This is a genomic window from Paenibacillus sp. plas6 (assembly GCF_057221655.1).
Map to the genome: position 1 here is coordinate 288,358 of NZ_CM170151.1, position 115,343 is coordinate 403,700.

Annotated in this window: 118 protein-coding genes, 1 other RNA gene, 2 pseudogenes, 1 riboswitch and 1 other annotated feature (2 of these 123 only partly in view); of the genes and pseudogenes, 39 read left to right on the plus strand and 82 right to left on the minus strand. The window is 39.5% G+C overall.

The window, feature by feature from the left end; genetic code table 11:
- On the minus strand, positions 1 to 628 hold the 5' portion of the coding sequence (gpr, locus tag AC2TDL_RS01420; RefSeq protein ID WP_484698268.1) for a GPR endopeptidase. The gene continues 377 nt to the left of window position 1, outside the view; the window shows 628 of its 1,005 coding nt (coding positions 1-628); it begins with the start codon at positions 626 to 628; its stop codon lies beyond the left edge, outside the window.
- A gap of 258 nt (positions 629 to 886) precedes the next feature.
- Between gpr and rpsT the strand changes: the two genes are divergently transcribed.
- Positions 887 to 1,159, plus strand: coding sequence for a 30S ribosomal protein S20 (rpsT, locus tag AC2TDL_RS01425; RefSeq protein WP_484698270.1), 273 nt, complete (start codon positions 887 to 889; stop codon positions 1,157 to 1,159).
- 53 nt (positions 1,160 to 1,212) lie between these two features.
- Here the strand turns inward: rpsT and AC2TDL_RS01430 are convergent, their stop codons facing one another.
- From AC2TDL_RS01430 to AC2TDL_RS01455, 6 genes are all read right to left on the minus strand, one after another.
- Positions 1,213 to 2,514, minus strand: coding sequence for an MFS transporter (locus tag AC2TDL_RS01430; protein ID WP_484698271.1), 1,302 nt, complete (start codon positions 2,512 to 2,514; stop codon positions 1,213 to 1,215).
- Between the two features lie 368 nt (positions 2,515 to 2,882).
- Complete coding sequence (holA, locus tag AC2TDL_RS01435; RefSeq protein ID WP_484698272.1) at positions 2,883 to 3,932, minus strand: DNA polymerase III subunit delta; 1,050 nt, start codon at positions 3,930 to 3,932, stop codon at positions 2,883 to 2,885.
- Positions 3,933 to 4,188: 256 nt separating this feature from the next.
- Entirely contained in the window at positions 4,189 to 5,301 is a 1,113-nt protein-coding gene (locus AC2TDL_RS01440; RefSeq protein ID WP_484698274.1) for an anti-sigma factor family protein, read from the minus strand.
- The gene (locus AC2TDL_RS01445; RefSeq protein WP_484698277.1) at positions 5,298 to 5,846 is read right to left on the minus strand and encodes an RNA polymerase sigma factor; all 549 of its coding nucleotides are present in this window, start codon (positions 5,844 to 5,846) and stop codon (positions 5,298 to 5,300) included. Before AC2TDL_RS01445 ends, AC2TDL_RS01440 begins: the two co-directional genes overlap by 4 nt.
- A 166-nt stretch (positions 5,847 to 6,012) precedes the next feature.
- On the minus strand, positions 6,013 to 8,604 hold the full coding sequence (locus AC2TDL_RS01450; RefSeq protein WP_484698279.1) for a ComEC/Rec2 family competence protein: 2,592 nt from the start codon (positions 8,602 to 8,604) through the stop codon (positions 6,013 to 6,015).
- 85 nt (positions 8,605 to 8,689) lie between these two features.
- Positions 8,690 to 9,223 carry a deoxycytidylate deaminase gene (locus AC2TDL_RS01455; RefSeq protein ID WP_484698280.1) on the minus strand — a complete coding sequence of 178 codons (534 nt, stop codon included), beginning with the start codon at positions 9,221 to 9,223 and terminating at the stop codon, positions 8,690 to 8,692.
- A gap of 67 nt (positions 9,224 to 9,290) precedes the next feature.
- Here AC2TDL_RS01455 and AC2TDL_RS01460 point away from each other — a divergent pair, with 67 nt between their 5' ends.
- Positions 9,291 to 9,449, plus strand: a complete 159-nt coding sequence (locus AC2TDL_RS01460; protein ID WP_484698282.1) for a hypothetical protein — start codon at positions 9,291 to 9,293, stop codon at positions 9,447 to 9,449.
- A gap of 62 nt (positions 9,450 to 9,511) precedes the next feature.
- Here the strand turns inward: AC2TDL_RS01460 and AC2TDL_RS01465 are convergent, their stop codons facing one another.
- Together AC2TDL_RS01465 and AC2TDL_RS01470 are read right to left on the minus strand one after the other, a co-directional pair.
- Positions 9,512 to 10,804 (minus strand): homocysteine synthase, encoded by a 1,293-nt coding sequence (locus tag AC2TDL_RS01465; protein WP_484698284.1) that lies wholly within the window; start codon positions 10,802 to 10,804, stop codon positions 9,512 to 9,514.
- 169 nt (positions 10,805 to 10,973) lie between these two features.
- Positions 10,974 to 11,549: a ComEA family DNA-binding protein gene (locus tag AC2TDL_RS01470; protein ID WP_484698286.1), complete on the minus strand. Its 576-nt coding sequence runs from the start codon at positions 11,547 to 11,549 to the stop codon at positions 10,974 to 10,976.
- A 105-nt stretch (positions 11,550 to 11,654) separates the two neighbouring features.
- On the opposite strand from AC2TDL_RS01470, the gene comER reads away from it, so the two are divergent.
- A complete protein-coding gene (gene comER, locus AC2TDL_RS01475) occupies positions 11,655 to 12,500 on the plus strand; it encodes a late competence protein ComER (protein WP_484700982.1) in 846 nt (281 codons plus the stop codon).
- 36 nt (positions 12,501 to 12,536) lie between these two features.
- On the opposite strand, the gene leuS is transcribed toward comER, so the two are convergent.
- The 3 genes from leuS to AC2TDL_RS01490 form a co-directional block, all read right to left on the minus strand.
- Positions 12,537 to 14,978 carry a leucine--tRNA ligase gene (leuS, locus tag AC2TDL_RS01480; RefSeq protein ID WP_484698287.1) on the minus strand — a complete coding sequence of 814 codons (2,442 nt, stop codon included), beginning with the start codon at positions 14,976 to 14,978 and terminating at the stop codon, positions 12,537 to 12,539.
- A gap of 61 nt (positions 14,979 to 15,039) precedes the next feature.
- Positions 15,040 to 15,267, minus strand: a binding site (T-box leader).
- Positions 15,268 to 15,360: 93 nt separating this feature from the next.
- Complete coding sequence (locus AC2TDL_RS01485) at positions 15,361 to 15,726, minus strand: hypothetical protein (protein ID WP_484698289.1); 366 nt, start codon at positions 15,724 to 15,726, stop codon at positions 15,361 to 15,363.
- A 122-nt stretch (positions 15,727 to 15,848) separates the two neighbouring features.
- Positions 15,849 to 16,160: a hypothetical protein gene (locus AC2TDL_RS01490; protein WP_484700984.1), complete on the minus strand. Its 312-nt coding sequence runs from the start codon at positions 16,158 to 16,160 to the stop codon at positions 15,849 to 15,851.
- 138 nt (positions 16,161 to 16,298) lie between these two features.
- Here AC2TDL_RS01490 and AC2TDL_RS01495 point away from each other — a divergent pair, with 138 nt between their 5' ends.
- Both AC2TDL_RS01495 and AC2TDL_RS01500 read left to right on the plus strand, forming a co-directional pair.
- Positions 16,299 to 17,717, plus strand: coding sequence for a DEAD/DEAH box helicase (locus AC2TDL_RS01495; protein ID WP_484698290.1), 1,419 nt, complete (start codon positions 16,299 to 16,301; stop codon positions 17,715 to 17,717).
- 227 nt (positions 17,718 to 17,944) lie between these two features.
- A complete protein-coding gene (locus AC2TDL_RS01500; protein WP_484698291.1) occupies positions 17,945 to 18,382 on the plus strand; it encodes a hypothetical protein in 438 nt (145 codons plus the stop codon).
- 105 nt (positions 18,383 to 18,487) lie between these two features.
- On the opposite strand, the gene AC2TDL_RS01505 is transcribed toward AC2TDL_RS01500, so the two are convergent.
- The 4 genes from AC2TDL_RS01505 to AC2TDL_RS01520 form a co-directional block, all read right to left on the minus strand.
- On the minus strand, positions 18,488 to 20,347 hold the full coding sequence (locus AC2TDL_RS01505; RefSeq protein WP_484698293.1) for a sensor domain-containing diguanylate cyclase: 1,860 nt from the start codon (positions 20,345 to 20,347) through the stop codon (positions 18,488 to 18,490).
- A gap of 112 nt (positions 20,348 to 20,459) precedes the next feature.
- Positions 20,460 to 20,651 carry a hypothetical protein gene (locus AC2TDL_RS01510; RefSeq protein WP_484698294.1) on the minus strand — a complete coding sequence of 64 codons (192 nt, stop codon included), beginning with the start codon at positions 20,649 to 20,651 and terminating at the stop codon, positions 20,460 to 20,462.
- Between the two features lie 137 nt (positions 20,652 to 20,788).
- Positions 20,789 to 21,538: a pseudouridine synthase gene (locus tag AC2TDL_RS01515; RefSeq protein ID WP_484698295.1), complete on the minus strand. Its 750-nt coding sequence runs from the start codon at positions 21,536 to 21,538 to the stop codon at positions 20,789 to 20,791.
- Complete coding sequence (locus AC2TDL_RS01520; RefSeq protein WP_484698297.1) at positions 21,538 to 23,082, minus strand: RsmB/NOP family class I SAM-dependent RNA methyltransferase; 1,545 nt, start codon at positions 23,080 to 23,082, stop codon at positions 21,538 to 21,540. Before AC2TDL_RS01520 ends, AC2TDL_RS01515 begins: the two co-directional genes overlap by 1 nt.
- 122 nt (positions 23,083 to 23,204) lie before the next feature.
- On the opposite strand from AC2TDL_RS01520, the gene AC2TDL_RS01525 reads away from it, so the two are divergent.
- Complete coding sequence (locus AC2TDL_RS01525; RefSeq protein WP_484698299.1) at positions 23,205 to 23,723, plus strand: thioredoxin family protein; 519 nt, start codon at positions 23,205 to 23,207, stop codon at positions 23,721 to 23,723.
- A gap of 12 nt (positions 23,724 to 23,735) precedes the next feature.
- Positions 23,736 to 24,248, plus strand: coding sequence for a PCYCGC motif-containing (lipo)protein (locus tag AC2TDL_RS01530; RefSeq protein WP_484698300.1), 513 nt, complete (start codon positions 23,736 to 23,738; stop codon positions 24,246 to 24,248).
- Positions 24,249 to 24,371: 123 nt separating this feature from the next.
- Here the strand turns inward: AC2TDL_RS01530 and yjbM are convergent, their stop codons facing one another.
- On the minus strand, positions 24,372 to 25,175 hold the full coding sequence (gene yjbM / locus AC2TDL_RS01535; RefSeq protein ID WP_484698301.1) for a GTP diphosphokinase: 804 nt from the start codon (positions 25,173 to 25,175) through the stop codon (positions 24,372 to 24,374).
- A gap of 17 nt (positions 25,176 to 25,192) precedes the next feature.
- Entirely contained in the window at positions 25,193 to 26,290 is a 1,098-nt protein-coding gene (locus tag AC2TDL_RS01540) for a quinone-dependent dihydroorotate dehydrogenase (protein ID WP_484698302.1), read from the minus strand.
- A gap of 173 nt (positions 26,291 to 26,463) precedes the next feature.
- Between AC2TDL_RS01540 and AC2TDL_RS01545 the strand changes: the two genes are divergently transcribed.
- A complete protein-coding gene (locus AC2TDL_RS01545; RefSeq protein WP_484698303.1) occupies positions 26,464 to 26,607 on the plus strand; it encodes a hypothetical protein in 144 nt (47 codons plus the stop codon).
- Between the two features lie 256 nt (positions 26,608 to 26,863).
- Here the strand turns inward: AC2TDL_RS01545 and AC2TDL_RS01550 are convergent, their stop codons facing one another.
- Positions 26,864 to 27,100, minus strand: coding sequence for a ferredoxin (locus tag AC2TDL_RS01550; RefSeq protein WP_484698305.1), 237 nt, complete (start codon positions 27,098 to 27,100; stop codon positions 26,864 to 26,866).
- Positions 27,101 to 27,212: 112 nt separating this feature from the next.
- Positions 27,213 to 28,502 (minus strand): DNA polymerase IV, encoded by a 1,290-nt coding sequence (locus tag AC2TDL_RS01555; protein WP_484698306.1) that lies wholly within the window; start codon positions 28,500 to 28,502, stop codon positions 27,213 to 27,215.
- Between the two features lie 256 nt (positions 28,503 to 28,758).
- Between AC2TDL_RS01555 and cimA the strand changes: the two genes are divergently transcribed.
- The 3 genes and pseudogenes from cimA to AC2TDL_RS01570 form a co-directional block, all read left to right on the plus strand.
- Positions 28,759 to 30,381, plus strand: coding sequence for a citramalate synthase (cimA, locus tag AC2TDL_RS01560; protein ID WP_484698308.1), 1,623 nt, complete (start codon positions 28,759 to 28,761; stop codon positions 30,379 to 30,381).
- A gap of 133 nt (positions 30,382 to 30,514) precedes the next feature.
- Complete coding sequence (locus tag AC2TDL_RS01565; protein ID WP_484696083.1) at positions 30,515 to 31,204, plus strand: helix-turn-helix domain-containing protein; 690 nt, start codon at positions 30,515 to 30,517, stop codon at positions 31,202 to 31,204.
- Positions 31,205 to 31,224: 20 nt separating this feature from the next.
- A pseudogene (locus AC2TDL_RS01570) lies at positions 31,225 to 32,094 on the plus strand (IS3 family transposase); the annotation flags it as partial.
- 147 nt (positions 32,095 to 32,241) lie between these two features.
- Here the strand turns inward: AC2TDL_RS01570 and AC2TDL_RS01575 are convergent.
- Positions 32,242 to 32,802: a TlpA family protein disulfide reductase gene (locus AC2TDL_RS01575; protein WP_484698309.1), complete on the minus strand. Its 561-nt coding sequence runs from the start codon at positions 32,800 to 32,802 to the stop codon at positions 32,242 to 32,244.
- 153 nt (positions 32,803 to 32,955) lie between these two features.
- On the opposite strand from AC2TDL_RS01575, the gene AC2TDL_RS01580 reads away from it, so the two are divergent.
- On the plus strand, positions 32,956 to 33,384 hold the full coding sequence (locus AC2TDL_RS01580; RefSeq protein WP_484698310.1) for a M67 family metallopeptidase: 429 nt from the start codon (positions 32,956 to 32,958) through the stop codon (positions 33,382 to 33,384).
- Here AC2TDL_RS01580 and AC2TDL_RS01585 read toward each other — a convergent pair.
- The 3 genes from AC2TDL_RS01585 to AC2TDL_RS01595 form a co-directional block, all read right to left on the minus strand.
- Positions 33,370 to 34,107: an exonuclease domain-containing protein gene (locus tag AC2TDL_RS01585; RefSeq protein WP_484698311.1), complete on the minus strand. Its 738-nt coding sequence runs from the start codon at positions 34,105 to 34,107 to the stop codon at positions 33,370 to 33,372. The two genes, AC2TDL_RS01580 and AC2TDL_RS01585, sit on opposite strands and share 15 nt — an antisense overlap.
- A 12-nt stretch (positions 34,108 to 34,119) precedes the next feature.
- Positions 34,120 to 35,187 carry a DUF294 nucleotidyltransferase-like domain-containing protein gene (locus tag AC2TDL_RS01590; RefSeq protein ID WP_484698312.1) on the minus strand — a complete coding sequence of 356 codons (1,068 nt, stop codon included), beginning with the start codon at positions 35,185 to 35,187 and terminating at the stop codon, positions 34,120 to 34,122.
- A 103-nt stretch (positions 35,188 to 35,290) separates the two neighbouring features.
- Complete coding sequence (locus AC2TDL_RS01595; protein ID WP_484698313.1) at positions 35,291 to 36,643, minus strand: ammonium transporter; 1,353 nt, start codon at positions 36,641 to 36,643, stop codon at positions 35,291 to 35,293.
- Positions 36,644 to 36,967: 324 nt separating this feature from the next.
- Between AC2TDL_RS01595 and AC2TDL_RS01600 the strand changes: the two genes are divergently transcribed.
- The 3 genes and pseudogenes from AC2TDL_RS01600 to AC2TDL_RS01610 all read left to right on the plus strand — a co-directional run.
- On the plus strand, positions 36,968 to 37,408 hold the full coding sequence (locus AC2TDL_RS01600; protein ID WP_484698314.1) for a MerR family transcriptional regulator: 441 nt from the start codon (positions 36,968 to 36,970) through the stop codon (positions 37,406 to 37,408).
- A gap of 76 nt (positions 37,409 to 37,484) precedes the next feature.
- Positions 37,485 to 38,156: a zinc metallopeptidase gene (locus AC2TDL_RS01605; protein WP_484698315.1), complete on the plus strand. Its 672-nt coding sequence runs from the start codon at positions 37,485 to 37,487 to the stop codon at positions 38,154 to 38,156.
- A gap of 163 nt (positions 38,157 to 38,319) precedes the next feature.
- Positions 38,320 to 39,867 (plus strand): annotated as a pseudogene (locus tag AC2TDL_RS01610) (IS1182 family transposase); the annotation flags it as partial.
- Positions 39,868 to 40,151: 284 nt separating this feature from the next.
- Here AC2TDL_RS01610 and gltC read toward each other — a convergent pair.
- The gene (gene gltC, locus AC2TDL_RS01615; protein ID WP_484698316.1) at positions 40,152 to 41,057 is read right to left on the minus strand and encodes a glutamate biosynthesis transcriptional regulator GltC; all 906 of its coding nucleotides are present in this window, start codon (positions 41,055 to 41,057) and stop codon (positions 40,152 to 40,154) included.
- A gap of 19 nt (positions 41,058 to 41,076) precedes the next feature.
- Positions 41,077 to 41,706, minus strand: a complete 630-nt coding sequence (locus tag AC2TDL_RS01620) for a rhomboid family intramembrane serine protease (RefSeq protein ID WP_484698318.1) — start codon at positions 41,704 to 41,706, stop codon at positions 41,077 to 41,079.
- A gap of 94 nt (positions 41,707 to 41,800) precedes the next feature.
- Here AC2TDL_RS01620 and tpx point away from each other — a divergent pair, with 94 nt between their 5' ends.
- Entirely contained in the window at positions 41,801 to 42,319 is a 519-nt protein-coding gene (gene tpx, locus AC2TDL_RS01625) for a thiol peroxidase (protein ID WP_484698319.1), read from the plus strand.
- Between the two features lie 74 nt (positions 42,320 to 42,393).
- Here tpx and AC2TDL_RS01630 read toward each other — a convergent pair whose 3' ends face one another.
- The 3 genes from AC2TDL_RS01630 to AC2TDL_RS01640 all read right to left on the minus strand — a co-directional run bounded on the left by AC2TDL_RS01630 (position 42,394) and on the right by AC2TDL_RS01640 (position 43,947).
- Positions 42,394 to 42,786, minus strand: a complete 393-nt coding sequence (locus AC2TDL_RS01630) for a DUF1499 domain-containing protein (protein ID WP_484698320.1) — start codon at positions 42,784 to 42,786, stop codon at positions 42,394 to 42,396.
- A gap of 111 nt (positions 42,787 to 42,897) precedes the next feature.
- Positions 42,898 to 43,080, minus strand: a non-coding RNA gene (ssrS, locus tag AC2TDL_RS01635) — 6S RNA.
- Between the two features lie 51 nt (positions 43,081 to 43,131).
- The gene (locus tag AC2TDL_RS01640; RefSeq protein ID WP_484698321.1) at positions 43,132 to 43,947 is read right to left on the minus strand and encodes a YesL family protein; all 816 of its coding nucleotides are present in this window, start codon (positions 43,945 to 43,947) and stop codon (positions 43,132 to 43,134) included.
- Between the two features lie 144 nt (positions 43,948 to 44,091).
- On the opposite strand from AC2TDL_RS01640, the gene AC2TDL_RS01645 reads away from it, so the two are divergent.
- The gene (locus AC2TDL_RS01645) at positions 44,092 to 44,211 is read left to right on the plus strand and encodes a YjcZ family sporulation protein (RefSeq protein ID WP_484698322.1); all 120 of its coding nucleotides are present in this window, start codon (positions 44,092 to 44,094) and stop codon (positions 44,209 to 44,211) included.
- A gap of 59 nt (positions 44,212 to 44,270) precedes the next feature.
- Here the strand turns inward: AC2TDL_RS01645 and cshA are convergent, their stop codons facing one another.
- On the minus strand, positions 44,271 to 45,845 hold the full coding sequence (cshA, locus tag AC2TDL_RS01650; RefSeq protein ID WP_484698323.1) for a degradosome RNA helicase CshA: 1,575 nt from the start codon (positions 45,843 to 45,845) through the stop codon (positions 44,271 to 44,273).
- Between the two features lie 139 nt (positions 45,846 to 45,984).
- Between cshA and AC2TDL_RS01655 the strand changes: the two genes are divergently transcribed.
- Positions 45,985 to 46,830 carry a YitT family protein gene (locus AC2TDL_RS01655; RefSeq protein WP_484698325.1) on the plus strand — a complete coding sequence of 282 codons (846 nt, stop codon included), beginning with the start codon at positions 45,985 to 45,987 and terminating at the stop codon, positions 46,828 to 46,830.
- A 127-nt stretch (positions 46,831 to 46,957) separates the two neighbouring features.
- Positions 46,958 to 47,152: a hypothetical protein gene (locus AC2TDL_RS01660; RefSeq protein ID WP_484698326.1), complete on the plus strand. Its 195-nt coding sequence runs from the start codon at positions 46,958 to 46,960 to the stop codon at positions 47,150 to 47,152.
- A 117-nt stretch (positions 47,153 to 47,269) separates the two neighbouring features.
- Here AC2TDL_RS01660 and pfkA read toward each other — a convergent pair whose 3' ends face one another.
- The 3 genes from pfkA to AC2TDL_RS01675 form a co-directional block, all read right to left on the minus strand.
- Positions 47,270 to 48,238 (minus strand): 6-phosphofructokinase, encoded by a 969-nt coding sequence (pfkA, locus tag AC2TDL_RS01665; RefSeq protein ID WP_484698327.1) that lies wholly within the window; start codon positions 48,236 to 48,238, stop codon positions 47,270 to 47,272.
- A 33-nt stretch (positions 48,239 to 48,271) separates the two neighbouring features.
- Positions 48,272 to 49,300, minus strand: a complete 1,029-nt coding sequence (locus AC2TDL_RS01670) for a tetraprenyl-beta-curcumene synthase family protein (protein WP_484700986.1) — start codon at positions 49,298 to 49,300, stop codon at positions 48,272 to 48,274.
- A 404-nt stretch (positions 49,301 to 49,704) separates the two neighbouring features.
- Positions 49,705 to 49,902 carry a cold-shock protein gene (locus AC2TDL_RS01675; RefSeq protein ID WP_484698328.1) on the minus strand — a complete coding sequence of 66 codons (198 nt, stop codon included), beginning with the start codon at positions 49,900 to 49,902 and terminating at the stop codon, positions 49,705 to 49,707.
- 313 nt (positions 49,903 to 50,215) lie between these two features.
- Here AC2TDL_RS01675 and AC2TDL_RS01680 point away from each other — a divergent pair, with 313 nt between their 5' ends.
- Positions 50,216 to 50,458, plus strand: a complete 243-nt coding sequence (locus AC2TDL_RS01680; protein ID WP_484698329.1) for a hypothetical protein — start codon at positions 50,216 to 50,218, stop codon at positions 50,456 to 50,458.
- 10 nt (positions 50,459 to 50,468) lie between these two features.
- On the opposite strand, the gene AC2TDL_RS01685 is transcribed toward AC2TDL_RS01680, so the two are convergent.
- Positions 50,469 to 50,645: a hypothetical protein gene (locus tag AC2TDL_RS01685; RefSeq protein WP_484698330.1), complete on the minus strand. Its 177-nt coding sequence runs from the start codon at positions 50,643 to 50,645 to the stop codon at positions 50,469 to 50,471.
- 276 nt (positions 50,646 to 50,921) lie between these two features.
- Here AC2TDL_RS01685 and pepF point away from each other — a divergent pair, with 276 nt between their 5' ends.
- A complete protein-coding gene (pepF, locus tag AC2TDL_RS01690; RefSeq protein ID WP_484698331.1) occupies positions 50,922 to 52,721 on the plus strand; it encodes an oligoendopeptidase F in 1,800 nt (599 codons plus the stop codon).
- A 169-nt stretch (positions 52,722 to 52,890) separates the two neighbouring features.
- Here the strand turns inward: pepF and AC2TDL_RS01695 are convergent, their stop codons facing one another.
- From AC2TDL_RS01695 to hemE, 6 genes are all read right to left on the minus strand, one after another.
- Positions 52,891 to 53,454 (minus strand): delta-aminolevulinic acid dehydratase, encoded by a 564-nt coding sequence (locus AC2TDL_RS01695; protein WP_484698332.1) that lies wholly within the window; start codon positions 53,452 to 53,454, stop codon positions 52,891 to 52,893.
- 197 nt (positions 53,455 to 53,651) lie between these two features.
- Positions 53,652 to 54,470: a DUF92 domain-containing protein gene (locus AC2TDL_RS01700; RefSeq protein ID WP_484698334.1), complete on the minus strand. Its 819-nt coding sequence runs from the start codon at positions 54,468 to 54,470 to the stop codon at positions 53,652 to 53,654.
- 49 nt (positions 54,471 to 54,519) lie between these two features.
- Positions 54,520 to 55,875, minus strand: a complete 1,356-nt coding sequence (locus AC2TDL_RS01705; protein WP_484698335.1) for a CapA family protein — start codon at positions 55,873 to 55,875, stop codon at positions 54,520 to 54,522.
- Between the two features lie 153 nt (positions 55,876 to 56,028).
- Positions 56,029 to 57,456 carry a protoporphyrinogen oxidase gene (hemG, locus tag AC2TDL_RS01710; protein WP_484698336.1) on the minus strand — a complete coding sequence of 476 codons (1,428 nt, stop codon included), beginning with the start codon at positions 57,454 to 57,456 and terminating at the stop codon, positions 56,029 to 56,031.
- A 5-nt stretch (positions 57,457 to 57,461) separates the two neighbouring features.
- Positions 57,462 to 58,406, minus strand: coding sequence for a ferrochelatase (gene hemH / locus AC2TDL_RS01715; protein ID WP_484698338.1), 945 nt, complete (start codon positions 58,404 to 58,406; stop codon positions 57,462 to 57,464).
- 52 nt (positions 58,407 to 58,458) lie between these two features.
- A complete protein-coding gene (hemE, locus tag AC2TDL_RS01720) occupies positions 58,459 to 59,508 on the minus strand; it encodes a uroporphyrinogen decarboxylase (protein WP_484698339.1) in 1,050 nt (349 codons plus the stop codon).
- A 178-nt stretch (positions 59,509 to 59,686) separates the two neighbouring features.
- Here hemE and AC2TDL_RS01725 point away from each other — a divergent pair, with 178 nt between their 5' ends.
- Positions 59,687 to 60,877 (plus strand): MFS transporter, encoded by a 1,191-nt coding sequence (locus AC2TDL_RS01725; RefSeq protein ID WP_484700989.1) that lies wholly within the window; start codon positions 59,687 to 59,689, stop codon positions 60,875 to 60,877.
- Positions 60,878 to 61,147: 270 nt separating this feature from the next.
- Here AC2TDL_RS01725 and AC2TDL_RS01730 read toward each other — a convergent pair whose 3' ends face one another.
- Complete coding sequence (locus tag AC2TDL_RS01730; protein WP_484698340.1) at positions 61,148 to 61,780, minus strand: O-methyltransferase; 633 nt, start codon at positions 61,778 to 61,780, stop codon at positions 61,148 to 61,150.
- Positions 61,781 to 62,019: 239 nt separating this feature from the next.
- Here AC2TDL_RS01730 and AC2TDL_RS01735 point away from each other — a divergent pair, with 239 nt between their 5' ends.
- Positions 62,020 to 63,159 carry a THUMP domain-containing class I SAM-dependent RNA methyltransferase gene (locus AC2TDL_RS01735; RefSeq protein WP_484698343.1) on the plus strand — a complete coding sequence of 380 codons (1,140 nt, stop codon included), beginning with the start codon at positions 62,020 to 62,022 and terminating at the stop codon, positions 63,157 to 63,159.
- 150 nt (positions 63,160 to 63,309) lie between these two features.
- On the opposite strand, the gene AC2TDL_RS01740 is transcribed toward AC2TDL_RS01735, so the two are convergent.
- The 18 genes from AC2TDL_RS01740 to AC2TDL_RS01825 form a co-directional block, all read right to left on the minus strand.
- Positions 63,310 to 64,740, minus strand: a complete 1,431-nt coding sequence (locus AC2TDL_RS01740; protein ID WP_484698344.1) for a PDZ domain-containing protein — start codon at positions 64,738 to 64,740, stop codon at positions 63,310 to 63,312.
- A gap of 104 nt (positions 64,741 to 64,844) precedes the next feature.
- Entirely contained in the window at positions 64,845 to 65,075 is a 231-nt protein-coding gene (locus AC2TDL_RS01745; protein WP_484698345.1) for a YuzB family protein, read from the minus strand.
- Between the two features lie 32 nt (positions 65,076 to 65,107).
- Positions 65,108 to 65,410, minus strand: coding sequence for an iron-sulfur cluster assembly accessory protein (locus AC2TDL_RS01750; protein ID WP_484698346.1), 303 nt, complete (start codon positions 65,408 to 65,410; stop codon positions 65,108 to 65,110).
- A gap of 28 nt (positions 65,411 to 65,438) precedes the next feature.
- Positions 65,439 to 65,681, minus strand: coding sequence for a hypothetical protein (locus AC2TDL_RS01755; RefSeq protein ID WP_484698348.1), 243 nt, complete (start codon positions 65,679 to 65,681; stop codon positions 65,439 to 65,441).
- A gap of 212 nt (positions 65,682 to 65,893) precedes the next feature.
- Entirely contained in the window at positions 65,894 to 66,745 is an 852-nt protein-coding gene (racE, locus tag AC2TDL_RS01760; RefSeq protein WP_484698349.1) for a glutamate racemase, read from the minus strand.
- Positions 66,746 to 66,954: 209 nt separating this feature from the next.
- Positions 66,955 to 67,404, minus strand: coding sequence for a YtxH domain-containing protein (locus AC2TDL_RS01765; protein ID WP_484698350.1), 450 nt, complete (start codon positions 67,402 to 67,404; stop codon positions 66,955 to 66,957).
- Position 67,405: 1 nt separating this feature from the next.
- On the minus strand, positions 67,406 to 67,858 hold the full coding sequence (locus AC2TDL_RS01770) for a DUF948 domain-containing protein (protein WP_484698351.1): 453 nt from the start codon (positions 67,856 to 67,858) through the stop codon (positions 67,406 to 67,408).
- Between the two features lie 167 nt (positions 67,859 to 68,025).
- Positions 68,026 to 68,652 carry a helix-turn-helix transcriptional regulator gene (locus tag AC2TDL_RS01775; RefSeq protein WP_484698353.1) on the minus strand — a complete coding sequence of 209 codons (627 nt, stop codon included), beginning with the start codon at positions 68,650 to 68,652 and terminating at the stop codon, positions 68,026 to 68,028.
- An 18-nt stretch (positions 68,653 to 68,670) separates the two neighbouring features.
- Complete coding sequence (locus tag AC2TDL_RS01780) at positions 68,671 to 69,093, minus strand: DUF86 domain-containing protein (protein ID WP_484698354.1); 423 nt, start codon at positions 69,091 to 69,093, stop codon at positions 68,671 to 68,673.
- Positions 69,093 to 69,233, minus strand: a complete 141-nt coding sequence (locus tag AC2TDL_RS01785; RefSeq protein ID WP_484698357.1) for a hypothetical protein — start codon at positions 69,231 to 69,233, stop codon at positions 69,093 to 69,095. Before AC2TDL_RS01785 ends, AC2TDL_RS01780 begins: the two co-directional genes overlap by 1 nt.
- Before the next feature lie 14 nt (positions 69,234 to 69,247).
- Positions 69,248 to 69,535, minus strand: coding sequence for a Dabb family protein (locus AC2TDL_RS01790; protein WP_484698358.1), 288 nt, complete (start codon positions 69,533 to 69,535; stop codon positions 69,248 to 69,250).
- A 149-nt stretch (positions 69,536 to 69,684) separates the two neighbouring features.
- A complete protein-coding gene (locus AC2TDL_RS01795; RefSeq protein WP_484698359.1) occupies positions 69,685 to 70,074 on the minus strand; it encodes a cupredoxin domain-containing protein in 390 nt (129 codons plus the stop codon).
- Between the two features lie 133 nt (positions 70,075 to 70,207).
- Positions 70,208 to 70,618, minus strand: coding sequence for a YhjD family protein (locus tag AC2TDL_RS01800; protein WP_484698361.1), 411 nt, complete (start codon positions 70,616 to 70,618; stop codon positions 70,208 to 70,210).
- Between the two features lie 347 nt (positions 70,619 to 70,965).
- On the minus strand, positions 70,966 to 71,466 hold the full coding sequence (gene queF, locus AC2TDL_RS01805; RefSeq protein WP_484698362.1) for a preQ(1) synthase: 501 nt from the start codon (positions 71,464 to 71,466) through the stop codon (positions 70,966 to 70,968).
- Positions 71,467 to 71,516: 50 nt separating this feature from the next.
- Positions 71,517 to 72,260 carry a 7-carboxy-7-deazaguanine synthase QueE gene (gene queE / locus AC2TDL_RS01810; RefSeq protein ID WP_484700991.1) on the minus strand — a complete coding sequence of 248 codons (744 nt, stop codon included), beginning with the start codon at positions 72,258 to 72,260 and terminating at the stop codon, positions 71,517 to 71,519.
- Positions 72,261 to 72,300: 40 nt separating this feature from the next.
- Positions 72,301 to 72,777 carry a 6-carboxytetrahydropterin synthase QueD gene (queD, locus tag AC2TDL_RS01815; RefSeq protein WP_484698363.1) on the minus strand — a complete coding sequence of 159 codons (477 nt, stop codon included), beginning with the start codon at positions 72,775 to 72,777 and terminating at the stop codon, positions 72,301 to 72,303.
- On the minus strand, positions 72,777 to 73,436 hold the full coding sequence (queC, locus tag AC2TDL_RS01820; RefSeq protein ID WP_484698364.1) for a 7-cyano-7-deazaguanine synthase QueC: 660 nt from the start codon (positions 73,434 to 73,436) through the stop codon (positions 72,777 to 72,779). The genes queD and queC overlap by 1 nt, the downstream gene beginning before the upstream one ends.
- 152 nt (positions 73,437 to 73,588) lie before the next feature.
- Positions 73,589 to 73,632: riboswitch (PreQ1 riboswitch) on the minus strand.
- Positions 73,633 to 73,673: 41 nt separating this feature from the next.
- On the minus strand, positions 73,674 to 74,252 hold the full coding sequence (locus tag AC2TDL_RS01825) for a hypothetical protein (protein ID WP_484698365.1): 579 nt from the start codon (positions 74,250 to 74,252) through the stop codon (positions 73,674 to 73,676).
- 231 nt (positions 74,253 to 74,483) lie between these two features.
- On the opposite strand from AC2TDL_RS01825, the gene AC2TDL_RS01830 reads away from it, so the two are divergent.
- Entirely contained in the window at positions 74,484 to 75,407 is a 924-nt protein-coding gene (locus AC2TDL_RS01830; RefSeq protein WP_484698366.1) for a hypothetical protein, read from the plus strand.
- A 178-nt stretch (positions 75,408 to 75,585) separates the two neighbouring features.
- Here AC2TDL_RS01830 and AC2TDL_RS01835 read toward each other — a convergent pair whose 3' ends face one another.
- A complete protein-coding gene (locus AC2TDL_RS01835) occupies positions 75,586 to 76,500 on the minus strand; it encodes an ArsR/SmtB family transcription factor (protein ID WP_484698368.1) in 915 nt (304 codons plus the stop codon).
- Between the two features lie 206 nt (positions 76,501 to 76,706).
- On the opposite strand from AC2TDL_RS01835, the gene AC2TDL_RS01840 reads away from it, so the two are divergent.
- From AC2TDL_RS01840 to AC2TDL_RS01850, 3 genes are all read left to right on the plus strand, one after another.
- Positions 76,707 to 77,873 carry an iron-containing alcohol dehydrogenase gene (locus AC2TDL_RS01840; protein ID WP_484698370.1) on the plus strand — a complete coding sequence of 389 codons (1,167 nt, stop codon included), beginning with the start codon at positions 76,707 to 76,709 and terminating at the stop codon, positions 77,871 to 77,873.
- 24 nt (positions 77,874 to 77,897) lie between these two features.
- Positions 77,898 to 78,710, plus strand: a complete 813-nt coding sequence (locus AC2TDL_RS01845) for an aldo/keto reductase (protein WP_484698371.1) — start codon at positions 77,898 to 77,900, stop codon at positions 78,708 to 78,710.
- A gap of 316 nt (positions 78,711 to 79,026) precedes the next feature.
- Positions 79,027 to 81,117: a hypothetical protein gene (locus AC2TDL_RS01850; protein ID WP_484698372.1), complete on the plus strand. Its 2,091-nt coding sequence runs from the start codon at positions 79,027 to 79,029 to the stop codon at positions 81,115 to 81,117.
- A gap of 70 nt (positions 81,118 to 81,187) precedes the next feature.
- On the opposite strand, the gene AC2TDL_RS01855 is transcribed toward AC2TDL_RS01850, so the two are convergent.
- From AC2TDL_RS01855 to AC2TDL_RS01865, 3 genes are read right to left on the minus strand one after another with little or no spacing between them, the layout of a single operon-like run.
- Entirely contained in the window at positions 81,188 to 81,439 is a 252-nt protein-coding gene (locus tag AC2TDL_RS01855; protein ID WP_484698373.1) for a hypothetical protein, read from the minus strand.
- Positions 81,440 to 81,461: 22 nt separating this feature from the next.
- A complete protein-coding gene (locus tag AC2TDL_RS01860) occupies positions 81,462 to 81,755 on the minus strand; it encodes a DUF6171 family protein (RefSeq protein WP_484698374.1) in 294 nt (97 codons plus the stop codon).
- A 44-nt stretch (positions 81,756 to 81,799) separates the two neighbouring features.
- The gene (locus AC2TDL_RS01865; RefSeq protein WP_484698376.1) at positions 81,800 to 83,287 is read right to left on the minus strand and encodes an alpha-N-arabinofuranosidase; all 1,488 of its coding nucleotides are present in this window, start codon (positions 83,285 to 83,287) and stop codon (positions 81,800 to 81,802) included.
- Between the two features lie 166 nt (positions 83,288 to 83,453).
- Here AC2TDL_RS01865 and AC2TDL_RS01870 point away from each other — a divergent pair, with 166 nt between their 5' ends.
- From AC2TDL_RS01870 to AC2TDL_RS01910, 9 genes are all read left to right on the plus strand, one after another.
- On the plus strand, positions 83,454 to 84,449 hold the full coding sequence (locus AC2TDL_RS01870; protein WP_484698378.1) for an aldo/keto reductase: 996 nt from the start codon (positions 83,454 to 83,456) through the stop codon (positions 84,447 to 84,449).
- Between the two features lie 107 nt (positions 84,450 to 84,556).
- Entirely contained in the window at positions 84,557 to 84,775 is a 219-nt protein-coding gene (locus AC2TDL_RS01875) for an alpha/beta-type small acid-soluble spore protein (protein ID WP_484698380.1), read from the plus strand.
- Positions 84,776 to 84,939: 164 nt separating this feature from the next.
- On the plus strand, positions 84,940 to 86,130 hold the full coding sequence (gene fabV, locus AC2TDL_RS01880; protein ID WP_484698381.1) for an enoyl-ACP reductase FabV: 1,191 nt from the start codon (positions 84,940 to 84,942) through the stop codon (positions 86,128 to 86,130).
- Positions 86,131 to 86,313: 183 nt separating this feature from the next.
- Positions 86,314 to 87,249: a ribose-phosphate diphosphokinase gene (locus tag AC2TDL_RS01885; RefSeq protein ID WP_484698382.1), complete on the plus strand. Its 936-nt coding sequence runs from the start codon at positions 86,314 to 86,316 to the stop codon at positions 87,247 to 87,249.
- A 209-nt stretch (positions 87,250 to 87,458) separates the two neighbouring features.
- On the plus strand, positions 87,459 to 88,709 hold the full coding sequence (gene nagZ / locus AC2TDL_RS01890; RefSeq protein WP_484698384.1) for a beta-N-acetylhexosaminidase: 1,251 nt from the start codon (positions 87,459 to 87,461) through the stop codon (positions 88,707 to 88,709).
- Between the two features lie 186 nt (positions 88,710 to 88,895).
- Entirely contained in the window at positions 88,896 to 89,435 is a 540-nt protein-coding gene (locus tag AC2TDL_RS01895) for an SdpA family antimicrobial peptide system protein (RefSeq protein ID WP_484698385.1), read from the plus strand.
- Entirely contained in the window at positions 89,420 to 90,376 is a 957-nt protein-coding gene (locus AC2TDL_RS01900; protein WP_484698387.1) for a sporulation-delaying protein SdpB family protein, read from the plus strand. The genes AC2TDL_RS01895 and AC2TDL_RS01900 overlap by 16 nt, the downstream gene beginning before the upstream one ends.
- A 72-nt stretch (positions 90,377 to 90,448) precedes the next feature.
- Positions 90,449 to 91,078: a sporulation delaying protein family toxin gene (locus AC2TDL_RS01905; protein ID WP_484698388.1), complete on the plus strand. Its 630-nt coding sequence runs from the start codon at positions 90,449 to 90,451 to the stop codon at positions 91,076 to 91,078.
- 16 nt (positions 91,079 to 91,094) lie between these two features.
- Positions 91,095 to 91,553: a PH domain-containing protein gene (locus tag AC2TDL_RS01910; RefSeq protein ID WP_484698390.1), complete on the plus strand. Its 459-nt coding sequence runs from the start codon at positions 91,095 to 91,097 to the stop codon at positions 91,551 to 91,553.
- Positions 91,554 to 91,751: 198 nt separating this feature from the next.
- Here AC2TDL_RS01910 and AC2TDL_RS01915 read toward each other — a convergent pair whose 3' ends face one another.
- The 7 genes from AC2TDL_RS01915 to AC2TDL_RS01945 form a co-directional block, all read right to left on the minus strand.
- Positions 91,752 to 94,037 carry a septation ring formation regulator EzrA gene (locus tag AC2TDL_RS01915; protein ID WP_484698392.1) on the minus strand — a complete coding sequence of 762 codons (2,286 nt, stop codon included), beginning with the start codon at positions 94,035 to 94,037 and terminating at the stop codon, positions 91,752 to 91,754.
- A 97-nt stretch (positions 94,038 to 94,134) separates the two neighbouring features.
- On the minus strand, positions 94,135 to 94,815 hold the full coding sequence (locus AC2TDL_RS01920) for a PspA/IM30 family protein (protein WP_484698394.1): 681 nt from the start codon (positions 94,813 to 94,815) through the stop codon (positions 94,135 to 94,137).
- A 118-nt stretch (positions 94,816 to 94,933) separates the two neighbouring features.
- On the minus strand, positions 94,934 to 95,812 hold the full coding sequence (locus tag AC2TDL_RS01925) for an ROK family protein (protein ID WP_484698395.1): 879 nt from the start codon (positions 95,810 to 95,812) through the stop codon (positions 94,934 to 94,936).
- Between the two features lie 81 nt (positions 95,813 to 95,893).
- Positions 95,894 to 97,624, minus strand: a complete 1,731-nt coding sequence (locus AC2TDL_RS01930) for a methyl-accepting chemotaxis protein (protein WP_484698396.1) — start codon at positions 97,622 to 97,624, stop codon at positions 95,894 to 95,896.
- Positions 97,625 to 97,980: 356 nt separating this feature from the next.
- Entirely contained in the window at positions 97,981 to 99,786 is a 1,806-nt protein-coding gene (locus AC2TDL_RS01935) for a carbohydrate-binding domain-containing protein (protein WP_484698397.1), read from the minus strand.
- Positions 99,787 to 99,988: 202 nt separating this feature from the next.
- Positions 99,989 to 100,768: a glutamate racemase gene (murI, locus tag AC2TDL_RS01940; RefSeq protein ID WP_484698398.1), complete on the minus strand. Its 780-nt coding sequence runs from the start codon at positions 100,766 to 100,768 to the stop codon at positions 99,989 to 99,991.
- 93 nt (positions 100,769 to 100,861) lie between these two features.
- Positions 100,862 to 101,836 carry a 2-hydroxyacid dehydrogenase gene (locus AC2TDL_RS01945; protein ID WP_484698399.1) on the minus strand — a complete coding sequence of 325 codons (975 nt, stop codon included), beginning with the start codon at positions 101,834 to 101,836 and terminating at the stop codon, positions 100,862 to 100,864.
- A gap of 295 nt (positions 101,837 to 102,131) precedes the next feature.
- Here AC2TDL_RS01945 and AC2TDL_RS01950 point away from each other — a divergent pair, with 295 nt between their 5' ends.
- Positions 102,132 to 102,827 (plus strand): Crp/Fnr family transcriptional regulator, encoded by a 696-nt coding sequence (locus AC2TDL_RS01950; protein ID WP_484698401.1) that lies wholly within the window; start codon positions 102,132 to 102,134, stop codon positions 102,825 to 102,827.
- A 24-nt stretch (positions 102,828 to 102,851) separates the two neighbouring features.
- Positions 102,852 to 103,325, plus strand: a complete 474-nt coding sequence (infC, locus tag AC2TDL_RS01955; RefSeq protein ID WP_484698402.1) for a translation initiation factor IF-3 — start codon at positions 102,852 to 102,854, stop codon at positions 103,323 to 103,325.
- A 144-nt stretch (positions 103,326 to 103,469) separates the two neighbouring features.
- On the opposite strand, the gene nrdR is transcribed toward infC, so the two are convergent.
- Positions 103,470 to 103,952, minus strand: coding sequence for a transcriptional regulator NrdR (nrdR, locus tag AC2TDL_RS01960; protein ID WP_484698404.1), 483 nt, complete (start codon positions 103,950 to 103,952; stop codon positions 103,470 to 103,472).
- A 195-nt stretch (positions 103,953 to 104,147) separates the two neighbouring features.
- Here nrdR and AC2TDL_RS01965 point away from each other — a divergent pair, with 195 nt between their 5' ends.
- Positions 104,148 to 104,366, plus strand: coding sequence for an alpha/beta-type small acid-soluble spore protein (locus AC2TDL_RS01965; RefSeq protein WP_484698406.1), 219 nt, complete (start codon positions 104,148 to 104,150; stop codon positions 104,364 to 104,366).
- Between the two features lie 145 nt (positions 104,367 to 104,511).
- Here the strand turns inward: AC2TDL_RS01965 and AC2TDL_RS01970 are convergent, their stop codons facing one another.
- The 11 genes from AC2TDL_RS01970 to AC2TDL_RS02020 form a co-directional block, all read right to left on the minus strand.
- The gene (locus AC2TDL_RS01970; RefSeq protein WP_484698407.1) at positions 104,512 to 105,096 is read right to left on the minus strand and encodes a lytic transglycosylase domain-containing protein; all 585 of its coding nucleotides are present in this window, start codon (positions 105,094 to 105,096) and stop codon (positions 104,512 to 104,514) included.
- On the minus strand, positions 105,093 to 105,689 hold the full coding sequence (gene coaE / locus AC2TDL_RS01975) for a dephospho-CoA kinase (RefSeq protein ID WP_484698408.1): 597 nt from the start codon (positions 105,687 to 105,689) through the stop codon (positions 105,093 to 105,095). The genes AC2TDL_RS01970 and coaE overlap by 4 nt, the downstream gene beginning before the upstream one ends.
- A gap of 13 nt (positions 105,690 to 105,702) precedes the next feature.
- A complete protein-coding gene (locus tag AC2TDL_RS01980) occupies positions 105,703 to 106,419 on the minus strand; it encodes an MntP/YtaF family protein (protein WP_484698409.1) in 717 nt (238 codons plus the stop codon).
- A gap of 97 nt (positions 106,420 to 106,516) precedes the next feature.
- Positions 106,517 to 107,347 carry a DNA-formamidopyrimidine glycosylase gene (mutM, locus tag AC2TDL_RS01985; protein ID WP_484698410.1) on the minus strand — a complete coding sequence of 277 codons (831 nt, stop codon included), beginning with the start codon at positions 107,345 to 107,347 and terminating at the stop codon, positions 106,517 to 106,519.
- Positions 107,348 to 107,383: 36 nt separating this feature from the next.
- Positions 107,384 to 110,059, minus strand: a complete 2,676-nt coding sequence (gene polA / locus AC2TDL_RS01990) for a DNA polymerase I (protein WP_484698412.1) — start codon at positions 110,057 to 110,059, stop codon at positions 107,384 to 107,386.
- A 271-nt stretch (positions 110,060 to 110,330) separates the two neighbouring features.
- Positions 110,331 to 110,990, minus strand: coding sequence for a phosphate signaling complex protein PhoU (gene phoU, locus AC2TDL_RS01995; RefSeq protein ID WP_484700994.1), 660 nt, complete (start codon positions 110,988 to 110,990; stop codon positions 110,331 to 110,333).
- A 37-nt stretch (positions 110,991 to 111,027) separates the two neighbouring features.
- Complete coding sequence (gene pstB, locus AC2TDL_RS02000) at positions 111,028 to 111,783, minus strand: phosphate ABC transporter ATP-binding protein PstB (protein ID WP_484698413.1); 756 nt, start codon at positions 111,781 to 111,783, stop codon at positions 111,028 to 111,030.
- Positions 111,784 to 111,809: 26 nt separating this feature from the next.
- Positions 111,810 to 112,685 carry a phosphate ABC transporter permease PstA gene (pstA, locus tag AC2TDL_RS02005; protein WP_484698414.1) on the minus strand — a complete coding sequence of 292 codons (876 nt, stop codon included), beginning with the start codon at positions 112,683 to 112,685 and terminating at the stop codon, positions 111,810 to 111,812.
- A gap of 3 nt (positions 112,686 to 112,688) precedes the next feature.
- Positions 112,689 to 113,552, minus strand: coding sequence for a phosphate ABC transporter permease subunit PstC (pstC, locus tag AC2TDL_RS02010; RefSeq protein WP_484700996.1), 864 nt, complete (start codon positions 113,550 to 113,552; stop codon positions 112,689 to 112,691).
- Positions 113,553 to 113,776: 224 nt separating this feature from the next.
- Positions 113,777 to 114,805: a PstS family phosphate ABC transporter substrate-binding protein gene (locus tag AC2TDL_RS02015; protein ID WP_484698415.1), complete on the minus strand. Its 1,029-nt coding sequence runs from the start codon at positions 114,803 to 114,805 to the stop codon at positions 113,777 to 113,779.
- A gap of 148 nt (positions 114,806 to 114,953) precedes the next feature.
- Positions 114,954 to 115,343, minus strand: the end of a protein-coding gene (locus tag AC2TDL_RS02020) for a methyl-accepting chemotaxis protein (protein WP_484698416.1). 702 nt of this gene lie beyond the right edge of the window; the window shows 390 of its 1,092 coding nt (coding positions 703-1,092); its start codon lies off the right edge, out of view; it ends in the stop codon at positions 114,954 to 114,956.

Below are 115,343 nucleotides of genomic sequence, written 5' to 3' on the forward strand. Positions count from 1 at the left end.
GGATTCCTGTATCAGCAATTTGAATCGTTGTATTCACGCGTTCAATTGATCTTGAGGCAAGTGCATCAATCGCAAGAACAAGGTCAGGCTTCGATTGATCCACGATTCCTTTTACAATTTCACTCGATTCAATTCCAGTAATGCCAAGCACACCAGGAGATACTGCACTTACTGAACGGTAACCAGGTGCAACATCATTAGGCATCAGTTCAAAAAAATGACGAGTGACCATAATATTCTCTACTACAATTGGTCCGAGTGCATCTGGCGTAACATTCCAGTTTCCTAGACCAACAATTAAAATTTTCGCATCTTTTGCAATATTTAGGCGTGTCAAAAATTGCTCAAACTCTCGAGCCATATGAGTTGCTACTCGATCTTGTAATGTACTGTCTCCGTTACGAAGCTGAGGAACCTCAATCGTAATATAACGCCCGATCATTTTCCCAACTGCCTGAGAACCAGCATTGTTTTTTACATGTAGACGAGTAATCTTTATTCCTTCTTCCTCTATAACTTCCTTCTCTACTCCAGAAATCGGAGCAGTATTTAGCTCCATCGCCATTTCCATTGCCTCTAAGGCAAGATCAGTTCTTACGTTATACAATGATAAATCAAGCTCGCTCATAGCAGTTACCCCCAAAACTTAATGTACCTTGCTGTTTTTCCCACACCTTCACAATACATAAAAGCAAGGCGTTACTTACTCAAATTTTTCAAGTTAACGTTATTGTTCTCTCTATCCATCACTTTCATTCACTGTGAAATTCGGATTACTGCCGCTTACGCTCTTGCATTTTGGCAAGTCGCATGATAATATATTTTAAGTTGTGTTGATAAGGTTTCTGGATAGAAGAAGCTTTGACTAGTTTAGGAGGTGAATTTCATGCCAAACATTAAATCTGCGATCAAACGCGTTAAAACTAGCGAAAAACGTCGCGCATTGAACGCTTCTCAACGTTCAGCACTTCGTACTGCTGTAAAAACAGCTGATCAAGCTATTGCAAGCAACGATGTTGAAGCAGCTAAAGTTGCTGTACTTAATGCATCTAAAAAATTGGACAAGGCTGTTACTAAAGGCCTAATTCATAAAAATGCTGCTGCACGCAAAAAATCTCGTCTTGCTAAAAAACTTAACGCACTTAGTGCTCAAGCTTAATAGCGATGAATTCAAACCTCAACATTTGGTTGAGGTTTTTTGTTTTAAATACATTAACTCACAGCATCTTCTTGAATTTCTCTGCTTCTGTCTAAAGCCTTAATATCCTTTACGCGTGATGCGACTAATGCTGTCAAAATGACGAAAATGCCAGCAATAATAAATAAGAAACCAATCCCTCTGCCAGGACCTACTCCGATAACTGCACCAATCAATTCTGCTAATACACCATCTGGCATTAACCACGGATTAAATAACTTATCTGCCAACACTCCAGCGATACTATAGGCAATAACAAATCCTAACTGCGATATAATCCCAATAATTCCCCAAACTCTTCCTTGCTTTTCATTTGGAATATTTAAACGAACAAGCACATCAGCACTTGTATTTACAAGTGGCAATGCCCCTAAAAACAATATCCCCGCTACAATTAACAAATAAATATTTGTTGATGTCCCTAATAATGACAACGCAGCACCAGCAAGCAGTAAGCCCATTATTAACAATGAGGAATAAGCTCTCGTAATTGTAAATAGACCGAGTAGTAATGATGATACAAGCATGCCAAGTGCACTGAATGATTGAAACATTCCGAGCATTTTTGCTGTTGTAAAAGAAAGCAGCATCGGACCAATTAACGTTTCTAAAAAGCCAACAAAAAACGTCACCAGCGATATAAAGCCAACAAGCAATAGAACTCCTCGATTATTGCTTATCGCCTGCCAGCCTTCAAGCAATTCCGAAACCCACATTCTCTTTGCCGTTGCTGCCTCAACATTCCCAAACTTACTGCGCACTGCAAAAAGGGCAAAAATAGATACAACATAGGTCAACATATTAATTAGTAAAATATTATCAACCGTCGTTATCGACAAGAGCATACCTGCAACAATCGGTGATAATAAAAACTTTGCAGATTCTGCTAACTGCATTAGACCGCTACCTCTTCCATAATCTTCTTCTGCTAATAAATCAGTCGCTGAAGCACGATAAGCAGGCGCTTGAACTGCTGAAAAAACGGAACTAAACGCCACTCCTACGCAAATGTGCCAAAGCTGCAAAGAAGCAGACAAATACAATAAATAGATGAATAATAAGCTGAGTGCGGCTCCTAGATCGCCAATTATCATTAATAGACGACGGTCATAGCGGTCTGCTAATACGCCACCTATCGGTCTAAGTAAAATATTTGGAGTAAAAGTGAATAACGTCACTAATGCGACTGTGGTTGCTTGGTTTGTCAGTTCAAATACATAAACCCCAAGTGAGAATGCTGTTAAGCCAATGCCAATGGTTGAAATAAATTGACCAGCCCATACAATAAAAAACTTAGAAAACTGCTTTTGAATCATATTATTCCCCTCATTTCACTTTAAAATGGTTTGTGCTAAAGCAAACTGGTTAGCAAGCCGTTTTTCGGCATCCTAAAATTTTCTAGTTTTTTTCTTTAGGTGACTACTAACAGACATAGACATAATCACAGCTCCCTTCATATCAAAACTAACTAAACCGACCGACCGTCGGTCGGTAATTCTTCAAAAAAAAATAATAATGTCTTCCTCCAATGATAATTTCAAAATATTACCGATATTAACATAATCAGCTATATATTGCATCATTCTCAGGACTGAAATGATTGTTTTTCTGCATTCATAAAGAACACAAAAAAGCTAGCAATCTATAACAATCAGCTAACTTTTTTTGTGTCATGATATTTATTTTAATGCGTTCGGTTAAATGATAATGTGTGTTTACTTCCAAGTGATAATATAAATAACTCTAATCCTAACGCTTTATCTACACGTCCAATTTTCATACTGTAATCTAAATCAGCAAGCGCACTTAACAGCTCTGCCAGTCGCTTTTTGGGATAATTTTTTGCTTTTTCCGCAGCAAGCTTCACCGCATATGGATGCGCACCAATCATGCCGGCAATTTGATTTGGACTATAGTGAAACTCCTCTAACTCTTTAATTTGCAGCATCATTCGAATTTGGCGCACAATTAATGCTACTAGCTTGATTGGCTCTTCCTTGCGAACTAGTAACGCTTTATACATCGCAAGAGCTTCAGCAAGCTTAATATTAACAATCATATCGACTAGTGCAAAAACATCTTCCTCTATCGTTACAGCAATCAATTTGTCTACTAATTCTACAGAAATCTCTCCGCGATCTCCCACATGAAGACATAGCTTGTCCAATTCTTGAGCTAGCTGTTGCATCGAAACACCGATTCTTCGGATTAATAGCTCTGCCGCGTCGGGGGTAATTTCCCTGCCTTGCTCAATTGCTTTTTTACGCAACCACTGGATAAGCTGGATATGATCAAGTTCAGGAAAATGTACCAGTACATTGCGATCCTTCAAACTTTTTACGAGTTTTTTACGCTCATCAAGCTTTTCTCCATTAACGACAAACACTAATACTGTGCTTTCCAATGGATGTTCCATATATTGCAGCAAAGATTCAGGCTTATGCTCTAACTTATTGTTATCTTTTCCTGCACAAAAAACACTGCTATCTTTAACGATAATTAGCTTTCTTTCTACAAAAAAAGGAGCTGAATCTGCCTCAACAACAATTTCCTCAAGCGTTGTCTCCCCAGTATCAAATTTGACAATTCCCATATTCTGCTCGTCTTCTGCAAACATCCGATTCTTTATTAATTCAACAAATTGCTCCATACGGTAGCGATCCTTACCGTACACGACGTATAATGGTGAAAATTTACCTCGCTGAACCGCTTTAATTGCATCCGCAGCTTCCATCAAGCAACCTCCCACTAACCACTAACGACCATTTGTATTGAAAAAGTGTACCATTGTCTGTCACATTGTGCAATCTCATAATAAAAAAACAAAGGGATGACATTGCTTTCGCAGGCATCCCTTTGTTATATATTAACATTCCTAGCTAGCTCCATGGCGCTAGCAATGGAATGGTCTACCGACGGTTATACCTGTCGTAGACTTTGACATATTGTAATATACGCACTTACTTTAATATGTGTTACAAATATTCATTTTAATTTTCTAAATTAATGATATGACGAGAGAGCGTCCCCTCACTATCTGACTGTTCATATACAAAGAACTTGCTTGAATTGTCCCATTCTACAAAGTTAAGCGATCCTGTCGGTTCAATATCCCAAGTATTCAGCTTCATAGCGGTGCTTGTTTCATACAGCTCTATTGTATGCCCATTTAATACAATATAGACTAGACCATCCGGAGAAAAATGTTTCTCTAGATGCAAGTCGTCACCAGTAATACCCATTGCAGAATTAAGGAACTCCCCTTGTAATTCTTTATCCCCGCCTTGATTTTCCACTTGTTCTGGACCAACATTCGCGCCACTTTGGTCCTTTGAAGTAATCTGAACCGCAGATTCAGTGCCGGTTTGTTGTTCCGTAGTTGAGGATTTATTGCCATTTACTGTACTGCTTTGAGAGTTAGTCTTTTCATTAGCCTTTGGTAAAGAATTATCTTGTGAAGTATTAGCCTCCTCCTCTACTGCAGGTGCTAACTCCTTTGTTTCATTATGAGAAACTTTAAACTCATCACTCGGATAATTTTCTATTTTCATACTCTCAATAGGAGAAGATAACGGCGTAATGTGATATCCAGAGTCAGCTTCAGTAGTTTCTCTAGATAAATCTTCAACCATTGCATTACTGTTAAACTCTCGAGACGTAGGAGCAGCAGCTGGGCTGCTATCATTATTACTTGCAGTACCGCTTGATATCTGTGACATTGCTACACTATCTGCGGCGGTATTAGCAGCTTTATCGCTATTATCAAGATTGGTCATAAGTAATACAACCGCCGCTGCTGCCGCAACACTTGCTGCAGCAGTCATCCAACGCTTCCATCTAGCTGCCTTAACAATCTTCTCTTGTTGCTGTTCTCGTTGACGATCTATCGCTTCTAATTCAGGCAAGATAGAATCTACAATACTTATCGAAGGGGTCACTCGAGGCAACTGTTCCAAACTTCCCGATAGCAACGTTAGTCGCTCGAATAAGCCTTGACACGCTTTACATTCACCAAGATGTGTCATAAGTAATGTTAGCTCTTGCTCGTCAAGATCATGATCTAATTGACGTTGCATTAATTCACCTACCTCAGTGCAAATCATCCTCTTACACCACCTTTCTGATAATCTTGTAGTAATTGCTGTAGCTGTTGCCGGGCTCGAAATAGATACGATTTTACAGTGTTTAACGGTAAATCAAGCGATGCTGCAATTTCATTGTAAGAAAAGTCCTGTAAATATCGTAATATAACGACCGTCCGATGATGTTCAGGAAGCTGTTCAATGGCTTGTTTAATATCATCCATTGCAAATGTAGCAAGCACTTCATGCTCTACGTTGCTTTTCTCCTGAAAAATTAACTCATGCTCCTCAATCGAAATTGTAGGTTTGTTACGTCTGAACTTGTCAATACAAATATTAGTTACAATTCGCTGTACCCATGTTTTAAACTGCGCCTTTTCTTCATACGTATCTATTTTAGTGTATATTCGGATCAATGCTTCCTGAGAAGCATCCAGTGCATCCTGCTCATTATTAAGAATATAATAAGCTGTACGATACACATGGTTTTCAATCTCTCGCAAAAGAGTTATCAATGCTTCTCGATCCCCGGATTGAGCCGCTTTAATGAGCGATGGCTCTACCACGTGAAAGATCCCCCTCTCTTGCAACCTTACAGACGCTATTACTAGTACAAAGGTTGCAGCCGTAGATTAGAATATTTTCATTTTTATATTAATATCAAATATTTTCAGCATACTTTAAACTTCTACCATATTCAAGCATATCAAATATTGAAACATTCGTCACCGTCTAGTTCCATTTCAGGTAATAGGTACGTTTTTTATCAATAATAAACAGCACTTCTCCTTGTAAATCAGTACGAAAAACAAGACTTTTGTACTGCTCTAGTCGCTCTAGCACATCTTGATGCGGATGACCGTAAAGATTGTTGCGCCCTGCAGAAATAACAGTAACATGCGGCTGTGTATATGACAACCAGTTATAATCTGTTGAGTAACGGCTGCCATGATGTGCAACCTTCATTACATCAATTTCTGGCAGCGGCAAACTTCGAGCATTAAGCACGCTTAACCGATGATTGTTAACAAGAAGTTCCTCACTTTCACGATTAATATCTCCTGTATAAAGAAACGTAGTTGAATATATCGTAAGTAAAAAAACAAGACTTCTTTCATTTTGCTCTGACACAAATTCTATCTCATTCGGCTGCTCATTTAACGGCCACAACATTTCAATTTCGGTGTACTTGTCGATCATAATTTTCTCGCCAATTAAAGGCACTTTCAGAGGAATTTTTTTCTCGATAACTAATTGAAACAACTTCTCTACTTCACTAGATTGCACATAACTGCCATTCCACCAAATTTCTTTAATCGGTATATGCTTCATTACTTCGATTAATCCACCAATATGATCTGTATCTAAATGAGTTATAATGACAACATCCAGCTGATGCACACCTCTTTTCATTAAAAGAGGCAACAATACATTTTTACCTACTTCAAAAGGATCCTTGCGCTGTTTCCACGGCTCTTGCTTGCCAAACTGAACCGTCCCTCCACCATCTACTAGCAACATTTTTCCTGTAGGAGTTCGAATTAAGCTAGAATCCCCTTGCCCGACATCTAAAAAGCTTACAGCTGCGCTAGTTTGGAGCAGTTGTGGGTAGTAGGCATAAATCAACAGAGAAATAACAGCAAGTAAACTAAGTAAAGTTAATCGATGCTTAACCCAAAATCGCTCCTTTGATGGGATATAAATCGCTGAAAGCTCATCAATCGCTTCAAGCGGCTCTGTGTCGTCATTAACATAATTACTATTAATCTTATTATACTGGATCCGCCAGTAATGAAACAAAAAAAACCATACTCCATACCATAGTATTATCCACATTATTGAAGGAGAAGCCCATATCGTATGCAATATGTTTACGTTATTGAATATGTCGACGACAGCAAAGCTAAATTCATTACTCCAGTGTACTATAGCAGCAAATGGCTTAGCGATAGTCGGTGATATATGTCCAAGCAATAAAGATAAGCTAGCTAGCGGCATAACGAACATGCTAATAAAAGGTACAAGCACAAAATTAGCAAGTAAGGAGAGAATATGAAATTGATTAAAGTAATATATCGTTAATGGGAAAGAGATAATTTGAGCAACAATTGTAACAGTTAGCGAATCCGTTAGCCATTTCCATTTTATAAAATTAGACATTATTTTTTGCATTGGTGGCACACCAACAATTAATCCTAAAGTAACGATAAACGATAGTTGAAAGCTAATATCATGAATAAGATATGGTCTGAATAACACAAGCAGCGCTGCGACAAGTGCAATAATATTAAGTCCATCCTTAAGTTTACCTGCTCTTGCTGCTAATAGACCTAACATAGCCATCAATCCAGCTCTTAGCACGGATGGAGATGCTCCTGTAATTGCAACATAACAAGGAACAGCAATTAATAGCAATGATATAATGAACTCCTTGCTGCAACGAAAAAACTTGAGCATAACTGTTAATATGTACATAAATATAGCAACATGCAAACCCGAAATCGCTAAAATATGGGTTAAACCAATCGTAGAAAAATTGCGAAATTGCTCAGGATCAAGCTCAGAGCGAATGCCGATAATTAGTCCTTTCAAATAACCGCTTTCTACCTTATTATAAATGGCGTCCAGCGGAGCCGCTAAACGCTTACGCGCTTCATCAATGTAATCTAATAAGCTGGTAAAATGCCACCCCTTTAATATTTGCAGGCTGCTTGCACTCTTGCTTCGCCAAATCCAATGAATCCCCTTTTTCAATAAATATTCACGATAATTAAACATTCCAATATTATTGGCTGTTGACGGTTTTGAAATTGTCCCTTGCAGCTCAATAGGCATTCCTCTTCGCCATTTTGCTGCAAGCTGCAATTCTTCCTCGTGCTCTAATACTAGGCGAACAATAAATTTTTCTTTTTCTTCTATCATTAATGGCGGCTCTATTACTGTTAACTGTTTAGACTCAAAGGTAAAGGTTACTAAGTTTCCATCTATTTCTACCTCACTTACAATGACGCCTGTTGCCCTCGAAGCAATTTCTGCATCTTCTTGTAAAAAAACTTCGCCTTGCTGACCTAATGCTTCAAGCTGCTTTGTTAGCGGCGAAACATTATTTATATCTATCATAAATCGTTCAAATGAGCCAAAGAGGAATAAAGCTAGCAGTAGTCCAATTAATGGAATAGAAGCCGCTCTATTGATAAAGACAATTAACAATAAGAAACTTAAACCAATTAGTGTTAATAACCATATTGAAAGAATTTCTAGCGAAGCAATGATATGACCGCTTAAAAAGAACAATACTGCATAGATTACCGCTCGTTTCCTCATCGCTTTCACTCCTATTATTCCTGATTTTTAAACAAAAAAGAACCTAGATCACAGTTGATCTAGGTTCTTCCGAATTTAAGTATAGTTATTGTTTCACTTCCATAGCAGCATGCTCTGGAGGCTCATACGTATCTAATGAACGAAAAATAATACCTACTTGCTTCATCAAATGTCTTACTTTTTGGTCATCCTTTAAATAAGGTCGATGAAATACAATTTCACTAACACCGCTATTGGCAAGCATATTTGCACAGGTCCAGCACGGCTGATCCGTCACATAAACAACCGCACCTTCACGGTCAATCCGATCGGTAAAAAGCAGCAAATTTTGCTCAGCATGTATTGTACGAATACAGCGTTGTTTTTTAACAATTTGCTCTTCGCCTTGTTCATTGCGGACAAGCTCATACTCCTCAGCAATCATGCAGCCGGCTTCTTCGCAGTCTTCTACCCCCATCGGCGCTCCATTATATGCGGTTCCAAGCAGCTTTTTGCCTTGCACTAACACTGCTCCCACATGTCTGCGATGGCAGCGCGAACGAGTCGAAACCATATAAGCGATGTCCATAAAATATGTATCCCAATCTTTGCGAGCATGTATCGTTGATTTGTTTTGCATAATTTCCTTCCTTCCCTGCATTTCAAGCCTAGCTGTTAGCTATATTATAAGCGCAACTAGAAAATAAATGCAAAGGACCAGAGATGACCGTTCTTTCCCGTCGACTAAGGTTGCCAAAAGTAATGTCATCAAAGCCGAGCGTCTGCTCCCTTGTCAGCTCGGCTTTCAGGACCGAGAAGATAAGGTGAAACTAGAAATTGAGCAGCACAGCGGAAATTTCGGTTGAACCTTATATTCGACGTCGAATCCACTACTTAGCTAGCACTTCATCATCAAAGTCGAGCACGTTTACTTCTGGCTTGCTGCTATTGCCTGCTCCAGATCCCCAATAATATCATCAATACCTTCAGTACCGATAGACAGACGAACCATACCTGGAGTTACCCCAGTTAACAATTGCTCCTCTTCACTAAGCTGCTGATGCGTAGTGCTCGCAGGATGAATAATTAGCGACTTAGAATCTCCAACATTAGCAAGATGAGAGAATAGCTTCACTGAATTGATTAGCTTTTTCCCTGCTTCTACTCCGCCTTTAATACCAAATGTCAAAATAGCTCCTTGACCTTTAGGCAAATATTTTTGTGCTAAGTCATAGGATGGATGACTAGGCAATCCAGCATAGCTGACCCATTCAACTGCTTCATGTCCCTCTAAATATTTTGCAACAGCAAGGGCATTCGAACTATGACGCTCCATGCGAAGATGCAATGTTTCTAGACCTTGTAACAATAAGAAGGAGTTAAACGGTGATAAGGACGCTCCCATATCACGCAATAGTTGTACACGCGCTTTAATAATATAAGCTAAAGAGCCTACTGCTTTTGTATAAACGATGCCATGATAGCTTGGATCTGGCTCTGTTAAGCCTGGGAACTTATCGCTTGCTGTCCAATCGAATTTACCGCTATCCACGATTACACCGCCGATCGATGTACCGTGACCACCGATAAACTTAGTAGCTGAATGAACAACGATGTCTGCTCCATACTCAATCGGACGCAGCAGATACGGACTTGGGAACGTATTGTCTACAATTAACGGAATACCGTTTTCATGAGCAATTTTTGCAACTGCCTCAATATCAAGAACATCCCCGCGTGGATTACCGATTGATTCAGCATATAGCGCTTTTGTTTTTTCATTAATTTTAGCGCGGAAGTTCTCTGGATTAGACGGATCAACAAAATGTACAGTAATACCAAGCTTTTTAAGTGTATGTGCGAATAAATTATATGTACCGCCATACAAACTTGAAGCGGAAACAATTTCATCTCCAGCTCCAGCAATATTCAAAATAGAATAAGTAATTGCAGCTTGTCCAGAGGAAACCGCCAAAGCGCCAACTCCTCCTTCTAGCTGAGCAACACGATTCTCAAATACGTCAGATGTAGGGTTCATGATGCGAGTATAAATGTTGCCAAATTCCGCTAAACCGAAAAGATTTGCTGCATGATCTGTGTCTTTAAAACCATAAGAAGTCGTTTGATAAATTGGCACGGCACGAGACATTGTTGTCGGGTCAATGCTTTGACCTCCATGAACGGAGATTGTTTCAAGCGAAAGCTTTCTTTCTTCTGACATTTCTTATTCCTCCTTAAATGTTGTAGCTTCCTCGCCTCACTTCTATTGGAAGCAGGAGCCAAGTTCATGACACTTCCTGCGATGCTCTTTTCATAAAGTGGCACACATTAATAGAATCATATAATATAAATCTTTTTTAGTAGATTTATACATTATCATTATGAACGAACTAGGGATTTGCGACAATACTTTCTTTAATTCTTTCAAAAACTTTTTCTCCGATCCCCTTTACTCTTTTTATATCTTCAATTCTCTTAAATTTCCCTTTTTGTTCACGATCAGCTACAATAGCTGCTGCTTTAGAGGGACCTATTCCATTTAATTGTTGCAACTCCTCAGCAGTTGCCGTATTAATATCAATTTTCCCTGACTCTGAACTGCTTTTTAATTCCGTTTCGCCAGAATTTAGCTCTTGAACAGCATTTTCTTGAGCAGTTGTAATTTCAGATGCAGCAATATTAACCTGATCACCCACCATTGGCTGATCTGACTCATTTACACTGTTCAAATCTGCTACAGAATTTTGCTGATTAACCATTTCATTGGGTGGCGAAATGGCCAAGGGAGTATCTTTAGTTTGCTCGAGCCAATATTGCTGTACAAGCTGTTCAAGCGGAATCTTTTCTTCTTCCTTTAATCCGTTTAGCTTTATAACTAGGGCAATTACGATGCAAAGCAGACTTATCCCTAGTGCAGCAAGCAGAACAATCTGCATGGCATCAACCTTCTTCTGTTGCCAATTCATACTAAAAACCTCTTTTCTTCTCATCAAATTGACATATGATACAAGCAATCTGGAATACGATAGGTATGAATAGTGCTTTCAACTTTCCAAACAGGAGGGATCATGATGCAAATTGGATTTATCGGAGCAGGAAGTATGGGGAGCCTATTGATTGAAGCATTCATATTAGCAGAGGCAGTAGAGCCACATCAAATAAAGGTAAGCAATCGGACCTTCGCTAAAGCGGAAAGGCTTGCTATTCAGTTTCCCGGCTTAAATGCAGTGCAAACGAATTGTGAGGCTGTACATGGCTCTGACATTGTCTTTTTATGTATTAAGCCTCATGAGTTTGCAAATGTAATTGCTGAAATTAAAGATATCGTAACAGCTAATCAAATAGTTGTTTCAATAACTAGTCCTGTTTTGCTCGCTCAATTGGAACGGGAGCTTAATTGTCATATTGCTAAAATCATTCCAAGTATTACTAATAAAATGTGGAGTGGAGCAACGCTATGCATATATGGTGAAAAAATTGATGAGGAACATAAAGTGATGCTTGAGAAATTGCTTGCTTATATCGGTGAGCCAATCAAAATCGAGGAGAGCTTTACAAGAATTGTTTCCGATATATCGAGCTGTGGTCCTGCCTTTTTTGCCCTATTGCTTCAGCAATTTATTGATGCCGCGGTAGTAAAAACAGGTATAGCTCGCCCTGAAGCAATGTTAATTGCCGGCAATATGCTGCTTGGAACAGGATTATTGTTAACAGAGGGTGGTTTAACAACAGAGGATGTTCAAAAACGAGTTGCAGTACCAGGCGGGATAACAGAACAAGCACTTTCAATGCTGCGTCAAGAAACAAATGGAGTATTTGAGAAGTTAATTGAAACAACGCATCGGAAATATTACGAGGATGTTGAAAAAGTAGAGGCTACCTTTAACCAAGATAAAGCGGAGATACGCGAGCAATAGCAAATTATTGTACTGCTCGCGTTTTTCCAGCTATGATTAGTTAGCAACGATATTGACAAGCTTACCTTTTACTGCAATAACTTTGCGAACTGTTTTGCCAGCGATTAGCTCAGCCACCTTCGCACTTTCTTTCGCTTTAGCTTCCATTGCAGCTTCATCCAAATCTGCAGCAATGGAAATTCGATCTACGATTTTACCATTTACTTGAACAACAATTTCTACCTCTGCATCAACTGTCCAAGCCTCATCGTAAGTAGGCCAAGGTTCATACGTAATTGTATTGTTGTGGCCAAGCATTTCCCAAAGCTCCTCAGCAATATGCGGAGCGATTGGTGAAAGCATCTTCACGAAGTCCTCCATTGCCTTACGTGGCAGAACTTCAGCCTTATATGCTTCATTGACGAAAATCATCATTTGGCTAATAGCAGTGTTGAAGCGTAAGTTTTCAATATCATCTGTAATTTTCTTAACCGAACGATGCCATGTGCGCATAAATGCTTCACTAGCTTGATCAGTATCAGTAATACGTTCATTCAACTTACCGTCCTCACCAACATATAGACGCCAAACGCGCGCCAAGAAGCGATAAGAACCTTCAACACCATTTGTGCTCCAAGGCTTCGTAGCTTCAAGAGGACCCATAAACATTTCATATAGACGTAATGTGTCAGCACCAAACTCATTAACGATATCGTCTGGGTTAATTACATTACCGCGTGATTTAGACATTTTTTCATTATTTGTACCAAGAATCATACCTTGGTTAACTAGCTTTTGGAATGGCTCTTTCGTATCGACAACGCCAAGATCATAAAGTACTTTATGCCAGAAACGAGCATATAGCAAGTGAAGTACCGCATGCTCTGCTCCACCGATGTATAAGTCTACTGGAAGCCATTTCTTTTGCAATTCTGGTGAACAAATTTGCTCACTATTTTTCGGATCAATGTAGCGCAAGTAGTACCAGCAGCTACCAGCCCATTGCGGCATTGTATTTGTTTCACGGCGAGCCTTCATGCCTGTTTCTGGATCGACTGTGTTTACCCAATCCTCAACATTGGCAAGCGGAGACTCACCAGTACCAGAAGGTGTAATTGCATCAACATCAGGAAGAAGCAATGGCAATTGAGCTTCTGGAACAGTTTTCATTGTACCGTCTTCCAGATGAAGAATCGGAATTGGCTCACCCCAATAACGTTGACGAGAGAACAACCAGTCGCGCAAGCGGTAAGTAACTTTCGCTTTACCTGCACCGATAGTTTCAAGATGTTTAATCATCGCTGCAATCGCGTCCCCATTGTTCAATCCATTTAAGAAATCAGAGTTTACGTGCGGACCGTCCCCTGTATAAGCTTCCTCATCAAGATTACCGCCAGAAACAACCTCGATTATTGGTAAATTAAACTGTTTGGCAAATTCATAGTCACGTGTATCATGACCCGGTACAGCCATAATCGCACCTGTTCCGTAGCCTGCTAGTACATAATCTGCAATCCAAATCGGCAGCTTCGCACCGTTAACAGGATTAATTGCATATGCACCTGTAAATACACCTGTTTTCTCTTTTGCTAAGTCAGTACGCTCTAAATCACTTTTACGTGCTGCTGCATCTTTGTATGCTTCTACAGCTGCTTTTTGTTCAGGGGTTGTAATTTTCTCTACAAGGCTATGCTCAGGCGCTAACACGCAGTAAGTGGAACCAAATAATGTGTCTGGACGAGTTGTAAATACTACTAATGTATCGTCGTGTCCATCAATTTTAAATGTCACTTCGGCACCAGTTGATTTACCGATCCAGTTACGTTGCATTTCTTTAATGCTTTCAGACCAATCCAGTTCTTCTAGGTCTTCAAGTAAACGTTCAGCATATTCAGTAATTTTTAGCACCCATTGACGCATTGGCTTACGAATTACCGGGTGACCGCCGCGTTCACTTTTACCATCAATAACTTCTTCATTTGCTAGTACTGTGCCTAGCGCTGGACACCAGTTAACCGGTACTTCATCAACATACGCGAGACCTTTTTTATAAAGCTGGATAAAAATCCATTGTGTCCATTTATAATAATCAGGATCAGTTGTACTAATTTCACGATCCCAATCGTAGGAGAAGCCTAACGACTTAATTTGACGACGGAAATTGTTAATGTTTTTAACAGTAATATCTCTTGGATGCTCACCTGTATTTAACGCATGCTGTTCAGCAGGCAAACCAAAAGCATCCCACCCCATTGGATGCAATACATCATAGCCTTGCATACGTTTGAAACGAGAAATAATATCAGTTGCAGTGTAGCCCTCAGGATGTCCTACATGCAATCCTGCTCCTGATGGATAAGGGAACATGTCCAGAGCATAGAATTTAGGTTTGCTATCATCATCTAACGTTTTAAATGTTTTGTTTTCTTCCCAATATTTTTGCCACTTCGGTTCAATCTTTTGCGGATTGTACCCATGGCGTACTTGTTCCTGACTCATAGTATTTCCTCCTAATGATATTAGCTTCATAACAAAAAACCTCTCGTCCTAGCGGATTAACGCTAGGGACGAGAGGAAGTTTCTCACGTGGTACCACCCTAGTTAGTAGCCATATTCTTTATGTACTACTCACTCATATCGTCTTTATCGCAGACATACGGTGTATTTTGCAATTGCTTTACATACACTGCTCCAAGGCGAGTTCTGCTTGCACAAGCACCGACTTTCACCTGCCGCCGGCTCTCTGAAGCTTGACATCAAACATACTATTCCTTTTCATCACATTACATTCATATTAATATTGATTATATAAAGCAGATCGTTCAGTGTCAAGTCAAGCTCCGCTGACTAACTGGTAAGCAAGCAACAATGAACTTTCATATTACTGTTCAATCGTAAAGTTATTTACTTGCTGAGTCGTTTGTTGTTTTGTGTAAGATTGATGTTTCCAAAAGCTATAGATCGCAAATCCTAATAAAAGATGATGAAGAATAACGCCAAATAGAGCGGCACGCCCCTGCATAAACAGTGTCATAAACCATAAGCTAATCATTGGAAGCTGCAGTACGAAAAGGAGCAGCATTACAATTTCTAGCTGTTTATCTATAATCTTTATATATATCACTTTTGACAATATAAGTGTTATAAGTAATAACACTCCTAGCAGCAAAACGGTATAACCCCAAGCCTGCAAGGCTGATGACAGCATCCCATTCGTTATTCCTAACACATCAAAATCTAACCACATATAGAGGGTGTAATTTACGCCCAATGCACATGAAAAAATTGCAGTTATGACAATTCTCCATACTTGGCAATTCATATTTCCACCACACTTTCATCAAATTACCTGCATTACCTTCTCTCCTTTTACACTCTCTTATATATCCGAAAACGTTCGATATGATCATAAAGTCCAAGCTTCTGTAACACCTCATATTGATAAGGTCCAAGTAAGTCAAAATGCGGATAGCGGTCTCGATAATGAATATACTTTGGATCCAATTGAAATTGCTCACACCATAAAGTTAATTTACGTAAATCGCTGCAGCCTACCTTTGTAACTGTATTATAGTTTGGAAAGCGTTTATCCTGCCAATAATGTGTTAAATAAGCGATTTCACCTTTCTCTACAGCCGACTTCCAAGCTGCTAATTCAGCTCTAGTAATTCCAAATGCGATTACGATCCCTCCAAACCTAAAGCTAATTGCATTATAATGTTCTTGATACTTAAGCATAACATATGAAAGCAGTTGATGCACTTATTGGTTACAACTGGTATACTAGCAACAGACAGAAAGAAAAGAGGAATAATAGCAATGACAAATTCATTTATAGCATTAGGAGTAAGCGAGCAGCTTGCTCAACAACTTAAACTTAATGGAATCACTAAACCGACTCCTGTACAATCGGCAGCTATTCCTAAGCTGCTGACTGGTACCGATATGATTGCTAAGGCGCAAACAGGTACTGGTAAAACACTTGCCTTTACATTACCTATGTTGATGAAGTTAAATCCGCAAAAAGATCAAATACAGGCGTTGATTTTAACTCCAACTCGCGAGCTTGCTATTCAAATTACGAGCGAGCTTAAAAAATTGAACAATGTTGTCGGCGCTTCCGTGCTTGCCTGCTATGGCGGTCAAGATGTTGCAGCGCAAATTAAAAAGCTGCAAAAATCTCCGCACATTGTAGTCGCAACGCCAGGAAGACTGCTTGATCATTTACGTCGTGGCACGATAAATATCGGTAAAATCTCTATGCTCGTATTAGACGAAGCTGATCAAATGCTGCATATGGGCTTTTTACCTGACGTGGAAACTGTATTAATGCAAACTCCTAAAGCTCGTCAAACGATGCTTTTTTCAGCAACGATGCCGGATGCCATTCGTCAGCTTGCCAAGCAATATATGAATAAACCGCAACAAGTGGATATTCAATCTGAGCAAGTAACCTTAAATAATATTAAACAGCATGTTGTTGAAACGACAGATCGCAATAAACAGTCTGATTTAATCCATTTGCTGCAAACACAAAATCCTTTCTTGGCAGTTATCTTTTGCCGCACAAAGCTTCGTGCCAGCAAGCTTACAGAAGCGTTGCAGGAGTCTGGCTTTAATGCGGACGAGCTCCACGGTGATCTTACACAGGCTAAGCGCGAACAAGTTATGCGTAAATTTCGTGATTTGAAATTACAAATTCTTGTTGCAACCGATGTTGCCGCGCGCGGACTAGATGTCGAAGGTGTATCACATGTGTATAATTACGATATACCGCTTGACGCAGAAAGCTATATTCACAGAATAGGTCGAACTGGGAGAGCTGGTCAATCTGGCTATGCGATAACTTTTGTTGCAGCTAAAGATCAACAAAAGCTAGAGGCAATTGAACGTGGAATTAAGCAGAAGATTCCAGTACTTAAACTTGAACAGCGCGAGCAAAGTTCAAGCGACAAAAGTAAAAAACGTGAACGCAATGAGCGGGAGCGCGCAAAAAATCAGAAGTATGAGACTGAGCAAAAGAAAGAAGCTTCGTCAATCAAAGGAAAAGCTAAGAAAAACAACCCTTGGGAAATTACCGAAGAGGATATTCTAATTGCTCAAGGTAAAAAACCAAAAAAGAATCAAACGTCAAATAAAAATAAAACTCGCTCTAGTAGCAAAGTAAAAAGCAGTCGTTCCAGCAATGGCCGTTCAGGTGGTCGTTCAGGAGGACGTCGTACTGAGCGTCGCCGCTAATTAAATTAAGCACTGAAAAAGTTTAGAGCAACTTTGAAGCTTTTAGCTAATTTTTTATATTTGTCAGTAATTAAGCTAAATCGCCGTCACAGGTTGCTCTAATCTTATTTTCCTGCATTTCCTCTCCTCTTCCGGCTTCTTTTATTCCCGCATTTTTGCAGATCAATTTTATTGCAACATTTATTGTCGTTTTTCCATTATTTAGTAAAAAAGAAAGGAGCATTCTTTTGCAAAGAAACCGGTTAACAAGCATCCTTATCGGTGCGCTGCTCTTTATTGCTTTTATTTTGGGCTGCTCCAAAACAGTAATGTCAAACTCTCCTCCAAATGCAGCGGGTGAGATAGAGGGACAAAAAATTTCACTTATCAAGGGCTCTTACACATGGAATAACACAATCGCTGATGCTCCTAATCCAGAGAACTTAGTAAAAAACAGCACAGCTTATGTTATTAAACGTAATGCCGAACTAAAGATCATTTTCCAAAATAGTAAGCCAAATGAGATTAGTGTAGAGCTTTGGGGCGATGTCAGCAATGCAGAGCTACAAAGAAAAGAGGACTTATTTGTCCTTCCAGAGGGTCCTGGGACATATGTATTATCTATTTGGGGAAAATGGGCAGGGGGCAACCAAGTAAACTACGCGGCTAAAATTCAAGTTGAGTAAAGCTATTAAAGTCTGCTGTTTCTAGTGAAATTCGATTGCTGCAGCAGACTTTAAAGGCGAAGTGCGTCTGTTCTCCAGAAGTTTTTTCCTTCGCCAGTTAAGTCATTAATCAGCTACCGATGTCGCATTACGTCCTTTATGCTTTGAATGATAGAGCTGCTGGTCGGCTGCGTCTACTAATTCAACCTCAGATTCATATACCTGATGATGATGAAGAGCAGCAACACCAACACTGATTGTAGCAATTCCGTTTTCTCGCTTACAATGCGGAAGCTCTGCCTCTGCAATCGCAGTTCTGACGTTTTCTGCAACCTGAAATGCTTGTTCAAGATTATGATCAGGTAACACAATAATAAATTCTTCGCCGCCATATCGAGCAAACAAACTATTCGAAGGCAGCTTTTGCTCTGCTATTTTTACAATCCGTCTTAACAATAAATCTCCTTGAATATGTCCGTAATGGTCATTATATTTTTTAAATTCATCAATATCAAACATTATAATCGCGAGGTGCGTATTATTATTCTTAGCATTTTTAAAGGCTTGCTTAATATAGGAATTAAAGCGATGACGATTATATATCCCTGTTAAACTATCTCTTGAAGCTTGATATTCTAATCTTTCATTCGCTTCCCTTAACTCCTTTGTACGCAAATTAACCTGCTCATCCAATGTTGAGTTAAGCTCAATCAAGGATAAATTCAGTGCTTCAGTTTCTCTTACCTTATCAGCATAGCTTTTACTCATTAAAAATACTTGAATAACAACATATATCCATACAGCTACTAACGACAATGAGATAAGATTCGAATCGATCCATCCTTGATTAACCAGATAATCATTCAACATCCCTAACATTACTAGAATTAATCCAACAGCGTTCGCATGATCATGAAGATTATTTTTATGAAAATGACGTATTAGAATATTCAACAAATAAAATGCGCCAAAAACTACACAAACAAATGCAACAGTTGATAATCTTTGCATGATTAATGGATTTGAAAAAACAGTTACAACCATAGCAACTTCAATAATTGCAACTAAACCTAAAAAGATAAATTTAGAAAATTGCTGCTTAAACCATGTATAGACTAAAAAAACTAGCAGCAATAAAGATAAATATGTAAATAAATATTCAAGCATAACTCCTAATCGAAAAGGGATAGTTAAAAGCGTGAGATTATATAAAAATGGTTCGGCGAAAAACGCTCGAAACGAATAGCAAATACAAAATGAACCAAATATAAAAAATTCTCGTTCCTGACGACGAAAACCAGCAAATAGGATCATAAAAATGCCCATAATAAAAATGCTGCCTGCAACGAAAAGTATCCAAATAATGCTGGAATTAAATTTTTTCGAGACGACTGAAGCATCTCCGATAAAAATTGACTTTTCAAATCCGCCGCGTGTATGTTCAAAACTTGATATTTGAATTGTTATTAATAGCTCATCGCTATGGGGGGTATAATAACCAATCTGGGGTGACATTTCAGTACGATGTTCTAGCCTGTTAGTTCCTGTCACTCCGTTACTGGATATTTCAACTTGGTCAACAAATAGTTTATATGCACTGTATTGATGTGGAACATAAAACGCGAGCGTCCGCCCCACATAATCTTCAGGTATTTTTACACGTGTAGCAAATGTCCCGTAGTTGCTTGCTCTACCAGTCAGCTCTTTAAAGGAGCTAGGTATTTGTACAGTACGAATATCATTTCGGAATATATAATTATAAACTTCTGTCGGAAGTAATAACTGCTTATCAAAATAAAACCATTCTCCATCAACAGGTGAATAAAAATCTTCGTCTTTAATATTTCTAAGGTCAATTACTGCTTTAATGTTTTCCTCGTTAGCAACAGCTGCGCATTGATTGACCCATGAAAATAACCCTGTTAATGCTAGCAGTATAATTATAAAAAACAATCTAATTCGAGGCATTAATGCTAGTATAGTCAATTATGCTCACCTCACTGTTATCTGTTGTAAATGTACACACAATTACAGATAAAAGCAACAAAATAAGACTGCCAGCTTGTTTTATACATCTGACAGTCTTATAAAAAATAAACTACGATGTTAAGGCAGCTTCAATTCGCTGCTCACTGGCTTTGCTGCAACGTTTGCATACTTCAATCTTTGTTCCATTGGGATGCTTTACTGAATAAAGCAATTTAATTCGTGTAGCCTTACATACAGGACATGTCCCACGTGCTCTTGAAGGGAGCTTGTACAACGATTTTCCTCGATTATTTTTAGCCATACAACCCTCCGATTATATAAAGTGTTTGCATGCCTTAACTAGCAAACCTTCTTTATATAATGCAAGAGGCATCATAAATATGCTTAGTTTAATATGGTTATAGCAAAGAAATTTATCTAATCAAATAACTAAAGTCACTAATTACGCTGACGATGCTGTTTAAGTTCCTGAATTTCTTGTGAAGTAAGCTCACGATACTCCCCTTGCTTTAGCTCAGGGTCAAGTTGGAGCGGTCCCATTGCTACCCGCTTCAGCGTCAACACTTTTTTATTTACAGCTTGAAACATACGTTTTACTTGATGAAATTTCCCCTCTGTAATAGTCAAGACAATAAAGCTGCACATCCCTTGTTCCCGCATCTCTTTTTCTATAATCGTCAGCTTCGCAGGCTTAGTAACATATCCATCATCAAGCATTACTCCTTGTGCAAATGCTTCTACGTCTGCTTCCGTTACATCTCCTTGCACTAGTGCTTCATACGTTTTGTCTACATGCTTTTTAGGGGATAACAGCTCATGTGCAAGTTGTCCATCATTTGTTAGCAACAGCAGTCCAGTCGTATCTTTATCTAATCTTCCTACAGGGAACGGATTAAGCAATTTATCATCGTGCTCTAACAGATCAATAACGGTGCGTTCTCTTCCATCCTCCGTTGCAGAAATAACACCTTGTGGCTTATTCATCATTAAATAAATAACAGAACGATAGAATACTTGCTCACCGTCAAAAGTTATCATTTGCTTCTCTGGCTCAACAATAAGTCCACTGTCTTTAGCTTTAGCACCATCTACAAATACTCTGCCTGCTTTAACTGCCTTTTTAATCTCACTGCGCGTACCGTATCCAGCATGAGCAAGCAGCTTATCAAGCCTTAGTCTTTCTCCCATTACATTAACCTCCAGCCTGCTGGCAGCTCATTTTTAATCATGCCATTATTGTATTTACCAAAGCCTACAGGAAATTCATCAACTAGAACGAGCACATAGCCATTTCGTTTAACTGGTGCTTGAAGCTGCAATTTTTCTTCTTCAACAAATATCGTTTCACCTCTTAAATAACGAAGCAGCAGTTCATCCGTGCTGGAGAAAGCAACGATGCGTTTTGCTTCCTGCGGTTTTAAAGCCATAGCAAAAGGATGATATGGAACAAACTTACCATGCTTCATTTCTCCTGCAAGCCAGCCTGCACGAATAACCTTTAATCCCTCTAAACTAGGCAATTCGTAAGGCTGAAAATAAACACGATTACCAAATAAGACAGCTCTTAATTGCTCTCCCCCAACAAGCTGCACATGCTCAGCAGTAAAAGCATCCCATGCACCTTGATAATCTTGCTCGACAGGTTTCGTACGTTTTGCTTCCTGGCGATTAAACTTAGCGCTTTGCTGCCCTTTTTCTTTCTTTCCACTGCTAACAGGGGCTGCTGGCCACGCGATCCGCGTTATTTTTCCCTCTTCCCAGTTTACTGGAGGAATATAGCTTTCTCCATCCCTTACTAAAACGGCAACAAAATGACCTTCTCCTTTAGAACGATGCGGCCAAATACGAATAGTGCCAGCAATTGATTGCAGTTGCTCCTCTGTTAATAAACTTTTTGTTTCAGCAGATACCCAGTCCGGCTGACCGTTGCCCCAGCCCCACTGCGCTTCAATAGGGACTACTCTAAAATCAGGATGAGTTGCTAAAAATCTTGCAATTTGTTCCTCGTTCTCTTCTGGTGAAAATGTACAGGTTGAGTATACAATCCGTCCACCAGGAGCAAGCATTAAGGCAACCTCCTCTAAAATTTCACGCTGCATTTTCGAACAGCGTTCAACAGAATAGGCCTCCCATTCTTCGATCATTGCGGGATTTTTACGAAACATCCCTTCACCGGAACAAGGAGCATCAATTAAAATACGATCAAACCAGCCGGTAAATACTTTGGCAATATTAGCAGGATGCTCATTTAGAACAATTGCATTGCGCACACCTGCGAGTTCAATATTTTTCACAAGCGGCTTCGTTCTTTCAGTCGCAATATCGTTTGATACTAATACACCATGACCTTGCAACTTTGATGCGATCTGTGTAGATTTTCCTCCAGGCGCAGCGCAAAGATCAAGAACGCGATGACCAGGCAACACATTAAGCAATTCAACAGGTGCCATTGCACTAGGCTCTTGAATGTAATATAACCCTGCATGATAATGGGGATGCTTGCCAGGTCGGTCCTGCTCAGTGTAGTAAAAGCCGGTAGGACACCATGGTATCGGCGTTAAATGCTCCTTCATCTCTGTTTGTTCAAGCCACTTATTCGTCTTTATTTTTAATTCATTTACTCTTAATCCATAAACGCGCTCATCGTCATAGGATGATAAAAAGGATTCATATTGCTCGTCTAGTAGCTTCTTCATTTTATCTATAAAAGCTTGGGGTAATTGTATTTTCATGCTGCTTTTTCCACCTCATACGAAAAATTTTCATCAACTAACAATTTCGTGTATAATATAAAAAAGTAAGCAGCAAAGATTTGCAGCTAATACTCAATATATTAATTCGGAGGGAATCATTAGTGAATGTAAAAAGAAAAAAGAAAAAAAATGGTTATGTCGTCTTAATCTACATTGGTATTATCGTTGTACTGCTAGGAGGGATCTTTGCTCTTAATAACTTTGAAAAAGATCACCCGTTCTATGGTAAGCCAACTAGTAAACTAAATGCCGCTACACGTGAGTTACTCAAAGATGAGAATTACCAAAACATTATATTACCTGAAACTCTAGATGAAAAGGTAGCTAACAAAGAAGACTTCCTTGTATATATGTTTTCTTCCACTTGTAAGTATTGTCGAGAAACAACACCGCAAATCATGCCAATTGTAAAAGAATTAGGAGTTGAACTCAACCAATTTAACGTATTAGAATTTCCTGAGTATCAAGAAAAATACAATATTGAGTATACTCCTACACTAATTTATTTTGAAGACGGTGTTGAAAAAGAAAGAATTGTCGGCGGTGTTATGCCAGAAGGGTCGACTGGCGGTGCAACACTCCAAGAATACCGTGCTTTCTTTGAAAAATACAAAGGATAGTAAGGAGTCATTATGAGTACAATTAACCATGATGAAGACCAAGCAAAAGTAAACAGTAGCAATAAATCGTCATCCTTTATGTACTTATTTTTGCTTGCTTTTGGCTTAATTACATTGTTAGCTGCTTGCAGTTTAAGTGACAATGAAAGCAGTCATGTGCATACCGTAGGCTCGGAAATTTGGGAAACTACGAATTCACCTGATGAACTTCCAGGCTTTCTTGATCAGCATACTGAGCTGACAAAATCACTATATAGTCAAGTACATGCCCATGTACATGAACTGGGTGAAATCCCTTGCTATTGCGGATGTATGGTTGCAACTGAATTGGACGAGGCTCATGATTCATTGCGCAGGTGCTATTTAGCTGAATATCCGTCCGATGATGGAACAGTGACTTGGACTGATCATAGCACCACTTGCGGCATATGTAAGCAGGAGCTAGAGCTTGTCATAAAGATGAGTAATGAAGGCAAAACGATTGATGAAATTAAACAAGCAATCGACCAAAACTTTATGCATTAATATGGACGCGCAAAAAAGCACCGAGCATTGCAAGCGAGATGAGGACTAGCCTCCTCTCTCGCAAGCGAGCTCGGTGTTTTTATTTACTAAAAAAACCATACGAAACGAATAATTTTAGCATTTTTATATCTGAATATTCTTTTTAGCTTGAGCAATATCAGCAACAAGCTCTAGCGATAATTGCTCTAATCCAGCATAGTCCTCTTGGTTAAACAGCTCATTAAACCTGCTTTGATATTGTGCTGCTAACCGTACTTTATGAAAAGCATATAATTTTTGAATACCAGACAAAATTGTGGTTACACAATTTGAATTTTCCTCGAAGGTCGTTTGAGCTTCCAAAATTTCCTTGCGAATACTTGCCATTTCCATATCCAATGAATTAGCAGCCTCAGCAGCTTTTTTTAATCGCTGCTTTACCTCTAATGGCAAATCTTGCTTATATTTGTAGTTTAAAGAATGTTCAATTGTTGCCCAGAAGTTCATTGCAAGTGTACGGATTTGAATTTCAGCTAATATTAAGGTGTGTCCAAGTGCAGTTTGAACAGGATATTCAATAATCATATGATAACTACGATAGCCACTCTCTTTATAATTAGCGATATAATCCTTTTCATACACAAGCGTAAAATCTTTACGCATACGAATCAATGAAGCAACACGGTATATATCATCAACAAATTGACACATAATACGAATACCGGCAATATCCTCTATACCGATATGCAAACGATCATCTGGAACATTTAATCGTTTTGCTTTTTCCAAAATACTAGAAATTCTTTTTACTCGACCAGTTACAAACTCTATTGGCGAGTAGTCCTCTCGACTTTTCAGCTCAGCTCGCATCGTTTTGAATTTTACCTTTAATTCTTCAACAGCTTGCTCGTATGGCTGCAAAAATAGACTCCAATCTCTTCCGTCCATTTGGCCGCCTCCTGTATCTATTTATGATCAGCACCGATTGCTTGGCTAATGTTGGTGAAGCCATCCTTCTGCAAACATTTCTTCAAACCATCCGTTAGCTCTTTCAGCAAATCTGGGCCCTTATAAATGAGCGCAGTGTATACTTCTACTAAACTTGCACCAGCTCGAATTTTATCGTATGCATCTTGTGCATTAAAAATTCCACCAGAACCGATAATTGGTAGTTTTCCATCAGTCAATTTATATACCTTAGAAATAACTTCTGTGGAACGTTGTTTAAGCGGAATACCACTTAACCCTCCTGTTTCATTCCGATTGGCATGAGTTAAGCCTTCGCGTGATATTGTCGTATTTGTAGCAATAATTCCGTTAATGTCACTATCCATAATTGAACGAACGGTTTGCTCTAACTGCTCATCCGTCATATCTGGAGCGATTTTAACAAATATAGGTTTTACCTTTGCATTACGCCGTGAAGCCTGAATACTCATTTCTTCACAGATATGCACGAGCAAATTATGTAGCTCATTGCCATGCTGCAGATCACGCAATCCTTGTGTATTTGGAGAGCTAATATTGACCACGAAGAAATCTCCTACATCATAAAGTGTTCGTATGCAGGAACGATAATCTTCATGAGCTAATTCATTAGCAGTTACTTTATTTTTACCGATATTTACTGCAACCGGAATGTTATGATTTTTTCTTCGCTGTAACGATTGCAGCATTGCTTCAGCTCCGTTATTATTAAACCCCATTCGGTTAATTAACGCTTCATCTGACGGCAAGCGAAACAAACGTGGTTGCTCATTACCAGGCTGCGCTTTCGGTGTTACGGTCCCGGCTTCAACAAATGCAAATCCAATACTAGAGAAACCATCAGTTGCTACCCCATTTTTATCTAACCCAGCAGCTAAGCCAATGGGGTGATTAAAATCCATCCCCAATACATTAACTTCTAGTTCTGGTGCAGGCTTCACACCGTATAATCCATTCATTATCGCTAAAGCGCCAGGAACTTTACCTGACGTCGCCATAAAATTAATAACTAAGTGATGCGCCTTCTCTGGATCCATCTTAAAAAAGAAAGGCTTCAGTATACTTTGGTATAACATATGTCCACTCTCTTTCCGTATACAATCTCTAACATTAAGTGTATCGTTTTTGCACGCAAAAAGAAAGTATAGTAACGATTTCTATCATATTGATAACGCATTCTTATTGCCAGTCCAATCGAAAAGCTATACAATACTGTGTATAATAACGTAAAAAGAAAGGTTGAGTAACAATGGGTGCACCAAAACGTAAACCAGCGACAATTAAGCAAAAACAACAACATGAAGAAGTTAATAAAAAAGCTCTTTACTGGACAGTTGGCTCGGCTGTAGCTGTTGTCGTTATTCTTGCAGTTTTACTTATCGTATTTTCATAAAATAATTACATGCTTATACATTTGAATTTGAATAGCTTAAATGAATAAAGCTGTCCAGGATGTCAATGCAAGATCGACAAACTGAACAGCTTTTGTATTTTTTCTTACATAAGACAGCATTGCTGACATGATGTTATAATTTAGAGCTTCGAGCATATGAATAAGAAATATATTAATTACATATCTGTCTGTAAACTATAAAAATAAAAAACAGTCAGCATTATGTTGCCATAAGCTGACTGCTCTTTATCATTCATTATTTATTAAAAGGCTCATCTGAAATACGGATGGAGTCAGTCGGACAGCCATCACAAGCATCCTGCATATCTTCATACAGGTCTTCAGGAATTTCAGTGATCCCTCTATTATTGTCACCCTCATAAACAACTTCAGCTAGACCCTCGTCATCGTAGTCATAAATATCGGGTGCAGTTGCACCGCAAGCACCGCATGCAATACAGGTGTCTTTTTCAACCCAAGTGTATTTAGCCAACGTATTTCCCTCCTAGTTCTATCGCAAACCATGTTCCCATAGATTCTATATATACCACATATGATTATAGCATAAAATGAACATAAATAAATACTGCCTAATAAACTTATTGTTACGAAAGATCCTCCAACTTTTCCAAAGATGTTCCGCGCACCTTTTTGTTACGGATTAGAGCTGATGGATCGTTCGTAAGCATACCTGCTGTTAAGACAGCACTTTCACCGTATTTATTACGCAACTCGTCCATCACCTTTGTTAGCGCATCTTTTTTTGATTCCTGTTCATAGCTAAACAGATCAAGCTGAATCGCTGCACTATCCTCTGGTTGTAAATTGTGTAACGAGATGCCAAGTAATCGTATCGGTTCAGACGGTTGCCAATTTTGCAGTAACAATTGCTGTGCATGCCTATAAACAACTTCCATGTTTTGTGTTGGTGTTGACAATGTACATGCTCGTGTATATGTCGTCATATCGGGCCGGCGAATCGTTATCTGTACAGATCTTGCGACAAGCTTTTGTCTGCGTAATCTTCGTGTAGTTTGGTCAGACAAATTAAGCAGTACACGATTAATATCATCAAGCTTTGTTATATCTGCAGGCAATGTCGTCGAATGTCCAATTGATTTATTTAATTCTCGCTCAGCCTTTACTTCTCTAGTATCAATGCCATTAGCTGCTTGCTTAAGCCATGATCCTAGAACACCAAAAGATTTTGTTAATAGCAATTCATCCGCTTGAGCTAACTGTCCTATCGTATGAATATGGAGACGTTTAAGCTTATTAGCAGTTTTAGCACCTATTCCAAACAACTGTTCACAGGGCTTTGACCACAATAAATGAGGTACATCTCGCCGACGTAAGACAGTAATGCCATTAGGCTTTTTCATATCAGAAGCCATTTTTGCAAGCAGCATATTGGGAGCAATGCCGATCGAGCAAGGTAATCCTAGCTCCTCAGCTATCCGTTTTTGCAATGTAGTTGCAATGTCTAACGGTGTGCCAAATAGCTTAGAACCCGTAATATCCATATAACACTCATCAATTGAAACCTGCTCAATAATCGGTGTATATTGACCTGCTATTTTCATAAATGCTCTTGAATACTGTCGATATAAATTGAAATCAGGTGATATTAAAATAAGCTCTGGCAAAATTCGTAGTGCTTCTCTTACATTCATACCTGTTCGTATTCCTACTTTTCGTGCTTCATAAGAGCAGGTCACAATTATGCCTTTACGTTTTTCAATACTTCCTGAGACTGCTGTCGGCTTTCCTTTGTAGATATGAGGCTGCTCGGCACTATGCACAGAACAATAAAATGCGTTCATATCCAAATGTAAAATAACTCGTCCATTCGTTGGATAATAATGCTGCACTTCTGGCAAGAGCTTCACCTTCATTTCTGCATCATAATATTATATGTAGATGTTCACCTATTGTGTTCATCGTATTCATTATGTCTTCAATTCACAATATTTATTATAGCACATACGTTCGGAAAACAATATGCACATAGGTTTTGCATATGTTTTTAAACAGATAATAAGTTTTCTATCCTATATTTTTACTCAATGCTATGCCAAGTGTACGAGATAGTGCTATAATAGTCCAATATGGTTTGTATTGGCTATCAATGAAGGAGGCGTCAATTTTTTTATGTCATCTAAAAAAATATTTATATTCGACACGACGCTGCGTGACGGCACGCAAGGAGAAGGCATCAGCTTGTCGGCAGATGATAAATTAAAAATTGCCCAAAAGCTAGATCAATTGGGTGTTGACTATATCGAGGGCGGTAATCCCGGAAGTAATGGGAAAGACATTGAATTTTTCCAGCGTGTTAAATCATTAAAATTGAATGCAAAACTAACTGCCTTTGGCAGCACTCGTCGTAAAAATAGCATTGCAGAGCATGATAGCAGCTTACTTCGAATCGTCGAATCTGGCGTACCTGCAGCAACTCTCGTCGGAAAGGCTTGGGATTTTCACGTTCAAGTTGCTCTTCAAACAACGCTTGAAGAAAATTTAGCGATGATTCGCGAATCGTTCGCTTTTCTGAAGCGTCATGGACTAGAAGCAATGTATGATGCTGAGCATTTCTTCGATGGGTATAAACATAATCCAGAATACGCTCTTGCAGCTCTAAAAGCTGCACAAGATGGAGGCGCAGACTGGCTTGTACTATGTGATACTAATGGCGGTACATTACCAAACGAAATTTTTGATATCGTCTCTCGTGTTAAACAAGAGCTTGATATGCCAATCGGCATTCATACACATAACGACTGTGAGCTTGCAGTTGCAAATACTCTTGCAGCAGTTAATGCAGGTGCTACTCAAGTACAAGGAACGATTAACGGTTATGGAGAACGCTGCGGTAACGCTAATCTTTGCTCCATTATCCCTAATCTACAATTAAAAATGGATTACAATTGCTTGCCTAGTGAAAAGCTGGCAACACTAACCAATACTGCACGTTATATTAGTGAAATTGCCAATGTTCATATGCCAGTCGGTCAAGCCTATGTAGGTACTGCAGCATTTGCCCATAAAGGCGGAATCCATGTTTCTGCGATTATGAAGGATTCGAAAACGTATGAGCATATTCAACCTGAGCTTGTCGGCAATAAACAACGTATTCTGGTTTCTGAATTGTCTGGACAAAGCAATATTATTTCTAAAGCTAGCGCGTTAGGACTTGATGTAACTAGCAATAATGAAAAAACTAAGCAAATTATCGAGCATATTAAACAACTTGAACATGAAGGTTATCAATTTGAAGCAGCTGATGCTTCATTGGAGCTTTTATTGCGTAAAGCATTTGGCGATTGGAAGCCTGCATTCCAAGTGGAGTCCTATAAGGTTCATACGGAATCTAAGGGTGATGCTATGATTGCAGAAGCAATTGTTAAAATTAACATTGACGGCCAGCAAATTTACACAATTGCTGAAGGTAATGGTCCTGTAAATGCGCTTGATAATGCGCTGCGTAAAGCATTATCGCAGCATTATCCTGATATTGAGCATGTATATTTAACAGACTATAAAGTTCGTGTTATTGATGAAGCTGATGCTACAGCAGCTAAGGTTCGCGTTCTTGTTGAATCAACCGGCAAGCAAAATAGCTGGAATACTGTCGGCTTATCTAGCAACGTTATTGATGCAAGCTGGGGAGCACTTGTGGACAGCTTCCATTATGCGTTATTAAGTATAGAAAAAATTGATACGAAGGCTACACCGGTAAATTCTCAGGACTATGTGGGATTAGCTAACATTTAATCATTTGATTGATCTAACTGTTATCGCATTTCATATTAGCAAAATAAAAAAGCTGTCCACGCTGTGATATGCTCCCCTCAAAGTAGACACCTGAAATAACAAAAATCAGGACTACTTTTGAGGGGAGTTTTCTATGAGTAGAAAAGGAAAAGGAATTAGCTATGAACTAAAATTAGAGGCAGTAGAAAAATATCTCCGTGGACAAGGAAGTCTACGAAGTATTGCACGTGAATACGGAATCGGGAAAACTACTTTTCGGCAGTGGATCGCGAATTATGAATCCATGGGTCCATCAGGACTTCTCACTACGAATACAAACAAACGATATATTGCAGGGTTGAAAACCGCAGCGGTCCAAGCATATCTTCGTGGAGAAGGAAGTCTGGAGGAGATTTGCAAGAAATTTAAAATCCGTAGTAGAACACAGCTTCGCAACTGGATCACGTTGTATAATAATGGTCATATAGATCGATGGGAAAAAAGCCAAGGGAGAGGGTTCTATATGACCAAGGGACGAGCTACCACATTGGACGAGCGAATCGAAATGGTAAGCTTCTGCTTAGCTAAAGGCAAAGACTATGGCTTAACCATGGAGAAGTACAACGTATCCTATCAACAGATTTATAGCTGGGTACGTAAATACGAAGAACGAGGTGTAGATGGACTCATTGACAGGCGGGGGAAACGTAAAACGCTAGACGAAATGAGTGAAGTCGAACGGTTACAGGCAGAGAATAAAATGCTTAGAGCCGAAATCGAACGAAAGGAAATGGAGAATGCGATCTTAAAAAAGCTTCAGGAAATCGAAAGGAGGCGGTACTAAGCGGAGTACGCCAGGAAAAGCTTTACCTAGTTGTAAAAGAGCTTCATGAACAAGAAGGATATCCGATCGCAAAGATTTGCGAGTTCCTGGACTTAAACAGATCATCCTACTACAAATGGCTACGCCGCGAAAAAAGTGCTCGGGAGCGAGAGAATGAAGACTTGCTCCACAAGCTTGGGGCTATCTACGCAGAAGTTTATGGGATATATGGATATAGGCGACTGACAGATGAACTGAACGCAAGGTACGAGACCCAGTACAACTACAAGCGAATTTACCGCCTGACTCAGCTAGCTGGCATCAAAGCGGTGATCCGGAGAAAGCGTCCACATTACCAGCGTTTCACACCAGAGGTTACGGCAGAAAACATATTGAATCGAGACTTTACGGCTGAGAAACTAAATGAGAAATGGTTAGCTGATGTCACAGAATTCAAGTATGGCAATAACGAAAAATTGTATTTAAGTGCGATTCTCGATCTGAAGGATAACAGCATTATCTCCTTTGCCATGGGCAAGAGCAATAATAACCGACTAGTATTCGACACCTTTGACTTAGCCGTATCCAGATACCCTGATGCACGCCCCATCTTTCATAGCGACAGGGGATTTCAGTATACCAGCAAACAATTTAAAGCCAGATTAGACAAGGCGGGGATGGCGCAGAGCATGTCGCGTGTAGGTCGTTGTATCGATAACGGCCCAATGGAAGGGTTCTGGGGCATCCTCAAATGTGAGATGTACTACCTGAACGGACATTTTGAGAATTACGAAAGCCTTGCTAAGGCAATTGAGGACTACATACACTTTTACAATTACAAGCGTAGACAGAAAAGGTTAAACAAGCTGCCTCCGATGACCTACCGTCAGCAGCTTGAAAATGCAGCATAAAAATGGACCCCGTAATTAACGGAGTCCAGACATTACGATTTTTGTTATTTCTACTGTCTACTTGACAGGGAGCAGTTCACTGTCAGAAATAACCTGACAAGCTGGACAGCTTTTTTTTGCTGCGTAATAAAAGCGTTCTCGCTTTTATTACGCGGACATCTCCTTTAGATAACTATCGATCATTTTTTCCCATTGCTCTAAAGGTATAACCCCGTTAATTCGTTCAACAATTACACCATTTTCATCAATCAAAAAGCTTGTTGGGAAAGTATTCACTTTGTATAGCTTAGTTAAATCTCCATCGCGATCAAATAACACCTCGAATGTAAAGCCAAAGTCCTCAACAAATTTTCGAGCCTGACGCTCATTGTCGGTATCAGTAGCATTTACACCATACAGCGCTAGCTGCGAACCATACTTCTCATGCAACTTTTGTAAATCAGGCGCTTCCAGCTCACAAGGTCCGCACCAGGAAGCCCAAAAGTTAATGAGCTGCAGTTTTCCTTCTTGAGCTCCGCCAAAGCTAACTGGCTGCTCCTCTAAATTAGGAAGCTCATTTGCAAAGGAAGCTTCTCCAGCCTTTGGCTTAAAATTTTGAGCTGCATGACTAATTGCTTTACTATCTTTATTGCCTGCATCAAAAAACTCATATACTGCAAAGCCGCACAATATCAATGCAACAATGACAACAGAATAAATTTTTTTCATCGCCTGCACATCCTCAAATAGTCATTATCCTTATACTATCATGGTACGATTTCGTCTTCAAGCTTATGCTAAATGTCCTTTCACTCCTATAGTGTCAGCCAACTTTGACTCTGCTATACTTTACATAAATGACTTATTTGTTTGGAGGATAAAATGCAAATCTGTTTGCAGCGCAGCTGCTATCATACTATCATTCAGCACTGTAAAAATATATATCCTGAGGAAGCATGCGGGGTTTTACTGGGCACTAAAGAAACTGAAAGTTATGAGAAAGTAGCAATAATCGATCATATTGCAATTTCTAATATTCACCAACAAAAAGCGATTGCTTTTCAATTTGCTCCTGAGCAATGGGTAAATGCTTACTATTACGCTCATAAAAACGGACTTGATATCGTAGGGATTTATCATTCACATCCTTTTGATGAGCCTACGCCCTCCCTTTTGGATGTACAAGGCTTTATTGCTAACGATATGTTGTACGCTATCGTTGGCTTAAAGCAAAAGGATAGTCCACAAATTGAATTTTACCAGCTAAACACGGTAAATCAATTTATTAACTATCCTTTAGTGTTGACTTAAATAGGCGTATAAATCACCTAAAGTCACGATATTTTTCTTTTCATTTATTTTACTCATATAATACAACCATAACTGTGCGGTCATTAGCGAATCGGAAAAGGCATGATGGCGGTTTTTAATTTCAATATTATGGCGAATAAGCAATGTGTCTAAATCATATTGTTCAAGTCCAGGCTCAAGCCACTTAGCGAGCATCATTGTATCAATAACGCGATGATTTAGACTCGTTTTAGAGGTGCGCCATAGCGCTTGGTTTAGAAATTGCTTATCATGACCTGATGCATGTGCAACAAGCACTCTTCGTCCAATAAATTGCATAAAATCGCTTAACACATGGATAAGCTCAGGAGCATCTGCTACCATTTCATTTGTAATTCCCGTTAACTCGGTAATATGCGTCGGAATTGTACGTTTTGGATTTACTAAAGAATAAAAGCTTTCTTCCTCAATCACTTTTCCGTCACGCACAGCTACCGCACCGAACGAGATAATTTCATCACCATTTGTTGCACTAAACCCGGTTGTTTCAAGATCAAACACTACAATTTCCAGATCTTTTAACTTACTTTCAAGAGCCGAAGTTTTTCTCGGAGTACGACTCATATTACGAATTTGTGCCATCTGATGAGCATGCTCTGATCCAAGCATTGAAGCAATTGCTGGCGTAAAACCACCCATCTTGTATAAATTCCACATCCTGCTAACGCCATTAGGCTCCTTCATACCTACACCGTCCTACTTTAGCCTAGCAAATCTTTTTACAAGCTTTTGAAGCTCTCTGCCTAATCTCAAATTTTTCTTTAATCTCTTAATCTCGTCCAATTCTAACCTTTTTGGATTTAGCTTGCTAACACCTTCATAGACGCCGCCATTTGTTTCATAGCCTGCTAATAAGCGTAAAGACAGCATTTGCAAAAACGCATCGCGGAACGCTCCACGTTCTTGTTCAGTTAAGACGCCAGCTTGCTTGAGCTTCTCAATTCGTTCCAAAGTTGATGTGGAACTAATGCCCTCAAATAATGCAAGCCAACGAATCGAGTTAACGATAGGAATATATCCGCCATACTTTACATCAATACTGCCTACATGATCACCATATCGATCAGTAATAAATTGACCAAATACACCTAGCAACATTTTGTACTGTATGGTGTTGTCGATCATGCGCTCTAATATATTTGGACGTGCTGCCAAGCATTCTTTATAAAACGTTTTTACTTTTATAAAAAGCGAATCATTCCCATAAATACACCGCGCATCTGCGACAATAAGCAAATAACGAATGGACTCCCAGCTAGCATCCTCATACCACGCTGTCAGCTTTGCTTTCCATTCCTTTTCGGATTGACACCATAAGTCTTCACTGCTTTGAACCTTTCCATCACATGGAGGATAGCCTAGCTTAATAAGATTGGCGACAACTTTCGAGGCGAATTGCTTAAAATATTGCTTCGTTCTCTCGGTATCTCCAGTATCTTCAAAGATTAAGGCGCTATCCTGATCACTAGCCATCGTCTGCTCACAACGCCCTGCACTCCCTAACAGTAAATAAGAATACAAAGTAGGCGGAGAACCTAGCCCCTCTTCTACCATTTCTATTTCTGTCAGTTCGATCGCTCTAGTGATAAATGCATCATGCACCTCGTTGATATGAACGTTCCACATTGCGATGAAGTCCTTATGAGCAATTTGCTCGTTGTTTTGTATTGACAGTTGAAATTGATCTCTTAAGCTGCGTAATTGAATGAGATGATCCGCCTTCAGAATGCTTTCTTTCAGCTTAACCAACGTTTCAACGTTCAACACCATCGACTCCTCAACCTAGTGTCTTGCTTACCCTAATTGAGCGAACAAGCAGTCCAATGGACTGCTTGTTACTATCTCTCTTTTTATTATAAGTTTATGCTTAAGCTTTTTCAGTTTTGCTTAGTTGTTCAGGATAACCATAAACACCATGCTCAGAAAGGTCAAGACCTACAATTTCTTGTTCTTCTGTTACACGGAAGCCCATAACAGCTTTCATAATACCTAGTACAAGGAAGGAAGCTACTGCTACGAACACTCCAGCAAACACTACTGATTCGATTTGCACCCATAGTTGTTTGAAGCTGCCTGTATCAATAAGACCGCCTTGACCTACGCCAACTTTTTCAGCAAGTTCTTGTGTTGCAAAAATACCGTTCGCAATTGTACCCCAGATACCAGCCATACCATGTACAGATAATGCATAGATTGGATCGTCGACTCTTAGTTTTTCGAACATTTTTACACTGTAGAATACTAGCACACCTGCAATTAAACCAATTACTACCGCTGCCCATGGGTCAACGAAAGCACAAGATGCTGTAATTGCTACTAGACCTGCTAATACACCATTTAGCATTGTTGTAATATCAGCCTTGCCATTTACTACCCAAGAAATCAATAGCGCAGCTACGCCGCCAGCACCTGCAGCCAGCATTGTTGTGAAACCTACATAAGAGAAGAATCCATCACCAATTGCTACAGTTGAACCTGCATTAAAACCAAACCAACCTACCCAAAGAAGTAAAACAGATAGTGCAGTATAAACTTGGTTGTGACCTAAAATTTCGTTAGGAGAACCATCTTTATTAAATTTACCGATACGCGGTTTTAGAAGAACTGTTGCTGCAAAAGCTGCTACTGCACCAGACAAGTGTACAACTGTAGAACCCGCAAAGTCTTGTGCACCGTGGTCTGCTAACCAGCCGCCGCCCCAAATCCAGTGAGCAACGATTGGATAAATAAAGGAAATATAGAACAATGTGAATACGATATAAGAACCTAGTTTAGCACGTTCTGCAAAACCGCCCCATGCGATGGAAAGAGAAATTGCTGCGAACGCTAGTTGGAACAAGAAGAATACTGCTGATGGATAGCTTTCTCCTTCTAATACTTCAGTTGCTGGATTGAAGAAGAACTCACCCCAACCAATAAATGCATTAATACCACTTGTGCCAAATGCTACACCATATCCAATTGCCCAATAAACAATTGCTGCTAATGCAACTGTGAAGATTGTTTTACCAGCTACGTGACCGGCATTTTTCATTCGAGTTGAGCCAGCTTCTAAAAGTATGAACCCGCCTTGCATTAATAGTACCAGAATAAATGCTAGCATAATCCAGAGCGAATCCAAGCCAATTGTTAAGTTAGCTAGGTCAGCCTCAGATGCGTAAGCTGCCAAAGGGAAAACCATAGAGATTAATCCCAATGCCAGTAGTGTTTTCTTAATCATAATAACCACTCCTTAGTGTAATGTTTTCTGACACCATTAGAAAGAATTAATGTCATTATATACCCTGGAACTATGCTATTGAATATATTTTGTGTATTGAAATTTGTATTTTTCTGACACTTTATCTAGTCCAAGTTAATCGCGAAACAAACCTTACACAAGAGTGAATAGTTTATAGAAAGAACTTATCCAACCATACAATATGCTAGTAATAGAGCCATTTAATTAGCAGTTAACAAAGTTACCATTGTTGTTGTTTGACGTTTTGTACTATTTCCTATTAAAATTAAAGTTGGAATTGATAAGAAAGGACGGCGAAGAAAATTGAAGGAAGCTAAGCTTTATCGTATTGGTGAATTGGCTAAGCTCGCTAACATAAGTTCTCGTACCATTGATTACTATACTTCAATTGGTTTAATTAAACCGGCAAAGCGGTCCAATTATAATTATCGTCTATATAATATTGAAACCTTGCAGCGACTTGAACGTATTGAATCATTGAAAAAAGAAAAATATACGTTAGACGAGATAAAAGGCATTCTTGATAAATGGGATGTCATCTCACATAAGCCTGAAATTAGTCAAAAGGTATCCGAGCTTGAAAAGCAGCTTACCGCTTTACAACGTGAAGTAAAAGAGCTTGAACCTGTATTAGATCAATTGAAGCCGAGGCAAGCAAAGTATTTATATACTCGCTTATTACCTCAAACTGCTGCCTGTATGGAAGCATTAATGCTAATTATGAACAAGGGCTCATTAATGTAAATTGACATCACGTTCAAGTTGCCTTGTTCTCTAAAACGTACATATCTATTACAACTTCATATTGGAGGAATGTTTCATGATTTACATTATGTTAATTCTTGCGTTTGGATTAACAATTTGGGCACAATTTAAAGTAAAGGGCACATTTAAGAAATGGTCAACAGTAGAAACATCGAGCGGCTTAACCGGCTACCAAGCTGCTAGACGTATGCTAGATAACAACGGACTGCATGATATTCCGATTGAACCAATCGCTGGTTCACTAACCGATCATTACGATCCGATTAATCGTGTAGTTCGCTTATCTGAACCGGTATATTACGAAAGATCAATTAGTGCAATTTCAGTTGCATGTCATGAAATTGGTCATGCGATTCAACATAAGGAATCGTATCCATTTTTAGTCGCTCGTCATAAAATTTTCCCTGTTGTTAACTTTGCGTCAGGGATTGCTCCTTTCTTATTGCTAGCTGGCTTTTTAATGGGTTCTTTAAATCTTGCTTGGCTTGGTGTTATCTTTTTCGCAGCTACTGTTATATTCCAATTAATCACGCTGCCTGTTGAATTTAATGCAAGTAATCGGGCTCGCGACCTAATGGTTGCTGAAGGCTTCATTCGCAGCGATGAGGAACGCGGTGTTGCTAAAGTACTTAATTCTGCAGCATTAACCTATGTAGCTGCTGCATTAGTTTCTTTACTTGAATTAGTTCGATTTGTTCTTATGCTTACACAAAATAGAGAAGAATAGAGCAAAAAAATTGAGCCTGGGACAAAACCCAGCTAAATGAAAGAAAACTCCTGGTGCTCTACAAAGTAGAATGCCAGGAGTTCATTTTTTACATACAAAAGGAACACTTTCTGTTAAAATTTAAGTATCTCACCCCAAAAATTTCAAAAGAAAGGTGTTCCTTATGTTTAAAGATTATAACATGAATCAATTAGTTTTGCCTCTAAATTTAGAAGTTAAATTAGATAAACATGATATCGCATTTGCCATTCATCATTTGGTCGAAAGTATTCCAGATGAAGCGTTTCGTTCGTTTGTTCGTCGTGACGGTTGTCCAGCCTATCATCCGCGCATGATGCTCAAGATCATTCTATGCGGCTACACTCAATCTGCCTTTTCTGGTCGTAAAATTGAAGCTCTTACGAAAGACAGTATTCGGATGATGTGGTTAGCTCAAGGCTATGAACCTTGCTACCGTACGATTAATCGTTTCCGTGTTCATCCTGTGATGAAAGACTTACTCCGCCAGTGCTTCGTTCAATTTCGCTCGAAGTTAGTGGAAGAAAAGATCATTACCCAAGAAGCGATGTTCATTGATGGAACCAAAATTGAAGCCAATGCGAATAAGTTCACCTTTGTATGGAAAAAAGCCGTGGACAAACATCATGCTCGGCTCATTGAAAAGTCGAATCAACTGTACAACGAGTTATTGGAACAAAAGATCATTCCAGAGCTTGAACATGAGCAAGAACTCTCTACGGAAAACTTACTGGAGATCGCAGAACACCTTGAGCGAGTGGTTGAAAGCTATACAGAAAAGATCGCAGCATCCGAAGATACGAGTGAACGAAAACAATTACGAAGCAAGCGAAAAGCACCAAAACAACTACTCAAGCAAGTCCGTGATTGGATGGAACGAAAAAACATGTACAAGCTTCATCAACAACGATTCGGAAAGCGCAACAGTTATTCCAAAACCGATCCTGATGCAACCTTCATGCGAATGAAAGATGACTACATGAAGAATGGACAATTGAAGCCTGGATACAATGTACAAATTGCAACCGAAGGACAATACACACTGGCTTATGGTATCTATTCCAATCCAACGGACACCAAGACGCTTATTCCTTTTCTTGATGAAATTGAAACCCATTATTTTGACTTGCCTACCTATATCGTAGCGGATGCCGGATATGGAAGTGAGCAAAACTATGAGGATGTGATCACGAAGCGCAAGCGTGTTCCATTAATAAAGTATACGATGTATGAGCGTGAGCAAAAGAGAAAGTCTAAAACCGATCCATTTCAAACAAGTAACTGGCACTATGATGCCGAAAAGGATCGTTATCTTTGTCCAAATGGACAGGAACTAACGTTTCAACGCTATACCATACGCAAAGATAAAGATGGGTTTGAGCGACAATTCAAGATCTATGCTTGTGCGGATTGTACAGGATGTCCTTTCCGATCCTCATGTACGAAAGCACAAGAAGGAAGACACCGACAACTGATGATCAATGCACGTTGGGAACAACAAAAAACCTATGTAAGAGAGCAGCTTTCAGGAGAAAAAACAGGGGAGATCTACCGTCAACGAAAAATTGACGTAGAACCAGTTTTTGGATTCTTGAAGGCTAATTTAGGTTTCACTCGCTTTTCAGTTCGAGGAAAACGGAAAGTTGAGCATGAGATTGGACTTGCCTTAATGGCAGTAAACTTAAGGAAATATGTGCTACGAACGTAGCATAGCATTAGAAAAACAGAGCCTAAAATGAGCAAACGGTGAAATCTTTGAACAGATTTCACCGTTTGCTTGTTTTAAGAGACAAGTTTTGTCCCAGGCTCAGTTTTTTAGGAGGGAAAGTAAATCCTCCTTTGCTGCACTAAGCAGTCCCTTAAATATACTTCTGTCAATCGAAATTGCTCTCCCATCCTCTACTCTCACCGACAAACAAAATAAGGATACCCAGACCGTCAGCCTTCTGACGTTCTGGGCATCCTCTTACAGCTCAATTATGATGAACGATTTACTTCATTTGCAAAATAATTCATTAAGAAGTTATAAAATACTTTTGCTACTAAAGGCAGCTTCTCATTAGTTCGATAAATAATGCCAATATTGCGTGTTACAACAGGATCAACAACCTTTACAACAGCAATCGGCAAAGGCGCGACATATTCAACTGCAAGCTTCGGCAATAAGCTAATCCCCATTCCAGCCGCAACTAAACCGCGAATCGTCTCTGTTTCTTCACCCTCAAATGCAATCTTAGGAGTGAATCCCGCAGTTTCACAAGCATTTAGCACAATTGGACGTAATGAGTAGCCTTCACTAAACATAATAAATTGCTCATTTTTTAACTCTGCCAATTGTACCTGTGCTCGTCCTGCAAGCGGATGATTACTCGGAAAAACGGCAAATAACTCCTCAGTAATTAACGTTTTTCCAGTAACCTGCTCAATATCATTAGGAACAGGAGAAATAAATGCAAGATCAATCTCTCCCTTTAACAGGTCACGAATTAACGTCGGATACATGCCTTGTTTAAAACGAAAGCGCACATCAGGATTAAGACCTCTAAATGAGGCAACTACTTGTGGCACTAAAGATATTCCGAGACTATGCGGAAAACCTAAGCGTATTTCACCTTTTTCAGGATCAAGAAATTCATGAACTTCTTGTACAGCACGTTCTAGATCATGCAATATTTCATCTGCGCGACGCAAAAAAAGTTGTCCTACAGGAGTTAACTGTAAATTTCGTCCTTTCTGGACAAAGAGCTTAACGCCAAGCTCCTCCTCAAGCTGATGAATTTGCCTACTTACTGCCGATTGCGCAACATGCAACTCTTCTGCTGCTTGAGTTACATGCTCCTTTTTCGCCACCTTTACAAAATAATAAAGCTGTCGCAATTCCATAAAATAAGCTCTCTCCTAATTAACGTGTTCTCTTTTTTTGTACTTTCATCATTTGAATTTGGTCAAAGAAACGATATAGCATAAAGCCGGTAATAAACCCGCCTAAATGTCCCCAAAAATCAATTTTGGAAAACACTACTGATGTAATCAAGCTAATAACTAAAATAATTGCGATCGTATTTTTTGAGGCAGGATCCAGCCATTGCTTCCGAAAGATAACTAAAAAGAAGTACGCTCCAAACACTCCAAAAATCGCACCTGATGCGCCAACAGCAATATGACCTTCACCGTCAATATTACTGATTAATGCAGAAAGCAGATTACCGCCTATCCCACTTATTAGATAGAACCACACATAACGCTTGCTGCCCATTACTCGCTCAAGCGGCGGAGCAAATACAATTAACATAAACATATTATGAAATAAATGCTCAAAATCAAGATGCGTGAAAATTGATGTTAAATAACGCCACGGTTCAGTAAAGCCCCATGGGTCTAAATGTGGAATTACAATAAATGCACTTAGTAAAATATCGATACCAAACAGCTTTGAAATTAGGAAATATATAATACAAATCGTAGCAACCGCTGCAGTAACAGGATAGCTTCGTAAGTAGTCTTTAAAGCTTTCGTATCTAAGAAAAATCATCCTGCTCTCACACCTTCCTCTACAATTGGACAAGCTCTCTTTATAACGTTTATAATAAATACGTAACATTACATACAAAAGGAGGATTAAAAATATGTCTCAAGAACGTACAGGTGTTGCCACATTAAAGGGCAATCCTATCACTTTAATTGGTCCACAGCTTAAAGTCGGTGATCAAGCTCCAGACTTCACACTAAGCAAATCACTAGGTGAATATGTAACACTGAATGATTTTTCAGGCAAAGTAAAGCTAATTAGTGTTGTTCCATCAATCGATACTGGTGTATGCGACGCTCAAACTCGTCGCTTCAATGAAGAAGCTGCTGCTCTAGGCGATAAAGTTGCCATTCTGACAGTCAGCGTTGACCTGCCATTCGCACAAGCTCGCTGGTGCGGTGCAAGCGGTGTTGATCGAGTTACGATGTTGTCTGATTACAAAGATAACAATTTTGGTAAAGCATACGGCGTACTAATTAAAGAATTTGCGCTTGATATGCGCTCTATTTTTGTAATTGATGAAAACAATGTCATTCAATACGTTGAGTATTTATCAGAAATGACAAACCATCCAGATTACTATGCTGCTATTGCTGCAGTAAAAAAATTGATTTAAACAACAATGGACACCGACTAGTTAACCATATCTTGAAACAAAGCGAGTGAAGGATTATCCTTCCTCGCTTTTCTTTAATTATTATTCAACTTATAAGCGGCAAGTTTTTTATCTAGTACACGATAAATATCCATAATAACACGATAATTGGAGCCTAAGTCTCCAAGAGAGCCTCTTGATGCTGAATATATATCTACTGCTGAACGTAGTGGATCAACACTAATCACTGATACGGTTATATCCATTGTTCTACCAAAAATTGTTTTCTTCTCGAGAACGATTTCTCCTACATTTTGCACTTCATGAAGCAACTTATAACCCTGCATTTTTTTTAATGTAGAAAGCACTTCTTCCCATGCTTTATCCTTAGACAGCTTATAAATATGAGATTTTAAAGCTGGATCCTTCACTTTATCGCCCGTTCCCTCATAACTCCGTATCAATCCAACCAAGGTTCGTTTTAACAACAGTAATCTCCCCCTCTTGTCCTCACTCTTAACCATCATATCATGTTTCTATGTATGAAAAAAGAGCTTTCACTAGCTCTAGGCCAGTTAATCGCTCCCGATCTAAGTATGACACAACCCGCATATGCCGTTAAGCCCCTATGTTTCTGAACCCGCTCTCGCAGGTGGGTGTCCGCAATTATACATTTGCCGTCCTTCTTGCAAGGCTTGACATTTGCATAACGATGTTGAACTCCCTAGAAACAGCCATTGGTTCAAAACAACGTTGAGCTATCACGAACATCGCAGGATGTATTGTCATTATAGACCGTTTTTTATAAAAAGTAAACGAAGATTTGCCTGTTATTATTTGGATTCGTTGTCCTTATAATCAGATTTCACTAGATCTTCGCGATCCATCTCTGCTGCAATCTCCACTTCTTCTTCCTCGTTCTTTTTCATATCTTCCATTTGCTGCTGCACCTTTGTATAGATTAAATTAAAGTTCCAATACGATACAACAGCTACTAAGCTACCAGTAAAAAATACTAGCAACCAAGTAAATTGGGTAAAGCTAAGATACAAAATAAAAGCGACTAATATAGCAGTCGTAATTGAACGAATCGGTTTACCAATTGTAATAAGAATCGCATTTTTAATAATTTGCAATGTTTTCATATGAAAATGAACTAGCATTGAAAAAAAGTTCAACATAGACACTACTGCTAGTACTAATAATGCGACAAATAATCCGGACAAAATACGTCCTGTATCACTACCAAGAAAGAAATAATAGTCAATAATTAAAATAACAATAAGTACTGTGTAGATTAAACCGCCTAATAAACTTTGCTTAAAATTTTCTTTATAACCTTTAAAAAAAGTTTTCAAAAGAGGTACATCAACTTCACCAGTTACCCATTTACGCGCTACTGCAAACATTGCGGATGTTGATGGAAAAAAGGTAAACGGCGCCAAAACAGCTAGAGCAGCCCCAGCCATTACGACATAGCTTAACAATTCTTCATCAGGAATATTACCTTGCAACAACGTAATAAAACTCATAAAAAGAAATAAGAAGAATGGAATTCCAAACAGAATCCAGAGTAAATTTATAACGGAAAGTCGCATGATCCACTCTGTTACTTTGTAGATTCCACCCATGACACCTCTAGGTTCCATTGAATACGCCTCCATTTGATGAATTAATTATGTGGTTACAGCGCCCAAAATACATTAATCTGGGTATTCGTCTAAACCATAATACCGCTAATGCATAAGATATGGTATGTTCCCCAACAAGAAAACTTAAAGGAGGTTGCTAATATGGGCAACGCAGCATACAACAATTGTGGATATGGTGGTAATTACGCTGCTTGGGTTCTAGTTCTATTCATTCTACTTGTGATCATTGTTGCAACATTCGGCTTTGGATACGGATACTAATACCAAGCTCATTTATAACTAAAAAAGTCCGTGTCGCCCGCAGGCGACACGGACTTTTTTTATTCCTTGCCTGTAGTATTATAGTTATTGCGAGAGCGACGTTCTCCTCGTTCTGAGCGAGATTCAAAACTGCGGCCTTCGCTACTACGCTTACCATAGCTACGCGAACCGCCTTTACCGCCTTCTCCACCGCTTCGATAGCCACCAGATGAGCGACGATCTTTATAACCATCATTATTTCCACCGCGATAGTTACCACGATCACGTTGGAATGGACGACCACTTGAGCGAACATCCGGTCTACGTTTTTTAGCACGAATAGGCTCTTCTGGTGTTAGCTCAATCGTAACATCCTTTTTATCACCTGTAAGCAATTTAAGAGCTGCAGCAAGTAATTGTACAGAATCATATTGTTCAAGCAATTGAATGGCAAGTCCCTTATATTCAGGAAATTCTCCATTCTCAACAATATCAATAACTCGCTCAGCAATAATGCGTTGTTTACCTTCAATTGCATCACTTAAGCTAGGCAACGGTTTACGAACCATGCGTTGACGCGTAATTCTTTCAATAAACCGCAAATGGTCAATTTCACGAGGTGTGACAAAAGTCCATGCTTTACCTTCTTTACCTGCACGTCCTGTACGTCCAATACGGTGAACGTAGCTCTCAGGATCTTGTGGAAGGTCAAAGTTAATAACATGGGTAACACCAGTTACATCAAGTCCACGCGCTGCAACATCTGTTGCAACAAGAACATCGATGCTGCCGTCACGGAACTTGCGCATTACTGTATCACGTTGATTTTGTGATAAGTCACCATGCAAGCCGTCGGCACTATAGCCGCGTTTTTGCAAAGCTTCGCTAAGCTCATCAACACGTCGTTTTGTACGACCAAATATAATTGCAAGATCAGGTGACTCCATATCAAGCAAACGGCTCAATGCTTCAAACTTTTGACGCTCATGAAGCTCGATATACGATTGCTCAATCGATGGCGCTGTAACTTGCTTTGGAATAACTGAAACATGCTCAGGATCTTTCAAAAATTGCTGAGCAAGACGTTTAATGTTATCTGGCATTGTAGCTGAAAAGAGCATCGTTTGACGATTTTCAGGTACTTGCTTCAGGATATTTTGAATATCATCCATAAAGCCCATATCCAACATTTCATCAGCTTCATCCAATACAACGGTTTGGACATCATCTAGACGAATCGTTTTACGGTTAATATGGTCTAAAAGTCTTCCCGGTGTACCAATAATAATTTGCGGTTTTTTCTTCAAGGCACGAATTTGGCGACCAATCTCTTGTCCACCATATATCGGCAATGAACGAAGTCCTTTGTATCTCGTAAGCTTTCCAATTTCCTCTGATACTTGAATGGCTAGCTCACGCGTTGGGGTCATAATTAGAGCAACAATTCGCTCCTCGTTGGCAGGGATTTTATTAATTAGCGGAATCCCAAATGCCGCTGTCTTTCCTGTCCCAGTTTGAGCTTGGCCAATCAAGTCTTTACCAGTTAATGCAATAGGAATCGCTTTATCTTGTATCGGTGTAGATTCCTCAAAACCAAGCTCTGTAATTGCTTGCAACACTTTTGGTTCCAAGCCAAATTCAGCAAATGTTTTCAAACTTTTCTCATACTCCTTCTATTTTAAAGCCTCTAAAAAAAACGTCTTAATTATTATACCACAGATTAACATATGAATACTAGCTAACGTTTGAATACCATACTATACAGGTAAAGGAATCCCCTTGAAAGGTGTGTAAATGATGGTTCTTAACAAAAAGCAATTTATAATTCGCTTGACATTAATGACGATAAGCTCTATCCTTATGGCCTTTGGCTTTAATATGTTACTAATCCCTTTGCAGCTATTAAGTGGCGGGGTTTCTGGAGTTGCGATGGTTATCGGTTACATAACGAAAAGCAATATTGGCTGGCTATATCTCGTCTTAAACTTGCCAGTATTAATTTGGGGATGGTTTGAGCTGGGAAAAAAAATGATTTTTTGGAGTATATACTCTGTTGTTACCTCAACGATATTTTTACAGCTAATTCCGAAATATGTACTTGCTGATGATGTGTTACTTGGCGGTGTATATGGAGGGATAGTTGTTGGTTTAGCTTCTGGAATCGCCTTGCGCTGCGGCGGTTCCACTGGCGGCTTTGATATTATTGCCTCTATTATTACTCATAAAAAAGATTTTCCTGTAGGTGTAATCATTTTTTCATTAAATGGTCTCGTGATTGCATTGCAAATTATATTTACACGAGACTTTGAACTAGCTATGTACTCTCTCGTAACAATGTATGTCTCAGGCAAAATGGTAGACGTCATTCACGTCAAACATTTAAAAGTTACTGTGTTTATTATTACTACGAAAACAGAGCAAATGCTTAAGCAATTATTAACTCATCCACGCGGCATTACAATTATAAAAACGCGTGGAGCTTACACTTCTAGCGATAAAGATATGTTAATGACGGTACGTACTCGTTATGAGCTGGCAGAATTAAAAAAGGAGATCCAGGAAATCGATAAATACGCATTTGTAAATATTGTCGAGACAGTGGGTATAATTGGTGAATTTAGGAAATTAAAGAAAAACTAATCCTATTTCTTCTAAATGTATTTTCTTTCACGATAGATGTGTTATAATATATTCGTTCCAACGCAATAGTCAAGATATGTTTTCTTTCTCTTGTAACACTTTAAACTTTTGGATTGGGGTGTTGTTAATGGATATGGAAACAGTAAAGCTTGCAACGATTGTTGAACGATTAGCACCTGAAATGTCTGAATGCTTGACCTCTGAAGAGCTAGAAACAAAAATCGTACTACGCGATGGAATCGATTTACTTGAGCCAGAGGATGCATTGGAAATCGTTCAATTTAGCATCTGTCGTGGACAAACCGGCACCATACTGCAATAGATTGTGAAGATTATCTCAAGGATCAAATATAAGAAAAAAGCCTTTATCTCATTGCTTCATAGGATTCTTCCTATGAAGCAACAATCGAGATAAAGGCTTTTTATTATGATTCTATCATTATTGCGATAGACGCATTGCTAATTCATATAGTTCCATATCAAATGGACGTTTAGTAGTCGTTACAACATCAATATCAGTTGTCACTAACTTACCATCAATAACGCCGCAAGCTTTTCCGGAATTACCTTCCATCAATTGACGTACAGCAAAATCTCCTAGACGGCTAGCTAGAATACGATCTTGAGCAGTCGGTGTACCGCCGCGTTGGATATGACCTAGCACTGTTACACGAGCTTCAATTCCGCTAAGCTCTGTTAACTTATTCGCCACATCTTCCCCACGTCCTGCACCTTCTGCAACAACTATAATACTATGACGTTTGCCTTTTGCAAAATTATGCTTCATACGCTCTGCGATTGCTACAATATCAGTAGGCACTTCAGGTACGATAATTGCTTCCGCCCCGCTTGCAAGACCAGCATACAATGCAATATCCCCGCAATGACGTCCCATAACTTCTACAACGCTTGTCCGTTCATGTGAGGACATTGTATCGCGAATTTTGTTAATCGCATCTACAACGATACCTACTGCAGTATCGAAACCAATCGTAAAGTCAGTGTAAGGAATATCGTTATCAATAGTCCCTGGAATACCCATCGTTTTAATGCCAAGCTTGCTTAGTTTATTGGCACCTTGGTAAGAACCATCTCCGCCAATTACAACTAAACCGTCAATGCCTCTTGCACGAAGAATATCTGCACCTTTTTGTTGACCTTCAGGAGTCGTAAACTCCTTACAACGAGCAGTTTGCAGAATAGTACCACCGCGTTGAATAATATCACCTACACTGCGTAGATCCATAGGGCGAAGGTCATCGTTAAGCAGACCTTGATAGCCACGTTGAATACCAAAAACTTCGATACCATGGTAAATTGCACTTCTTACTACAGCGCGAACTGCGGCATTCATCCCTTGAGAGTCGCCACCACTAGTAAGCACTGCGATTTTTTTAACTGCTGACATGAATTGTTCCTCACTTTCACTAGTTTCAATATATTAAGCCTGTTGCTTACGGATCCATACACTATTTAGCAAAAAAAATAGACGAGTAATCGGACTTTTCTTCATTAATTGTTTTGAGACCTTGCGCACTTCTGTTTGTCGCTGCACTTTTGGATCTGATAGATACAATGCCAGCAAGCCTTCAATCACTAAAGAATGAAAACCTGATTCAGGAAGCTGCTGCACATCTTGTCTAGCACGATTTAAAATAAGGCCGATCCGTTCAACGAGCTCTGCATCATTATTGTAATAAGAGCAGAAATTTAAGTCCCCGCCAACTTTATCTTCTTCTTGATCAATTAAGTAATCAAGCAAAATATGTAAGGCACAAACATGAGGAAAATAAATATTTTTGAATTGCCGTCCTTCTTCTGCCGTTAGCGTCGGATCAGTTGCATTTAAAAAGAGCATAAACATGCCAAGCGTAGAGCCCGTTGCTGCCGCAAACTCATTCCATCGAAGATGAGGATAGCAAGCTTGATGGCTTTCCCACCACTTTAACAGCTTCGGTTCTCTAAGCTCTTTGGCAATATGCTTATATACCTGCAAATCACAATAAAGCGAAACAAGCTCAATGACGTAAGGTTGCACCTTGTCATAGGATGGCAAGCGTACAATTTGCTCTTGACATTGTAAAACAAGTCCTTGCAAATAACCCGCATCATCTTTTTCCTGACGAAAGGCGTAGTAATCATTTAATGGAGCATTCGGCGTCACTGCATCTAACATTGATTGATGCAGCATACGAAAATCCTGCTCATCAAGCGACGTACTTCTATCACACAAATTATCTAAATAATCACTTATCGTCTGCAATGCAACAATAAGTGGGGTTAATATGGCATGATACTGCAAATTTACAGCACCGTAAATACCGCCACCTTGACAATGAAACTTCTTGTCGCGGATACTATTTAATGCTTGCTGTCGTAATTCAGGATCTGGAATACAACTAGCTTTTTGCTTTAGCTTATTTAATTCTGCTTCAACACCAGGCAATACATACTTGTATACGCGGTGCATTAGCTTAATTGCACCAGTAGGTGCTTGCTTCTTGGGACTTGCTAAATTTATGTGAACACACCTCCTAAAACCTCTCATGTTGCTGCTTCGGAAACAACCCGCACATGAAAAGCGCTTCGAAAGCATTGGCTGAATTGGCACATGAGAAGAAAGTGCAAATACCGCCCTCACATCATCTAAAAAATAATGTAACATACTTTCGCCTAATTAATCTAGCCATTCCTGCTTACAATTTCCTTCCGTCACAAAATAATGCGAATTATCGACATATTTTCGAATTATCGTTTTTTAGTAGTATACCCTTTGATTCACAAAATTAAAAGAGAGCTTGTTTGCTCCCAAAAGAACAAAGATTGTTCTTAAAGTTGCAAAACAAGCTCTCTAAGGCTTAGACTAATCTATTTTTAAAGCTTCTGAACATTCGCAGCTTGTGAACCACGAGCTCCTTCAGTAATGTCAAACTCCACTGTTTGTCCCTCATCTAAAGATTTGAAGCCTTCCCCAACAATTGCAGAAAAATGAACAAATACATCTTCACCGTTTTCTGCTTGGATAAATCCATAGCCTTTTTCAGCATTAAACCACTTAACTGTACCTTTCAAAATAAACAACCTCCTAAAATGTTTCAGGATGCTTCTGGAAGAAGCTTCAACACCTCAAGCTACTAAGAGAAGCATGTAATTTGCAACATTCATTGCTTTCAGCAACGAATATTGCCATTATAGATGATATTCAATTTAATTGCAATTTTTACAAAAATTGATTATCCGAGCTGGATATCCAAACTGGATATACAATATGATATGGCGATTGTCCCACGATTATTCCTTCCAATTTGAAAAATGTATTCCCTCAGTTGCTTAGCTCTGTAATAACCGATATGATGGTAATATTAAACTTATTACTTAAGAAAGTGTGATTACATTGTTTAAAAAACATATCATTTACAAGCATGATAAATACAATATGCTTACTGTTGAGGAGCAAGGCAAAACGTTAGTTGTCCGTAAAATTTCCGATCAATGGGGAGAAGAAGGTTTCCAGTTTGTAAGTCGTGGCGAATTATTGGACTGGGCTAGCAAAACTTTCCGAGCAGAGGATTTTGTAGGTAAAGAAGAAGAACTTCAGCAAATTATGGACAAATTGCGCAGCATCTAAATTTATTTCGCTACTTATTTTCGCTGGAGGTGAACGAGGTGGACAGTTCAATCAGCATAATTTTTGTTATATTAGCATTTTCTTTAGGAGGAATTTTGGTACTTAAGAAGGATACAATACCGTCTCCGTTGAAGAAGTGGATGGCAATAACTTCATTGGTGTTAATTGCCTTCGCTTTTTTCATCATCGTCTATTCTTTATTTAATATGGGAACATAATCTAATTTATATGGCAGCAAGCAGCAATTTCATTATTTCACCTAATCAGAGAATGATTTCACGTAAATTTGGAAAAAGTAAAGCAGACTACTTTACTTCGAGGTGAATGGTAATCAATGAAAGCTGCTACTATAAGGTGGCTTGGCAGCCTTATCAGTATTATATTGCTAATGAGTGTTATTGCAGATGCTGCTTCCCCACAAAGCTATGTTGCCAATGAACAAAACGTACCAAGGAGGATTACGATGTCAAAGGTAAAAAAACGTGAAGAAATGGACCCACAATATCAATGGAAGCTCGAAGATATTTTTGCTACTGAGCAGGCATGGGAAGAAGAATTTAATTCAGCAAAAGCCTTGCTTCCAAAATTTAAAGCATTTGAAGGCAAACTTAATCAGGCACAAAGTATTTTGGAATGCTTTAAGCTAGAGGATGAGCTTTCAATCTCAATTGAACGTCTCTACGTATATTCCAATATGCGCCTTCATCAAAATATGGCGAATACAAAATATCAGGCATTATCTGAGAAAGCTCGCAAGCTTAATGTGGAAGCAAACGAGGCATTATCCTTTATCAATCCTGAAATTCTTGCACTTTCCAATGAAGAGCTAGATAAGCTGATTGCGGATCCGATTTTAGCAGAATATAAACATTCCTTAGAGGAGTTAAAGCGTACAAAAGCTCATATTCTATCGCAAGCGGAAGAAGCTATTCTTGCCCAAGTTGGCAACATTAGCTCTGCGCCAAGCAATATTTTCGGTATGCTGAACAATGCCGATATGAAATTCCCTAAAATTAAAAACGAGCAAGGCGAAGAGGTTGAGCTTACTCATGGCACCTATATTCAATATCTCGAAAGTAAAAACCGTGATGTTCGCCGTGACGCCTTTAAAGCCGTATATTCTACATACAGCAGCTTAAAAAACACTTTAGGGGCAACCTTTAGTGCAAATATTAATAAAAACTTATTCTCAACCAAAGTTAGAAAATACAATTCCGCATTGGAAATGTACTTGTATCCTGACAATGTACCAACAAGCGTATACAACAACCTTATCGAGACAATTCATAAGCATTTACCGCTAATGTATCGCTATATGGAGTTGCGTAAAAAGCTGTTAGGCGTTGATGAACTTCATATGTACGATTTGTTCGCTCCGCTTGTTGAAGAGTTTGATATGAACATCACATATGAGCAGGCAAAGAATATTGTTGCTGATAGCTTACAGCCACTAGGTGAAAACTATTTAAGCGTGTTGAAACAGGGCTTTGAAAACGGCTGGATCGATGTTTATGAAAATGAAGGTAAACGCAGCGGTGCATATAGCTGGGGAGCATACGGAACACACCCATATGTACTACTAAACCATAAAGATAACTTAAACAGTATGTTTACGCTAGCTCATGAAATGGGCCATGCTATGCATTCGTATTATTCAGATGAAACTCAAACTTATCGCAATGCCCAATATCCAATTTTCCTTGCGGAAGTTGCTTCAACTCTTAACGAAGCATTGCTAATGGATTATTTATTGAAAAAATCAACAGATCCTAAAGAAAAATTATATTTGCTTACTTACTATGCCGATCAGTTCCGTACAACGGTATTCCGTCAAACTATGTTTGCTGAATTTGAAAAAATTGTTCATGAACGCTCTGAACAAGGCGAATCACTTACACCAGATGATTTCAGCTCCATCTATTACGACTTAAACAAGCTGTATTATGGTGAAGGTGTTGTTGTTGATGAGGATATTGCGATGGAATGGGCGCGAATTCCACATTTCTATACAAGCTTCTATGTTTACAAATACGCAACAGGCTTCTCGGCTGCAACTAGCTTCTCTAAGCAAATTCTTGAGGAAGGTGCCCCTGCAGTTGAACGCTATCTTGGCTTCCTAAAAAGCGGTGGCAGCGATTACCCGATCGAAATTCTTAAACGTGCCGGGGTTGATATGTCTACGCCTGAGCCTATCGAGCAAGCAATGAGTGTATTCAAAGAGCTAATTGAACAAATGGAACAGCTTGTTAACGAACGCAAATAAATAAGTTCGATACAGTACGTCTTTCAGTTGCTATTTAAGCCTGCTGCATTATGCATTATTGAGATAGTGGATGCAACAGGCTTAAAGGCAACCTACCATGTATGTTAAACGTAATCTATCTGGGCTAAAAGAGCAGCTTAATTTCTTGTTTGCTGCTTTTGCCAGGGAATTATGTAAAGCTATGCTTCTTTTCATATAGTTTGTACATCTTTAAGTGTTCGTCTGCAGCTATTGCCAGTTGGTATGCTTCTTTTATATCTCGCTCATGTTCAATGATCTCATAGAAAAAGCGCAGCATAAACATTAGTGCTGCATTCCCTAGCGGATAATCATCTGGTCCGATATAGATTGGACATCCGCTTTGTAAAAATGCATCGGCTAAAGCCGAGTGACCTAATGTACATCCGTTGCCAATAACCGTTATCCCATTAAATTTCCCATAGCGAATAATCTCTTCCTTGCCAAAATCGCCTCTTGGCTCATCATCTTCATATACATCATCTCCTAACTCCGGCATAATCAACTTCCCTTCATCCCCGTGAAAGTTCAAAATAAGGAAGTCAATGCTGGCAGGCAAGTCGTCTCCTGATAATATAGAAATAAAATCGTTTGCTCTGCCTATCCAATAAGTCATGATTCGGGCACCGAAGTACTCTAGTACACTTCGCATCGCTTGCGTCTCTAACTCACAATCAGGACCGCACACTAACGCTATATTTAAAGGCCTGCTCAATTTCCTCTCTCTCCTTTCTGCAATTTTTATTAATAACGAACGAACGCGCAGTTAGTTTCTTTTTTACTTTAAAATTAATTAAGGAAGCAGGAAATTTTACGTCCCCTGCTTCCTTAGTGTATAGATAGTAGAATCATTATATTATTTATATTGAATAAACGCTAATTAATAATGAGTACATATTATTAAGCAAAAGCCTAATTTATTAACAAAATGATCAAATATACCATAGTAGACGCAATTATACTAGAAATCAAATTCACTTTATCATTTGTAAGCCAAGCTATTCCCCTTATCGGCTCAGTTTGCTTTGAGCAATGCTCTTTTCTTTCTGTTTCTTTGCCACACACTCCACAGCGATACATAGCTTGCCATAACGCACCAATTAATGAATCGACAAGCGAGCCTATCAGTCCAGCAATAGCACCAATCCAGATGCTATGTACTAGTGTGCTATCCATAAGAAAGGCAACAAGTCCGATTAGCAATCCTCCGCCAAGAGAAGCAGTGCAGCCAAGCAAAGTGATACCTCCGCTTGTACCTGGATGGACTTGCTTAAACGTTACGATTGAACGGGGCAAGTCTTTACTTAACGCACCAATTTCCGTCGCCCATGTATCGGCGGTTACTGCAGCCATTACTCCAATATACGCATACAGGAGTATCTCATCAGCAAAAAAAGCATAGATAATGCAAAATAGTAAGCCAATCCCACCATTTGCCCATACTTGCCCTGCATCTCGCGTTCCAGTTTTTTCATACTGCCGCTCAACTTCCCGCTTCACACTTGAGCTGCGTTTCCACTTTGACCAATAACTTGAGCTAAAGAAAAAGACAAGCAGCAAGGCAAACCAGATTGGCGTACCGAATACAATAAAGCCGGTCCCCATAACAACTGCCGAGCAAGCTCCTGACAGAGAAAGTGAGCGATGACGAAATGATCTATAGCTGACTGCTCCGCTGCATATCAAACCAATAAGCAAACGCAGCCACCACTCATCGATAATTGTTACCATAAATAAGCTCCTTCTCTATGTATGCTCTACTGCTCTTAGCGCTTCTTTACTATTCCCCGCTAATTATTCCAAGATCATCAATTTTCACGCGACCTATTGAAATTTCCTCAAGATACTTAAGCAAATTTTTTGCATCCTTATCCTCCATCGGTGTAGGCTGGGCATTAACAACCTTCATCGGAGCAAACTGTAGCTCGCACTCCGATTTCATATTACAGGTAGCCGTTAATACACCTGTTTCCGCTTGATTTCCTTTTGGGTTAGCGGAAAACACAAAATTACCTAAGGAATAGGCGATCCATTTCCCATTGTACTGTTGAAAACCTTGTAACACATGGGGATGACTGCCGATAACTAAATCTGCTCCTGCATCGATATATTGTTTGGCAAGACTTAACTGAATATCATTAGGGGTGTTCTCACGTTCAATTCCCCAATGCACAAGCACAACTGTAATATGTGCTTCTTCCTCTAATGCTTCAATTGCTTTAAGCGTTTGACTAGGGTCGTACGATTCTGCTAGCCCTGCAGCATAAGGTGTTGCTTTCCAGGTCGTTTCTGGCAAAACACGACTCGTAGCTACATATGCGATCTTTATTCCATTGACTTCCCGAATAATTGGCGCGTATGCTTCCTCAGCATTATTTCCTGCGCCGACATGCTCTATGCCGTATTCATCTAAATGCTTCATCGTATCTAGCAACCCCTCCACCCCGTGATCCATCGAGTGATTGTTTGCTAATGAAACAATATCAAAGCCTGCATCAACTAAGCCAGATAAAACTTTTGGCTCACCTTTAAACACATACATTTTATTTTCTGCAGGTTGATTCACATTTGTTATTGGCATCTCTAAATTGCCCGCTGTAATATCTGCTGAAGTTAGATGAAACAACGCATTTTTATACGGATAATTAACACCTTCGTTATTCAAATAAGTTGCAATATACTCGCCTGGAAGCAAGTCGCCAACAAAGGCTAACTGAACGGTCTGCCCATTGTCTGCAATTATTGCTTCCGAGCTTGGTTCACTAGCATCTACTGCTTCTTCCTCAATTGCCTCTAGCTCATCTTCTGCTAACACTGGTTCTAACTGCTGAGTATTTTCCGCCAATAAGTCACTTTCATCTAGCTCTGAATCAGTTGATTCTTCTGTGGCAGCATCAAGTTCTTCGCTATTGGGTGATGGCGTTGGTACATTATGAATCGTACGCTCAGTTGCTGGCTTTTGCAGCAAGTCACTAATCCAGTTGGTTAAGCGTTCGCCTTGAAAAAATACCCCTAAAATAATAAGAAGTACGGCAACGATACATAAACTAGTTGCAGCAAACAGTCTACGTTTTTTTCTGCGTTTCTGCTCATTTTCTTGCTGATGTCTTCGAGTCTCAACCCTTGATAACGACATGAGCATGCCCCATTTCTTTATTATATTATTTGCAAATTAAATAGATTTCTCTCATTATAGCTTGTTCTATCTCACTTGAGTATACTTTTTCCAAAATAAAAGAGTTAATTTTTGCGCACATAATTGCGTAAAAATCAACTCTTTTATACGACATTATTTATTCTCTTCTAGCTGATTTAGCATTAGCTCTGCCGCTTCCTTGCCTTGACGGATACAATCTGGCAAGCCTACGCCATGAAATGCTGCACCTGTAACCCAGACACGCGGTAATTTCTCATTAACCTCAATTCGAAATGCTTTCACTGCCTCAAGATGCCCAACATCGTATTGCGGCATTGAAGAATTTAAGCGTGTAATTTCGGTAAAGAGTGGCTCAGCAGTAAGGCCAATTGCCTTCTGTAAATCATCTCGTACAGCAGCTATTAACTCTTTATCACCAAGCTTAACCGATTCCTGATCCTCAGAATGACCAACATAGCAGCGCAACAGCACTTTATCCTCAGGAGCAGAATGCAGCCACTTGTTCGAGGTCCAAGTACATGCGGTAATATGCAGCCCTTCTGAGCGAGGAACTAAAAAGCCTGATCCATCAAATGATGCATCAAAGCTATTTTTGTCAAACGCCAGTACGACATTAGCAACCGATACATAACGGATTTTCGCAAGAAAATCGCTATTGAGATGAGGTTTTAATAACTGATGTGCAGCAAAGGCTTGTGTTGTAATTAACACAGCATCCGCTCGCAATGCTTCTCCCGTAGATAATGCCAACTCATAATACTCGTTAACTTTATTAATCGTTTCTACCTTTGTATTAGTGTAAACCGTAATATCACTTAGTGCGGCTTTTAATGCTTCTACCATCGTCTGCAAGCCTTTGCGGAAAGTCATAAAGGTTGCAGGCGGTTTCCCTTTGTTTTGCTCTGCCATTTGCGCACGATTATGACGAGAGCCTAATATTATGCTGCCAAACTGAGCTTCATATTGAGCAAATTGCGGAAACGTCGCATGTAAGCTAAGCTTATACAAATCACCTGCATATATCCCTGCCAGCAACGGCTCTGCAATACTCGTCACTACCTCATCACCAATTCTGCGAGCTAAAAATCCTCCCAGTGATTCATCACCCTCTACACGCTGTGGACCTTTCAGTAAATCAGCAAGGGCAGCTAGCTTTCCTTGCGGACTTATTAGCTCAGTTGCCAAAAATGGCAATATGCTTGTCGGTATACCAAGTGTCAATCCTTTAGGCATTTCATGCAGTTTGCCATTTTTCATAATATACGTTTTGGCAGCCTTCATATTTGTAGGAACAAGCTCACCTTCAATGCCTAGCTCATGCGCTAGATCAATGATCGGCAACTTACGTGATAGGAAGGAATCCGGGCCCTTTTCAATCACGAAGCCCTGCTTATGCAGCGTGTTAATTTTACCGCCAAGCTTAGAGTCTGCTTCTACTATTGTAATATTTATCTGTTTTCCTTGCTCCTTCGCTTTTTTACGCAAGTAAAAAGCGGAGCTCAGTCCACTGATTCCCCCGCCAATTACGACAATGTTATCAATTGATTCTGTACTCCGCATATGCTTCAATCCTTCCCTAACTGTTCACGCACTGTCAACACTGATTCTGCTAACACGTCCATGTACAGTGGATCTGTATTTAACATTTCAATTCGTTCAAAGGCTACGCCAAGCTCCTTCGCTTTAGCCTTTGCTTCAATATCAAGATCGTAGAGCACTTCCAAATGATCAGATACAAAACCAATTGGAGCAGAAAGAATAGCCTTATAGCCGTCTTGTGCTACTTTCTCCATCGTATCAAGAATATCTGGACCTAGCCATGGCTCACTAGTGCGCCCTGCACTTTGCCATGTAAATTGCCAGTCTTCAATTTCTGCAGCCTCTGCAACTGCCTCGGCAGTTTGTAAAAGCTGTTGCTCATACGGATCGCCAAGCTCTCTTATTTTTTCTGGCAAGCTATGTGCGCTAAATAGCACTTTCACAGGCTTGTCCCCGCTTAATGGAAGCAGCTTGTCATATCCTGCACTTACTCGCTCAGATAACGCAGTTATTAGCTTTGGATGCAAATGATAAGAATGTACGAATCTCATTTTAATGTTAAGTTCTGCTGCCTTCGCTTGCGCACGTTTAATATAGCCGCCAACACTCATAACTGAATAATGAGGAGCTAATACAATCCCAACAGCTTGTGTAATTCCTGCCTTAGCCATTTCCGCTACACCGTCTTCAATAAATGGCTCCGCATGCTTTAAGCCTTGGAAGCACTGATAACTGCCAGGAGCTAATTGATCTAATCGCTTTTGCAAACCAGCGACTTGTGCATTTGTATTTTCACGAAGAGGAAACACACCGCCGACAATTGCCTCGTAACGCTCAACTAACTCCTTAAGCTGCTCCTCACTTGGCGGATGACCGTGGCGAATATGTGTATAATATGCTTCTACATTATCTAATGATGTTGGAGTGCCGTAGCTCATCACTAGAACCCCTATTTTGGAAGTCTGACTCATTATAGCCCCTCCTAAAATTCATAATTCAAAACTTTTGTGTTTAAGCAATTGCTTAGGAACGCTGAACTAAGCTTTTCTCTGAGTATGTATGAATAAACTCAGTTAAGGCTTTTAATTTATCTATCGACGCCTCTGGATATAAACCGTGACCAAGATTAAAAATATAGCCTGGCTGCGCGATTCCTTCGTCAATAATCGCTGCCGCATACTTTTCAATTACATGCTGCGGAGCTTGTAAAATCGTTGGATCAAGATTTCCTTGAACAGCAAATTTGTTCTGCAGTCTATGTCTGCCTTCATTAAGTGATACTCTCCAGTCTAAACCGATTACATCTGCCTTTACATTTACTAGCTCTGGTAACAGCTCGCCTGAAGCGACACCTGGAAAATAAATTTTCGGTACTTGCAAATCACTTAATTCAGCAAAAATACGTTCAATAACAGGTAAAACAAATTGACGGAAATCAGCCTGTGTTAGTGCCCCAACCCAACTGTCAAACAGCTGAAATGCTTTGCCGCCTGCAGCAATATGTGCTCGCAAATATGTAATTACCATATCTCCAAGCTTGTCCATCAGTTGATGCCACACGTCCGGAGCGCTATACATTAATTCCTTTGTTCGTAAATAATTTTTTGAAGGCTTACCTTCAATTAAATAGCTTGCAATAGTGAACGGTGCACCTGCGAATGTAATTAGAGGAACGTTTAGCTCTTTATCTAATATTTTTATCGTTTCAATAACATGTGATAAGTCCTTATCTACATCAATCGGTTTAAGTCTCGCCACATCTTCACTTTTGCGAATCGGATTATGAATAACCGGTCCAATATTTGCAACAATATCAAAATCAATCCCAATTGAAGCAACTGGGTTCATAATATCAGAATATAAAATTGCTGCATCGACGCCTAGTTTCTTTACTGGCATCATTGTTACTTCTGCTGCAAGTTCAGGCTGCCGACAAATTTCTAACAAGCTGTATTTCTCTTTAATTTTACGATACTCAGGATCATATCTGCCAGCTTGACGCATATACCATACAGGTACGCGTTCAACCTTTTGCTTCATACAAGCTCGAATAAATAAATCATTGTATGCCATTTATGAACCCCATCTCACGTATATTCTTTTTATTTATTATGCCCATTATAGCCCTAACAAACAACTAATTGGGTATATTCTGTTTGACAATACCATGACATTTAATTAAAGATTTCATTAAAGATTTAATTCACTGTTGCCAATTATGATTATTGTTAATCGTGGTATACTATTGACTATGGAACAGTGGAAAAAGAATTTAATTGTACTTTGGTTTGGTCAATTTTTAGTGATGTCTGGCATGACGATGATTATGCCATTTCTCGCCTTATATTTACAAACTGACTTAGGATTAACGGATACGCATGAAATCGGAATTTGGGCGGGAGTTATCTTTTCCAGCAACTTTATTACTGCCTTTCTGTTTCAGCCCTTGTGGGGTAAAGTTAGTGACAAATACGGGCGAAAGATCATGCTATTACGCTCTGGAGTTGGAATGGCCATCGTTATGTCATTAATGGGATTTGCTGCTACTCCACTCCACCTTTTGCTTCTGCGTTTGCTAAATGGAGTAATTTCAGGGTTTAATCCCGCTTCTGTAGCGCTAGTCTCGTCTACAACACCGAAGCCTAAGCTTGGCTTTGCTATGGGAATACTGCAATCTGGAGGAATTGCAGGAACAATTCTCGGCCCGCTGATCGGTGGAATACTTGCAGATTCGATTGGCTATCGTTTTATTTTTTACATTACAGGCAGCTCAATCTTTATCGCTACACTGCTTGTATTGTTTATCGTAAAGGAATCATTTGACCGAAAAAAAGAGGCTGCAAAGCCGCAAATGTCTGTTATCGCTGGCTTGAAGCAAATTGTTGTCGTACCGCAAATTACAGCATTGTTTATGATTACTTTGCTTATTCAGTTTGCCAATATGAGCCCGCAATCGCTTATCCCGTTATATATTCAAGAGTTAAATCCTGAGCTTGTTAATATGGCATTCTATGCAGGACTTGTCAGCTCTGCATCTGGTTTATCAAATATGCTCGCCTCACCGATTTTAGGTAAAATTGGAGATAAAATTGGTTCAGAAAAAATTTTGCTGCTTAGCTTGCTTGGCGCTGCACTCAGTTTTATCCCGCAAGCGCTCGCCAGTGATGTATGGCATTTGCTAACTGCTCGTTTTTTCTTAGGACTATTCCTTGGCGGCTTAGTGCCAACGGTCAACGCCTTGCTTGGCAAATATTCACCGCAAGGCATGGAAACACGCACCTACAGCTTCAACAGCAGCTTTATTAGTCTTGGCAATGTCATCGCACCTATTGCTGGAGGCGTGTTATCTGGTTGGCTGGGAATTGACGGCTTGTTTATTATTTCTGCTGCACTTATGCTCGCCAATGGAATATGGGCATGGTATTCCTTATTGCATCGCTAGTGAAACGATAACTGCATAAACAGCAGTGTATTATTGTGCGTTGCAGCGGAATAATGTACTCTAAAACGTTTTCAAATGAAACGGAATAGACAGTCCTTCGGAGTTTCGAGCCATTCATCTTCCATCACCTTTTTAACCCCTGCTGCTTGCATGCATTTAATGTAGCAGCAGGGGGTTAGAAGCTAATCACCTCGTTACGGATATTTCCATTTCACACTTAGCACGTTGTTTTTTACAAAGGCATTGTCGTTTGCTCTATCCCTTCACTATCTATCCCTTCACTCGTGCAATTGCCAGTCCATCATAGCCTGGCAATATTGTGCTTTGCAGACGAGGGTCATTAGCTATCCGTTCGTTAAAGGAACGAACAGCTTTTACTGCTGGTCCTTGCTTATTTTCATTAACTGTACGGCCGCGCAGTAAGATGTTGTCGGCGACAATCAGCGCACCAGGTTCAGCTAGTTGCAGCGCATAATCCAAATAAATCGGATACCCCTCCTTATCTGCATCGATAAAGAAAAACTGATAACGCTCACCTTGCTCAACAAGCTGAGCTAAGCTTGCCTTTGCATCTCCAACCATATAGCTGATAACGTCACCAAAGCCTGCTTCAGTTACATTTGCTTTAGCAACCTCTGCATAGTGCGGTAACAGCTCTAGGCAAGTTAAACTGCCGCCCGCTTGCAGCCCTCGAGCAATGCATACGCCGCTGTATCCGCCTAGTGCCCCTATTTCTAATGCTTTGCTTACCCCGTTCATGGAAACAAGCATTGTCAGCAATCTGCCATAACCATCTGCGATTGCTATATCAGGCATACCTGCTGCTGCTGTTGCTCTTCTAATGCGCTCAAGAACTTCATCTGGCTGAAACAATCCATCTATATACTGTTCTTCTATTGTCACTTAACCATTCTTTCCTTTCAGTAACTATTACGACTTTTTCGTAATAATGATCATTTTTTATAAAATGCTATATTTTACCCTACCGTTTATTGTATGATTTTATAGACGAGCTGACAAGAAAAGCGAATGAAGCGAAGTAATTTGCACAAGCTACATTACATATGAGCTTTTATCTAGTTCTTGTCTCGTTCTTAATTAAGTTTAGTACACAGACTTTACAAAGAAATGAGTGTTGCCTAATGACAAAACTAAATTTAATCGCTACAGCTCCTATGGGTCTTGAAGCTATCGTGGCACGTGAGCTAAAGGAACTTGGATATACCGATACAGTTACTGAAAACGGTCGAGTCAATTTTAAAGGGGATCTTCATGATATTGCCCGCGCCAACTTGTGGCTTCGTACTGCTGGCCGTGTATTAGTCAATATGGGAAAATTTAAAGCTACTACCTTTGATGAGCTATTTGAAGGTGTAAAGGCATTAAACTGGGATGAATGGATTCCTGCTGATGCTGAATTCCCTGTTAACGGAAGATCGCACAAATCACAGCTTTCCAGCGTTCCAGCCGTACAAGGAATCGTAAAAAAAGCAATTGTGGAAAAACTAAAAGAAAAGCATGGGACAGAATGGTTCCCTGAGGAAGGTCCACTTTATGTTATTGAAGTGATTTTGCTAAATGATGAGGCGTTACTTACGCTTGATACCTCTGGCTCAGGTCTGCATAAGCGTGGATACCGCAAAGCTGCAACTGAAGCACCGCTACGTGAAACGTTGGCATCGGCAATCGTCCAGCTTTCTCGTTGGAAGCCTGATCGTCCGCTTTACGATCCATTCTGCGGCTCAGGGACACTCCTAATTGAAGCGGCGATGCTTGGCTGGAATATTGCTCCTGGCTTGCGTCGCAGCTTTGATGCAGAAAATTGGAGTATAATCCCCGAGGAGGCTTGGGATAATGCGCGTGATGAAGCCTATGATTCGATAAAAGATGATATCCCGTTAGAGATCTTCGGCTCAGATATTGATCCAAATGCTATCGAGATCGCTCATCAAGCCATTCGCCGTGCTGGTTTAGGTAAAGAAATTAAGCTGAGCGTTACACCTGTATCAAAAATAAAGCCACAGGGAGATTATGGCGTCATGATTACTAACCCTCCTTATGGCGAACGTCTCGGTGACGATAAAGAAGCAGAACTTGCCTTAAGACAGCTTGGTAAAGTATCCTTGTATTACCCGACTTGGTCGTATTTTATTTTTAGTCCATCATCAAATGTTGAACATTACATGGGGAAAGTTGCCGATAAAAAACGCAAGCTGTACAATGGCCGAATTCAATGTTATTTGCACAGCTTTTTTGGACCATTGCCTCCGCGAAACTTATAATGCGTTTTAAATGAATTACACATAAAAAAGCAACTCAAATCGTCTCGATTGGCTTGAGATATTTGTGTTGCTTTTTTCTTAATGATGCAATTGGGGCAATTTTTCTGAAGAAACAGTTTATGTCCCCTTATTTTGTATACTCCTACATTACTATGTTGCCTTCCCTCCATGTTGCTGGAGCCATGTTATAATATCTTCAAATTTTTCCACGCCAACGATGTTGAGATTAGGCGCAGCACTCCTTGCTGCCTCAACACCAGCTGCTGGCACAAAAAATACATCAGCATCTGTACGACCTACAGCGTACGCTTTTTGCGGAATTCCCCCTACCATACCGACACTGCCATCAACTTCAATCGTACCTGTACCTGCAACATGCAGCCCGCCAGTGATATCATAGTCAGCTAATTGATTTAGCAAAGCAAGTGTAAGCATTGCACCATGAGAAGGCCCTCCTGCATGTAATAAGTAACTTGCTAATTGGAGCTCCTGCTCAAGTTCAATCTCGTATTGATTAGTAATTACAATCCCCAAGATTGCCCGCTCTGGTTCTTGATCTGCAGCCATTGTTGTCAGATTTACCGTGAGTGGATTATTTTCTCGGCGCAGCTCTACTGTCACTTGCGCTCCTGGCTTAATATTTTCTTTCATATATTGCTGCAGGGCAAGCTGGTTATTAATTCGATGTCCATTAATTGCTTGAATAATATCTCCAGCTTGCAATACTCCGTCAGCAGGTGAGTCTGCAATAATCGCGGTAACTGCAGCACCTTCAAACACGATTGCTTTGCCTTTGCCGCTATATTCCCAAGCCAACGCCGCTGCTAATAAATTAGTGTCATTTTTCATTTGCGCAACTTGACTGTAAGTTTCGCGAATACTTGATTCATTTGCTGCCTGCTTGCGCAGCTCAACTTGCGGCAGCAGCTTGGCAAATAACCAATCAATTGGAAATGCTGGTCGTTCAAATACAAGTACACCATCAATCCAGCCTCTATTATCCGGTTCTCCTGCTGTTGCTTCCTTTGTTTCCGCGGCAGTAGATTCATCAGTTAGCGCATTTTTCTCCTCCGCTTTTTTAACAAACTTGGCGTAATGGCTCATATTCATCGTCATCGCTGGATATGTAACCTGATAGCTAGTCGGGCATAATAGCAATAATAGAATTACGATGTAGCAAACAGTAAATCTCAATTGTTTACTGATATTAGCCTTTCTAAACAGCTCGACAGCAACGAAAAGAACATTGACGATAAGTATTGCAAGAGTAAGGACAATATGTTGCAGCGGCTGTAATATCAATATAATTAATATCAATGAGCCAATAACAATTAAGCAATTCATTAGCAGACTAAGCCGACTTTTTCGCTCTTGAACTGATGTTAACGTTAATAGTGAGCCTATTAACCAACAGCAGGGAATGAGCAGCACACTATAATAAAGCCAATCTACCACTTCAATCCATTCTAATTGCGGTGTCATTACGAACGGTGCTGGCAGCCAAATTAATTGAAAGGCTAGTACAGCGCCGACGATGCCGATAAATCCTCCATAGTACCAGCGAAGACTGCTTTGCTTCATGCTTCCTAATCCCTTCCCATTATGTTGATAAAAGTTATGTAATTTAAGAAAAGGCCCTTCTGCTTACATTTCTAATAAGCGAAGGACCTTCTTATGTTGAAGCTCTATTTTTTCACATATGCCATTGCTTTTTCGATTGCTTCATCCTCTGTCGCACCTTTAATGTAACGACCGTTAATAAAGACAAAAGCATATCGTTTGCATGGGCCGCAGTACGATTTACAGTTTACAACCTGTATTTCAGCATTCGGCACACGTTCTTTTAACTTTTTAACCGTACTTTTCATTGACATATGTTTGCATTGATCACAAACTCTTATATCATTCGTCGCCATAATCCCTCTTCCCATTCTGCTTTATAAATCTATTAATGATCCCCATGATTACCTTTGGAAGGATTTGTAATCGCAAACCCTTCTTCTGGAAGATAGAAGTAGTCTATACGAACACCATCCAAAAACTCATTATCTTTTTCAAGGATAACATCAATTCCGCTATCCGTCGATACTACAACATCATTTTCACCTGGCTCATCAATACCAAGTCCATAGTGGGCATGATCACCATGTGCATGTGTTACAAACACACGCAACAATTTGCCTTCGCTTTCTGGCTTTTCTAGCTCCGCTCTAATCATTTTAGCTGCATTTCTTGAGATCTTACATTTCATCGGTCCTGCCCGCTCCTTTAGCATATGTTCATTTTGTTCTGTTCATATTATACTTCTTCGATAAGCTACTAGCAAACAGTTGAGCAATAATCATCGTAAAGGCAATATCATCCACTGGTAAAAATGGCATAAAATCAGGCAGTATCCAATAGACAGCAACGGGGATAATAAACATCAGCTTCTCCCACCATTGCACCTCAGGAGAGAGCATAAGCCTATAAATTAATTTGAATGTAGAACTCCAGTGCCTTAATGACAATAATTTTTTCATATGCTCATCTCCTTTCATTATTGCTCTGCTTTCTTTATTGCTCTTCTGCTCACAGCTCTGCATAGCTTACTTTAGCTATCGTTAGCTTATATCATTTAGGTAAAGTGTATTCCTCTTAGCAAAACAATGCAACTGGACTTTCAGCCAGCTTTTCCATATTTTTAACAAAAAAAGCAGGCGCTGACTTTTCAGCCGACGCCTGTTCAATGAAATTAATCCTTTAATAATACATTGGTTTGAACTGCCTCTGCCTGCTCATATACAACTGCTTGATGAGCCAATTCTAAACCAAGCCATTGCGTTACAATCTCGCGAAATGTATTCAGTTCTCCGCTGCAGATAAAGCGATGCGCATTTTCCATTGTACTGCTGCCTGCACGCACTGTCGTTGAATGCTCTGGCAGCCCTGTAACAAGCTGCTTAACCTCTCTTGCCGTTTCCTCGGCAGAATGAATAAGCTTGACACTGCTGCCCATTACATTTCCAATCGCTTCAGCCAAAAATGGATAGTGTGTACAGCCTAAAATTAAGCAATCTATAGGGTAATTCACCATATGAGCGATTTCCTCATTTACGATTTCATACGCCTTTCTAGTGTAATATTCCCCATGTTCCACCAATGGAACAAAGGAAGGACAGGCTTGACTAATAATTTTCACATTTGGATTATGCGCCAGCAACGCTTTTTGATACGCTTTGCTTTTTATCGTTCCTTCCGTGCCGATAACCGCAACATATCCTGTTTGAGTTGCCTGCAATGCAGCACGTACTCCCGGCTCAATTACTCCAACTACAGGGATAGCCAGTTGTGATTTGATCTCACTTAACGCCGCTGCAGTTGCCGTATTACAAGCGATAACAATTAATTTGGGATGATAGCGCAACAAATAATCCACAATCTCTTTTGAAAATTCAACAACCTCATGTTTAGGACGATGTCCATATGGCGCTCTTGACGTATCCCCATAATAAACGATGGATTCATCTGGCAGTTGTCTTAATAGCTCTTTTACCACCGTAAGTCCGCCTACTCCTGAATCAAATACCGCTATTGGCCGTTTCACAGCTCCACCACTTTTCTGTTGTCAACTATACCTACTATCTATTGTATTACATAGGACTTGGACTGTTACTACCCAATTAGAGCATTCTATACAGTAGCTGTTATATATGAAATTTGCTGCAGACAACTGTGGTTTTTTTTCACTTGCGGTTTTATATGTTACTTAATCAGCAGTATGCTTCCCTAACATGCTTTGCATCGTGCCCCCACTTAATTGTATGTTGCTTGCTTCTCTGCCCCTCTAAGCTCTTCTTGTTCCGTTTGTAAAATTTCTCCTTGCTCTGTTTCGGCGCTCTCAACCTGCGATTCTTCTAGGTTATCTGCTTGCTGTACTTCGCTGGTTTCGCTTTCCTCTTGTTCAACTGCTTGCCCTTGAGTGCGAAGTTTAACTCCATCAACAACTTTTTGCACTCCTTGCTTAGCTGCGCGTACAGCCTTTGTCGCACCATCCTCAATTTTTTTGCTTAGCTCAAATACAGTTTCTGATACGCTGTCGATAGCCTCTGAACCATTTTCAACTACCTTTTCTGCACCTGCTTTAATATCACTGCGCAACTCTTTTCCACTTTTAGGGGCAAAAAGTAACGCTGTAACACTGCCAATAATGCTCCCTGCTACAGTTCCGACAAGAAATGCAACTGTTTTGTTTTTTAATGCCATCTTACTCTCTCCTCTCAGTTTGCTTCATTTTTTGACGGCTAGCTTGCCAAAGCTGCCACGCTGACATAGCAAGCTCTGCCCATTGCATCATATCGTCCAGCTGCTTTACGTTTCGCTCCTGCTCGGTGTACCGAGTCACTCGCTGCTGAAGTGTACTGCTTAGTTGTCTTATAACAGAAGCTGCCTGACTAACGCTTTGCCCCATATCTTGGGCTGCACCAACAACTTGATTGACGGTAACAGCAGCTGCTCCAATTTCCTTGACCGTTGTGTCAGTCGTTTCCAGCAGTTTGCTGCATGCGCCTGACAGCTCCTGAATTTCTTGCTGCATCGCTATCGTCTTTTCCGTTAACATATGCAGGCGAACGGTAAGTAAACGCAACACAATTAATATCGCTACAACAAAAATGACAGAAGCTGCAGCAATAATAAGTACACTAATTTCAAGCAGCATAACGGTCACACCTCCAGTTTTGATTTGCAATTCAGCTAGACATTCGCCTAGTTGTGTAACACATTATAGTCATATTGGGCTCGTCCTGTTACAGCTTTTCGCTAAAAACTAACAAAAAAAAAGATCACTCCTTTTGTTTAAGAGTGACCTTTTTCTTTCAATACTGTTTAGTTTTTCGCATGAATCCGATAGTTGCATTTCGTGCCGCCTTTGGCTAGGCATTCCATCCGCTCCACCGGCGCATCTAGTAGCTCCTGGAATAGCTCCAGCTCACATTGACAAGCTTGATGATAGCGATCGGCAACGCCTTTAATCGGACAATTGTATTCGGCAATATACCAGTACTGTTCATCTTGACTTGCTTCAGCCATATATCCGCCTGTTGCTTGGATATGCGCTAACTCCTGAACCTTTTCTGCCAACGTCTTGCCTTGCATTGAAGCAGAATAACGTTGCAGCAGTTTACGTTTTCTTCCTTGGAACATCTTGTCTATGTAAGGAAGCGTTTCTGGATCCCCTTCAAGCTCGCTTAGCAAATCAACCGTCAACAGCTGATAATTACGCGGAAATAGCTCCTCTGCCTTAGCAGTAAGCTCATAGGCATGTAATGGTCTTCCCATAGCCTGTTTTATCGATATAACTTCAACATAGCCATGCTTTGCCAGTTCATGCATATGTCGGCGAATTGCCATCTCAGTAAGTCCAAGTTGCTGGGCTATTACGTTGATCTGCATTCGCCCTTGACTGCGAAGAATATAAAGTATGGCATCACGAGTCGAACCAGTCTGCTTCATAACAGCCCGCCTTTCTAGTTAAATAAGTTCTTTTGCAATATATTGCTCAACCGCCTGTTTAAATTGCAGCAATAGCTCAGGAAGCTTAGGAATTAGCGGATGTAATTCTTTTGACTCCCATTCATAATATTGCTGTACGAGCGGACGACGTAAACGAACCAGCTCAAGTAATAGAGGTGTCATATCTTCTGGGTAAACCCCTTCACCAGCCGTTATTTCGACAATATCGTCATAACTGCTAGCGTCACGCATTAAAAATCCATCAATCAAATAGCTACCAACATCTGTTACAATTTCAATTGCTAAATGGAGCGCACGCTGTTCAGCAAGCTGTTGAATAACATTGCCATTCCACTCTTCCTGCAGCTGTTTAATTGCCTCGCTTAACGCTGGAATGCTATTTAAACGTACAGCAATTTGCTCTTGGTTAACATAATACATTAATTATCTCCACCTTTTTCAGATGAGCTATTGCTTTCGTTGAGTCTTTTTTTCGCTTTACGCTTTAGCGTTATTCCCATTACAAAGCAGCTTATTATGATGACGAGCAAATACGTCAACATTTCATAAACGTCACCCATAATGTTGACCCCTCTTAACTTTCGTAATCAACTGCAATTGATGATTCACGCACTTCATTCATATGTGCAATAACTTTTTGGTGTACAGGATGAACTTGGTACGCATCTAAATCAGCCATTGAATCAAATTTTGTAATTAATGCAATATCGTAAGAGCGAGCGGAATGGAGCACATCCACACCAACTTCGATATATTTTAACTGCTCAATTTTTCCTTCCATATTACGGAGTACTTGCGCTGTTTCTTCAACTTTCTCTGGCGAGTTATCTTTTAATTTAAATAGTACGATGTGTGTAATCAATGAATTTGCCTCCTCAGTACTTTTCAGATGTATTACTTTTTATGATAACCTAGTACCCTTATCACGACAACCTTGTTTTTTATTTATACTTATCTTTCTGCAAAATGAAAAAAGAGCCCCCTCTGGGCTCTTTTAATAAAGATTTACTTTTAAGCTTCTGTAACAACAATTTTTGCTTCCATTGTTGCATGTCCTGGTCCGCAAGGAATGCTACAAATAATTTTGTATTCCCCTGGCTCATTAAATGTGTAAGTAGCTTCTGGATTATCTTTGTCCAAATTAATACCTAGTTCTTGAATTTCAGCACCATGAATCCCGCTTTTGTTAGAAAATTTCATGATTGCCGTTTCTCCAACTTTTACCTCGTACACATCTTGATTAAAAGTAAAATCATTTGAAGCGATAATTTTCATTAAGATTGTTCCTTCTGGCAACTCTGCAGATTCATCTACAGGTTTTTCTGGCAAGCCAAACGCAACAAGACATACTGCCATAATAGAGGCGATTGATACAAGTGTAAACATAATCCATTTGTGCATTACATTGTGCTCCCCTTCTATATCATAATGTCTATCACTATATTACCTAAGATTACCGAATTTTCTCAACTACTAACTAGACAAATGTGAATATTTTTTCATCTTTATGACAAAACGATGAACATTTTGCGAATTATTGAGACATATATTGCTTAAGCAACGCTTCACATTCCACTTTCACGACACTCCAAAGCAGCATTTTTTCATGATGATACCCTCTACAGACAAATTTCACTAATAAACCGTCATGCTGCTTTAACCGCTCATACATTTTTATCCCATGCTCACGAAACATACGACGTAAATTTGCCATATCCAGCAGCACTCTATCCTGTACTCCGCGCAAAACTGTTTCATACAATCGCGGCAATTTGAGTTTTGATAAGCCAATAACTTTAATATCATGATCAATAATAAGCAATACTAGCTCTAACAACATATACTGCTTGATGGCATCTGATTCATGCCGTTGCAGCCGTGGAGCATGTGAGACTGCATTCGGCTTAGCTATTCTTACTTTAAGCTGATCTTGCTGCGTACTCATTCCTGCACCTCCTGCACAAACAGCTTATATGAACAGCGTTCCCATCGCTCCATTTCTATATAACCGAACGTATGTTCTTATTATATACAAAAAAACAGTAAATATGCAACTATATAGGTGCTCAATAAGTACGTAACATGATGCAACAAATAAGGATCAGGGCTGTGAAATGCAATAAATAGACAATTAGGACAATTAGTAAGTGAAGAAACGAAAATAGTGCAGATTAAATACATAAATAATAAACAGAAGCTTAGCGAGGAATTCGCCTTTAAAGACTGCTACCTCCAAACAAATAAAAGCAGCAGCCTTTAAAAAGCAAGATGAAAAAAGATTATTTCAAAGCTTTATCGATTATCCACTTTTTCAGGATACAGATCATGATTCATTAAACGATATTCCGCCATTTTTTCATATTTTGTGTTAGGACGCCCCCAGTTTGTAAACGGATCGATAGAGATGCCGCCGCGCGGAGTAAATTTGCCCCAAACTTCGATATAACGTGGATTCATTAAATTAATCAAGTCATTCATAATAATATTGATGCAATCCTCATGAAAATCACCATGATTGCGGAAGCTGAACAAATACAATTTAAGTGATTTACTCTCCACCATTTTAATATCTGGTATATAAGAAATATAAATTGTCGCAAAGTCGGGTTGACCTGTAATCGGACAAAGACTTGTAAACTCAGGACAATTGAATTTTACAAAATAATCACGATTAGGATGTTTATTTTCAAAGCATTCTAGCACTTCCGGTGCGTAATCCACCGGATATTTTGTACCTTGATTACCTAGTAAGGTAACCCCCTGCAATTCATCTTTTGATCTTCCTTCTGCCATAGTATTGTTATCCTTTCTCCGTAAAATTAATGAGTAGTTAAGCTGATAAATTAAACACCTTTTTTATTTCCCCATACCCAAGTATGAAGCTGCGGCAAGACGAATACAGATAATAACTCCGCATCTGTCATCGTCCGCTCGATTAACCACTGATAACGTGATAATAAATGCGGTAATAATTGCGCTTGATCTTGCTCAGTAAGCTGATCATTGCCAGCCTGCAAATAAAAAGGTACACCCTTATAGCGATGATGCACTTCCTTTGCATAATTCAAATCCGCTTCATCAAACACAACAACCTTCAAGCAAAAATCTGATTGATGCTGGAGTAAAGACTTAATAATTTGATCAAGCTGCTGCCAATTTGTACTCATGCCAGAGCTAGGCGGCTTAGGAGATATAGTTAATTGATCGATCTCCGTAAACCAGGGCTGCCATTTACTGCCCTGCGTTTCCAGTGCTACCTGCTTCCCCGCCTCATGCAGCTGTTTAATTAGCTCACCAAGCTGTGGCAGCAATGCTGGGTTTCCGCCTGAAAGCGTCACATGATCGTAGCAACTGCCGCCAAGCTCATCTAGCCGACTAAGGATTTGCTGAGCAGTTAATAGCTCAATCTCATCCTTTGCAGTTCCATTCCAGGTAAAAGCAGAATCGCACCATGAGCAGCGAAAATCGCAGCCAGCAGTGCGGACGAACATCGTTTTTCGTCCAACGACCATCCCTTCCCCTTGCACAGTAGGACCAAAAATTTCGAGTACAGGAATAGGACGAGCAGAAGCAGCAGTTGCAGACAACTGCTGTTTAGCATCCCCCGCTACCTTAACACTAAATGCCTTAGAGAAGGATGATATCACCGTTGCCACCCCCTTGCAGCTTGCGCAACAACTTCACAGGACGATAAATACAATAGCTTGTCGGCGTTTCCCGCAAAAACACCTGCAAGCAGTATGGCTTGTTGGCTGTTGCTTGTAAATATTCTGTAATAATCTCATAAATTGTGCGAGCAACAACTTCCGTTGTCGGAAACTGCTGTGAAACCGTATCACTAAAAAGCTCCTGATGCTCATTCAACAAAGTATGATCTAAACGATCATGAATAAGCTTCTTAATTGTTGCAAAATTAACTAAAAACCCTGTATCATCTAGTTCATCACCAGCAATCGTGACATTCGCAAAATACGTATGCCCATGCACTCGTTGACACTTTCCAGCTTTTTCAGAAGGAACATAATGAGCTGCTGCAAATTGAAAATCTTTATTTAGCTCATAAGCAAAGGGATGCTGCACTTGAGGATAAATTTGCTGTAACATTATTTCCCCTCCCGTAAACTTAAATATTGCTCCAAGCCGCGTCGACGCAATTGACATGCTGGACATTCGCCACAACCATCAGCAATGATGCCGTTATAGCAGGTTAATGTTTTCTCCCTTACAAAATCAAAGGCATCAAGCTGATCGGCAAGCTGCCATGTTTCTGCTTTTGTTAGCCACATAAGTGGTGTATGAATAACAAATTCATAGTCCATTGATAGATTTAAGGTAACATTCAAAGATTTAATAAAAATATCACGACAATCGGGATAACCGCTAAAATCGGTTTGGCACACTCCAGTAACAATATGTTTTGCCCCGATGCCTTTAGCTAAAACAGCAGCAAACGATAAAAATAATAAGTTGCGGCCGTCTACAAAGGTTGAAGGCAGTTCTCCATCCTTAGCCTCGATTTCAATATCGTTGCGCGTTAAAGCGTTTGGTGCTAGCTGATTAAGCAGCCCCATATCCAGAACATGCTGCTTTACACCAAGCTCTTTGGCAATGGCTGCTGCACATTCAAGCTCGAGCGAATGTCGCTGACCATAATTAAAGGTTACCACTTCAACCTCAGCGAATTGCTCTAAAGCCCAAAATAAACATGTGGTGCTATCTTGTCCACCACTAAACACGACTACTGCTTTTTCTTGCTGTAACATAACGTTCCTCCTGACCTTCGTTTACCTTAAGATCAATCGAAACAAGTCGAGCTACACGCCCCATATGAGATTCCAAATTAAAACGGCGTGGATTGCAGAAAGTGCAATACACGCCGAACACAAAACAACGATCTTCCTAAAGCAGGAAATCGCTTCTGTTAGTTTTTTATAGAGGGAGTTCGCGAACCTCTCCTGAGACTTCGTTAGCCATAAATGACTAAAGCTCAGATTTCTTGTTCAATTGTCAAAGTTACTATAACATAGCTCGTTAAGTGCATCAAGCGTTATAATGATATGCTCCAGCAGTTGCTCAATATCCTCCATTTGATCTTCGTTAATTCTCCTATTAAATGAAAGATAAATGGCATTTTCATAGCAAAGCGGCAGCCAATCCTGCTCATTATCCCCTTGTTTTGTCTCATCTCCAAATTTTGCAGACAATACTTGCTTTAGCTCCAGCTCCCGCTGCCAAATTGACATAATAAGCTCCTCAATTTGCGGACAAGTCATATGTGGGTTATGTACTGGACAAACAAATTTAAGGGACAACGTGCAAGCTGGAGATGATCCTTCACGCTGCAATATTTCATCTGCCAAATCTTCAATCGAACTGTACAGTACAATTTCTGCACTTAGTGAAGGGTTAGGCAAATGTTGCGGAAAGGTGAAAGTAAGCGACCATGTGCGCGACATAACTGCCAGGTTCAACTGATCGCTGCGATTAATAATCGCAATCCTTCCATCAAGATTATCTAAATCATAAAGCTGGTTCTCCAGCGCGACTTTTAAGTTTTCAAACACAACAGGATCAAACAACAAATTTCTTCATCCCTTTCTAGCGAATCATATATGATTTATGCAACTAATGCAGCAAATCAACGTACAATAATCATAAAAACATTATTCCAGTCATCCATTGGCGGCAGCAATATAAAGATTTATACAAAAAATATACAGCCAACTACCTGTAAAATGTCGTATACTATCGATATATGGTGGTTTAAACATAATGCAATAAGGAATGTAATTCAAGGTAGAGGTGACATAATGGAAGACATAAAACAAGCTTACGAAGAGCTAGGGCTCGAACCATTCGCAAGTAAAGATCTCGTTGAACAGCGATACGCGCAAGTGCTGCGCAAGCATCGTGCACGCACAAAGTTGGCGGCACAGGGGCAAGCAGTTGAAAACGATGATAACTTTGATTTTGATAAGCTCACAGCTGCATATCGAGCAATACTAGATTATGAAGCCAAGAAATATACCGAGGAATATGAGCAACAAGAATACGGAAAGTATAAAAAATTTGCAGGACAGGCAAAAAAATTCGATCATTTTTGGCGCTATTATAAAGTTCATACGTTTGTTGCCATTGCAATAGTTGCTGCCATTATTTACGGGGTTGTAGCCTATATGGATAGACTGGAGGAAAAACGCTATCTGGCAAGCTTGCCGCCTGTTGATGTATCCGTCACTTTTATGGGTAACTATTATGATACGGCACAAGACAAAAACTATGAAACTACGAATGAAAAATTTCTCAATGATTTTCCGCAATTTCAACGCTTTACGACCGAACTAATTCTCGTACCAGCAGATGAAAGTATGCAGTATGCTTACTTGCAAAAAGCATTTATTATGGTCGCTACCGAGACACCAGACATTTATATTGCAGATGATTTCATGAAAGATTGGTCAATGCAACAAGAACTCTATGTTGACCTTGAAACAATCGAATCACTTGCTCCGCTAGCAAACAGCCGTTTTGCTATAAAAGGAGCTTTAATGGATATGGGTGAAGTGGTAGGTGAAGAGCATTTTTATATGCTTGATTTGACCGAAAGTGCGCTTGCCAAAAATCTGCCGATCGCACATGAGAAGCTTTATGTTGGCATTCGGCAAAATGCACCTAATTATGAAAAAGCTGTGGAATTCTTGGAATATTACGCTTCCACCTTGCCAAATTCATAGTTGAAATTCTCCAAAAATAACATAAATAAAGCGTCTTGTTCAGCAAGCGCAAGAGAACTTTCTTGTGCGGCGGCAAAACAAGACGCTTTTTTCTTTCCCTATGTGAAAATATACAAAAAAATAATAGCTGCTGCCTTAATTCTATCTGCTCAAACCTTTAAACTACAGAGCTTAGAAACTACTTACAAGTAATGGTACATTGAATATCTTGATTGTAATTGCCAAAGCCGCTGCCAAACAGCATCATTCCGCCACAGCGTTTTGCATCCTGCTTACTGCTAATTCGAAGTACAATTTCTTTCCCTGCAATTAAACCTAGCTGCTCGATAGTGATATGAGAAGCTTGCAGACCGTCAATAAATGTGCCTTGATCTGTCACGCGAATATGCTTCATCACGCCATGAGTAATATCTTTATGCCACCATGAAGGAGTGTACAAGCCTCTCCCCTTCTCCATTTTCCCTGGATAAGTCCACTCTGCAACATCTAATCCGTTAATGCTAAACAAAATATCAGATGGCTGTAAATGAGAAACCGAACAAGGTGTTTCTGAGCAAATTTCAAGTGTCAGCTCAAGCGAATGTACAGTTTCATTGAATAGCATATAATTCGGTATTTTATATTCGATAAAACCGCTGCTAAACCAAATCACCTTTGCATCTCGATGCATTGGATCAGCAAAATAGCGCGGATCATCACAAAGACCTAGCATTCCTTCTCCAGAAGCGAGCCCGCAGCTCGGCTTAACATCAAAATTAGCATACATTCCGATTGGAATTGAAATCTCGTACTTCTGCTCAGCTTGCTTCGCAGGAGCTGATGATCCTCTGAAATTTAAAATCATTTGATCAAGCTGCAAATAACATATTTTCTGCTGTCCTCGTTTGCCGCTAACAAGCTCACTGCGCACGATGCCTGCTTGCTCTAGCATTTGAATATGACGTGTAACCATTGGTGATTTAATATTAAGCAGCTCAGAAAGCTCTGATATATTCATTGGTCGTGCATTAAGCAGCTCGATAATTTTAATTCTAGTTGGTGATGAAAAACTTTCTAAAATAGAATAATTGCTTTGATTAACAGCAACCTCCATAAAGTTAACTCCTTCGCCTCATTAAATACTACTGCTTCCTCTATATTATACTGGGAGCGCACATACATAGCCAATTGTATAACTTTTAAGTTAACATATCAACAATCCATATAACATTGACATGCTATTTTCCGTGAAATAAAATAAATAAAGTGTTAAACCCTTATAAATTGAATAACTTTTAAGTTAACAAAAGGAGGTTTAAGATGTTACCATTTACATTTCATAACCCTACTCGCATTATTTTCGGTGAAGGTAAATCAAGCGAGGCAGGAGCCATTACAGCTACATATAGCAAAAAGGTACTACTCGTATATGGTGGCAATAGCATAAAACGTTCTGGCTTATATGATTCCATTGTCAGCCAGCTTAACGAAGCAAACGTTCACTTTGTCGAGCTTGGCGGTATCGAGCCAAATCCTCGATTAACTAGTGTCTATGAAGGAATTAAATTAATTCGTGAGCATGGACTTGATTTTATATTGGCAGTAGGCGGCGGCAGTGTGATTGATGCTGCTAAGGCGATAGCTGCAGGTGTTCCTTACGATGGCGATGTTTGGGATTTCTTTACAAATAAAGCTCAAATTCAAGCTGCGATTCCAATCGGTACAGTATTAACGTTGGCTGCCACAGGCACAGAAATGAATGGAAGCATGGTAATTAGCAACTGGGAAGAAAAGCTTAAACGTGGCTCTGGAAGCCCGCATGTCTATCCTCGCTTCTCCATTCTAGATCCAGAGTTAACTTATACAGTGCCAGCCAATCAAACAGTTTATGGCTCAATAGATATTATGTCCCATGTATTTGAACAATACTTTAGCTTAACACCAGATACTCCGCTGCAAGAGCGTTTCTGTGAGTCTATTCTGCAGACAGTAATTGAAAACGTTGAGCTTGCTTTAGAAAATCCACGTCATAAAGCAGCCCGTGCTAATTTAATGTGGTGCGGAACTATGGCATTAAATGGAGGACAAATTTCTCTAGGAATGCAAAATGACTGGGCTAGCCATGGCATTGAGCATGAAATTAGTGCGATCTACGACATTCCGCATGGTGCAGGATTATCTATCGTATTTCCAAATTGGATGAAATATGTATATAAAGAAAGACCTGAACGCTTTGCGCAATTTGCAACACGCGTATGGGGAATCTCTCCAGAGGGAAAAACAACCGAGGAGCTGGCGCTTGCAGGAATTGATGCCACTCGTCAATACTTTACCCGTATTGGTGCAGAAGCGACGCTATCTCAATTTAATATCGATGGCAGTCAGCTTGAACGAATGGCTGAAGAGGCTGTTCGCTACGGTCCGATTGGTTCATTTAAAACTCTATATAAAGAAGATGTGCTTGCAATATTGAAAATGTGTCTATAATGATGAACAATGGAGGTAAAAACAATGATACCAACTGTAACTTTAAATAATGGAGTAAAGATGCCAGTACTTGGCTTAGGAGTTTGGAAAGTTCCTGATGATGTAGCTGAACGTAATGTACGTGAAGCGATTGAGCTTGGCTATCGTGCGATCGATACAGCGGCTGTTTACGGCAATGAAGCTGGTGTTGGACGCGGTATTGCTCAAAGCGGCATTGATCGCAATGACATCTTTGTAACAACAAAAATTTGGAACAGTGATCAAGGATATGAGCAAACATTAGCAGCGTTCGATGAAAGCCGTCGTAAATTAAATTTAGACGTTATTGACTTGCTGCTTGTCCACTGGCCAGTTAAAGGAAAATATGTGGACACATGGAGAGCGCTTGAGGAAATTTACAGCAAAGGACTTGTACGTGCTATTGGCGTCAGCAACTTCCATCAGCACCATCTTGAAGATATTGCTGCTGTTAGCGACATTGTTCCTGTCGTCGATCAGGTTGAATGTCATCCACTGCTTACCCAAGAGCCTTTGCGTGCTTATTGTAAGCAAAAATCGATTTTCGTTACTGCCTGGAGTCCATTAATGCAAGGAAATCTTGATATTCCAGTGCTGAAGGAAATTGCTGAAAAACATGGTAAATCACCAGCACAAGTCGTTTTACGCTGGGATATTCAAAACGGCATTATTACTATTCCAAAAACAACAACCTCCGCTCGATTAGTTGAAAACAGTCAAATTTTTGACTTTGAGTTAAGTGAGGAAGAAATGAAGCAAATATCTGCATTAAATGAAAATCGTCGCTTCGGTGCCGACCCAGATAATTTCAATTTCTAAAAAGCTAGGTATACTTTCTAGCTATACTTACTGAATTATAATGATACGCCTTTTCCAGCATTTGAAACTGTTTATGTAATAAACGGGCTCTTTGCTGAAAAAGGCGTATTTGTTATCTTTTTGCAATAATAATTGCTGATTCTGGAAATGACTTGCATTCGATTTTTTATTCATTCAATCGACAGATTCATTTGTAATTTTACACGCCCTTTTTCAGTATTTTAAGGCTATTTACCTACAGGAATCATATGTCTAACGTCGAATTAATTTTAAAGATAGGTAAAGAGTGACTATAAATCGAAGAAGAGGTGATAATTTGAGCATAAAATCAATATCAGATCGCATTGATTATCGTGATAGGCTTGAATTATATGTTCATCAAGCGTTCCCACTTAACAGTTTTATGCAATATATAAAAACATTAACTAATCATGAAAAATTAATGCTTGCTATAACTTTAAAATTACCATTTACAAGAAAAGATTTGAAGCAATGGCCGGATTTATTATTTTATAAAAAATTAAATTTAATACTTAAAAAAATAGCATCTGATCGGACTACAAAAAAACAGCTTTTAATATTTTTAATTGATCGTACTTTAGTAGAAACACCCTCTTTAGAACAATTTCAAACGAAGCTCAAGCAATTAGTAACGGAGCATGGATATTGGTGTATATTTTGGACTCTTTACTTTCATCCTGAGCGATTTGATAATGAAGCCCATTATGAGCAAATTCGAAATGAGCTAAATGAGCTAGAGAAATTACATACAAGCAATCGAACTGCTAGTGAAGCACAGCAGCTTGGCAAACAAGAATCTGCTGCAGCAGTTGAGGAAGTAGAGGAACATACTATTCCAGAACATAAATATGTTCAAATGAAAGATAAGAAAATAGCCATTTTAGAAGAAAAGATTAGCAAAGAGACAACAACCCGGCAACAATTAGAGCTGGCAAGCGCGCAAAAAGACAAAATGATTCGTCAGCTTCAGCAAGAACAAGAGAAGCTTCAACGACAGGCTAATCTGTTAAAGGAGCAGATAGCATTGTATGAAATGAAAGTAGTAAATTTACAGCGAGCAGAACAAGAAATCAACCAACGGAGAAAAGAGGACGAGGAACGCTGGCTAAATGAACGGGCTAGCTTACTGAGTCAAAATAAGCAAAATTGGGATGAAGTTCGCAAGCTGACAAATCAACTTGAACAACTGCAACGAGCGTTAGAAGAAAGTAAGCGCCAAAGCCAAAATTGGCAGCAGCTTGCCCAGCAGCGTCAAGAAGAAATAAATACATTATTGAATAGTAAACAACCTCTTAATAAGCAATTAAACAGCATTACAGAGCAGCTCCACCAAGAATTAGAACAAATGAATAGCGAACTAATGAAGCAAATGAAAGATGCTTCGCTAAGCTATGAACATCGACTGCATTATCGCCAGCAAATGCGTAATGTGCTGGAGCTTGTAGAGGTTATTGATAAATTTCAGCAAGAGCAACAAACTCAAAGCGAACTTGAAACAAATGAGCAAGGCAAAAATTCAGTTGCTGCTCAGCAGGATTCAGCTGCGGATAAAACTCAAAGCAGTAATAACAGCAATCAACGCTATGGTACCTTCTATCGAAGAGATCACGGCGGCTATATTGAATTAGAGAACGGGGAAATTTTCAACATTACCGAATCGCTTGTTCAGCAGCTGGAATTACAGCATGAAGCAGAAGTGCTATGCACACCAACGGCTCATCCAGGTCGCAGCAATCATTACACTATTGAGCTTGTGTTTCAAGGCGATGACAGTTATTCTCCAATTCAAACCTATGATGGTTTTGTTCATTTGGATGATGATCAAAAATGGTATTGTATTGATATTAATGACGATAGCAATCGCTTTCCAATCCATTACAAGGATATTGAAATTCAAAAGCCAAACCATGGCGATCCTTGCACCTTTAACGTAGCTGAGGATGGACATATTGCTCGCTTAACAAAGTTGTATCGCTTATCTGGTGATATAACAGAAGCACAACACCCAGCACGTAAAAAGAATGAAGCGCGTACAAAAGCAACGCCTCGCCGCAAAATTGTTGAGCCTTATTTACAAGATTGCATGATTACGATTATTGGAGGGCAACGTAAATGGTTTGAAGCCGTTGTGAAAGAGACAGGAGCTGAGCTCGTCCATGATGGCGGAGAACATCCTGAGCGCATTGCAGCAGACCTAAGTCGCTCACAGGCATTGTTTATGATTTTAACCTCCACCTCACATCGTGCAACGTGGGAGGGCATCGAAATTGCAAAAAGCAACGGTATTCCTCATTTTATTATTCAAGGCTCTAAATCCAATTTGCGTAAATTATTATGGGAAAATCAAGAGGTCATTCGCTCAACAAATCGAGCGCTGGAAGCATAGCAATGAAAGCATCGCTCCGTTGTCCTTAGCTGCTCAACGCTTCGGAGTTAAGTATTGCCCAAGCCACTTTTTAAATGGGGCTGCCTTCTTCCTTCCACGGCGGTTGGCAGCCCCACTTAAAGGTGGCTCGCTTTGCTTTTGGCATCACTTTCTCCTCCGCTGAAGCTTCTTCTTCTCGCAGGCATCGCTTCGATGCTTTTGGGCTGCTCAGCGCTTCGGAGTTAAGTATTGCCGCTGCCGCCTCTTTCAGCAAAACAATACGCCTCACTTCGCTATCAATAATAAGCGAAGTGAGGCGTAAATAAGACGCTGTGTAAAGCATAAAGCCTTTAGTAATTACTAAGCTATGACGTGTATGCCTCCCAGCCGCGGGCTCTTACGTTTGGACAGCTTTTGCTGCGATAGTATGCAGCAACTCTGACATAGCAGCCGCAAAGCTGGCATGTTTGTCCTTGCAGCAAATGCTGACATGAGCGACATTGGGCTAAGCGCTGCTCGTACACCTCATTTGGCACAACAATTCGCTCATCGCGGAACATTGGGGCCTGTAAAATCCGATCGATTTGCGCCTCAGTCACTTCATATTGCGGGCCGCAGCCGCGACAAGTGCGACGATCCGCTGTATTAGCTTCACTCATTGCTCCCTCACGTCCATTCCATAGCTATAAACAACCTAAATGAATTAAGCAAGGCTAAGCGTTGTTACTGACATTGGAGAAAGAGTAAGCTTCAAATGATGACCATTCACTTCATAAGCAGTAAAGCTTTGCGGCTTCACAACCTCTGGCTCTTCAAAAGTATTGTGTGCATCCATCTTATCAGCAGTAAGCGTTGATGCTGTCACTTTAAAGTTCTCCTTCACCAAGCCGCGCAGATCAATCTCCACTTCGGCAGTTTTTTCAGGATTCACATGAGCAAGACTAATATGAATCACACCCTCAGCATCTACTGAAGCGGTAGCGCTGACTGCTTTAATTGTCTTGCCATGGCTTGAATAATCCTCAGTTTGTAAATTAAATTGTAATAACTTCGCATCATGATGCACTTTATACATATTAAATACATGATAAGTTGGTGTAAGGATCATTTTTTCGCCCTCAGTTAAAATTACCGATTGCAATACGTTAACCATTTGCGCAATATTTGCAATGCGCACGCGTTCACTATGTTGATGGAAAATATTAAAATTCAATGCTGCGACTAACGCATCGCGAATTGTATTTTGCTGATAGAGGAAGCCTGGATTTGTACCTGGCTCAACGTCATACCATGTTCCCCATTCGTCCACAACTAACGCAACGCGCTTCTCAGGGTCATAACGATCCATAATCGCAGAATGACGTGTTAACAGCTCATCCATTTTCAATGTATTATAAAGCGTATCAATCCATTGATGCTCTGGGAATCCCGTTGCCGATCCTTTATTCTCCCAATTATTTGGAATTGTATAATAATGCAATGACAACCCGTCCATAAAACGAGCAGCTTGACTCATCAACACTTCGGTCCAGTTGTAATCATCAACGTTAGGTCCGCCAGCGATTTTAAATATTTTATTATCTCCATAGTTTCTCACATAAGTTGAGTAACGACGATATAGGTCAGCGTAGTACTCTGGACGCATATTGCCGCCACAGCCCCAGTTTTCATTACCAACACCAAAATATTTAAGCTTCCAAGGCTGTTCACGACCATTAGCAGCACGCCATTCAGCCATCGGTGACACACCGTCAAAAGTGATATATTCTACCCACTCCGACATTTCCTGTACCGTGCCACTGCCTACATTACCGCAAATGTAAGGCTCACATTCCAAAAGCTCACAAAGCTTCAAAAACTCATGTGTACCGAAGTGATTATTTTCTACCACTCCACCCCAGTGTGTATTAATCATTCTCTTGCGCTGCTCGCGTGGACCGACTCCATCCTTCCAATGATATTCATCAGCAAAACAGCCGCCTGGCCAGCGTAAATTCGGAACCTTGATTTCTTTAAGCGCTTTCAGCACATCGTTACGAATACCGTCTGTGTTTTCAATCGGGGAGTCTTCTCCGACCCAAATCCCTTCATAAATACAACGACCTAAATGCTCAGAAAAATGACCGTAAATTTGACGACTAATCGTTGAAAGAGTTTGATCAGCATTAATTGTCAACTTATTTTTAGACATATGAAGCACAGCACCTTTCTTGAATTAATATTTTTATAAATTTAAATCCAAAATTATTAATTCCAAACTCATCATAATATTTCTTACCATTTTTGGCAACAGCTTTGATTATCTTTGCTATAATTTAATTTGATTGGAAATTAATTTGCTAAGGGAGTGAGCGTTTATGAAGCAAATGCCCTTACACCATTGGGGAATTAATGCTAGTCAGCTTGCGCTGGGATGTATGGGATTTGGCGGATCATGGGAGCTATCTGCTCCATTAACGGCTGAGCATATGACACAGTTAGAAGCAGCAGTTGACGCAGCGCTATCAATCGGAATCAATTTTTTTGATCATGCTGATATTTATACACGAGGTAAAGCGGAAATTTTGTTCGGCAAGCTGCTTGCAGCTCGTCCATCATTACGCGAGCAGATCATTATTCAGTCGAAATGCGGAATTCAATTAAGCGATGGAAATTTACCTGGCCGTCATAACTTCTCAAAATCTCATATTCTTTCCTCAGTAGATCATATTTTAAAACGACTTGGCATAGAGTATCTTGATATTTTGCTGCTGCACCGTCCTGACCCATTAGTAGAACCAGAGGAAGTAGCTGAAGCAATTCATTCCCTTAAACGAACTGGAAAAGTTCGCAATTTTGGAGTATCGAATATGCATAGCGGGCATATCGAATATCTTCGCACCGCGGTAGAAGAACCATTTATCGTCAATCAATTGCAAATGAGCTTAGGTCATTCTCATTTTATAGATCAAGGCTTGCAATTTAATCGCAATGAAGGAAGCTCTATCAGCTTCGAATATGGCTTGATGGAATATTTGCAGATAAAAAATATTCAAATTCAAGCTTGGGGTCCATTGGATCAAGGAAGATTCACTAATCCGGCAACAGAGCATACGTCAGAAGCTGAATATTTAACAGCACAATATATTGCCCAACTAGCAGAGCAAAAGGAAACAACAAGAGAAGCGATCGTCTTAGGTTGGCTAATGAAGCATCCGGCATCCATTCAACCAGTGCTAGGTACAACCAATCCGGAACGTATCCTTGCTTGTCAAGACGCTGCTCGTCAAGCCTCGCTCATGACTCGTGAGGAATGGTGGACATTATATGCAACACGTAAAGGAACATTTAAACCAAACATTTCCAAGCTATAGCTTCATTCAACATGCACAATATACATTGAAATCTTACATACAAAAGGAAATTGATGCATAATGTTCCAGCTGTGAACTCATACTACCTCTGAAAGGAGATGATAGCTATGGGTTCAAGATCGAGAAATAGACTTGTTGTGCCTGAAGCCAAAATGGCTCTTGAGCAATTAAAATATGAAATTGCACAAGAACTTGGCATCCAATTGCCACAGGACGGTTACTATGGCCATATGACCACTCGCGATATTGGCTCAATTGGCGGATACATAACAAAACGACTCGTTGAACTAGCACAGCAACAAATTAGTAACAGTAACCGTTTCTAACTTAAACGTGTGATTTGGTGGGCTATCTAAGATAAGCGCTTCGTCTAAGGTAGCCTGCCGTAGTTTAAACTTCCATTATTGCGCATTTATCGTTAAAATAGAGTAATGGTACTAGTAGATATTCATTAATAGAGAAATACATGATAGAAAGGAATATCTGATATATGATCATTCAACCAAAATCAAGAGGATTTATTTGTACTACAGCCCATCCAGTTGGCTGTGCACAACAGGTTCAGTCACAAATTAATTATGTGAAGCAGCAAGCTCCGATTAAAGGACCAAAAAATGTACTTGTCGTTGGTTCTTCTACTGGCTATGGATTAGCTTCTCGTATCGTTGCTGCTTTTGGCGCTGGTGCTAATACAATTGGTGTCTACTTTGATAAACCTGCTGAAGGATCTCGTACTGCAACAGCAGGCTGGTATAACTCTGCTGCATTTGAAGCTGCGGCTAACGAAGCTGGCTTAAAATCATACAGCATTGTTGGCGATGCATTTTCTGATGAAATTAAAAACAAAACTATTGATTTAATCAAAAACGAACTTGGAAAGATCGATCTAGTTGTATATAGCATCGCGTCTCCTCGTCGCACTCATCCAAAAACAGGTGAAGTATTCTCTTCTGTCATCAAACCGCTTAATGAAGTTTATTCGAATAAAACGGTAAACTTCCATACTGGTGAAGTAACTGTGGCAACGATAGAGCCTGCAACAGAAGAAGAATTACGCCACACCATTGCTGTTATGGGCGGCGAAGACTGGAAAATGTGGATTGATGCACTGCAGGAAGCAGATGTATTAACGGATGATGTTACAACTGTTGCATATTCCTATATTGGTCCTGAAATTACTCACGCAGTATACCATGATGGAACAATTGGTGCTGCGAAAAAAGATTTACAGCAAACTGCAGATGTGCTAAACGAGCAGCTAAAAGCAAAAGGCGGCCGTGCCTTTATTTCTGTAAACAAAGCGCTTGTTACTCAATCTAGCTCAGCAATTCCTGTTGTACCTCTTTATATTTCTGCACTATATAAAGTTATGAAAGAAGCTGGTACACATGAAGGATGTATCGAGCAAATGTATCGTTTATTTGCAGAGCGACTATATAAAGACGGTGACGTTCCTGTAGACGAACTTCGTCAAATTCGTATTGATGACCTTGAAATGCGTCCTGAAATTCAAGAGGCTGTCGCTAAAGTTTGGGAGCAAATTACAACTGAAAATATTTATGAACTAACGGACCTTGTAGGCTACCGTAATGAATTCTTCGGTTTATTCGGCTTCAACCTTGAAGGCATTGACTATGAAGCAGATGTAGATCCTAACGTTGAAATTGCAAACTTAAAATAATTCACAAACAGCCATGACTGATTGTTGTCATGGCTGTTATTACTTTTTCGCACAAAGAATTAAAAACATGTTATTATTTGAGAAGCTAATACGTTTTTGTTATTATATTACATAAGAAACAGAGATTAGTTATTAGCAAAATCAAGATTAGTTATTAGCGACAAGCTATAGTTGGAGGATATTATGTCACAAATAAAAATATTTTCAGGCTCATCAAATCGCCCACTTGCAGAAGCTATTTGTAATCAATTGCAAGTGCCACTTGGAAAAGCCGTCATATCTCGTCAGCAAAGTGGTGAAATACATGTATCGTACGAGGAATCCGTACGTAATCACGATATTTTCATCGTTCAGTCGATCTCACACCCAGTCAATGAAAACCTTGTAGAGCTGTTGGTCATGATTGATGCTGCAAAACGTGCTTCTGCGCGAAGCATTAACGTAGTCGTTCCATATTACGGTTATGCTCGTCAAGAACGAAAAAGCAAGCCGCGTGAACCAATCTCTGCAAAAATGGTTGCAGATATTTTGACTACTGTAGGTGCGAATCGAATTATTACACTTGATTTGCACGCTGATGCTATACAAGGCTTCTTTGAAATTACAGTAGATCATTTAACTGCTTTGGATCTTATTATCAACACGCTAAATAAGAAAAATATTGACAATCCTGTCGTGGTTTCTCCTGACGCTGGTCGCGCAACCGTTGCAGAAAAGCTTGCAGGCTTATTAAATTGCCCATTTGCAATCATGATTAAAAATCGCCCTGCACACAATAAATCAGAAATTACCCATATTATCGGGGAAGTTGAAGGGATGACCCCTATCATCATAGAAGATATGATTGATACAGGCAGCACGATTGTAAATGTAGTTGAAGCATTGCATAAACGCGGAGCTCGTGATGCATATATTTGTGCAACTCACGGGGTATTTTCCGATAATGCTGTGCAAAAGCTGGATCATCCTTACATCCATGAAGTGCTTATTACCGATACAATTTTGTTGGACGAAAAGCACTCTAATAAATTTGTTGTGTTAAGTGTTGCTCCGCTTATCGCTCAAGCCATTGACATTATTACAAATGGCGGATCTATCGCTACCTTATTCAAAGCATAACATATGATTTTATTGGCAATAACGGACTTTGTCTAGCGTAAAAGTTTTACTAGATGAAGTCCGATTTCTGCTTTACACCATGTAAATATAGCTTAATTGAACTCAACAAATAACAGTAGTTTTCTTCCTTGCCTCCTCTTCATTCCGTATAAGTTCAAATCCACCTTACATCAACAAAAGCTATGGCTAGCTAAGAAAGGAACAGACAAATGAAAAAAAGCTATTTGCTAGGCTCAGTAGTAATGTTCATTATCTTGTTCTGCGCAATAATTATACTTATACAAGAAGAACGTTGGTTATCGCTAACTTCATCTAAGGAAATTAAGGATACTTCAAATGAAACAGAGACTTCTCAGCTACCAGCTCCTATACTGCTACCAGAACAACCTAACCGTTCTATTCCCTTACAATCAACGAATGATTTTGAGCAACAACTGGTAAATCAACAAATTGATCAACTGCTGACGACATTAACTTTACAGCAAAAAATAGGACAACTACTCATTTTCGGCATCGATGATAACAACACAGAAGCAAGTAAGCAAACTAAACAGCTAATTGAGGAGCAAGGTATCGGTAATATTATATTATTTAAGCGCAATATTAAAAGCAGCGCTCAACTCAGCGAACTTATTCATAGTTTAAAGACGCTCCCGCTATCACATGAAATTCCGCTTTGGATCTCGATTGATCAAGAAGGTGGTAAAGTCAATCGTCTGCCTCAGCAATTTCCTGCAGCACAGTATTTGGCAGAGCTTGATAATGCTTCTGCTACAAAGCAGGCTGGTCAAGAGATAGGACAGGTGCTAGAAGAGCTAGGAATTGATATTAATTTTGCTCCGGTGCTTGATATTAACAATAATCCTGACAACCCTGTAATCGGCAGTCGCGCCTTTGGCTCTGACGCACAAAGTGTTGTTAAACATAGTATGGCTATGCTTGATGGCTTAGACGACTATGTCTTAACCGTCGGTAAGCATTTCCCTGGGCATGGCGATACAAATGTTGATTCCCATTATTCATTACCGATCATTGATAAAAGCTGGGAGGAGCTAGAAACTTTAGAGCTAATTCCTTTTCGTGCAGCTATAGAGCAGCATATTGACGCTATTATGGTTGGACATCTTTATTTACCGCAAATAGACGAGCATTATCCCGCTTCTCTTTCGCATACGATTATTACTCATTATTTGCGCGAGCAGTTAGGGTTTGAAGGGATTATTGTAACAGATGACTTAGTGATGGGTGGTATTACGGAGCATTATGATATTGGAGAGGCTGCTGTTCTAGCGCTGCAAGCAGGCAACACTATGCTAATCGTTGGGCATGAGCCAAAGCAACAGCAAGCGGTCATTGAGGCGATGATGACTGCTGTTCAGTTAGGTATTTTATCTGAGGAATTAATTAATGAAAAAGTAGCGCTAGTGCTGAATTTCAAAATTAATAAGAAGTATAAATAATAACCTCTTTATTTTAAAAAATGCAAACAAAAGATAAGATTAATTTAATGACGAATATGACAAGAAAAAAATCAAAATTACACACTTATGATTAAATTTATATGTACTATGAAATAAGACCTATTTTTTTAACTTCCATTTGTATAATAATGATATTTATTTAAGAATAATTATTAGGAGGTAAAAATGAGTCTTAAGACATCGTATTTTCTTACTTTCTTCATAACATGTTTGTTTCTTTCACTATTATTTATCGTTGCATTAAATAATGCTTTGCCTGTAAATCCTCTAAACAAATATAAAAACACTATAATTGCCGCTATATTCCCTCAGGGATGGGGTTTTTTTAGCAAAGATCCAAGAGATGAAAATATATATATTTATGATACTAACCTACAATTTGCTGCTGATTGGCCAAACAACAATTTAAGTAATTTTTTTGGTTTGAAAAGAAAAGGCAGAGCTCAAGGAATTGAATATGGATTATTATATGTACAAATCCCTGAAGAGAAGTGGATCGAATGTGATCATAGTCTAGCTGCTTGTATTAAGGAAAATCCTTCTTCCTCAATTAATATAGAAAATCCTTCCCCAAACCCCTCTTTTTGTGGTGAGTATTACTTAGTTACTAGAGAGGTTATACCTTGGGCTTGGGCAAATCTTATGGAGTTAGATGATGTTCCATTAAAATACGCAAAGGTGGTATCAAGTTGTACAGTAAATTGAACCAGTTTACGTTACAATGGATTCAAAATAAAAGTCCTTGGACTAACGTTTATGGAATTGCTAGAACATTACTTGCCTTTTCTACCTTAATGACTCTACTCTTAAACGATGTATCAACCTTTTTTAGACCAGTTTCAGGCTTACCAGAATATCCTTCCTGTGCAGTATATCCTATTAGTATATTTTGTTTAGGTCCAACCGATCTTGTTTCTTTAAATATAGTTAAATGGATTGTAATCGCACTACTATTGCTAATTATGTCAGGATGGAGACCTAGAATAACAGGAATAATTCATTGGTGGATAGCTTCATCGATTCAAAATACTGCAACTACTATAGACGGTGGAGAACAAGTAGCTGTTGTGTTAACGTTTTTATTAATACCTGTAACTCTTTTAGACAACAGAAGATGGCACTGGACAAAAAGTACTCCCCCCGAAGAATCCCACATAAGAATACATTCTAAAATTATAGCTGTTATGTTTTTAGGTGCTATAAAAATACAAATGTGCATCATCTATTTTAATGCTGCAATTGCTAAAATAAAAAATCCAGAATGGGTAGATGGAACAGCAGTCTATTATTATATGAACGACCCTATGTTAGGGTTAAATGGTTTCCTTAAATGGATCAGTGATCCAATTCTTAATAGTGCTCTAGTAGTTATCCCTACTTGGGGGACAATAGTTATAGAATTGATACTAGGTGCAGGAATTATTGCAAAGCAAAAATTCAATATATACTTATTGATTTTAGGTATTATACTCCATTTAATTTTTGCTGTCTTTATCGGTTTATATAGCTTTTCTTTAATCATGTGCGCAGGATTGTTAATCGCATTTAAAGAAAAACCTATAGAATTTAACTTTATTAAGCAAATTCTGTATAGAAAGCAAAGAGTTCATCCAGAACTTCAAACATTACACTCTGTAGATCATTAGTTTTTAACTCAACTTTTATCATATATGAAAGTTGAGTTAAAAAAATATTATTTATTTAAGAGGTGAAACAATATGAAGAAAATTGTGACATTACTATTGGTCTCAGTCATGCTTTTTACAATGGGGTTCTCTCCCGCTCAGACTTCAATTGTGAAGACTAACTCAAACTCATACACTAGTGAGGAGTTATTTCGCGGAATCTTTTTTGCACAAGGTGAAGTCGGTAAAAAATTAACTCCCAAGGTATTTAATGCAGAAATCTATGAATTTATGAATAGCGAAGAAGCCATTACAGCAGGTGATGAAATAATATTGAAAATAAAGGAAAAATCTCCAACATTTTTTGACGACTTTAAAGCTTTAGTTACAACTCATAATCCAAAAAAAGTCCAAGAAGCTTTAGCAATGGGCAGCAAAATGTTGTTATCATTTTATGAAGATGAAGAAATAGCTCACTCAGTTGAAGATGATATCTATAATCCTGCAGCTGCAATTGTTTTTGTTGTTGGATTAGTAGTTGTTTTTTATGCAGCAGCAATTTATCAAGTTGCAGTTGGCGCAGCTTATGTAGCAGCAGGTGGCGTTTATTATTATGCAGCAGCGGTACAAACCGAGTGGGGCGCAGTTAGTAAAGTATCTGACCCTACAAGTGGCCTATCAAATGAGATTTATATTGCAGAAATTATCAAATCAGTAGAATAATGTGCAGGAGTGAATCATGAAATTTAAAAGCAAATATGATTCCAGTACTCATATCATTTTAATTTTACTTACTTTGGTAGGTAGTCCAATTCTAATTGCTCCACTCTCTAGTATGATTCGTAATGCTAGCTTCTCTATAGGTTTATCGTTACTAGCATTAGTTGGAGTAGGATGTGTCATTGTTCCACTGTGGATGGGCTATACGATGAGTTATCGGTTTACTCCCGAGCATTTATTAGTGAAGTTAGCTTTCGTTCGAATAAAAATCCCTTATGAGCAAATTAAAACTGTTACTAAAGCTAATCAAATGTGGGAAGGCTTACGTATTTCTGCATCTAAAGATGCCATTCATATTAAATATGTAACGGGAGATATTAAAATCTCCCCTACTCCAATGAATCTTTTTCTTGAACAGTTAAAGAGTCATTGTCCATCAGCTAAGATAGATGTTCCTAAGGAATGGCAATCCAACTAACTGACTAATGATAAATACATGCGCGTGATTATTAGATTGCTCCGACTCCTCAAAACTTTACAATACAGCTCCTTATTACCAGGCAAAGATAAATAAATCTAGAAAACTAAATGACAAGCTCCCATCAGTGTAGACAGTAGACATTAAACTACTACTACAAAGATGGGAGTTTGTTGCTTGTTTAAGTATTCCTAACACTTACTTAAACTTGCCGCCGCTGCCACGTGAGCCGCCGCCGCTGCGGAAGTTGCCGCCGCTGCCGCGTGAACCTCCACCACCGCGGAAGTTGCCGCCGCTGCCGCGCGAACCTCCGCCAGGTCCGCCAAACCCGCCTCCGCCATTGCGATGATGACGGTTTTGATCAGCCATGCGACGCATCATTTCAATTTGTGCTAACTGTCTAAGTCTTTCTTGCTCTGCCCGTTCCTTAGCTTGTTTTTCAGCAATCGCCTGCTCTGCCATTTGACTAAACTGGTAATAAGCTTGCTCGATCGACATAAATTGCTCGTTGACACCGTTTAGCTGAATTGGAGTGCTAATTAACTGTTGTTCTAGCATATTTATCATTTGCTCAGTGCGATGATACGCTTCATTCATTATTCCGCGAATTGGCAAGTGATGACGCTCTAAATTGTTAATGACTTGCTGCACATTTCTTTTTGCTTGATGAACTCTTTGCTTGAATTGTTCCGCCGCTGATTCAAGCTCTCGATGGAGTTGCTCTAACTCCAGGGATTTCGCTTCAAGCTCATTTAGCTTGTTTTGAGCAGCTATTAAGAGCTTTTCAGCTTCTAAATAACGTTGTACTTCCTTAGCGTTATACTGTTCAGCCTGTCTAATTTGCTCTTCAAGCGCTGTAATTTGCTGCGGAAGCTGCTTAAGCCATCGATCAGCTTCTAACCAATGGGTATCTGCAAATTGTCGCTTAACAAGCTCTAAAGTCTGCTGAACTTTTGTCATACGTGCAGTTTTTAAGTTCAAAATATCTTTCGATAGTGCCGCAATATGTTCAATATTGCCATCCCGTGCAGCAATTGATTTTGTTACATCTGATAATGCAGTGTTTAACCAGTTTTCAATCCGATTTGCACAATCTCTTGCTGTTGGCACATCACCGATTTTTAATGAACGCTCAATTGTCAGCAACTGTCCATTCATCGAATCAAACCATTGATATGGGGAAATTTCCTGCAATGTTAATGACTCGTTAGCAATTAACATCTCTAACTTCTGCTTCGTTGCTTTAATATGTTCTGGCAGTTTCGTTAATGCTGCAAGCAATTGCTCATATTCTAAAACATCAGCCACCCAGCTTTTTATTCTGCCTTCTTCCTCATTTAACCGCTTGCTAGCTTCAATTGGATTAAATGCTAATGTTGATTCAATGTCTTTTAGCACCTGTTGCAGCTCCGCTTGACGATCAAATAGTGCCTGCAAAGTCGTTTCTCCATCAGTAGCTATGTCCTGTAACGCTTGTTGACCTTTAGCAAAATCCACTTTACACTCTTCTAACAGCTTAGTTGCAGCACCCTCAATGCTTTTATATTTATCTACCGCAGTCTGTAATTGAGCGGCTGTATGCTCGAGTTGCTGCAACTCATTTGCAAAAGTATGTAACTCTTTTGAAGATTTTTGCAGTTGAGATTTACTTAATCCTTTCCAAGCACGTATCTTTTCTGGGTAAAGCGACATTTGCTGCAACAGATCGTATAAATCATCCTCTGCCTCGCCAATAATATCGCGTGATTTCCCTGTTGAGAACTTTTTAATTTCTTCCATATCAGCATCAAGCTGTTGAATCTTCTCGGAAATTTTTTCATATTGATCTTCGAGCTTAAACAGCAATTGTGCTGCACGATTACGTTTTCTGCGGCGATCAAAAATAACGATTAAAGCCACGCCAATAACGATAATGGCTATAATAATTAGCACTGGCAACAAAGAGCCTTGTTCATTCGTTTTTCTGCTTTCACTCGCAGTCCCTAAAGCGCCATTTTTATATTTATCAACATAATAACTTAAGCCATCCATTGTTTCTTCAATAGCTGCATAGTAATTTCCAGCAGCTGCTTGAGGAAAGAAGTAATCCTCTAAAAATGAAAGCACAGGATCTGATTTGTTTAAGTCTTTTGCTGCATATAATGCTCGCTCCACTCGTGATTGCTCATAAAGCTGTAGCCAGACATCTCCGTCCCCATCAAGAATTACAAGTAAAGCATCATTCTGTCCTAAATTCCACTCAGAAAAAAGCTGTGTGCTAAATTCACCTATATTTCGAGAGCCAAGTGTGTCGGTAATAAACACATGAAGCTTAACTTCTTGCTTACTAATCAACTCATTTAATTTGTTCTGCTCAAACTTGGACAATACTCCCATCTCATCCTCAATATAGGTATCATTAGCTGCAAGCACAGTTAAAGAAGGAAATAGTATGAAAGTTAACATGAACAGAAAGAGAATTGCAGGTAGTATTTTTTTCTTCATAGATTAGCCTCCATAAGAAAAAGCCGGGTTAACTTAACCTGGCTTTTCCCGTTCACGTCAAAAACTATTAGCAACATTGTAACGTTGCTCATATCATTTATTTATTGCCTTCAAGCTCAGCTTTTAGAGCAGCCAGCTCATCATCGATCGCTTTGTCCTTGCTAGACTTTAACTGCTCCTCAAACTTTTGATCTAATGTTTTATCTTCATTAGCTAGCTCGAATGCTGCATTTGCTTCATCATGCATTCGTTGAATTTTTTCTTCCATACGAGCAAAAGTCGCGCCAACATCATTTTTGCCAACGCCTTTCATCGTACTATTAATTTTTTGCTGTGCTTGTGCTGCTTCTGCTTGAGCAACCAAAGTACTGCGTTGATCCTTCATGTCTCTAACTCGTTCTTTTAGATCGTTTAATTGAGCATGCAGTTTGTCTGCAGTAGCTTTTGCACGATCATAACTTTCTTTCAGCTTATCGCGTTTTTCTGCTTGTTTCGCTTTATCTGCCAATGCTTCACGCGCCAATTCTTCGTTACCTGCGGCAAGGGCTTGGCGTGCTTGAGATTCGCGCTTTGCAACTAGCTCCTCAGCTTCTTTTAGCTCACGCTCTAAGCGTTTTTCAACTGCCATCTGAGAAGTGACGGCTGCTGTTACTTTTTCTACATCTTCATCAAGCTCACGTAATACCTGATCAATAATTTTCACAGGATCCTCTAGCTTATCAACCGCTGCATTAACATTAGCTTTCCCTATTCTAAACAAACGTTGAAAAATACTCATTGTTCTATACCTCCCAAATTTTCACATCACAGCCATAATTACTTTTACATTATAGCCATTAATACGAAGGTAAAAAATTAATGTTTCATATTTGTGCAATTTATTTTTACGGTGATAGCTAGTTGCGTTTATGCTCTAGTAATCCAAGGGCAATTGCTCCGCACAATCCCGCATTATCCCCTAGTCCTGGTGCAATAATATATTGGTCAATTTGCTCAAGAATAAGCTGATGCTGAACATAACCGTTTAAATTAGCAACCACTTGCTTTCTAATTAGTGGAAATAGCTGCTCTTGGTGCATTACACCCCCACCTAAAATAATTCGTTGTGGAGATAAGAGCAATATTGTCGACATCAAAGCTTGCCCCAAATAGTAGGCTTCAAGCTCCCAAGCCTCATGATCCTTAGGAAGCTCATGACCTTTTATGCCATATCTTCTTTCAATCGCTGGACCAGCGGCTACTCCCTCCAGGCAGTCCTTATGATACGGACAAAATCCCTCAAAACTATCCTTTGGATGACGTTTAACTGGAATGTGGCCACCTTCAGGGTGGAGCAGTCCATGTACTAAATTGCCTTCTACGTAAACTCCAACCCCTACTCCTGTGCCTATTGTATAATATACACAGCTTCTTACGCCTTTAGCACTGCCCCACATCGCCTCTGCAAGAGCAGCTCCATTGACATCTGTATCAAAACCAATTGGTACACTAAAACGTTCTTTAAGCTTGCCTAACACATCTACGTTTTTCCAACCTGGTTTAGGGGTAGAGGTAATATAGCCATAGGTTGGACTATTACGATCAACGTCAATTGGCCCAAATGTACCTACACCAAGTGCATCAATTTGCTCGTTGGAGAAAAAATGATAGATTTTCTCAAACGCAATCTCTGGTGATTCTGTGGGAAAACTAATTTTCTTTTCGATATTCCCTTGCTCATCGCCAATCCCACAAATGATTTTAGTTCCACCTGCTTCAATTCCACCTATTCTCAATGAAAAAGCCCCCTATAATAATTATTAAGCTTCTCACTTTAGCTTCAATAACATAATAGAGGAAGAGCTTCTTTCTGTACACTATCTATGCGAAAAAATACTGTCGTATAAGGAATCCAAAGCAGAGACAATCGTTTGTGAGTGATTTTCGATTTCTTCCAATTGTTCTAATGCAGCTTTTCGATCGTTATTTTCAATACAGCGAGCAACTGCTTGCAACTTTTTATGAACTTCACGATGCGGAGCGTCAATACTTTGGAATGTTTCATTTTGATTCAATCTACCATTTGCTCGCATTCGATTGTACCATTCTCCAAGACGACAAGACTCTACATCTCCTGCTTCCTTAGCATCTAGCGCATGATAGCCTAAAATGCTGTTATATGCCCACCAGCCCCATAACAAATGATCTGTTTTTAAAATGCGTATCATATGGTCATCAGAAATTCTGCCCATAAAACGAATGGTATCATTGCGCAATTCATTGACCTTATAGCTAACATCATAAATTTTTTGCCCCGTTTTTGTTGCATTATCTCTAATGATTCCGATATGCTTCAGTAATTGTCCGGTTCCGCTAGCAATATCATCTGTGGCAGCAGTTTGCTGCTCAATAATCGCAGCAATATTGGATGTTCTGTCGCCCATATCCTCTATTCCAGTAATAATTGCTTTAAGATGATTTATTGCGGTGTTAGTCTTTTCACCTTCGTCTAACATATTTTGCTCCATCGTTAAAGTCATCTTATCAACTAGATTGGACGTTTCTAGTATTTCAGTAATCATCCCTTTAATTTGCTCAACAGATTGACTTGTTTGATTAGACAACTTGCGCACCTCATTAGCTACAACCGCAAACCCTCTGCCTTCATCACCTGCTCTAGCAGCTTCAATAGCTGCATTAAGAGCCAGCAGATTGGTTTGCTCTGCTATTTCATTAATAAATGAAACAACATCTGTCATTTTTGAAACTGCACTATTTAGACCAACAAATTGCTTTCTAATCTCGCGCATTTCCTCTACAAGCTGGCTAATTCCGCTTAAAGCTTCCCCAATGCTTGTCTCACTTTGGCGTGCTGAACTCACCATATCTTCACTATTTTCAGCAACCGTTAATGCATGCTTAGCAATTTCTTGAATAGAAGCTGCAAGTTGCTCAGCTGAAGAACTTATATTTGTTGCTGCATCAATTGAATGATCCACAGAATCTAACAGCTCACTTACTTCATCAATCTCAATTAAAGCCTCAATAATTTCTGAATTTGTGTTAATAAATTTAAACTCATGGGCTTCCTGATAAGCTTCAAGGGCAATTTGCGAATCTAGCAACATTAGCTTTTGTAAACTAATAAGCGTTGCTGTAGCCTTGTTGCCACCTAGCTTTTGTATAATTGCAGGAATTAATAGCTCATAAATACGAATAAACGAAGCGATAAACCAATCTGATGTTAATTGTATTTTGGAATGAACCTTGCCTATTCTTTTACGATTTTCGATATATTGCGCATTCGGTTCAAAACTGCCAATTGATTTAATATAGTTACCATAGGTTTTAATAAACTTTTCTTCATAGCTGTATTTTTCTAGGATAGCTTTTGTCTCTGGTAATTGACATATTGCCTCATAATGTCTACGGGCTATTAGTAGTGCATTCTCTTCTATTATCGAGGATATTGAGTGGATTCTATCGATGTCTTCTTTGTGTAATTGAATAAAGAACATTTTTTTCTCAAGCTCTGTTTCAATATTCATGTTAAGCCTTTGAAAATCAGTGACTAAAGAACGTTTTTGTCCTTTTATAAATTGAAGCATGCAATCCCTCCCTTTATATATCTATATTCGAGCAAAAAGCAAACTTCTACAAAAAATGTCATAGTTCACATATAATAAAAAACGTCGGCAAATATTGGATTAACATAAAAGGCGAATTTTCACACAATGTTAAAATTTTGTGAACTTTATTTATAAATAAACTATTATATGTAAAATACTAAATTCTATATTTAGAATTACGATGAAAAATGATTGATTTCATATACAAAGAGAATAGAAAGAACTTACATAATTACATTTTATCACAGTAAATGGATTAGTGTACAAATTATCAAAAAAAGCTTACGATAATCATTATTGATAAACGACTATCATAAGCTCGTTTAACTATTAATCTATGGACCAAATCGGCTTTTTCTTGTTGTTAAACCATTTTCATCAATATAGCTAACTATCTCCTTTAGCGTGAAACTTACGATTTCTGTACCTAGCTGGGATGGTGTCATTTCGCCTAACCCTAATCCTTCAACAAGCTCCGATTGCCCGCCGCTTAATAGCGTATAGTTTTTTCCAACCTTTAGTTTAGGAGAACTTATGACAACTGTCTGATATGTTTTTTTCGGACTAAACGCTATTAGCACATCATTCTCATTATTTACAAGTTGAATGAATGTCCCTGCCTCCTGCGTTTCAGGATAGTACATTAACATTGAGGCTTGCGTTGATTGTTCAGCAGATGGTGCCATCGCCATACCGCTACTGCCTACAGCAACTAAGGTGCCGCCTGTCATCGTAAAGCTTCCATCATAATCAAGTGCTCCGTTGCCGTTTCCTTCTGGTCCATTAACAACAACGATACCGCCGCTCATCTCGATATAGCCGTTAGAATCAAGACCATCCCCGTTTGCATTGACGCTAATTTGCCCGCCTGTAATGGTTAGCTTAGCGTTTTCATCTGCTCCGAACCTTGCACCGCCTCGACCAGCAAATGCTGAGCCATCGTTCCCTCCGGCAACATTTACCCCATCATCTGCAGAAGTAATATCGATCACTCCGCCGTTAATATTAATTTCAGTACTTTCCAGTCCTTCATATGAATTTGCAATAGTAATTGTGCCATCACTAATCGTTAAAACATTATCGGCATGGATACCGTCATCACCACTAAAAATTTGAAATATGCCGCCATAAATTTCAACAGTACCATCACTATGCAGAGCATCATCAAAAGCATTTAGCTCGAAATTACCGCCTTTAATTGCCATTGCTCCCGCCGATTTTATCGCTTTCGCGCTGTTGCCGTCACTGGCTGAAGCTTCTTGACCACCGCCGCTTATAATGTTGTAGCTGCCATTTATAATTGACAAATCTCCAATCGAGTCCATTCCGTCTGAACCTGAATGAATGACAAATTGACCATCCTCAATATAGATGCTGCCAAGCTTGTCCTCATTATCGTTAGTAGATTTCAAGCCATCTCCGCCAACATTTAGGTTATAGCTGCCTTGCTTAACCGCTAATAAATCTCTGCCGATTATTCCATCATCGACTGAATTTATTTCATATTGTCCGTCAGCAAGCAGCAATATATCTTTACCGACTATTGCATCATTATAATTGGCATTGACGATTAGCTTGCCTTGTCCATTTATCGTTAAATCAGACTTACTATATAAAGTTCCTGAAGGTTCATCATTTCCGTTTGCAAACTTGTAGTTATTCCCATCCGATAATGTATTCGTCGTGCCAGTTGCAAGTGTAATAATTGCTTTTCCTGCATCCTCAACATAAATAGCAGCCCCATCTTCATTATGAATAGAAGCACTATTTAATATAAGTCTTACCTCTCCTTTATTTTCAAGATTTACAGTAACACTACCATCGTTTAACTGTCCACTTAGCACATAAGTACCTGGTAAGGCGACCGTTACATCTGTCCCATCAATAAATACACCATTTTTTGCAGTCGTAGTAACTTTATTTTCATTAAATTGAATACTCTCTGCCGTATCTTCATTCCATTGATTATCTATATCTGTCCTCGTGAATTTTACTTGCCCTTGCACACTGTCATCTGTTTGCAGCTCCTTGCTTGAATTTCCAGGCAAGCTGCTTTGCTCTGTTGACTGACTGCATCCTCCAGCAATAAGCATAAGCGTGAGCAATGAAGCTCCCAGCCATTGAATTCCGTCTAGCTTCATCAATATCACCTCTCATCTCTTATCTTCACTTATACAGAGTATAAAATAAGTAAATTAAATACAGCTTAAATTTTACTGAAACATAAAAATGCATAAAAATACCCCAAAAGTTAGGCTTCTTTATACGAAATTCCAATTGATCAAACTTACAAATTGGAAAAGAAGCTCAGACTAACTGTTGGGGTGCTTTGACAGTTATATGTTAAAGATTACGTTCCTGTAAATATAATAGTGCGTTCTTCATTTTCTCATTGTAAGCAGCGTCTTCAGCAGTATTATAAAAGGTAACGTTTCCTGATCCTTTTCCTCTAGCTAGTCCATAACGATGGAGCTGTGCTGCTAGTCTACGCACTGTACCTACGCTGCCATCCACTATTCCAATATGCTCTGGCAAAATGCTTTGTAAGAGAGGTTTAAAAAATGGATAGTGTGTGCAACCAAGCACAATCATTCCATATTGCTCTAAAGGGTACGGCTCTAGCTTACTGAGAAAATAATCTTTTACTTCCTCATCATCAAATCTCATCGCTTCACAGAAAGGGACAAGCCTCTCCATAGGCAAAGAATCAACAATTCGATTGTCATCAACTCTCGACACTAAGGCATAGTATTTAGGCATCGATAGCGTTAATGGCGTAGCAAATACTAATACTCTTAGACCAGTCGAAGCATTCATTTCCACTGCTGGTTTCACCGCAGGCTCCATTCCAATAATAGGGATAGAAGGATACATTGCTCTTAGCGTCTCAACAGCGATGCTAGTTGCTGTGTTACAAGCGATAACAAGTGCATCAATATCATGATTCATCATTTCACTAACGGTTGCAATAACGAAATCTTCAACCTCTTGCTTACTTTTCGTTCCGTAAGGAACATGTAATGTATCTGCTACATAATAATAATCTTCAGTCGGTATTCTGCGAATCGCTTCGCTTAACACGGTCAAACCGCCCATACCCGAATCAAAGATGCCTATTGTCATCGTAATCTTACCCTCTTACTTTATAACATACCTTGCTTTAAATAATACCATGTTTATGTAATACCATGTAGATGCAATGATATAATTCACTTCTTATTGTTTTAACTCAGGGACAATATAAATCTCCCCTGTTCCAAGTAAACCATTAACCAAATTGCGAACAGCGAGATTTGCCATCTCATTGCGCGTTGCTTCTGTAGCTGAACCAATATGAGGGGTCATTACAACCTGATCCAACTTCATAAACGGATGATCTGGCGGGAGTGGTTCCTCCAAAAAAACATCCAAACCTGCACCAGCAATTGTATTGTTCCTTAAAGCATCAATCAATGCTTGCTCATCAATCGTTGCCCCGCGAGATGCATTAATAAATATAGCATGTCGCTGCATCAGTGAAAACTGCTTCTCTCCAATTAGTCCTTTAGTAGCAGAAGTTAACGGAGTTAATAACACTACAAAATCAGAGGTAGAAAGCAACTGTTCCAGATTTTCATATTTGATTCCCATGCTTTGCTCAAGCTCTAGCTTAGGGCTGCGAGAATAATAGGCTACTTCCATATCAAAGCCGTAACGTGCTCTTTTTGCCACTGCTTCACCAATTCGTCCCATACCGATAATACCAAGCTTGCGATGATGTACATCAAGACCAAACAACTTTCTCCCCTCGTTGCCACGCCAATTGCCATTACGAATATATCGATCAAGCTCGGCAATTCGTCGTGCACAGCTAAGCATTAAGCCAAAAATTAGATCGGCTACTGTATCATCAAGCACATAAGGAGTATGTGTGCCAATGATATTGCGAGCTTTCATCGCATCAATATCGTAATGATTGTAGCCTACGCTCATCGAGCTAATAACTCTTAGCTTTGGCGCTGCCGCAAGTAGCTGATCATTTACCTTCATTGAACCACTAGTCAAATAACCTTCCACCTCTGACAAATAGGCTAGCAAAGCTTCTTCGTTTCTTGCTTCATCAGGTCTCCAAGTCGTTATTTGGCAATGCTCCTCTAAATAACGATATGCTTCATCTGGTAATCGTCGATCTACAAATACAAGCGGCTTCATCCCAACACTCCTTTTTGTATCATCAAATTAATAATAGCTCTTACTTTGACAGAATACAACGAAAAGAGCTTTTTCGCTGCCTCCCAACAGCGAAAAAGCTCTTTTCTAGTACAATTTTATTTAATTGATTGATAAACGAGTCTAGAATCGTTATCATAAAATTAAGATTTATCCATACCTCCTTTACACTTAAGATCTATTCCCTTCTCCCAGAACTAGCATAACAAGTGTATATTTGTATTTCTGTAACAAGGATTACAAAAAAATATAAATTATTTTAAAGCGAGGAATTAACTTGAATACAATTGATATGAACAAGTTAAGAGTTTCCATCCCCTTTTTTAAAGATATTGATGAGTCATTGCTCAATCAGCTTGTACCATATATGCGAGAAGAATCTTTTAAAAAGGGTACGATTATTTTCCATGAAGGTGACGAAGGTGATCAGATCTTTTTTATTAAAACAGGTATGGTTAGTATTTATACGTCAAATAAATCAAAACGTATTACGCTTACCTATCTAACTAAAGGAGAATATTTCGGAGAAATGGCGTTAATGCGGCCAGGTCTAACTCGCTCAGCTACTGCTGAAACATTAACGGCTGTAAAAGTGTATTCATTGCATCGTTCTGATTTTCAACAACTAGTTGAAAAAGATCGCAACTTACCATTTTTGTTGCTTAATTATACGATGGAGCGTTTACGTAAAGCAAATATGCAAATTTACGACCTAACATTTCTAAATGTACAGAATCGGATTATACGTCGCTTGCTGGATCTAGCAAAGGAGGTTGGTCGCCAGCGCGAGGATGGCAGCCACATTATTCCGATGAAAATAACCCATCAGCAGCTTGCTGATACAGTAGGAGCTGCTCGCGAAACTGTATCTAAAATGATTATTGAATTACAAGATAAGGAACTTATTCATCTTAATAATAAGCGATTAGCAATCCTTAAGCCGCAGAAACTAATTGAATTATTAAAAGACTAATTGACGCTTATAAAGGAGCAATAAATGGCACGATTAATGAATGAAAAAATAAAAGCATCTGAGGTGCAATTGCTTGACCCTAATGGCAATCCACTAGGTGAACTGCCTACTTCCAAAGCATTGCAGCTTGCGAAAGAACAACAAGCTGATCTCGTTTGTATAGATATTATGCAAAGTCCCCCTCTATGTCAGCTAATTGCTCGCGGTAAAGCTAATTCTATACTTAAACAAGAAAATGGAGCACCGAAAAAAAGTAAAGAAATAAGATTAACGCCTAACATCGAGCAACATGATTATGAGACAAAACTAAGACAATGTGAAAAGCTGTTATCAAGCGGGCATCCTGTAGATCTTGTAATCAAGCTAAGCGGCAAACAAGGTCCAGTCGCTAAAGAACTGTTACAAGAATTAATTAATGACTTAAAACCATTAGGTAAACCAGCTACTGGCATCCAGCTTAGCGGCAAGCAAGCTGCAGTAACCATATTGCCGCTATAAAAACAAAAGGAAGTAGGCAAGAACAGACAGGCACTTTGCATAGTAACGAAACAAAACTTGCGTACCAGTTTCTGTGTTGCTTACTTCCTTTATTTATAGAAAATAAAACCATTGCTCAGCGAACATTTCAGCTTGTCCACTGCTTTATTTTTCCTCTAGATTACGTGCATTTGTTGAATTTGAAAGCAGCATATTAAGCTCCTTCATAAACATATCAATGTCTTTGAACTGACGATATACTGAAGCAAAGCGCACATAAGCTACTTCATCAACTGGGTAAAGTTGATTCATTACAAGTGCTCCAATTTCACTGCTTTCCACCTCAGCCAAAGCTGTTGTACGTAACTCTTTCTCGACCTCAGAAACGATAACTTCAAGGCGTTCAACTGGAACTGGTCGTTTTTCGCAGGCACGAATTAAACCGCGTAATATTTTGTCACGGCTAAATTCCTCCCTGCTTCCATCTTTTTTAATGACGATAAGGGGTGTTTCCTCTATCATTTCAAATGTCGTAAAGCGGCGATTGCAGCTCTCACATTCACGACGTCGGCGAATCGATTTATTTTCATTGGCTGGCCGTGAATCAAGCACCTTAGTTCCAGCGTAATCACAGTAAGGACATTTCATCTTTTATTCCCCTCCTTTTACACACCATCATTTTATAGTTTCTGCTAAGACAACATCCCCAAAAGCTTTAAAACATTGTTTTAACCTTTCCCTATTGCACGTTTATGGTCAACATTCTATTGGTATACGTTTCCTGTATTAAGATAACAAAGAACGCACATAATACTTTTACCAACCGCAAGGAGGTGAAAACTAATGTCACAAAACAACAACAATAGCAACAATCTTCTTGTCCCTCAAGCTATTGCAGCTCTTGATCGTATGAAATTTGAAGTTGCACAAGAGCTTGGTATTGCGATTCCACAAGATGGCTACTATGGTAATGTAACTACCAGAGAAACTGGTTATATTGGTGGATACATCACTCGTCGTCTAGTTCAAATCGCTGAGCAATCTTTAGCTGGTCAACGTTAATGGATAACTATAATACAATAAACAATGGGACTGTTCTTCAATTGAAGGGCAGTCTCGTTGTAAATATTATAATATTGCATATTTCTGCAGTCTAGCCAATTATTCTACAGTTTAGCCAAAATTAATATACATAGCCTTATAGCGATTAGAGATCAGGATATAATTCCTTATATTTGTTATAATAGTAGATAACTTTTTGAACATAATTTCTCGTTTCCCCAAAAGGAATTTGATCTGCTGTTTCATATAATCCATCCCAAGTGTGTTCAGATAACCATTTTGCTACATTTCCCGGACCTGCATTGTAGGCAGCAATGGAAAGTACAATATCGCCTTCATACCGGTTTAGCAAATGTGCTAAATACCAAGTACCAAGCTCAATATTCAGCTCAGGATTCATCTTTAACTCCTCGTTTGAAGCAATATTCATATCAGTGCGTTCAATGATCCATTCTGCTGTAGTTGGCATTAACTGCATTAAACCAACCGCTCCTTTAGGAGATTCACTGCTTGGTTTAAAATTAGATTCTACCCGTATAATTGCTGCAATCAAATGAGGGTCAACTTTGTACTTTTCTGACTTATTAACAATTAGCCCTCTATATTTAATTGGATATAATCGCTCACTTACCCAAGTCGATTGTATGAATATAAATGCAATAATAATGATGAAAGTAAACAACAAGAGCCTTCTGCGCAAAATCTTATTTTTATTTCGTTTCTTTCTCATAACGTACGCAGCCTCTGTATTAAATCAATAACTTGCTGCTCAGTATGCTCTAACGAAGAACTATTATCAATGACCCAATCCGCTAATTTTCGTTTTTCTTCTATATCCATTTGCAGCTTTACTCTTGCTGTAGCCTCCGCTTCACTTAAACCATTACGCTTCATTAATCGTTCAATTTGCACTTCTTCTGGGACATAAACTACAGCTATACCTTCGTACAGATGAGCTTGTCCAGTTTCATACAATAAAGGAATATCCGCTACAATAAGGGCGTCAGGCTGCTGCTGCTTGTATATTTGAAAATACTGCTGCATTTTTTCACGGATCGCAGGATGAGTGATCTGTTCCAATTGCTTGAGCTTTTCTGCATCAGCAAACACAACCGCTCCTAATGCTTGTCTATTTAAACTGCCATCAGCATGCAGCATATGCTCTCCAAATTGATTTACAATTTGTAGTAGAGCAGGTTGACCTGGCTCTACTACTTCACGAGCAACCTGATCCGCATCAACAAGCAACGCGCCATGCTTTACAAATAAGGCGCTAACTGTACTTTTTCCGCTTGCAATCCCGCCTGTCAATCCGATCAGCATTGCACTTCACCTCTTAAAAAAATTTACTTATTCCTAATATAATTAATAAAATTCCGGGTAATCCACTTATATAATGAATGATTGGCAAATGACTTAGCTTTCGCCCGAGCACTGTTCCGCCAATTAAAAACAATGCGCTGCAGAGTGCAATAATCATCGGTGTTGTAATGGCGTGCAGCCCGAGCAACGCTGCCGCTATTCCCGCTCCAAAAGCATCTAGTGACAAAGCAATGCCTAACATAAATGCTTCTGATGCAGAAATTGTGCCAGAATCATCAAAATCTGCCGTTTGCGGTTTACGTAAAATTTGAATAACAATGCCAAGTCGCTTCAGTTCAAAAGTAATAACATTCGCTGTTTTCTGTGCTCCCTGAATGTCTTGCTCAGTAACAGTTTTATATTCTTTAGTGTTTACTTCTTTAGCAAGTCCATTCCTTTTTTCGCTGTCCTCTTGCATCCCCTGATAAAATTGATATATCGCCCATAGCCCAATACCAATTAATATTAAAGCACCAATCCGATTGGCTGCTGTTACCGATAAATGTGTAGACAGCCAACTTCCTGCTTGCATAGATACACCAATTACGATTCCAGAACAAATAGCAATAATAACGATGGAAAGCAGCGGGATTTTTATTTTCCGCAAACCATACGTAATTCCAACACCAAAGCTATCTAAACTAACAGCTACCGCAAGTGCCACTACAGAAGCTAAATGAGCCAGCAACATATTCCTCTCCTTCCCGCACCTCTAAGATCCGCTGTAGACGAATACCCACAGGCGTAACCTATCATATGCGATGCTGAGAAGAAGGGTGATTCTTATATTATTTCATTTTTTGGCAACGAGGACAAATATGGGTGCCTCTGCCTCCTAATACAAACTTAATTATAGTTGTACCGCATCTTGAGCAAGGCTCATTTTCACGACCGTAAGCCAGCAGTTGCTGCTGAAACATCCCCATTTCACCTTGCCCGTTAACATAAGATTTAATCGATGAGCCGCCAGCTTCAACAGCCGAAGTGAGCGTTTTTACAATCGCTTCATGTAGCCTTGTCCATTCACTTTTACTAAGTGATGACGGACTGCGCTCGGGATGAATGCGGGCAGCAAATAACGCCTCATCTACATAAATATTACCGAGCCCAACAATTAATTCCTGATTAAGTAATAATGGCTTAATTTTAGATGAGCGGTGCTGCAGCTTTTCACGCAGCACCTTAACTGTAAACTGCTCTGAAAGCGGCTCTATACCAAGCTTTTTTAACGGAAGCTCGTATAAATCCTCGCCTTCCTTAAACAAATGCATCGTGCCAAATTGTCTAACATCTTTATATCTTAATTGAGTGCCATCGGTAAATGTAAACACTACATGGGTATGCTTTTCCATTTCCTCATGCTGCTCATAAACACCGTAACGGCCTTCCATGCGTAAATGAGAGACAAGCACTAAGCCATCAAGCAAAAAACGGATAAATTTGCCGCGACGAGTTATATCTAGTATCGTATGTCCAGCAAGTGCGTCACAAAATTGCTCAATATCAGCAGGCCGTTGAATAATTCTTGGCAGAAAAACTTGCACCTGCTTAATTTTTTTCCCCTTAACCAGCTCTCTAAGCGTTCTTGTTACCGTTTCTACCTCTGGTAATTCTGGCAATGCCTCTCACCTCTACCCCATTTGCTTTCTACTATTTTATTTTGCTTCATACCAAGTATCGCCATAGCTTACATCAGCAACAAGCGGAACGTCAAGTTTAATTGCTTCTGCCATTACCTTCGGAACAAGCTCCTTCATCAATTCAAGCTCATCCTCTGGTACCTCAAACACTAATTCGTCATGCACTTGCAGCAGCATACGGCTTCTAAGCTTGCGCTGTTTAAGCTCTGCATTCATACGCACCATAGCAAGCTTAATAATATCTGCTGCTGAACCTTGAATCGGTGTATTCATGGCAATCCGTTCAGCAAAAGAGCGAATATTAAAATTAGAAGAATGAATGTCAGGCACATAACGACGACGGTCTAATAATGTGACAACATAACCTTTTTCCTTTGCTTCTTTAATAATATTGTCCATATAGGTGCGCACACCTTGGAACACATTAAAGTATTGTTCAATAAAGCGAGCTGCTTCTTTGCGCGTAATGCCAAGGTTTTGGGACAGTCCAAAATCACTTATGCCATACACAATTCCGAAATTAACAGCTTTTGCCGAACGACGCATATTGCTATCCACTTGATCTGCACTTACACCAAACACATCCATCGCCGTTTTGGTATGAATATCGTGGTTATGAATAAACGCCTCTTTCAAGCGCTCATCCCCAGAAATATGGGCAAGCACTCTTAACTCGATTTGCGAATAATCGGCAGATAAAATCTTCCAGCCCTGCTCAGAAGGAATAAATGACTTACGTATTTTACGTCCTTCCTCCAAACGAATTGGGATATTTTGCAGGTTAGGGAACTGTGAGCTTAAACGCCCTGTTGCTGCAATCGTTTGGCGATAATAGGTATGAATATGTCCCGTATTTTCACGAACCTCTTTTAATAATCCTTCAATGTACGTTGATTGCAGCTTAGCAAGCTGACGATAATCTAAAATTAGCGGGACAATTGGATGATATGGAGCTAATTCCTCTAGCACCTCAGCGTCAGTAGAATAACCTGTTTTTGTTTTCTTTCTAGCAGGCAAGCCAAGCTTCTCAAATAGCACCTCGCCAAGCTGCTTCGGTGAATTGATTTTAAACTCCGTACCAGCAAGCTCATAAATTTGGGAAGTAATGCTCGCTAATTTCTGTTCAATTTCCTCACCTTGACGTTGGAGCTCTTCACGCTCGACTTTTATGCCCTGCTGCTCCATCGCCGCAAGGATACGGGAAAGCGGACCTTCGAGATCATAATAGAGAGAGTCCATTGAGTTATCTTTCAATTGCTCATTCAGCTTAGGCACAAGCTGCTGCACAATGCTTGCCTTGACAGCCAAATGCTGGAATAGTTTATCTTGCTCAGGAAGCTTGAACTTTGCTCCTTTTCCGTAAACCTCATCATCTGCTTGCAAGCCATACAATCCATTACGTTCTGCAATCGTATGCAATAGTTGGTTGCCATCCGTTGGATCTAGCAGGTAAGCTGCAAGCTGCACATCAAAATGAGCTCCGCCAAGCTTAATGCCATGCCAATGCAGCGCTAGTTCTGCTTTATGTAAATCGTAGCCGTACTTTGCAGCGTCTTCATTAGCAAGCCACTGTTTAACTGGATCCATTGTCTCGCTGAATAACAGCTCATGGGAAAAGACAAACACATCATTACCGAATGCTAAAGCAATCCCTTCTATAGAAGCATGATGTGGATTTTCGCCAATTGCTTCAATGTACAAACCATGTGTTTCAGGTTTAGATGCAAGCACATTGATTAACTGAGCAATATGCGGCGATTGCTCATCTAACTGATATATATTAAGCGCATCGAGCGCTTGTTTTGCTTCATCTGCAGTTGAGCCGCTGGCTGCACCTACGTTAAGCCGCTCAAGCAATGACTTAAATTCAAGCTTTGCAAGCTGTTCAGCCAGCTTAGCAGAATCGTAGCCATTGTAGCTAAATTCATCCTCTGTCAGCTCAATTGGCACTTCACGGAAAATGGTAGCAAGTTGCTTACTCATTAAAGCAGACTCTTTATGATTTGTTAAATTTTCTTTAAGCTTACCTTTTTGAGCATCGAGATTAGCCAGCACCTCTTCAACAGTTGGGAACTGATGAAGCAGCTTTAATGCAGTCTTTTCACCGACCCCCGGTACACCAGGAATATTGTCCGACGTATCCCCCATCAATCCTTTAAGATCAATAATCTGCTCTGGCTTTAAGCCGTATTTCTCTTGAATTGTATCCGGGGAGTAAAGCTCGACCTCGCTAACACCTTTACGCGTAACCGCAATTGTGACGTTGGAGGAGGCAAGCTGAAGCATATCTTTATCTCCAGAAATGACTAGCGTCTCAATTCCTTCCTTATCTGCTTTCGCACTTAGCGTACCAATAATATCATCTGCCTCGTAGCCCGCAATTTCGTATTGGGCAATACCGAAGGCAGTAAGCAGCTCTTTTAGCAACGGAAACTGCTGCGATAGCTCTGGCGGTGTCTTTTGTCGACCCGCTTTATATTCTTCAAATTGCTCGTGACGAAAATTCGTTTTTCCTGCATCAAAGGCAACCAATATATGTGTAGGCTTATGTTCTTCTAGCAGCTTCAACAGCATTGTTGTAAATCCATAAATCGCATTCGTCTGCATGCCCGAAGAATTTGTAAGAGGAGGCATAGCGAAAAACGCACGATATGTAATACTATTTCCATCAATTAACATCCATTTTTTCATTAGAAGCTGCACCTCATTCTATTAACTTATCGCTTCATTATTTTTCATCTATACTATGATACCACAAAAAGGACCTTCCCTAATCATATTGTGAAGGGAAAGTCCTATATAATTGTTGATATATTTTATAGCAAAACGGTTACAGCTCCCCAAAAATGGGTTCTGGGAGAATGCAAGTGTAGAGAATTGGAATGATGATAACGGAGGGCATAGAAGGTACATTTGCGAGGAACATCAATACAGAATAAAACTCGTATGCTTGAACAAGGTGCTAAGCATTCAAATCAGGTCGCTTACCAGTTACGAGATAGACGACACTTTCGCCGATATTCGTAGCGTGATCTCCAATGCGTTCAATATAACGCCCGACAAGGCTTAATGTTTGCGCCTGGGCAATATCGCTAGGGTTTTCTATCATTAGGATTAAAAGCTCACGTGTCATTTGTGAATATAATTCATCGATCTGATCATCGTCTTTGGCCATTTTATAGGCAAGGTCGACATTTTCATGTAAGAAGGCTTGCAGCGCTTCATAGGTCATATTGCGAATAATTTCTCCCATAAGTGGAATATCAATTAACGGCTTAATAAGCGGCTCGCCGTGCAGCTTAATAGCCGCTTTCGCGATGTCTACTGCCAAATCCCCCATCCGCTCTAAATCACTTGAAATCCGAAATGCGGCGATTATTCGCCGTAAATCTTTGGCAACTGGCTGCTGGGTTACAATTAGCTTTGAGCCAAGATCTAATATTTTTTCTTCCATCTCATTGACGTGGAAATCATCTGCAATTACTTTTTTCGCTAGCTCTGAATTATTGCTTTTTAATGCTTGAATGGCTTCATCCACTGCATTTTCAACAAGCTCACCCATTGTAACGATCCATTGATTTAGCTGTTCCAAACCTTGATCAAAATCTTTGCGCACGATCATCATTTGTCTCCTCCTAATTATTTATCTCGTAGCTTCCTTAACCAAACCGACCGCTAATATAATCTTCGGTTCGTTTATCACTAGGATTGGAAAACAGCTGCTCTGTTTCATCGAATTCGATTACTTCTCCGTTTAAGAAAAATACGGTTTGATTCGAAACGCGTGCTGCTTGATGCATATTGTGAGTAACCATTACAATCGTATAGCGTTCGCGCAGCTCCTGAACAAGCTCCTCAATTTTTAACGTTGAAATAGGATCTAAGGCTGATGTAGCCTCATCCATAAGCAAAATATCTGGATTAACCGCAAGCGCACGAGCAATACATAATCGCTGTTGCTGTCCGCCAGATAAGGAAAATGCTGAACGTTTCAGATGATCCTTTACCTCATCCCATAATGCCGCTGACTTAAGACTGCTTTCCACAATTTCATCTAGCCTCTGCTTATTTGTAATACCATGCAAGCGCGGGCCATAGGCAATATTGTCATAAATGGATTTAGGAAATGGATTGGGCTGTTGAAACACCATTCCGACCTTTTTCCGTAAAGTTTCAACATCAACCTCCTGCGAATAAATATTGACATTGCTAATAAGCAGCTCCCCTTCAATTCTAGTTCCTGCAATCATATCATTCATTCGATTTAACGTGCGCAGCAATGTTGATTTACCGCAGCCTGATGGTCCGATAAAGGCGGTCACCGCTTTTTCAGGTATCGTTAAATTGATATTTTTCAAGGCGTGAAACTGCGAATAGTAAAGATTTAAGCCTTTAGCTTCAATAATAGTAGTCATGTACTTTCCTCCATTTGTTGATCAGCCTACAAGTTTTTTTGATATTTGTTACGAATAATTACCGCAGAAATATTTAATATAATTAAAACTGCTAGCAAAATAATAATTGCGCTTGCTCCTAAATCCTTAAATTCTACGGAAGGTCGTGAGATCCAATTATAAATTTGAATTGGCATTGCAGTAAAAGCATCGCTTAAGCTCTTAGGTAAAAATGCGACATACGTTGCCGCTCCGACAATAATCAATGGAGCAGTCTCACCAATCGCTCGGGAAACTGCTAAAATCATGCCTGTCAAAATTCCTGGCATCGCTGAAGGCAACACTGCACGTGACACCGTTTGCCATTTCGTAGCGCCCAAAGCAAATGAGGCATCACGTCTTGCTTGCGGGACTGCGCGAATGGCTTCCTGTGCAGCAACAATAATAATAGGTAAAACTAATAGTGTCATCGTCAAAGCTCCAGATATTAAGCTTTTTTGCAAGCTAAGCATGCGAACAAATAACGCGAGACCTAAAATTCCATAGACGATAGAAGGCACTCCCGCTAAGGTGCTAATGTTTAACTGAATAAGACGGGTGAATCTATTTTTTGCTGCATATTCCTCTAAGTAAATCGCTGCTCCAACCCCTAAAACAAACGAAAGTGGGATTAAAATAAGCATAATGTATAATGAGCCGATTAATCCTGACTTCATCCCAGCATTTTCCGCTTTGCGCGAAGGAAAGTTTGTAAAAAGCTCAGGTGATAAATGTGACCAGCCATCAATCATAATATCGATAAGCAGCACAGCTAAGGCAACAATGCCAAAAGATGTGGCAAGCAAAAAGAAGAGATGCAACCATTTATCTTTCATTCTGCGATAAGCGATCTGCTGACGATTGCTATCTTGAAAAACACTCATTTGCTAGTACCCCTCTCTGAAGCGTCTCGAAATATATTGCGCAAGCAAATTCAATAGAAACGTAAACAGAAACAATGTCATGCCAACGGCAAAGATCGAGCCGTACTCAATGCTTCCATGCGCTACATCACCGAGACTAACCTGTACAATATAGGCAGTCATCGTTTGAATGCTCTCTAATGGATTAAAGGTTAATGCAGGGGTAGAGCCTGCTGCAAGCGTAACGATCATCGTTTCACCTAGCGCTCGAGAAAATGCTAGTACTGCTGAGGATACAATTCCCGAGAATGCGGCAGGAACAACGATTTTAAGTGCTACCTCAAAACGTGTCGCCCCTAAAGCAAAAGCTCCATCTCTTAAAGTTCGCGGAACAGCTCTCATCGCATCCTCACTAAGCGAGCAGATCATCGGGATAATCATAATGCCCACTGCAATTCCAGCGCTTAATGCGTTATAGACGCCTGCGCTAGGAAAAATAAATTGAATCATAGGAGTAATTATGCTAATTGCAAAATATCCATACACAATAGTAGGAACTCCAGCAAGTACTTCTAAAACTGGCTTAACCATTCGCCGCAGCTTATCTGGTGCATATTCAGAAAGATATATTGCACTTGCTAAACCAATTGGCAGCGCTATTGCAAGAGCGATTAATGTAACTAAAAACGTACCCGTTAACAATGGCAATATGCCAAATTGCTTTGGCTCAATTAAGGCGGACCATTTTGTTCCGAATAAAAAATCAACAAGCGGGACGGATTTAAAAAAGTTTACCGTCTCAGATAACAATGTAAAAACAATGCCTATTGTCGTAAAAATCGAGACGATAGCACACATAAATAAAAAAACTGGCATAATTCTATTCATGACGCTGATACGATTATTTTTAAATGGATTATCTTGAACGATTGGTACTTTTTCTACAATGTTTATTGAATCTATCTTACTGGACATAAGATCCCCCCTGACTGCATAGAATGCTTTGAAATAAGACAGCTATCTATTAATCTTCGACAAATTATATTTGTGCAAATTATATAAGAACAAATTATATTAGGGACTGATTATACAGCCCCTGCCTGCTAATGTCTTTATTTTTGCAAAGCTTCGATTTTAGCTAATTGCTCGTCATAATTTTCAGACGGCATACCTACATATCCAACATCTCCTGCTAGCTGAGCAGCATGCTCGATATAAAATTTAACGAAAGCAGCAACCTCTGGACGAGCCATTTCTGCGTTATTCACATATATATATAATTCTCGGGAAAGCGGCTTATACGAGCCGTCGTTAATCGTGTCATAGCTTGGAGTAACTGGACCGTCTCCTCCATCAATAGGAACAACTTTCAGCAAGTCTTTATTTTCTTCATAATAAGCGTAGCCAAAGTACCCAATACCGTTAGCTGTACCTGCCACTCCAGTAACAAGAGCATTGTCGTCCTCAGAGAATGTTACCCCTTCTGTTTTCATGCTGACGTCAGCCAATACTACTTCAGCAAAGTAATCATACGTGCCTGAATCTGCACCTGGGCTAAAAATGACAATTGGCTCATTTGGCCATTCTGAACGAATATCAGACCAGTTCGCTGCTCCGCCTTCTACGGAAAAGATCTTTGTAAGCTCCTCAACAGTTAAATAGTCAATAAAATCATTTTGCTGACTAACTACAACAGAAAGTCCATCATATGCAATCGGAATTTGTGTATATTCAATTCCTGCTGCTTTAGCTGCATCCGCCTCAGTATCCTTCATTGGACGAGAGGCGTTTGCAATTGGAATTTCACCTACTGTAAATTGCTTCATTCCGCCGCCTGTTCCACTTACTCCTATCGGTACACGCACATCGCTGTGCACTTTATTAAATTCCTCTGCAACAGCCTCTGTTATCGGAAAAACTGTGGATGAGCCGTCGATTTTAATTTCACCGCTTAGCTTTACTTCTTGTTCAGATGAAGCATTTGCATTGTTTGTCGGTGCTTCGGCTATCGTGTTACTGTTTGCTTGCTGGTTATTGCTTTCCCCATTTTTACTTGAATTGCTGCAAGCGCCTGCAGTTAATAAAATTACAGCCAAAGCAAACGTCGCGAACCCCTTTACTGTCTTGCTTTTCATCATCATATCCACTCCTCCAATTTCTTTCTCTTTAGAACTATGAATAACTGTTGTCTGTTACATGTTTAATAGTAATTTTAGATTGTTAATCTCGTATTTCTTCTATGTAAATTCGTCGTAAAAAGAAATGAAGTTTTTAAACGTTTTGTTTACATTACTTTTGCAAATTTAATAGTTTAGTTAACTCATTCATCGTTTGCAGAGCCTGCTTATTGGCTATTGATGCCTGATTATCAATTAGCTTAAGCTCGGCATTATTTTCTGCAATCATATTAAACAGCTCTTGAAAAATTGCTTCTGCGTTAGCGATAAGTTCATCTCCTTGCTTCACTAACTTTGCTCCTTCTTCACATTGCTGCTTGCTTTCCTCAATAGCATTCACAATTAAGGCTATTGCCTCCTTAATTTGCTCAGCATATTGTTTTGTTTCATTTGCTAAACTCATCATCTCTGTTGCGACCACACTAAAGGTTCGTCCATCACTGCCAGCTCGTGCTGCTTCAATTGTTGCATTTAAGGCTAATAAATGACTTTGCTCGCTTAT

Bases quoted from the DNA above. Each gene is read 5' to 3' on its own strand.
- rpsT (WP_484698270.1), top strand. From the start codon at position 887: ATGCCAAACATTAAATCTGCGATCAAACGCGTTAAAACTAGCGAAAAA.
- AC2TDL_RS01430 (WP_484698271.1), bottom strand. From the start codon at position 2,514: ATGATTCAAAAGCAGTTTTCTAAGTTTTTTATTGTATGGGCTGGTCAA.
- holA (WP_484698272.1), bottom strand. From the start codon at position 3,932: ATGGAAGCTGCGGATGCAATTAAAGCGGTTCAGCGAGGTAAATTTTCA.
- AC2TDL_RS01440 (WP_484698274.1), bottom strand. From the start codon at position 5,301: ATGATTTGCACTGAGGTAGGTGAATTAATGCAACGTCAATTAGATCAT.
- AC2TDL_RS01450 (WP_484698279.1), bottom strand. From the start codon at position 8,604: ATGAGGAAACGAGCGGTAATCTATGCAGTATTGTTCTTTTTAAGCGGT.
- AC2TDL_RS01455 (WP_484698280.1), bottom strand. From the start codon at position 9,223: ATGCAAAACAAATCAACGATACATGCTCGCAAAGATTGGGATACATAT.
- AC2TDL_RS01460 (WP_484698282.1), top strand. From the start codon at position 9,291: ATGCAAAGGACCAGAGATGACCGTTCTTTCCCGTCGACTAAGGTTGCC.
- AC2TDL_RS01465 (WP_484698284.1), bottom strand. From the start codon at position 10,804: ATGTCAGAAGAAAGAAAGCTTTCGCTTGAAACAATCTCCGTTCATGGA.
- AC2TDL_RS01470 (WP_484698286.1), bottom strand. From the start codon at position 11,549: ATGAATTGGCAACAGAAGAAGGTTGATGCCATGCAGATTGTTCTGCTT.
- comER (WP_484700982.1), top strand. From the start codon at position 11,655: ATGCAAATTGGATTTATCGGAGCAGGAAGTATGGGGAGCCTATTGATT.
- leuS (WP_484698287.1), bottom strand. From the start codon at position 14,978: ATGAGTCAGGAACAAGTACGCCATGGGTACAATCCGCAAAAGATTGAA.
- AC2TDL_RS01485 (WP_484698289.1), bottom strand. From the start codon at position 15,726: ATGTGGTTAGATTTTGATGTGTTAGGAATAACGAATGGGATGCTGTCA.
- AC2TDL_RS01495 (WP_484698290.1), top strand. From the start codon at position 16,299: ATGACAAATTCATTTATAGCATTAGGAGTAAGCGAGCAGCTTGCTCAA.
- AC2TDL_RS01510 (WP_484698294.1), bottom strand. From the start codon at position 20,651: ATGGCTAAAAATAATCGAGGAAAATCGTTGTACAAGCTCCCTTCAAGA.
- AC2TDL_RS01515 (WP_484698295.1), bottom strand. From the start codon at position 21,538: ATGGGAGAAAGACTAAGGCTTGATAAGCTGCTTGCTCATGCTGGATAC.
- AC2TDL_RS01520 (WP_484698297.1), bottom strand. From the start codon at position 23,082: ATGAAAATACAATTACCCCAAGCTTTTATAGATAAAATGAAGAAGCTA.
- AC2TDL_RS01530 (WP_484698300.1), top strand. From the start codon at position 23,736: ATGAGTACAATTAACCATGATGAAGACCAAGCAAAAGTAAACAGTAGC.
- yjbM (WP_484698301.1), bottom strand. From the start codon at position 25,175: ATGGACGGAAGAGATTGGAGTCTATTTTTGCAGCCATACGAGCAAGCT.
- AC2TDL_RS01540 (WP_484698302.1), bottom strand. From the start codon at position 26,290: ATGTTATACCAAAGTATACTGAAGCCTTTCTTTTTTAAGATGGATCCA.
- AC2TDL_RS01545 (WP_484698303.1), top strand. From the start codon at position 26,464: ATGGGTGCACCAAAACGTAAACCAGCGACAATTAAGCAAAAACAACAA.
- AC2TDL_RS01555 (WP_484698306.1), bottom strand. From the start codon at position 28,502: ATGAAGGTGAAGCTCTTGCCAGAAGTGCAGCATTATTATCCAACGAAT.
- cimA (WP_484698308.1), top strand. From the start codon at position 28,759: ATGTCATCTAAAAAAATATTTATATTCGACACGACGCTGCGTGACGGC.
- AC2TDL_RS01565 (WP_484696083.1), top strand. From the start codon at position 30,515: ATGAGTAGAAAAGGAAAAGGAATTAGCTATGAACTAAAATTAGAGGCA.
- AC2TDL_RS01575 (WP_484698309.1), bottom strand. From the start codon at position 32,802: ATGAAAAAAATTTATTCTGTTGTCATTGTTGCATTGATATTGTGCGGC.
- AC2TDL_RS01580 (WP_484698310.1), top strand. From the start codon at position 32,956: ATGCAAATCTGTTTGCAGCGCAGCTGCTATCATACTATCATTCAGCAC.
- AC2TDL_RS01585 (WP_484698311.1), bottom strand. From the start codon at position 34,107: ATGAAGGAGCCTAATGGCGTTAGCAGGATGTGGAATTTATACAAGATG.
- AC2TDL_RS01595 (WP_484698313.1), bottom strand. From the start codon at position 36,643: ATGATTAAGAAAACACTACTGGCATTGGGATTAATCTCTATGGTTTTC.
- AC2TDL_RS01605 (WP_484698315.1), top strand. From the start codon at position 37,485: ATGATTTACATTATGTTAATTCTTGCGTTTGGATTAACAATTTGGGCA.
- gltC (WP_484698316.1), bottom strand. From the start codon at position 41,057: ATGGAATTGCGACAGCTTTATTATTTTGTAAAGGTGGCGAAAAAGGAG.
- AC2TDL_RS01620 (WP_484698318.1), bottom strand. From the start codon at position 41,706: ATGATTTTTCTTAGATACGAAAGCTTTAAAGACTACTTACGAAGCTAT.
- tpx (WP_484698319.1), top strand. From the start codon at position 41,801: ATGTCTCAAGAACGTACAGGTGTTGCCACATTAAAGGGCAATCCTATC.
- AC2TDL_RS01640 (WP_484698321.1), bottom strand. From the start codon at position 43,947: ATGGAACCTAGAGGTGTCATGGGTGGAATCTACAAAGTAACAGAGTGG.
- AC2TDL_RS01645 (WP_484698322.1), top strand. From the start codon at position 44,092: ATGGGCAACGCAGCATACAACAATTGTGGATATGGTGGTAATTACGCT.
- AC2TDL_RS01655 (WP_484698325.1), top strand. From the start codon at position 45,985: ATGATGGTTCTTAACAAAAAGCAATTTATAATTCGCTTGACATTAATG.
- AC2TDL_RS01660 (WP_484698326.1), top strand. From the start codon at position 46,958: ATGGATATGGAAACAGTAAAGCTTGCAACGATTGTTGAACGATTAGCA.
- pfkA (WP_484698327.1), bottom strand. From the start codon at position 48,238: ATGTCAGCAGTTAAAAAAATCGCAGTGCTTACTAGTGGTGGCGACTCT.
- AC2TDL_RS01670 (WP_484700986.1), bottom strand. From the start codon at position 49,300: ATGCACCGCGTATACAAGTATGTATTGCCTGGTGTTGAAGCAGAATTA.
- AC2TDL_RS01685 (WP_484698330.1), bottom strand. From the start codon at position 50,645: ATGATGAAAAAAGCGAAGGCAATTAACACCAATGAAGTTATTGCCATC.
- pepF (WP_484698331.1), top strand. From the start codon at position 50,922: ATGTCAAAGGTAAAAAAACGTGAAGAAATGGACCCACAATATCAATGG.
- AC2TDL_RS01700 (WP_484698334.1), bottom strand. From the start codon at position 54,470: ATGGTAACAATTATCGATGAGTGGTGGCTGCGTTTGCTTATTGGTTTG.
- AC2TDL_RS01705 (WP_484698335.1), bottom strand. From the start codon at position 55,875: ATGTCGTTATCAAGGGTTGAGACTCGAAGACATCAGCAAGAAAATGAG.
- hemG (WP_484698336.1), bottom strand. From the start codon at position 57,456: ATGCGGAGTACAGAATCAATTGATAACATTGTCGTAATTGGCGGGGGA.
- hemH (WP_484698338.1), bottom strand. From the start codon at position 58,406: ATGAGTCAGACTTCCAAAATAGGGGTTCTAGTGATGAGCTACGGCACT.
- hemE (WP_484698339.1), bottom strand. From the start codon at position 59,508: ATGGCATACAATGATTTATTTATTCGAGCTTGTATGAAGCAAAAGGTT.
- AC2TDL_RS01725 (WP_484700989.1), top strand. From the start codon at position 59,687: ATGGAACAGTGGAAAAAGAATTTAATTGTACTTTGGTTTGGTCAATTT.
- AC2TDL_RS01735 (WP_484698343.1), top strand. From the start codon at position 62,020: ATGACAAAACTAAATTTAATCGCTACAGCTCCTATGGGTCTTGAAGCT.
- AC2TDL_RS01740 (WP_484698344.1), bottom strand. From the start codon at position 64,740: ATGAAGCAAAGCAGTCTTCGCTGGTACTATGGAGGATTTATCGGCATC.
- AC2TDL_RS01745 (WP_484698345.1), bottom strand. From the start codon at position 65,075: ATGGCGACGAATGATATAAGAGTTTGTGATCAATGCAAACATATGTCA.
- AC2TDL_RS01750 (WP_484698346.1), bottom strand. From the start codon at position 65,410: ATGAAATGTAAGATCTCAAGAAATGCAGCTAAAATGATTAGAGCGGAG.
- AC2TDL_RS01755 (WP_484698348.1), bottom strand. From the start codon at position 65,681: ATGAAAAAATTATTGTCATTAAGGCACTGGAGTTCTACATTCAAATTA.
- AC2TDL_RS01765 (WP_484698350.1), bottom strand. From the start codon at position 67,404: ATGGCATTAAAAAACAAAACAGTTGCATTTCTTGTCGGAACTGTAGCA.
- AC2TDL_RS01770 (WP_484698351.1), bottom strand. From the start codon at position 67,858: ATGCTGCTTGAAATTAGTGTACTTATTATTGCTGCAGCTTCTGTCATT.
- AC2TDL_RS01775 (WP_484698353.1), bottom strand. From the start codon at position 68,652: ATGAAGCAGACTGGTTCGACTCGTGATGCCATACTTTATATTCTTCGC.
- AC2TDL_RS01780 (WP_484698354.1), bottom strand. From the start codon at position 69,093: ATGTATTATGTTAACCAAGAGCAAATTGCTGTACGTTTAAATAGCATT.
- AC2TDL_RS01785 (WP_484698357.1), bottom strand. From the start codon at position 69,233: ATGGGTGACGTTTATGAAATGTTGACGTATTTGCTCGTCATCATAATA.
- AC2TDL_RS01795 (WP_484698359.1), bottom strand. From the start codon at position 70,074: ATGCACAAATGGATTATGTTTACACTTGTATCAATCGCCTCTATTATG.
- AC2TDL_RS01800 (WP_484698361.1), bottom strand. From the start codon at position 70,618: ATGAGTACGCAGCAAGATCAGCTTAAAGTAAGAATAGCTAAGCCGAAT.
- queF (WP_484698362.1), bottom strand. From the start codon at position 71,466: ATGGCAGAAGGAAGATCAAAAGATGAATTGCAGGGGGTTACCTTACTA.
- queD (WP_484698363.1), bottom strand. From the start codon at position 72,777: ATGTTACAGCAAATTTATCCTCAAGTGCAGCATCCCTTTGCTTATGAG.
- queC (WP_484698364.1), bottom strand. From the start codon at position 73,436: ATGTTACAGCAAGAAAAAGCAGTAGTCGTGTTTAGTGGTGGACAAGAT.
- AC2TDL_RS01830 (WP_484698366.1), top strand. From the start codon at position 74,484: ATGGAAGACATAAAACAAGCTTACGAAGAGCTAGGGCTCGAACCATTC.
- AC2TDL_RS01835 (WP_484698368.1), bottom strand. From the start codon at position 76,500: ATGGAGGTTGCTGTTAATCAAAGCAATTATTCTATTTTAGAAAGTTTT.
- AC2TDL_RS01840 (WP_484698370.1), top strand. From the start codon at position 76,707: ATGTTACCATTTACATTTCATAACCCTACTCGCATTATTTTCGGTGAA.
- AC2TDL_RS01845 (WP_484698371.1), top strand. From the start codon at position 77,898: ATGATACCAACTGTAACTTTAAATAATGGAGTAAAGATGCCAGTACTT.
- AC2TDL_RS01855 (WP_484698373.1), bottom strand. From the start codon at position 81,439: ATGCTTTACACAGCGTCTTATTTACGCCTCACTTCGCTTATTATTGAT.
- AC2TDL_RS01860 (WP_484698374.1), bottom strand. From the start codon at position 81,755: ATGAGTGAAGCTAATACAGCGGATCGTCGCACTTGTCGCGGCTGCGGC.
- AC2TDL_RS01865 (WP_484698376.1), bottom strand. From the start codon at position 83,287: ATGTCTAAAAATAAGTTGACAATTAATGCTGATCAAACTCTTTCAACG.
- AC2TDL_RS01870 (WP_484698378.1), top strand. From the start codon at position 83,454: ATGAAGCAAATGCCCTTACACCATTGGGGAATTAATGCTAGTCAGCTT.
- AC2TDL_RS01875 (WP_484698380.1), top strand. From the start codon at position 84,557: ATGGGTTCAAGATCGAGAAATAGACTTGTTGTGCCTGAAGCCAAAATG.
- fabV (WP_484698381.1), top strand. From the start codon at position 84,940: ATGATCATTCAACCAAAATCAAGAGGATTTATTTGTACTACAGCCCAT.
- AC2TDL_RS01885 (WP_484698382.1), top strand. From the start codon at position 86,314: ATGTCACAAATAAAAATATTTTCAGGCTCATCAAATCGCCCACTTGCA.
- nagZ (WP_484698384.1), top strand. From the start codon at position 87,459: ATGAAAAAAAGCTATTTGCTAGGCTCAGTAGTAATGTTCATTATCTTG.
- AC2TDL_RS01895 (WP_484698385.1), top strand. From the start codon at position 88,896: ATGAGTCTTAAGACATCGTATTTTCTTACTTTCTTCATAACATGTTTG.
- AC2TDL_RS01905 (WP_484698388.1), top strand. From the start codon at position 90,449: ATGAAGAAAATTGTGACATTACTATTGGTCTCAGTCATGCTTTTTACA.
- AC2TDL_RS01910 (WP_484698390.1), top strand. From the start codon at position 91,095: ATGAAATTTAAAAGCAAATATGATTCCAGTACTCATATCATTTTAATT.
- AC2TDL_RS01915 (WP_484698392.1), bottom strand. From the start codon at position 94,037: ATGAAGAAAAAAATACTACCTGCAATTCTCTTTCTGTTCATGTTAACT.
- AC2TDL_RS01920 (WP_484698394.1), bottom strand. From the start codon at position 94,815: ATGAGTATTTTTCAACGTTTGTTTAGAATAGGGAAAGCTAATGTTAAT.
- AC2TDL_RS01930 (WP_484698396.1), bottom strand. From the start codon at position 97,624: ATGCTTCAATTTATAAAAGGACAAAAACGTTCTTTAGTCACTGATTTT.
- AC2TDL_RS01935 (WP_484698397.1), bottom strand. From the start codon at position 99,786: ATGAAGCTAGACGGAATTCAATGGCTGGGAGCTTCATTGCTCACGCTT.
- murI (WP_484698398.1), bottom strand. From the start codon at position 100,768: ATGACAATAGGCATCTTTGATTCGGGTATGGGCGGTTTGACCGTGTTA.
- AC2TDL_RS01945 (WP_484698399.1), bottom strand. From the start codon at position 101,836: ATGAAGCCGCTTGTATTTGTAGATCGACGATTACCAGATGAAGCATAT.
- infC (WP_484698402.1), top strand. From the start codon at position 102,852: ATGGCACGATTAATGAATGAAAAAATAAAAGCATCTGAGGTGCAATTG.
- nrdR (WP_484698404.1), bottom strand. From the start codon at position 103,952: ATGAAATGTCCTTACTGTGATTACGCTGGAACTAAGGTGCTTGATTCA.
- AC2TDL_RS01965 (WP_484698406.1), top strand. From the start codon at position 104,148: ATGTCACAAAACAACAACAATAGCAACAATCTTCTTGTCCCTCAAGCT.
- AC2TDL_RS01970 (WP_484698407.1), bottom strand. From the start codon at position 105,096: ATGAGAAAGAAACGAAATAAAAATAAGATTTTGCGCAGAAGGCTCTTG.
- coaE (WP_484698408.1), bottom strand. From the start codon at position 105,689: ATGCTGATCGGATTGACAGGCGGGATTGCAAGCGGAAAAAGTACAGTT.
- AC2TDL_RS01980 (WP_484698409.1), bottom strand. From the start codon at position 106,419: ATGTTGCTGGCTCATTTAGCTTCTGTAGTGGCACTTGCGGTAGCTGTT.
- polA (WP_484698412.1), bottom strand. From the start codon at position 110,059: ATGAAAAAATGGATGTTAATTGATGGAAATAGTATTACATATCGTGCG.
- phoU (WP_484700994.1), bottom strand. From the start codon at position 110,990: ATGATCGTGCGCAAAGATTTTGATCAAGGTTTGGAACAGCTAAATCAA.
- pstB (WP_484698413.1), bottom strand. From the start codon at position 111,783: ATGACTACTATTATTGAAGCTAAAGGCTTAAATCTTTACTATTCGCAG.
- pstA (WP_484698414.1), bottom strand. From the start codon at position 112,685: ATGAGTGTTTTTCAAGATAGCAATCGTCAGCAGATCGCTTATCGCAGA.
- pstC (WP_484700996.1), bottom strand. From the start codon at position 113,552: ATGAATAGAATTATGCCAGTTTTTTTATTTATGTGTGCTATCGTCTCG.
- AC2TDL_RS02015 (WP_484698415.1), bottom strand. From the start codon at position 114,805: ATGATGATGAAAAGCAAGACAGTAAAGGGGTTCGCGACGTTTGCTTTG.